Origin of the sequence: Calothrix sp. FACHB-168, from assembly GCF_963889195.1 — a bacterium.
Lineage (GTDB): Bacteria > Cyanobacteriota > Cyanobacteriia > Cyanobacteriales > Nostocaceae > Aulosira > Aulosira anomala_A.
Map to the genome: position 1 here is coordinate 115,343 of NZ_CAWPNJ010000041.1, position 115,343 is coordinate 230,685.

Here is a 115,343-nt window from a genome sequence, read left to right on the forward strand (position 1 = left end):
GAAGTTGACTTTAAAAAAAGGGTGATTTCTGTAAAACAAGTAGAAGGTAAAGCGAGTATTTATTGGCGTGGTGGTGGGGGAATTATTCACACGAAAGTTTTGCAACGGATGCGGCAAGTTTTACTAGAAGATTTAGAATATAGCTATTTACAGCCTAATGCTTTGCAATGTTTACGCACAGTGCGTCAGTTAACTAGAGATGCTGGCTTAGATAAACAAAATATAGTTGTTTTAGGTAAAGGTAAATGTTGTATTTTCCCTTGGATGGGAACTTTAGCTTTCCGTACTTTGGAAAGATGGCTGAATTCTTGCTGTCGAGAGTCTTTAGAAATTAAAAGTATTGGCGGTAGTAGTCCTTATTATTTAACAGTTAAATTAGGAAAATATAAAGTTGAATATTTGGGTAAAGAAATTGTAGCTTTGGCAGAAGAAAGAATTATTCCTGAGTATTTGGTGAGTGAATCTGAAGCGCCAGAATTGCAAAAATATGATGAATATATTCCGCACCCGCTATTACGCAAAGCTTTTGTGAGTGACTATTTAAATATAGAGGAATTAAAAGAACAAGTAGCGCAATGGTGAAATAATTCTTGTAGTCAGGACTTTACCCACATTTTTCACAACCTGTAGGGGCGGGTTCATAACTATCTTGCTTCACCCCCCCTAGCACCTCTAGATTACAATTAAAGGGGTAATTTGCCTTGGAGTAAATAAAATTTAGATTTAACGCAACTAGCGCAACTACAACCCAGTTGATCCATGATGGGATTTGATTCTGATGTTACATTTGGGGCGATTAATTCATGGTTTGGTTGTGCAGATGCTACCATAACAATTTCTGTAGCTGGTGCAGAGTTTATACTGGCTGCATGTGCGGGATTGGTGATGAATAGCACAGATGCGAGAAAAGCAGGACAAGCAAGTAAAATCAATTTGAGTATTTTCATAGTTCACCAATAAAGACTGCTAGCGATACAGCATAGCCAATAAATTGACTACGTTCAACCGCGATTACTGAGATTAATGACTGGTAAATTTCTCAATAAGTGCCCAGTATCACTGATTATTGCACAGTAAAGGGCGGGGAGACCCCGCCCCTACGAATGCATCTGTTGATCTCTGCTATCTCTGTCTTGAAAAGTTTTGTTCGGAGGAAACCTCCGCTCAGACTTTTCGCTGTGTCTCTGTGGTTAAATAAAATACTTTTAAGCCGAAGATAACCGAGAGATAACAAACAGGACAATGGCGAGTCTGCTTTGTTTGGACAGACGAAAATAATGATTCGGAAGTACTGGACTGACACAGCTAAAATAGTGCATTAATAAAACTCTTGTGGGATGGGCGTCTCGCCCGTCCTGGGCGGACAAGATGTCCACCTCACAAGAAAATTATATTGCAACATTTTAGGCGTGTCAGTCCACTACGTGTTTTTCACCAAATCAAATATGATTCCTATCGTAGATTATCACTAACTAAAAAAAGATTATGAACAACCGTCTAGCAAATATTCATCCTGGTGAAATTCTCCAAGTAGAATTTTTGGAACCGCTAAATATTACACCTTATAGATTGAGCAAAGATATAGGTGTATCTCAAACAAGGATTAGCGAAATTTTATCAGGAAAGCGTGGTATCACGGCAGATACACCTTTACGTTTATCGCGCTATTTTGGTAACAGTGCGCAGTTCTGGTTAAATTTACAAACGCAGTATGATTTACGCCAAGCTTTGGCAGAAAATGCAGAAGTTTACAATCAAATTCCGCAAGTAATCTAAATTAATTCATTAGAAATTGCTGGAAAAGTTCATTTCATTGTGGATGAAGTTTTTCAGATTTTCTATTAGTAATTATCGTTAATCTGGCGATATTTTTGACCAAATTAGTAATTCTCCTTGTTCGCCACCTGCGGCAATATACTGACTTTGTGGGTGCCAAGCGAGACAGGAAAATCCGGCTGATGCACCTGTAAGTATTTGGCTGACTTCTTGGGCGTTGTGCCATAAACACAGCCAGCCGTCAGCAGCTGCGGAAGCAAGTAAAAAGCTTTGGGGTGCAAAGGCGATCGCATTTATTACTCCCACATGATTAGTTAACACTCTGGCTTCCCAGCCTAAAGACTCGTCTTCTAGCTTTTCCCACACGACAATACCCTCAACGCTGGATGATGCTAAAATTGGTGCGCCTAAGGGTGTGGTAGCTTCTGACCATGCTAGGTGGCGAATTTTACCAGGGAAACCGCGCATCACCCAAGGATCGGGGTTTCCCCATTCCAAAACGGTGACGCTACGATCCATGTTGCCAGAACCGAGAAATCTGCCATCGGGAGACCATGCCATTGCTACACTGACTGTCGGCATGGATAATATATATGGTTCTTCATCCCAGTCTTGGGTGTGCCAAATTTTTACCCCTTGATAACCGCTAATGGCTAAGTATTGCCCATCCCTGCGCCAGTCAATCGCCAATACTGAGGAGTTATCAAAATTTAAGGTAACAACAATATCATTAATATCAGCATCCCAAACTTGGACATAACGCCCCAAACTAAAAGCCAGTTGATTACTCGTGTGATTCCAAGCTAGTTTATCAACCCATGCTGGGGCATTATCTAAAGTAGCGATTAATTCATCGCCTTGCCAAATTTTTACCTGTCCATCTTGTCCCGCGATCGCTAAAAATTTACCATCAGGCGAAAAAGCTAGGCAATCTACAGATTTACCATAACCAGCCTGTAAATTTACTAAATCATCTTCATTCCAGAGTATAACTTCCCCGGCGGCTGAAGTTGCAGCTAGGGTATTACCATCAGTTGACCAAGCGATCGCAGTTACATAATCTGAAAGTAACGCCGAAGAGAATTCTGTAAATTCTTGGGCTTTGGTGGTGGAGTTCATCTTTAGAGGCAGGGGGGCAGGGGGCATTGGTGTCAACTTAAGCCAGAAATAGCCTCACTGTAAGCTTCCTCGCCCGCCTGAGAATGAATTCTCAGGCTAATAACCCAAGTCTACTAAAGTAGACTCAAGATTTTGAGGATATTTAGGAATCTGACGATGACTTTGGCTATTAGCAAGGAACTTCAGTTCCTTGCGGTAACTGGGTTTTGCATTAAGTTTACACAGGTAGAGGGCAGAAGGCGCTTGTACAGACGCGATGAATCGCGTCTCTATTAAACCAAACAAGCTTGAAAGTCTTGTTTTAGTTTAGCTTCATCGAGATTGCGCCCGATGAATACTAGTTCGTTTTTGCGAGTTTCGGTTGGTTTCCAAGGGCGATCGGGTTTACCATCAAATATCATATGTACTCCTTGGAAAACAAAGCGATGATCTTCCCCAGCAATATTTAAAATACCTTTCATGCGGAAGATATCAGTGCCTTGAGTCCGGAGTAATTCTCCCATCCAATCGTTTAATTTTTGCCCGTCAAGTTCGCCTGGTTCTACTAAAGCTACAGAATAAACGGTTTCATCATGTTGATGGGCATCTTCTCCTAAGAAATTGGGATCGATTTCTAAGGCGCGATCTAAATCAAAGGCTTGTACCCCTAATAAAGCATCCATATTTAACTCAGAATTGCGGGTACGGTAGATTTTTGCTAAGGCATTCATTCCCCGAATTCGCTTTTCTAGTTCGTCTAGAATTTCTGGCGCGACTAAATCTGTTTTATTTAATAAAATAACATCGGCAAAGGCTATCTGTTCTTGGGCTTCATCGGCTTCCCAATGTTGCCAAATATGCTTGGCATCAACCACGGTGACAACCGCATCTAAAGATAGCTGGCTTTGCATATCTTCATCGACAAAGAATGTCTGAATGACTGGGGCGGGATCGGCTAAACCAGTAGTTTCAATGACTAAATGGTCAAATTTATCACGCCGCTTCATCAAGTTGCCGATGATGCGAATCAAGTCGCCTCTGACTGTACAGCAGATACAGCCATTATTCATTTCAAAAATTTCTTCATCTGCATCGATAACCAATTGATTGTCAATGCCTACTTCCCCAAACTCATTGACGATGACGGCGACTTTCTTGCCGTGTTCGTAAGTGAGGATGTGATTGAGTAAAGTGGTTTTACCTGCGCCAAGATAGCCGGTGAGAACAGTTACAGGGACAGAATTGGATGTTTCAGCAGAGAGCATAATCTCAGAGCATCTGTAGTGATAATGATTATCTGCTTATGATAGCGCTTGTTTTGAGAAATCGTGGATTTGGGCATGGGGCATTGGGCATTGGGCATTGGGCATGGGGCATTGGGTTTAATTGCTGAAGGCTTGAGGGGTTTGCAAATACGCCTTATCCCAATTCATTGATACAAATTACTTCCTCTGCTTTCTCTGCTAAACGATATGTAAATGAGGTACGCGCTTTGGGGCATGGCAGTGCCAATGCCCCTACAATTAACGATTATCTGTACCTCACCAACTTGCAATTCGCTGTATGTATGATTTTTCAAATAAATACACAGCTTGTATAGGCAAAGTTGAAAAAATAATTATTCAAACTGGGGTTTGGCTGCGGAAAACACTCAAATGAGTTCTCAAATACAGCTTTTGCTTACTCAAACTGGGGTTTGGCTGCGGAAAACACTCAAATGAGTTCTCAAATACAGCTTTTGCCTACTCAAACTGGGGTTTGACTGCGGAAAACACTCAAATGAGTTCTCAAATACAGCTTTTGCCTACTCAAACTGGGGTTTGGCTGCGGAAAACACTCAAATGAGTTCTCAAATACAGCTTTTGCCTACTCAAACTGGGATTTGTCTACTCATTTCTAGAAATGAATACTCAAACTGCGGTTTGCTTACGGAAAATATTAAAATATATAGGCAAATAGCTAAGGGAACTCCAAAAAAATAAATTATTCCGTTAAACGTTGACAGTTGACAGTTGACGGTTGACAGTTAACAGTCAACCGTCTGTAGGGGCGGGTTTTGTGAGATATTCATGTCGAAAACAGATATGTCGGTTAAACCCGCCCGTACAACAATAGCAATGGAATATTTTTTACTTGGAAGTCCCTAAAATACAGCAGTTTGCATATTTGTGACTAAATGTTGAGTAAACTGCCAGTCCCACCCTTAAGGTTAGTCAATAGGATATAAGACCCTGAAATCTTTTGCTAATTTCAGGGTTAGTCAATAGCTAATACTTTACTAACAATAGATTATATATCCTAACAAATGCTAATATAGTGGTATGGCTTACGTACCACTACGAGAAGCGGTTAAAGCGCTGGGATTACACCCAAATACTTTAAGGAAATACGCCGACAATGGGAAAATCGAGAGCATCAAAAACGAAGCAGGGCAAAGACTTTTTAACGTCGAGTCCTACCTTCGCGGTGCAACACATCGCTCCCTTGTTTGCTACTGCCGAGTTAGTTCAACTAAACAACGAGACGACCTTGGTAGACAAATTGCCTACATGCAATCACTCTACCCGGAAGCCGAAATCATCAAAGATATCGGCAGTGGAATCAACTTCAAACGTAAAGGACTGCAAACCTTACTGGACAGACTTCTGCGGGGAGATAAGCTCACGCTTGTTGTTGCCTGTCGTGACCGACTCGCACGGTTTGGATTTGAGCTTATTCAGTACATGGTCGAGCAAAACGGTGGACAAATCGTGGTTCTCGACAACACTGTACACTGCCCCGAATCAGAGCTTAGGGCGGATCTTCTCTCCATCCTCCATGTCTTCTCTTGTAGAATGCACGGACTTAGGAAATACAGTAAAAAAATCAAGGAAGATCCGGATATTCCTAACAGCAACCCAAAGACAGACGATTAAACAGTGGTTTGGTGTTTCTAGGTTTGTCTACAACACAACAGTCAAACTGCTGCAAGATTCAACTGTTAAGGCGAATTGGAAAGCAATCAAAACAGATATATTGAATGGACTACCTGATTTTTGTAAATCAGTACCCTATCAAATCAAGTCAATTGCCATCAAGGATGCTTGCAAAGCTGTTAGTAATGCCAAGAGAAAGTTTAAAAATGGTGGTGGTATTAGCTTTTGTAAGTTTAGGTCTAGAAAAACCCCTATTCAGTCTTGCTATATTCCTAAATCTGCGGTGTCAGACAAAGGAATTTACCACACTATTTTGGGTGAGGCAATATTCAAGGAATCCTTACCTCAAAGCTTTGGTGACTGTCGATTAGTGTTTGCTTATGGCGACTACTATTTAACAGTTCCAGAGGAGGTGCCACAACAACAGTCCGATAACCAAGGACGTGTCGTGGCACTAGATCCAGGCATCAGAACATTTATCACTTTTTTCTCAGAATCTAGCTTTGGTGAAATTGGAGCTTCAGCTAATATCCAGATCCAGAAACTTTGTTTTCGGTTGGATAAGTTGATTTCTAAAATCACCAAAGCCAAATGTAAACAGAAGAAAAGGTTGAAAGTTGCTGCAACCAAGCTACGAGGTAAAATCAAAAACCTTGTAGATGAATTGCACAAGAAAACCGCCCGATTTTTGGTTGATAACTTTGATGTTATTTTGTTGCCAACCTTTGAAACATCTCAAATGTCGAAAAAGGCGAAGCGGCGAATTAGGTCAAAATCGGTACGTCAAATGTTGACACTATCTCATTACCGTTTTAAGCAATTTCTCAAACACAAAGCTTTTGAAAATAACAAATTGGTAATAGATGTTAATGAGGCGTATACATCCAAAACAGTTAGCTGGACTGGTGAAATAATCCACAATCTTGGTGGAGCTAAATTCATTAAGTCACTAACTGACGGGCAAGTGATGCCGAGGGATCTAAATGGTGCGCGAGGGATTTTCCTTCGTGCATTGGTTGATACGCCCTCACTACGTGAGTGTATTTGTTAATGAATGTTAGCAAAAAAGTATCGGTCTTGTTGGTAGGCTTTCTGCTCTCATAGTTGTGAGAAACTATTACTCAGCACTGAGGATTTAAAACTAAATTTTGGTACAAAAATTGTGGGTGTTAAGTTAGGAATACTGGGATTAGGTACTGTAGGGGCGGGTACTGTACAGTTGTTACAGGATGCGACTGGGCGTCACCCGTTATTGGAAGAACTAGAAATATATCGGGTAGGAGTGCGATCGCTTGATAAACCACGAGCGGTTGAACTACCAGCAGGTATAATTACTACAGATTTAGAATCAATTGTTAACGATCCGGCTGTAGATATAGTAGTTGAAGTCATGGGGGGATTGGAACCAGCGCGATCGCTGATTCTCCAAGCGCTGAAAAACGGTAAGCATGTCGTCACCGCTAACAAAGCTGCGATCGCGCGTTTTGGCAACGAAATCTTCACAACTGCTAATGAAGCTGGCGTTTATGTCATGCTAGAAGCCGCAGTTGGTGGTGGTATTCCGGTAATTCAACCCCTAAAGCAGTCTTTAAGCGTCAACCGCATCCACACAGTTACAGGTATTGTTAACGGTACTACTAACTATATCCTGACGCGGATGCAACAAGAAGGTAGCAATTTTGAGGATGTGTTAGCTGACGCTCAAAGATTGGGCTATGCTGAAGCCGATCCGACTGCTGATGTCGATGGTTTAGATGCTGGCGATAAAATTGCGATTTTAGCTTCCTTAGCCTTTGGGGGACGGATTCACCTCCAAGATGTTTATTGTGAAGGAATTCGCCAAGTTAGCAAAACAGATATAGCCTATGCTGAAAAATTAGGCTTTGTGATTAAATTATTAGCGATCGCCAAACTTCACGGACAGGATACTTCAAAGCTATCTGTGAGAGTTCATCCCACCCTTTTACCCAAAGCGCACCCCTTAGCTAGTATCAACGGCGTGTATAATGCTATACTAGTAGAAGGCGAACCAATCGGACAAGTCATGTTTTTTGGCCCTGGTGCGGGTGCGGGTGCAACGGCGAGTGCGGTATCATCTGATATTTTAAATTTAACCGCCACACTCAAAACTAAAACAGCCAGCGAGACAAAACCCAATCCTTTGTTAGCTTGTAGACATCAAGATTACTGTCAAATAGCACCCATATCCGAACTAGTCACTCGTTTTTATACCCGCTTCCTCACCAAGGATCAATCAGGGGTAATTGGTAAACTAGGTACTTGCTTTGGTAATTATGGCGTCAGCTTAGAATCAGTAGTACAAACTGGTTTTCAAGGCGATTTAGCAGAGATTGTTGTTGTTACCCATGATGTTAAAGAAGGTGATTTTCGCCAAGCTTTAACAGAGATACATAACTTGGAAGCAATAGATAGCATTCCCAGCTTGCTGCGCGTACTCTAATCCTATAGCTAGTAGGGTGCGTTATCACGAAGTGTAACGCACCACATTCTTTATAAAACAACAAAAAGCCAGACACATTAATATACTCTAGAGGGTGGGCATTGCCCACTGGTGTCAACTTAACGTGAAACCCGCTCTTGTGCAAGGTTTCGCCCTCACCCCCAGCCCCTCTCCCACCGGGAGAGGGGAGCAAGAGATTCAATTCCCCTTCTCCCTGGGGGAGAAGGGGTTAGGGGATGAGGGCGCGAAGGTTTTTGTACAACACGCGCCGTATATAGCTTTTAGCTTAAGTTGACACGTAGGGGCATTGCCATGCCCCTACAATCTATAGCATTCTTATTTGAAATTGGTATAATTAACCGATTGTTAAAAATTTCGTTACAAGCAGCTAAATAAATTATCGCAACTGAAATTCATCAAACTTAATTACTTCAGAATCTGGTTTGCGCGTATCAAATCGATAACTGCTAACTGTACCTGTTCCCGTATCGAAAATACTAAAAACTGTGATGTCATTACTGGCAATATATGGCATCGGTTTCCCATCTTCGCCTAACAAAGGGGCGATATTTGGTACTATTGGTTCTAAACCATTAGGATCGCCTAATTTAACATATTCTTCTTGATAACTATCAGGCACTTCTCGCTTTCTATCACCCCAAGCTGCACCGTAAGAGTTACCAACATTTGATGTTTCTAAAAAATGCATTCCTTTAGGACTAACGAAGCGATTCCACAGGTGAGAATGCCCATATAAAACAAATTGTACATTGGCAGATTCTAATAAAGGAATAACATCACGAATAATATAATCATTATTTTTAGGATATTCGTAACGTACTGCTTGAATATTACCAATATCATCCCGTTCAATTATCTGCACTGGATCGGTGTAAGCAGGGACAATGTTATCACCTAAAGTATGGGGTGGATGATGAAACATTACTACTTTATATTTCGCTTGTTTAAATTCATCGCTATTAAGTTCTGCTGCTAGCCAATTATATTGCTGGCTACCTTTAGCAATAGGCTCATAAATAAACTGTCCATAGCCCCAATTTTCAGGATGATTTAAATCTGTCGCTGCTTCTTGATATCTACCTCTATATGGTGAATCTAATTTAGGATTGCGCCATATATTTGTAATGTATAAAACTACCAAACGTACATCACCAAAGCTAACAGCATAATATCGCTTTCCGCCTGTTTTACTAGTTGGCAGAGTAAAAATTTCTTCGTAAGTATCGGTATTATAAGAATTATCTTTTAAAGATTTACCATTATATAATTTTTGCGCAACTGCACGGGGAAATGAATCATTAAATTCATCGTCTAAACTTTCCAGCCGTTGAAATCTTCCCATGACTTCATGATTGCCAATGCAAGGAAATATTGGTGCATGTTGAATAATTTGTCCGCCATTGTAGGTTTTGCTAACACCATCGTCAGTCATTGTATAGTTAGCGCGTCCTTGCAAAGCAGGAAAGAACGCACCACCCCGATTATCATCAAACCATTCAGAAGCGCGATCGCTAATATTCACTAAATCCCCAGCAAACCAAACTGCGTCTACTCTTCCTACCGTTTCCACTACCTTTTGCAGATTGGCGGCTGTCATCGGTTTAAGTTGATGATCTGAGGTGAGTAAAATCTTTAAAGGTGTCCCCGGTTTAGGGTTAGGCGCAAGGGTAAATACATCGCTGCTGACACTTTCTCCATCTTCTCGCCAGCTATTTACACGATAATTTACCCGCACATCAGCAATTAATCCCGTTATTTCCGCTTCATGTCGCCAAATATCACGGTTAACAGTTTGCTGATAAACTTGGCTATTTGCAGTTTGGTTACCTACACGCGATCGCACATCCTCTCTAGTGCGACTGAGTTTAATTGTACTTGCCCTTGCCGTCTTGGCTAAATTTTCACCATAATTAACTGTATGTTGACTACCTGCAAACTCTGTAAACCAAACCACCCGCACTGAGTTTTCTGTTGGTAGCTGCAAAAATGGATCTGTCAGCAATTGCGGCGCTGATGTCATAATTGTTTCCCCAAATGAACGCACATTTACCAGGGTAAAGCATACAGTCAGTATAAATAATAGGACTAAGCCTAATATTTTTTTACGGCGTCTAAGACCTTTGAGCATGAGTAATCCAGCAACTTTGGCCAGGTTGTTAGTTGATTTTATTGAATAACATCCTTAACATTTTGTGCCAGTTTTTTATCACATTAAATTTGTCAAGCTAAAATTATACAAAATTAGCTAAGATTACCCTAATGCTAGAACAAATACATTATAGATTTGGATAAATCATAAATATATATGCATCAAATTTGACTTAGCAATCATCTTAAGAAATAATAAACACGTAAATATAGTTTGTTAATCTTCAAACATTTTAGAGATTGTCAATCTACAAATTTCTTTAAGTAGATAATTTCCGACAAAATTATGTTAGAAAAAAGAACCAGGCGTGATTTTTTAATTACCAGCGTGGCTGTAGCTAGCACTGTTGTAGGAGCGCATACAGTACAAAAGCAAATTTCCCATGCTGCTCAATCACCAACAGCAATGCCAGAAAGAATATTAGGACGTACAGGCGTCAAAGTTCCTATCTTTGGCTTGGGAGGTGCGGGTACACAAACACCACTCGATAAAAAAGATAAAGAAGCTGAAGCTTTAGCAATTATTGAAAGAGCAGTTGAACTCGGTATTCGTTATTTTGACACGGCTGCTAGGTACGGGCCGAATGAAACTTATTTGGGAAAAGTACTGCCATCCTACCGCCAAAACATATTTTTAGCTAGTAAAACTTATGAAAAAGAGAGAGATGGGGTATGGCGACAATTAGAACGTTCTCTGAAACGCCTCAAGACAGATTATTTAGACTTGTGGCAGTTGCATAGCGTTGCTTTACCCGAACATCTTGAAAAAATGTTTGGCACAAATGGTGCAATTAAAGCTTTAGAAGAAGCTCAAGAACAAAAAGTTGTCCGGTTTGTTGGTCTTACAGGACACCACGAACCAGATGTAATAGTTGAAGCTATAAATCGCTACTCCTTCCATACTGCGCTGATTCCGGTAAATGCAGCAGACAAACACCATCCGCGTCCTTACTTTCCTGTAGTGCTACCATTAGCACAGCAAAAAAATATGGGCGTCATCGCCATGAAAGTACCAGCTTACGGTAAGTTATTCCAAGCAGATGCTTTGAACGGAATGCAGCAAGCAATGGGTTATGCTCTATCCCAGCCAGGTGTAACTTGTTGCGTGATTTCCGTAGATAATGTGAAGCAATTAGAAGAAAATGTCAAGGTGGCTCGTGCTTTTGAGCAACTGAGCAATCAACAACTAGCAGCTATTGAACAACGCACAGCCCATATTTGGCAAGACAGCACCTTCTACCGTGCTTGGACTTAATACAGGTGCAGCAATTAGTTATACAAATCCATAGATAATTTAACTTAGCCGAACATCAAATATAAATTTCCGGCGAGAATATTTATTGTGAAGAAATATTCCTTACCAATAGTTGCGTGGGTTTTCTTAGTTGGTATTTTGACTTTACAGCACAGCAACGCCAACAGCCTAAGCAGTCTACAAACTATCATGAGCAACAACGCCCAATTGGAAAGGTTATCCAGTGGCTTTAGGTTTATAGAAGGGCCTGTTTGGGATCGACGCGGGTTTTTACTGTTTAGTGATATCCCTGCAAATACAATATATAAATGGACTCCTGACGGTAAAATTCATATATTCCGTCATCCATCTGGTAATGCTAACGGTAATACAATAGATCGCCAGGGAAACTTAATTACTGCTGAACATGACCGTCGTTTAATACGTACTCAAAATGACGGTAGGATCGTTTCTTTAGCTGAACGTTACCAAGGCAAGCGATTAAATAGTCCTAACGACGTTGTAGTTAAGTCAGATGGTAGCATTTACTTTACTGACCCTCCCTATGGCATCAGTAAAGAAAAGGAAGAACTCGGATTTTATGGAATTTATCGGCTGTCATCAGATGGAAATCTCACTTTGCTGACCAAGGAGATGATACGTCCTAACGGATTAGCTTTCTCTCCAGATGAGAAAAAACTCTATGTCAGCGATTCTGAAAAAAATCATATCCAGGTATTCCAGGTTAACTCAGATGGGACATTGAGTAATGGACAAATCTTTGCAGAGTTACTTAATCCGAAAGCGAAAAGCGTACCAGATGGGATAAAAGTAGATATAAAAGGCAATGTTTATATTGCTGCTTCCGAAGGGGTGATCATTTTTTCCCCATCAGGAAAGCTGTTAGGCAAAATTTTTGTACCAGAGGCGGTAACTAATTTGGCTTGGGGAGATCAAGACTATAAAACGCTTTACATTACAGCCAGTAAAAGTCTATACCGTATTCGCCTCAATGTAGCAGGTATAAAACCAGGTTAACCAGCTTTGCCTTAATTCACAACAATAACAGTTTTGCAGAATTCAGTTCGGGGTTTTTCGTCTAGCCTTTATAATTGATGCCTAATTGCAATTATCCTCTGCTTCTATGACTCCTGCTCCTAACCAAGTTTATCCAATTATCTGGCACAACGATTCAGTATCGCTGATTGACCAAACTCGCTTACCCAATGAGTATGCTTTTGTAGAAATTCACCGCAGTGAAGATATGGCTTTAGCAATCACAACGATGATTGTTAGAGGTGCGCCAGCGATTGGTGTCGCCGCAGCCTATGGTATTTATCTTGGTGCGAGGGAGATTGAAACCGACAACCGCAATGATTTTTTACAACGCTTAGAACAAGTCGCTCAATTGTTGCGTTCTACTCGTCCGACGGCGGTAAATTTATTTTGGGCGATTAGTCGGATGATGAGAACAGCCTATGAAAGTATCGGCACAGTCGCAGAACTCAAACAAACGCTGTTAGAAACTGCCCAAACTATCCACGCTGAAGATTTACAAACTTGTCAAGCGATTGGTGATAATGGTTTAGCAGTTTTACCCAAAACCCCCGAAAAGCTGACAATTTTGACTCACTGTAACGCTGGTGCATTAGCAACTGCTGGTTATGGTACTGCTTTAGGTGTGGTGCGTTCTGCTTGGCGAGAAGGAAGATTAGCGCGGGTGTTTGCTGACGAAACTCGTCCCCGGTTACAAGGTGCAAAACTCACGGCTTGGGAATGCGTGCAAGAAGGGATTCCCGTGACTGTAATAACTGATAATATGGCAGCCCATTGCATGAAACAAGGTTTAATTCATGCTGTAGTTGTGGGTGCAGATAGAATTGCTGCTAATGGCGATACTGCTAATAAGATAGGTACATATAGTGTGGCGATCGCAGCTAAAGCACATAATATTCCTTTTTTTGTCGCTGCGCCTCTATCTACCGTTGATTTTGCCTTAACCGATGGTAGCCAAATCCCCATTGAAGAACGCAATCCGCAAGAAATTTATCAAGTAGGCGATACCAGACTCACACCGGAAGGGGTGGAATTTTATAATCCCGCTTTTGATGTTACCCCAGCAGAATTAATTACAGCCATCATTACAGAACATGGCGCATTTGCTCCTAGTGAATTAGCAAAATCTCAGCCCAAGCAGGTAGTTTAAAATACAAGCTTAAATACCTGTACAATTTTGGTCATCTCATCTTAAGCCATTTGATGAGAAGTTGTATAAGATGGACTGATCGATCGCCGATGAATGTGAAAACATAAGTCGCATCTTTCTCGATCAAAATTGGAGAATACATGAACAAAAGATTTGTCCTGTCTTTGCTTTCTTCGCCAGCGCTGTTTGCTTCTATGCTATCTATGGTGATGATGACCAAACCAGCACATGGTAGTCAAACAGTTAGCCCAGCTGGTACTCATTTATCTTGTGTACGTTCCCCCCACTCAGCAGAGACTAAACAGGTATGTATACAAGTTGATAATACTGTTCCTCCCCCCAAGCAAGAGATAACAGTAGCGCAAGTACAATCACCCAATCAACCTGCTGAACTAGAATTCACCGATGCGGAAAGTGATGAAGCCATCAAGTTATTTGGTTGTGATTGCCCAATTTGTATTAATGCTGTACGTCAATTACATGGTTTAGCACCTATGCCTGTTTAGTAATTCGTAATTCGTAATTCGTAATTACTTTGCTAATTAATCCTTGGTGTTTTTGATCATACAATTTCTACTGAAAAAGTTAATTATAGCTGTAGTCACATAGGTTAGAACATCTTGAAAGCGTAAATACTAGGATTAGCAATAGTTTTACCTTCTGCCTTCTGCCTTCTGCCTTCTGCCTTTTGCTATAAGACAATTGTTGGTAACTTGGTATTGAACGCAAAAAAGCCAGAGATAAAGAATCTCTAGCTTAATTTAATGGTTATAGACAAAAGAGTAGGTGAAATCAGCTAACAACCTAGATTCTGCCGAGGTTATGCAGCCCTAAGATAATACCCGCGCCTAAAATATGACCGAAAGCGGTGGTAGCAAGTAATGCAGGTGCGCCGAAGCCACCAAATAAATTAGGTGAGGGCAAAGCAGGGCCGACGCTGGGATACTTGATGGTAGATTTGCCAAAGGCGATCGCAATAATATTCGCGATAATCATGATAATCCCAACGGTAGGACTCCATTGTAGGGTTGTGGGCACAGTGGAAGCAGCTAATAAGGTTGAAGTAAGCAACTGTTTCGCTCCTAAAACTTGTTGATCGTTTAGCAATATGATCTGAATATTTGCCAACCAATTTCAAGAAATCACACTACTTTTGCAGCAATATTTAACGATTATTCTCAATACTTAACTTTTACAGTTGTACTGCGGCGCTGGTTTTGTGTATATCCCCCCTTTCCAGCAGCCTTGAGGAATTCTCTGTCAGAGTACCTGCTATACTCTAGGACATCAAAGTTTTTTCAATCCGGCGATCGGGAATGAGCCACATAATCGCCACGAGAACGTAGAATGCAAAGGCTATCCAGGAATTAACAAAAGACAGGGGAATAGCGATCGCATAACATACCAGTGAGATTTTACCTTTGATGTCTCGACCAATAGCGATCGCTAAAGTAGAATCCTTACCGTGATGATTGATTAGAACTACTGTGAGAATGTAATAAGCGATCGCGCAAAACAACAATACCGTACCATAAAGAGCGATCGGCCAAGCAGAAACATGGTTTTCACCCATCCAGCCAGTCACAAAGGGAATGAGCGACAACCAAAATAGCAAATGCAGATTAGCCCAAAGAATTCTGCCATTCACATGTCTGACAGCTTGCCATAAATGATGGTGATTATTCCAGATAGACTTTAACCCGGAAAATACTAGAAATAACTAGTAAAAACTGTGTATTAGGCGCTATCTTGCCTGTCTCTGGTTAATCAACCAGAGATTGTTTTTAGGAAAATATTAATACTTCCATTAACATCCCTATCAACTTTATGTCCACAATTAGGACAATTAAAGATTTTAGACCCACCTAGCTTTTTATGAACATGCCCACATTTTGAACAAGTTTTACTAGTGTATTCTTCACTCACTTCTATCACTTGACTACCTCTTTTAGCCGCTTGATGTTTAAGTCTCTGCTTAAATCGGTAATGTGCCCAAGATAGCATGTTTCTTGCCGTCTTGTTTGTGATTTTTCTTTGGGCTTTATACACCATGTCTGACGATTCAAAATGAGGAATGATAATCTGAGAATAATTAGATGTTAAAAAGCAAGCTACTTTTTTATGACATTCATCTACTAGATTTTTAATTTTTATTCTAGTTTGCTGTGCTACTTTTCTCAAATTAAATCTTTTTCGCTTATTGTCTTTTCCTTTTGCTTGAGCAATTTGCGATTGCAAACTATCTAAACGCCTACAAAGATTGACAATTCGTGAAATAGCTCCTTTGCCTAATTCAAAAACTTTATTGCCATCAAATCCAGTTAAAAATGTTCTTACACCAGGATCTAAAGCAATCGCTTGATTGTTTGCATTGCTACATTTAGCATCTTCAATCGTGTAAGTTATAAACCATCTACCTCTATCTAAGACTATGTTAAAGTCGCTAGGAATGACATCAGGAATAATTTCACTTGCATTAATTTTTAAGTCAATAATTTTGATTCCCTCATCAGTTTTATGTGTTGGATATGTAGTCCCTTTTTTCCAATTATCTGATTGTAATTTAAAAGACAATACCGGATGACGACAACTTCTAAATTTAGGAGTTAGCTTATTTTCTTTTTTTGTCTTTTTAAATGCAGCATGAGCATCAATAATGGCTGCACCACGAAGATTAAAAGGTGTTGAATTTACCCATTCAGGAATCTTCAACATAATGATTTTTCTTAAGTCATAGGCACTTGGTAGTTTTAATCCATCTTTGTAGCAATCGCGCATGTAAGCCATTGCTTTGTTGTAACAATACCTGCTTGAAGCTATCCATCTACGCCAAACTGTTTTTAATTTAGCTTCTGGGTAAAGTCTTATCTTCTTTGATTTGAGATTTGTATTTTCTGAGTCCGTACAGCCTGCAACTGAAGACATGAACGATTGCAAGTATGTCTTCCACCATTTCTCTTTCTGGACTAAGTTCTGTGTTGTTGCAAACCACGAGTTCTGTATCGTTGAGTTCACAAATCCATTTAATAAGGTCAAATCCGAATCTTGCAAGTCTGTCTTTGTGTCCAACCACAAGTTGTTGGACATCTCCTGACATAATTCGTTCCAAAATGCCTTTAAATTGTTTTCTTTTGTAGTTGAGTCCTGATCCGATTTCTTTGATAACTTCGTTTTTAACACCATGTTAGGACACTTTTATAGAAAATTCTAGAAATTACAAGGTATTTATGTTTTTATTATTCACAGTAGATGCCAATATAAATAAAACTCAGCACATAACTCAAAAATACCGGAATCAACGGACGCAGCGCGGCTAAATCAGCACCATGCGGTACCTTGAGTTCTAGCACCATAATTGTGATGATAATCGCCAACACGCCATCACTGAACGCTTCTAATCTCCCCTTCCCCATCGGTTACGCGCTCCTGTTGTGCTTAATTTTAAGTCTGTTGTCTGTACTTTAACTACATAGAATCCCAAAATAATTCTAATATTCGTTGTTGCACTCTTTCTCTAACTAATCCTGATTCACCAGATAATCCATCAGATAACATCTCATATATTAATGGTACGCCCAATTCTAACTCTTCTAAAACTGTGCGCTGGCTAAATACATCTTGGGGTTTACCTTCTAACATCAGTTGTCCTTTATCCATGACAAACACCCAATCTGCCCACCGATAAACTAAATCTAAATCATGAGTAGCCATGATTAAAGTAGTTCCGTCTCGCTGAATTTTTTTGAGAGTTGCTATCAAATTACGAGTATGTTTAACATCTAAATAGGCAGTAGGCTCATCTAATACTAACAGTTCGGGTTTTAGTACCATGACATCTGCTATAGAAACTCGCTTCTTTTGTCCTAAACTCAGATGATGTACTGGTCTTTCGGCTAAATTAGTAAGTTCAAATTCAATTAATGCTTGCTCTACTCGCTGTTGAATTTCCGATACTGGCAACCCCAAATTACACAAACCGTAAGATATATCTTCTTCCACAGTAGAAGCAACTAGTTGTTGTTCTGGATCTTGAAAGATCAATCCCACTTTTTGTCTTAATTTTTGCAGATAATTTCGATTATAATTTAATGGCTCACCACGCCAACGGACAATCCCCGAATTAGGTTTATATAAACCATTAGCTAATAAGAATAATGTGGTTTTTCCACAACCATTCTGACCAATTAAGGCACATCTTTTACCTAAGGGAATTTTTAAGCTTACACCATTCAAAGCTGATTGTTGTGCCCCAGAATAAGTGTAATATACCTGCTCAAATTCGAGTAAATATTCCTGCATTTCGCCAAAAATCTAATCCTATTAATAATAAACAACCAAAAATAGCTTCGATAATATACCGTAGTTGAGGACGATAGCGATGGGGATGCCAAACTCGAAATTCACTCACAAAACCCCGTGCTTCCAATCCGAGAGAAAACTGACTGTATCGTTGTAAGGTTCGCTGTAGTAGTTGTCCGATGAGTATTGCTAAACTTTTCATCCCGATAGCCAGATTGCCATAGCCACCACGAGAATTTTGTGCTATCCACAATTCATTGGCTGTGTTCAATAGAATAAAAATAAACCGATACATGAGTAATAATAAATCGGTTAAAAGCACTGGAAATTTTAAGTATCGGAGAGTTCGTAATATTTCGATGAAAGGGACAGTTAGCATGAGAAAATATAAGCAAGAAACAGAAGCTAATGCTCTAGTGAAAATTCCCCATGCTTGAATCGTGCCACTATGACTGATATAAATATAGAAGTTTCCGATAGTTAGTCCATACCAAGCATCTAATTTGACGCTTTGCAAATTAGAAAGCGCCACTCCATTTACTATGAGGGCTGGTAAACTTGTCAAACAAAAAACTATGGTGAACATGAATAACCGAAAATAAACACCAGCCGGAATTTTGGCATAAATCACTATCCAAATACTCAGCCAAATTACTATTAAAATTTGTACTAATGAATGGCTGGCGAGGGAAATAGCCAGGGTAGTAAATGCAAAAATCAGTTTATGTTCTGGTGGCAGGCTGCGCAGTCGGTTAGTATAAGCTAAAGTATCTATTTGCAGGCTCATTCTTCAGGCTTTTGTTGTTGGGAACGTCCTTTATATAAACCAATTGCATAACCAACAACTCCAGCACCCAAAGCTGCTTGTGAGGCAAATAATAGACTTTCTATTTCTTTACTAGCGGGTTCAAACAATGATTGAAACCAGGGTTTATATTCAGGTTGGATTTCACTAATTACTTTTTCAGCTTCACCATCAGCACCACTAAATTCACCACCACGGACAAAGATTAAGGGTGCAATTGCTAAGGCTAATACAGCTACTACCAACAGCCAATTACTTAACCCTTTTTTAGACTGATTCATTGCCATTTCCCCGTTTGATTAATTGTAATAGTTCCAATTCTTGAGGATTATAAGATTGCAGCCAGTTCCACACCAATACTGTTAGCAATCCTTCACTAATTGCTAAGGGAACTTGCGTGATGGCAAAAATGCCGGCGAACTTGGTAAATGAAGCGATGAAGCCGCCAACCGGTGCAGGAAAAGCTAGGGCAAGTTGGATAGAAGTGATAATGTAGGTGAGTAAATCTGCGATCGCAGCTGCTAAAAATAGAGCGATTTTATCTTTAGCACCAAACTTAATTGTTAAATTATATATCCAGTAAGCGGCAAATGGCCCGGCGATCGCCATCGAAAAAGCATTTGCACCCAATGTTGTCAAGCCGCCATGTGCCAGTAACAAAGCTTGAAACAACAATACTAAGCTACCCAAAACCGACATAGCAAGGGGGCCAAACAGCACCGCACCTAACCCCGTACCCGTAGGATGAGAACAGCTACCCGTGACGGAAGGAATTTTTAAAGCCGACAGCACAAAAGCAAAAGCACCAGCCAAGGCTAGTAATAGTTTTAATTGCGGGTTAGCTTGGGTAATGCGAGTCAAACTACGCAATCCAAAGATAAAAAACGGTAATGCCACAACCCACCAAAAAACTGCCCACTGCACTGGTAAAAAACCTTCCATAATGTGCATGGCGTATGCGGGTTTGGGTAAACCAACTACCAGATAAAAACTGATAACTACCATCAGGGTTAGACTAACTAACGCCTGTTTTCTGTTCATAATCTGTACCTCGCAGATCTATGTAAACGAATTGATTCTAACCGGCGGGCATCCTGACTCACCTATTTCGGGTTCACAGTTGCGGGACAGCGCCGGATTTTCACCGGACTTTCCCCCTTGCGTCCGATGGCTGACACCCATCAGAACCGATTAGAGTAACTATATCACCGTTGTCAAAAAAACCTGATTATTGATGAGAGTTTTTTGACATGAGAGAAATTCAACAATAAATCTTTACTTGCAAATCCCAATAGGTAAGCTTCGGGAAATGCTCAATGCTTTACTAAACTTTACTCACCCACTCTAATGACGGCTTACGCTGGGATTTTACACAATCTTGTAAATAAAGATTGATGAGACTTTGATAGGAAATACCAGTTTCTTCAGCTAGAGCTTTGAAATAATCAACCACATCTTCTTCAAGCCGAATTGTTACCTGCTTTTTCAGCTTTTTAATGTATGGATTCTTAACAGACTGAGAGAAATCGTACTCTTGTTTCATAAGGAAAAGGGAAATGCTCATAACAAACGCGATCGCACTCTAGATAAATTACACTCAAGGGAAGACCGATTTATTTGCCAGTCCTGTTATGTCTTCTTCTACAGACTCTTTACCACCTGCTTTAGCTAAGATTGTTCAGCGCTTTCAACGTGCTACCGATCCGAAGCGGCGCTACGAACAATTGATTTGGTACGCGCAAAAACTCCCAGAATTCCCGGAAGCTGACAAGACACCCGAAAATAAAGTCCCTGGTTGCGTATCTCAGGTTTATGTCACCGCCAGCTTGGATGATGGAAAGGTGAAATTTCAAGGCGATTCGGATTCGCAGTTAACTAAGGGATTGGTAGCGCTGTTAATTGAAGGTTTAAATGGTTCGTCGCCTACAGAAATTGTCCAACTCGCACCAGATTTTATCCAAGCTACTGGTTTAAATGTTAGTCTGACACCTTCCCGCGCTAACGGTTTTTATAACATTTTTAAAACTATGCAGAAAAAAGCGTTGGAATGTAAATTAGAACAGTAGTAGTGAGTGCCGAGTAAAAACTCATGTCTACCAATTTATTATCAACTGAGAGCGCTGTTGGCTTTGGTGGAGTAGTTAAAGAATTTGTCTGGAATTGGGAAAATAAACCATTAAAGGTAGTATACGAAACCCTTGGTCATGGTTCTCCCTTATTACTACTCCCTGCTTTTAGTAGCGTGTCCACCCGTGAAGAAATGGGCGAATTGGCGAGGTTACTAGCGCCACATTTTCAAGTCGTCGCTGTAGATTGGCCTGGTTTTGGCGAATCTTCGCGACTGAGTTTAGATTACCGTCCTGAGATATATCAGCAATTTTTAGCAGATTTTGTTAACTCTGTGTTTAATACAGCAATTAACGTCATAGCAGCCGGTCATGCGGCTAGTTACGTTTTGCAATTAGCTGTTAAACAACCTGCTAGTTTTCACAAAATTGTCTTAACGGCTCCCACATGGCGGGGGCCTTTACCTACAATGGGCGCAAGTTCGCAAATTGCGGGTATAGTGAGAGGATTAGTGCGATCGCCTATTGTGGGTCAAATTCTCTACAAACTCAATACCCTACCATCTTTCTTAAATTGGATGTACCGTCGCCATGTGTTTGTAGATGCGGCTAGGTTAACACCCAGTTTTATGGACAAGAAATGGCAAACTACCCAAAAACCAGGAGCGCGATTTGCTTCTGCGGCTTTTGTCACTGGTAATATTGATGCGGTACACGAACAATCTGATTTTCTGGCATTAGTGAAATCCCTATCTGTACCACTAATGATTGTCATTGCAGAATCGAGTCCGCCAAAATCCAAAGCCGAAATGGAAGCGATCGCGGCTTTACCTGGAGTGCGCAGCGTTGTTCTTCCTGGTTCCTTGGGACTTCATGAAGAATACCCCGCAGAAGTTCTCGAAGCTGTCTCACCTTTTTTAATCTAATTTAAGAGTCAACAGTCAAGAGTCAACAGTCAAGAGTCCAAGATATAGTTAGTTGAGCATTGACCATTAACCATTAACCATTAACCATTGACCATTGACTATTGACTATTGACTATTGACCATTGACAGCTAAACTCAACTATTCTGTAACAGTAGCTTTTGCTGCTAATTGTAGTCTGGGATCTGGCATAAATGTATATCTGAGATACAAGCCACCCCAAACAAACAAGGCTATAAGCAACGCACCAATACCTATCGGACTAGGAAGCCAGAATAGTACTTCTATATGGTTTAATTCCCCGGTTTTTAGCTTCCAGACGAGTTGATTGTTGATTTTTTCTGGCTCAATGGCGTTTTCCGCGATCGCTAAATTTTTCGCTCCGAAGGGAGTTGTTAAGCTAAAATCCAAATCGAGAATTGAACCCGTATTTGATAAAACATTACCATTGCTGGCGATTAACGAGAGCGATCGCAAATCCAAATCATAAATTAAGCGATTCCTGACTAATAGTAAAAAGTTGTTTTCTTCTATGAGCAAGTTAGATTCAATTTTTGGTAATTCTGAATTTGCTTCATTTTCTCCAGGTTCAGCCTTTTGATTAACGTGGGAATTAAAAAAATTGTTGAACTTTTCTTGTAATTCCTGCCCATTATTAAAGGGAATTGAGACAATTATTTCTTCTTGAGAAATCCTACTGCTTTTTCCTTCTAATTTCCGCGCCCGACGTTCTATGCTATCCAACCATTCATATACATAGTCGCCGCTAAAACTAGTCAGTCTTTCCCCTAGTTTAATGTGCTGCACAAATTCGCCATGATTGGAGTGGTCAAAATTTACGCCTACGTCATACTTTACGCAACCAGTTAACAGCAAAGATGTTAATAAGACAAACCATAAAATCGGTTTAGGAATTTTGCCGTTCCGACTGTTGCGTTGCTTAGGAAAATTACGGTTATTCGACTTGTAAGTAGCAGTTTTTGTAAATAATTCTTGCTTTTGCCATACAAAACTTAACGGTCTAATTAACCTTGCCAAAATCTTTCTTAAATACAACCAATTCATGACTATAAATCTCCGAAAAGCGCGAATATTTAACCAATCTTTACTTGTAACCTTTGCTAGGGTTGATGTAAAGAAAGTTTTTCTTAAAAACTCAACCAAACCAAGTAAGAAAGGATGAATCCGATCACAATTAACCCTAACCAGATAAAGCGATTATCCTGTGTATTGACCTGACTGAGATCGACAAATTCCGGTTCTGGAGATTTTTTATTAGTATTAGAAGTTGAGCGAGGTTTGAGCGTGACACGAGTTTGGGTGTCATTATCTGGTAATTTACCCAAGTCAGGAATTTCCGTCATCCATTCACTCGGTCTTTTCAGCTTTGGTGCTTTTAAGATGTAAAGTAAATGCCGAGCTTGTTTGTTAATTTCTAAGTAGGGATGACGCTTGAGTTTTTCACAAAGTGCGATCGCATCTTCACCTCTCCCAGCCGCTTCATAAGCTGTTACTAACCAAATATCTACTTCACCCCCAAGCTTAGTATTACGAGACACAAGGGCGCTAGCTTTCTCTAGATTCTCTACAGCTTCTCGATATTGCCCGTTTTCAAAAGCAACTCTTCCAACTTGGTAGTGAGATTTAGCAATTTCTAAACTTTCAGTATTCACGTTCTACACACAAATCATTACTGCCTTAATTTATTGTGCCAATGCGAGCAGTTTTTGGGAAATTGGGTATGGGGCATCCCTTCGGCTTCGCTCAGGGCGAGTGGGCATTGGGCATTGGGCATGGGTATAAAAAACTCTACCCATGAGGGGATAAAATTTTTGAGTGTGGGGAATATAAAAGATTTTACGGGGCGACTATTCCTATCTAGCTACAAGAGGATGAAGTTTCCCGTCAGTTTCAAGAATTATGTCAAAAATGCTGGTAGAGGAATTTTTTCCAGTAAGTGTAGTAAAAAGTGTAATTAAAAATTCTTGTTTATCAAATTTTTGAGGTATAAAAATATGCATAATAGCAAGAATTGGCAAAAGACTTGGTTAGGCGCAGGTGCAACGCTAGCATTGTTGGGCGCTGCAATTGCCCCAGCTTCTGCCCAATCGGTGATTATTATTTATGGCGATACACAACCAGGGGTAAGTTCGTATGATTACGGTAACTCGATAGTAACTCCTATACCTATAAATCGGGTATATAAGCACCCTGGTAACAGAGGTAATTATTATCGCCGTCGCGGTGACGATAACTATCGTAGAACTACCATTTATTCCTATCCTCCCTACCCGCAAACTATTATCAATCCTAGTGTCACCTATCCGAATATGGTGCATCCGATGTTTCGTAACCAGCCGTTGAGAAATCCTGTATTCGATCAGCGTCCTGATTATCAACCAAATTATCGGCAATTTAGAGGGCGATCGCGCTCCATTTTGTTATACCCGCGTTAAATTTGTCAAATCTGGTTTTTCCTCTGCGCCTCTGCGTTCTCTGCGGTTAAAAAGGAATTAATTGAACCACAGAGACGCAGCGAAAAGTCTGAGCGGAGGTTTCCTCTGATCAGAACTTTTCAAGACAGAGAACACAGAGATAAGAGATTAAAAAAACTTAGACACACTCTGCTAATCTTAACTATCTTGGCGTCCTTGGCGTCTTGGCGGTTCAATACAATTAAATTTTATATCTATTACCAACACTACTGACTATTAACCATCGTCACAATGGTAGATAAGGGTACTTCTGCAAAATACGCTCGTTGAAATTGTTCCTCACGCACAGCTGCTAAAAATTTAGCAATCGCCGCATCAGCCTGTGTAGGTGGGGTTCCCCCATTCGCCGTATTTTTCACCTCTTGACTAATGTGTAAATAACGGTCTTGGCGCTGTACTGTAAACCCTAAATATCTTAAAGCCTTAAGTCCCAATAATAAAGTTTGGTCGCCAATACCAAGTTTTCCTAAAAGTTGCACGCGGGTAACTAGTTGATTAGTGCGATTGAGATATTTAGCAATTCCCACTAGAGTCAGCCAAATTTCGTTAGGTGATTGTTGATTGGGTTTATTCCATGCGATCGCTAATTGTTGATTATTATAAAGACATCGCTTCCACCAAGCGCGTAAATCATCCCAGCTTGTCGGACATTCTGCCACAACTACGGTTGGTTGCTGATTACTTAATTCTGATTTTTCTTGATTGCGCCAGTCTAATATTAAATCTGAGTTGTGAGTGGTAAATACAGAATCAACACTCGGACGCACAGCAATTAACCGAATTTCATAGCGTTTCTTAAAAGTGTTATAGTCCAACTCGGCTATACAATCACACCTACCTATGGGTAATTCGTCTTTGTAATGTCCCCACCAAATCCCCGGAAAAGCGTTTCTGGTGGAATCATCCCGGATATCAAACTCGGTTTTAATATATTGTACTTTTTTCCCTTGCGCATCCTGTTGATTGCGATGCCAAGCATTTTCAAACCAGCAATTTTTAATCAACAATTTAGGAACAGGGTTACCCATTCCGCAAGGTTCTAATATTTTCAATTCTAAAAATAAATCTTTGCCTAAATCTGCAACGGTGACGGTGATATCTGCTTGAATTGTCGCCGTGAGAGTTTTACCTCCTAATGATTGGCGTAACCTTTGGTTAATCGCTTGGGAAAATAACGGAATATTTTCCACTACCATACTCAACCCAGCCGCAAAGGGATGTCCGCCAAACCGATGTAATAAATGTGCTTGGTCTTTTACTAGTTGGTATAAATCAACAGAATTGATGGAACGGGCGGAACCACGGGCGAGAGGCTGGGGGATAGTTGCTGTTTCATCTTCTGGGGGGACTTCTGTACTTAATAAAATTGTGGGTTTGCCTGTTTCCTGAGCTACTTGTCCGGCGACTAAACCCAGTACGCCGACAGGCCATTGGGCATCTGCTAAAACGATCGCACTTGTGGTAGATAAATCTAATTGACTCAGCTTTTGTGCTACTTGATTTTGTACGTCTTTCTGTAAAGACTTACGGCGGGCGTTGGCTAATTCTGTGTCTTCTGCGAGTTCGCTACATCGTTTGATATCGCGGCTTGTGAGTAATTCCACGCAAAATCTCGCATCGCCTTGTATCCGACTCACAGCGTTAATGCGCGGCCCCAAACCAAAGGAAATATCTGTAGGGCGATCGCCACTTTTCTGACACAATTCTAATAATCTCCCCACACCTGGGCGTCGTCTCGCTGTGGGCGGTTGTTTAAAATCTTCTTGTAAACGTTGAATTCCTAACTGAGCTAAATAGCGACAATCACCGCTTAACTGTACTAAATCAGCAATTAACCCTACCGCTACTAAATCTAATAAATCTTCTAAAGGCTGTTGTGGGACATCAGGCAAACTTTGATAAAATGCTTCTACCAGCTTGTAAGCTACCGCCACCCCAGAAAGATTATATAGACGATGTTCCTGAGGTAAATTGCGGGGGTTAATAATTGCAATAACTGGCGGGCGTTCTGCTGGTAAAGTGTGATGATCGGTAACGATGACATCAATACCTAATTTTCGGGCATAAATAATTTCATCAATATTTGTACTGCCTGTATCGCAGGTGACAATTAAAGTACAACCTTGTTGTTCTAAATTATCAATACCCGCATTATTGAGTCCGTGGGATTCCTTGAGGCGATTGGGAATGTAGTAACTTAACTGGGAATTTTGCGCGAAAAATTGCCCTAACCCATCCCAAAGCACAGAAGTAGAGGTAATTCCATCAGCATCAAAATCACCCCAAATAGCCACTTTTTCACCAGCATTCCGGGCTAATTTCAACCGAGAAACAGCTAAATGCATTTCTTCCCCAAATTCAAAGGGGCTAGCTGGTTGATAAGCTTTATAGTTAACAAACCCTTCTAATTGCGATTTATCTTTTATACCCCGTTGCCATAATAATTGTGCTGCATACAATCCACTTGATGCCGGAGTATACTTTTTCACAGCTTGGATAAACCACTCTGGCGGTTGTTCAGTTGCGGCTAAAGTCCACTGCATGATTTAAATTCAAAATTCAAAATTCAAAATTCAAAATTCAAAATTAATATATTTCCCATGCCCAATGCCCCATGCCCTATTCATCATTAATAATTAAATCTATCTGCGGTTCATTAACTAGGGGATTGAGGACTACTTCATTAGAAAATCCTTCAGGTTTACGGCTACGAATAGCAGCAGGACGCGATCGCCTGTAACCTGCTCTTTCAGCTTTTTGATGTTCATAATCTATCAGTCTGCCATAATGTGGGTGCTTACTGAGATTCATCGACAAGAAAATATGTTGACGGATATTACCAAAGCCTTTGCGGTTAAAAAACTTAACTGCTGGCGTGTTAGTCGGATCTGTATCTACCAACATAAACCGCGCGCCATCTTCAATCATTCGGGCGACAACTTTATCAACTAACTTATCTGCAACTCCCTTACGTTGAAACTGGGGATTCACTCCTAACCAGAGAATATATCCATAAGTCCAAGAAGCTTTGGTAATAATAGTTCCTAAAATAAATCCAGCTAATTCACCATCAATTTCTGCCACCAAGCAATATTCGGGATCTGTATTGTAAAGTCCAATAACTTCCCATTCATCCCAAGTTCTATATAAATAAGGATATAACTCGCTGGTAAATAATTGTTCACCTAAATGGTAAACATCAGCGATATCATCAATTCCTAAATCACGCACATAAACGGCGTCTTGATCGTCAATGTTGGTCATAATAGTCATTTGTCATTTGTCATTTGTCAGAGACGCGATGAATCGCGTCTGTACAATTGTCTTTCTTGCCCCCTGCCCCCTGCCCCCTGCCTCCTCACAATGCTACTTCTTTTATACTGGCAAGGTTGGGCAATAAATCGCTTTCGGGTTCGCTGGCTTGAGTGCGATCGCATCGGGTGGAAAATTGACAATAGGTACAGGCTTTATTTCCTAGTGGGAGTTGGGGAAATAATTCTTTTTGTTGGTAACGTTCTAACCAATAAGTTAAATCGTTTAATAGTTCCTTCAGTTCGTTGGCAGTTCTTTGGTGTTGAGCAGAATTGTAATTAAATTTAATATTTTGCGGTTTACCTTCCGATTGGACAAACCAATAAGTCATAGAAATATTTTCTGGCAAATATTCGCTAGTTTCCGCCAAAACATAGAGATAAAGCCTTGTTTGCCAATTTTTTTCTAACTTACTTTTATGGGGTGGTTTGGGGTAAGTTTTCCAATCGAGAATTTGCGCTGTTTGTTTATCGGCAATTAATAAGTCATAAACAACCGTCAGCAAATAGTTTTGCACTTGCAGAGTCCGAAAATGTTCGCTTTCGCGGAAGGTTTGGCTATCAGTCGCAGGTGCTAAAATTTCCGGTGCAGCAGCAGCAAAGGCTGACATCCAACTTTGGAGTTGGGTATCTGCTTGTAAAAAACTCTGAATTGGTAAACCCATTTCTCGCTGCTGCATCAACAGGTGGAAGCGGCTACCTAAAGTTTGCCGTTCTTCATGTTGCGGATCTACGGGAGAATTGAGGTTTTCTAAATAGGTATGTTGAAATTGACGGGGACAACGTTCTAGTAAATTGAGTTGTCCTTGGGATATACGTAATAATTGGGTGGGAGTTGACAGCATTATTCTATTTTAGAAGCTACATTTTATTTCAGCTAAATGAGGGGTAAGGGCATGGCACTGCTGATTGGTGTCAACTTAAGGCGAAACCCGCTTGGTTGCAAGGTTTTGCCCTCACCCCCAGCCCCTCTCCCTCTCTGAGAGGGGAGCAAGAGATTCAATTCCCCTTCTCCCTGAGGGAGAAGGGGTTAGGGGATGAGGGCGAGGGTTTTTGTACAACACGCGCCGTATATAGCTTTTAGCTTAAGTTGACATGTATGGGCACGGCAGTGCCCTGAAAATTATCTATACTCACCAACAATTCTCTGTTCGCTACACAGGGGTATTGTTTTAATTTTTACCTCGCTTTTCCCCAAGAAAGCAAGCAAAATTGCTGAATACTAAATAAAAATTACAATTAATCGCCTCAAGGCACTGTCAGCAGTTTAATAAACAATGATACTGGGATGTATTAAAAAACTCATTAACTCAAATCCCCCAGTATTTTCATCCCCATAACCCAAATGCATCAGTTTAGCTGATGTCATAAGCTAATGGGCGTCTAAATTGCATAACTCTAATCAAGGCTGTTAACTGTCAACGGTTAACTGTCAACAGCTCTCACAATGAATTATGCAACTTAAAAGCAGAATAGCTTATTGAAACACATCAACTAAATCAACGCAATTTGAGGTTGGGGAATTGTAACTTGTGTGTTAAATAGGTTCAGATATAGTTTGACAGTAGACAATATTTATGCATCTATTCAAAATTGCCGGAAAACGTATCAGCAAGAGGTATTTTTATCCTCTCCTATCCTTGGCGCTAGTTTGCATCTTACTATTTACCTCTTTTGGAGTCGGGCAAGCCCAGGAAGAACAAAGTTCTCCAGAGTCAACTCCAGAGTCAACTCCCGCACCCACGACTACAGTAATTCAACAACCTACTAGCGATCCCTTGACTGTAGCTGATGTAGCTTCAATTCGGGGTGTCAGTCCGAAAGAATTGTATGTCAGCATTCCTCAGTCACTCGTACCAGAAAGTTTTCGCGGTGATTCCCAAGACAAACTGAATTTAGTAATTACAGGAAACAATTTCCCTAAAGCTGAAAGTTCGGCTAAAAATCAAATCACCGTCAGAATTGGTAATCCTCCTGATTTTGCGATCACTAATAATGTCAAAGTGGCAGAAGATGGACAGGCAATTTTTGCTACATTCAACAACGCTCAATTGAAGAATTTACCGAGAGGTACTCATCCTATCAAAGTAGAAGTCGCCGGAAACGCCACTAGTATTGACCCACAAATTACCGAAGAGCAATTACAGGTCAATATCAGCCGTCCTATCAGTAGTTTGACTACATTAATTGTCTTTGGTATAACTACCCTGGCGACTTTGTTTTTAGTAGGAATTATCTACCTGTTAGCTAAAGAATCAAAAAAAGGTAACGTATCTCCAAAATCTCTCAAAAATCCTAATCAAAAAGAACTCAATGCTTTAGAGTGGCTATTACTAGAGCGACAAACAAACACCTATAGTTTGGCACGGACTCAGTTTGTTTGGTGGCTGACAATCATTGTTTTTGGCTATTTATTTCTGTTCATTGGTAGGGGAATTATTCAAAATATTTGGGAGTTCATTCCTTTATCTGGATTCGCCTATACTTTTTTGATTAGTTTAGTCACATTAGTCACAGCACAAGCAACTTCTAACATCCGTGGTACTAAAGGATCTGGCGATGTGAATCCTTCTTGGTCAGATTTAGTAGTACATGGAGGTATAATCGCCTTAGAACGGGTACAGCAGGTAGTTTGGAATTTAATTATTGGGATTGCCTTTATTGTCATTTTGCTAGTTACCTATACAACCGCATCTTCTTTACCAAGCATTCCCCAAGAGATTTTAGTGCTGATGGGAATTAGCGCGGGTGGTTATATTAGCGGTAAAGCTGTACGCAAAGCAGGCCCCAATGTTACCCAGGTAGTATTGTGGGATGAGCCGCAAGATTTATTACAAAATCCCCAAGCCGAGCCTCACTTAACTATATCTGGTGAACACCTTTCGCAAGCAACAAGTGCGATCGTGCAAATGGTCTATTTAGATGAGTCCAATAATGAAAAACCGGAAACGCGGATTGAGGTAAAACAAGAGAATTTATGTACTCAAGAACCCGATCCTGATTATCCGGGAGAGTTTTGCAAAAAATTGCGAATTAACTTTAAAGACATGAATGCGCTTCCCGATGAACAATGGTATGATTGGTTACAGCGTTTTGGTGGGAATTTCACTGATCAAAAAGTCAAAATCACTATCATTAATGCTGATGGTCAAAGGTCTGTTTGGGATGGTAGTAATCCTGTACCGGAAAGGAAAGTTACTGCTCCACAGTCAGGATATTAATTTAGTCTGTGTGGGCTAGGTCACGCAGAGCCGCAGAGGCGCAGAGAAGACCGCGCAAATTAAGTTATACCAATTTAAATAATATTTGCGACACATCAAAATATTCTAGAGGGCATGGCAGTGCCAGTGCCCCTACAATCTGTCGCATTCTTTTTTGCAATTGGCATTACAGCATCTTCCTGTAAATAGACCACGCTGTAGGGGCACGGCAGCAGTAAAATTATTGTATGTACCAAAATATTATCGATGCCGTGCCCCTACAATAGATGTGGTTCTATCCAACCTACGCATTTACTGTTTTTAATTTTGAATTTTGAATTGTTATCTGGTGATTCTGCCAAAATTAAATGCCGGATTTGTGGGTTTAGGATTATCAGTTAAACATTGGGCGATCGCACTTATGGTTTTTGTCCAAGGATGCTCTGGATAGCGCATTGAAAAAATATCGCTGCTGGCTAAATGAAACATTTCCTCACACACAGGTAAAATCCCCGCTACAGGTACTTTATAGCTTTCTTGAATTTGTTGTTTTAAAGCTGGAGTATTTAAACTAGGTAATACTTTATTGACTACTAATAACATCTTAGGAACTTCTAATTTTCGCGCTACATCAATTGTGACTGCTGTACCTTGATAATCTTGTTTATCAGGGCGCAAAATTACCAACAAAACATCAGAAATAATTACAGAAAGTAGAGTTTCTTCATTAATACCTGGGTGGGTATCAATAAAGAGATAATCTAACTGGAGACGCTGCATTAAATGGCGAAAACCATCATTGAGTAACCGCGCATCATAGCCTTCCCGCAGAATCCGAGAAATTTCCCCGGTTTTAATACTGGAAGGAATTAGATAAATTTTGCCGCGATTATTGGTAAACCAACCTTTTTTAGTGGCAAATACAGAACTTACATCATAAGTAGCAGCTTCAATTGCACAGCGTCCCCATAAATAATCATTCAATGTGTGCTTAATTTTAGTTTCATCTAAACCAAAAGGCACGTGAATTCCTGGGGATTGAATATCTGTGTCAACAATTCCCACTCGTAAACCAGTACGCGCGATTAAAGTTGCTAGGTTTGCAGTGACGTTAGATTTACCAGTACCACCGCGAAAAGAATGAATTGAAATTATTTTGGTCATTAGTCATTTGTCCTTTGTCATTTGTGATTTGGCATTTGTTATACCGTTGCTATATGAAGCTACCTGTACCAAATTCGCTTAAGGGACTTCCAAGAAATAAATTATCCAATCTTGTGGGGTGGGCAGCGTTCGACTGAGCGCTCACGCCGAAGTCTTGCCCGCCTTTGACTATGGGCGGGCGAGACGCCCACCCCACAATAAATAGTTGTATATTTTTTTATTTGGAAGTCCCTAATCTCTTATTTCTTGGCGTCTTGGCGGTTCGTTTTTTCTCTTAAAATAATTAAGCGCAACTTTATACAAAATTGGTATTATTTATCTCCCTTACTTCCTTCTCTGATTTCTTTGGCTGTTTGCTGCAATTTTTGGAAATAATCGCTTTCGGCGATTTCTTCAACTTGATGTACTCGTTTTGTTTGGTCGATTTCTACGCGCAATTGTTGTAATTGGGCGGATAATTGTTGTTCGCGATCGCAAACTTCGCGTACCATTTTCTGAAATACTCGCCCTAATTGTCCTAATTCATCGGTGCGATGAGCAATTTTGCTTAGTCCTTGGCGTTCTAATTCCCTGATTTCGTTGATGCTGACGGTATCTCTACTAATTGTTTGCGCAAGTTGAGCCATTGGTTTTAACGGTTGAATTACTCTCCACTTGAGTAAGTAGTTAATGGAGAGGATAACTAATGCAAAAATGCCTATGAAGATGCTGATAAATAAAAAAAGTGCTTTGCGGGCGTTGGCAAAAACTTCGCTGGCGGGGATATATATAATTTGAGTACCAATAACTTGATTGAGCTTCCAGCCATAACCGTTTTGCGTACCGTATTTTTTCACGTGGCTTTTGGGTGCTTGATTTGGATTACCATGACAAGACAAACAGCTAGCACTATTCACGGTTACAGGTTGAGCCGTGTAAAATAATTGCTCTCCCGCTTCGGTGCGAAAATCGGATATTGTGGTTAAAGAGCGATCGCTATCAAACCGTTCAATGATTTTGGCTTCAAATCTATCGGCTTGATCGTCAGGATTCGTTGGGTTGAGCGTCGCCTGTTTGTACATCAAGTCTTTGTATTGCCAATTACCTTTAAAATTTTCAAATACCCTTCTGGCTGCAATACTGCGGATAGTTTCGGGAATAAAAGTAGTTTCGGGATCTGCGAGTTGGGTAATCAGTGGGGCAATATCATTACTGGTATAACTGCTCACTGAGTTAATCATATTCATTGCCATTTGTCCCCTGGCGTTCATCTCCATCAGCGCCTTATGTTCCAGAGCTTTCGACAATGCAAAACCCCCTAATCCGATTCCCGTGATAAAAATCAGTGACAGCAACAGCGTAAATTGAGAAGCCAGTTTTAGACGCGCAAGCATTTTGGTAAATTCCATCAACCATGTTTTTTACCTATATATCTGGAGCCTATGAACTCGATCAGTTGACGGTTGACGGTTGACGGTTGACGGTTGACTGTTGACGGTTGACTATTGACTTTCTGAATTACGCAATATAAATGCGAAATCGTTAGCATATATATAGAAAGTTAGTGATTTCTTACTTTGGCGATATGTCTAACGACCAGCCGCGATCGCATTTTCAACTCAATATTAATGATTCTTATGCAATTCTGGGGCTGAAACCTGGAGCATCGCTGGCGCAGGTTAAGCAAGCCTACCGTAATTTAATTAAAACTTGGCACCCCGATCGCTTTATCGATCCAGATAAAAAACAGATAGCTGAAGAAAAAATCAAAAAAATCAACGTCGCTTATAACCACCTCAAATCCCAACCGCTACCCACAACCAGCGAACCGCCATCAACAGCTACACCGAGAAATTCCTCTAAAGTCGCTGTGAATAGCTGGAATGCAGAGACTTTTTACAACTTGGGAGTACAAAACGCTAGCCAAGGGAGATATCAACATGCGATCGCAGATTTTACCAGAGCAATTCGCCTCAATCCTCGCTATATTCAGGCTTACAAATATCGCGGGTTTGTTTGCTCTCAATTAGGCTACGAACATCGAGCCACCTCAGATTTAAATAAAGCCGCACAGCTAGAACAAGAATTGAACGGTGTCAAAACTCCCTTTACCTACTCATCAAATAGATGGTCAAAATCAGCAAGACCTGTATCTAATTCTCAACCTTTAGTTAAAAGATGGTGTCAGAAAATTAAAAATTGGTTCTACCTCAATTGGTCTTGGAGATGAGATATTAATCTTTTTACCGAAAATTTGGGTCTAGAGCCGCCGTCCTTTGAGGACAGCTTTTTGGTACAATAGGATAGTTAAAAAAATAAATTACCCAAATTCCGTAGTGCGAGCAGCGTTCGACTGAGCGCTCACGCCGAAGTCTTGCTCGCTGGTGTTCAAAAGCGAGCAAGAAATTATAATCAGGTGCATCTTTAAACAGAATTTTTATAAGTTCCTCACGCAATAGCCTTTTCCAGCTTTGGAGAAGGCTATTGCAGTTTTTGCGTAGAAATTTGCAGTCAAAAACCTTACAGCAGTTTTCACCTATTTGAACAACATCTGTCGTAGGGGCACGGCATCCAAAATCTTCTCATATATACAATAATTTTACTGGTGCCGTGCCCCTACAGTGTGGTCTATTTACAGGAAGATGCTGTCAACTGCGTAGCTTGGGTTGTAGCTTGCTTCCCGAAGGGTACGAAGTGAAACCCAACAAACTCCGGAAAATATTGGGTTACCCTACGGTAAGCCGCTCCGCGTCTACGTTCCTCAACCCAACCCAACCTACATTTATCCTTAACTTAACCGTATTGCTTTACAGCCTGTGAAGACAGGCTTTGTTCCTATAGCGATACCCTTATAGGGTATTGCGCCTAAATTTCTATACTCTCGTTGCGTAGATAAAATTCATTTCCAACTTTAGTAGGAGACAGTTCGGAGGAGATAAATTTTCTGGCAATCCGAACTTTATTCCGATGTATATCCTTGAGCAAATTTCCTACTATGAACACATCAAGCGAAACGAAAAGCGCAGCGAGATAACCAAGATAAAAAATTATAACACGGTTAATAAACGCTGCTTAATCTGACAAATTCACACATACATCAAGGAAAAAAACAATGTCTAACACAATCAAAAACATCGGTGCAGTTGAACTTTCTGAACAAGAACTAGATAACGTTGCTGGCGGACTAGCTTTAGTACTGGGTGATGTTAACGGCTATGCTTCTCAAGCTGGTAATAACTTTTTCCAAAAAGAGTTAGTAGTTGCGCAACAAACAACCGCAGGCCCCAATGGTAGCAGCACTGGTTCAATTACCAGCCTGAAAGAAGTTGCTAGTTCTGCTGGTTTGAATATCTCAATTAGTTAATTGTCAATCATCAAAACATTCACAAAAATCAATACAAATATTTAGGAGCAAAATCATGTCTAACACAATCAAAAACATCGGTGCAGTTGAACTTTCTGAACAAGAACTAGATAACGTTGCTGGCGGACTAGCTTTAGTACTGGGTGATGTTAAGGGTTATTCTTCTCAAGCTGGTAATGACTTTTTCCAAAAAGAATTAATAGTTGCGCAACAAACAACCGCAGGCCCCAATGGTAGCAGCACTGGTTCAATTACCAGCCTGAAAGAAATTTCTACTTCTGCTGGCTTGAATATTGCAATTGGTTAATCCAATCGCCAAGTAATACAAAATTGGCGTTGCGGAAATCAGGGATGAAAAATTAGGTTTTAACTTTGCCGATATTCCCGAAAATATGCAACGCAACGCCTCAATCAAATTAACCAATAAACACAAAATTAGGAGTAAAAACAATGTCTAACACAATCAAAAACATCGGTGCAGTTGAACTTTCTGAACAAGAATTAGATAACGTTGCTGGTGGACTAGCTTTAGTACTGGGTGATGTTAACGGCTATGCTTCTCAAGCTACTAATGGGTTTTCTCAAAAAGATTTAATTATTGCCCAACAAACTACCGCAGGCCCCAATGGTAGCAGCACTGGTTCAATTACCAGCTTGAAAGAAGTTGCTAGTTCTGCTGGCTTGAACATTGCAATTGGTTAATTTTCAATTCTCAAAACATCTGCAAACATTAACACAAAATTAGGAGCAAAATCATGTCTAACACAATCAAAAATATCGGTGCAGTTGAACTTTCTGAACAAGAACTAGATAACGTTGCTGGCGGACTAGCTTTAGTACTGGGTGATGTTAACGGCTATGCTTCTCAAGCTGGTAATACCTTTTTCCAAAAAGAGTTAGTAGTTGCGCAACAAACCACCGCAGGCCCCAATGGTAGCAGCACTGGTTCTATTAGCAGCTTGAAAGAAATTTCTACTTCTGCTGGTTTAAACATTGCAATTGGTTAATTCCAATCGCCAAATAATACCTAAATTGGCGTTGCGGAAATTTGGGATAAAAAATTAGTTTTCACTTTGTCGATATTCCCGAAAATATGCAACGCAACGCCTCAATCAAATTAACCAATAAACACAAAATTAGGAGTAAAAACAATGTCTCATTCAATCCAAAACTTTGATGTAGTTGAACTTTCTGAACAAGAATTAGATAACGTTGCTGGTGGACTAGCTTTAGTTCTGGGTGATGTTAACGGCTATGCTTCTCAAGCTAATAACGATTTCTTCCAAAAAGAGTTAGTAGTTGCACAACAAACAACCGCAGGCCCCAATGGTAGCAGCACTGGTTCTATTACTGCAATCAAAGAAATTGCTACTAATGCCGGCTTGAATATTGCGATTAGTTAATTCTCATTTTTCTACTAACTCAAACATCAACACAAAATCAGGAGTAAAAACCATGTCTGAATCAATCAAAAACATCGCTGTAATTGAACTTTCTGAACAAGAATTAGATAATGTTGCTGGTGGACTAGCTTTAGTATTAGGTGATGTTGAAGGATATTCTTCTCAAGCTGGTAACAAATTTTTCCAAAAAGAGTTAGTAGTTGCGCAACAAACAACCGCAGGCCCCAATGGTAGCAGCACTGGTTCAATTACTAGCTTGAAAGAAGTTGCTAGTTCTGCTGGGTTGAATATTGCAATTAGTTAATTCTCATTCTTTTCTAAACTCAAACATCAAAACATAATTAGGAGTAAAAACCATGTCTGAATCAATCAAAAACATCGCTGTAGTTGAACTTTCTGAACAAGAATTAGATAATGTTGCTGGTGGATTATCTGTAGTCATTGGTGATGCTCAAGGCTATAATTCTCAAGCTAGTAACGGTTTCTTCCAAAAAGAGTTAGTAGTTGCACAACAAACCTACGCAGGCCCCAATGGTAGCGGTACTGCTTCGATTGCTAGCTTGAAAGAAATTTCTAGTTCTGCTGGTTTAAATATTGCAATTGGTTAATGAGTAAAGCCATGAATAAGAAAATTGAAAATCTCGGTGCTGTTGAAATTTGCGAACAAGAATTAGATCGGGTTGCTGGCGGAGTAAATGTTGCTAGCGGATTGGATGTAGTAATAGCTGATATTAAAGGATCTATCTCTCAAGCTATTAACAAATTCTTAGAAAAAGAGTTACCAATTACCCAACCAACACTACCAGCAATAATTGAGCATACACCTACAAACAATGTAACTCAATTCTAGCTTTAAGTCTAACCTCATTGCTTTCTTCTCATCCACACAATTATCACCCTTGTTTAGTAATAAATAGGGGTGTTTTTTTATTTATCAGAGACGCGATGAATCGCGTACAATGGTCATTTGTATGAGAGTAAGTTTAGGTGTAGTTTGGGTAGAAGGTCGTGAAACCCAACGTAGATATTGGTGTTTAGGGACTTACAAAAAATAAATTACCCATATTTCGTAGTGCGAGCAGCGTTCGACTGAGCGCTCACGCCGAAGTCTTGCTCGCTGGTGTTCAAAAGCGAGCAAGATGCTCGCACTACAAATTTATTGGGCATTTAAAAAATTGGATGTCCCTTATCTCGTTTATCTCGTTTACAGCCTCCTTTTGGAAATGCGTATTCGTGGGCTGCCGCCTCGAAAGCTGATAAATTGAGGCGGCAGCCCACAGATCATCGCTCCCACGCAGAGCATGGGAGCTAGATTATTGTAGGGGCACTGGCACTGCCATGCCCCGAAGCGCGTACCTCATTTACTTGAAATCTGCTGTATTTTAATAAATGGCAATAAATGCATAAATTAGATGTAAAAATTTGTAATTTATATATTTAGAACCCTAAACATTAATTTATGAGCTAAAAACCTCATGTATGAGTTGTGAAGCTAAAATATGATTCAGAAAGTTAGTTTGCGAGTCAAAAAGTTAGTTTGCGAGTCGTAATTGTTGCTAAATGACTCAGAAAGTAAGTTTGCGAGTCATAACTGTTGCTAAATGACTCAGAAAGTTAGTTGGCGAGTCGTAATTGTTGCTAAATGACTCAGAAAGTTAATTTGCGAGTCGTAATTGTTGCTAAATGACTCAGAAAGTTAGTTTACAACTCGCAAACCTAATTAATGAGTTGCAAACTTTCCTTCAGTAAAAATCCAGCTATTGCGAGAATAAAAATTTAACTTTTGCCCAAAACTATTAAGGCGACGCGATCCCACAAGACTCATAAAAAATCACCACTTACAGTTGCGCTAATATCACAATTAGGTGTGCTACGTTATCCCAAGCAAAGATACCGCAGTCAATTATTTAGCTTCATCAACTGGGGGGAATCTCCGATGTTGGCACAATGGCAAGGCTTCACAAGTGGTAAATGGACAGAAGAAATCAATGTCCGCGATTTTATCCAAAAGAATTACACCCTTTACAGTGGCGATGAATCTTTTTTAACAGGTGCGACTCCCACCACTCAAGCACTCTGGGATAAAGTCAAGGACTTGATGGCAGTTGAGCGGGAAAAAGGTATTTTAGATACAGATACAGAAGTTGTTTCGACAATTACCTCCCATCAACCGGGTTATATTCACCGCGAATTGGAACAGATTGTGGGATTGCAAACGGATAAACCCCTAAAACGCGCTATTATGCCGTTTGGTGGCATTCGTGTAGTTAAAGATGCATTAAAAGCTTACGGTTACGAACTTAATCCCCAAACCGCAGATATATTTACCAAATACCGCAAAACTCATAACGACGGCGTATTTGATGCTTATACTCGCGAAATGCGTTTATGTCGGCGTTATGGTATTATCACCGGTTTACCCGATGCTTACGGACGGGGCAGAATTATTGGTGATTATCGGCGCGTAGCTTTGTATGGTGTTGATGGTTTAATTGATGATAAAAAATCACAACTCCAATCTTTAGAGTTAGATGAGATTGTTGAAGATACAATTCGCTCGCGGGAAGAAATTTCCGAACAAATCAAAGCCTTGTTTGAATTGAAAACAATGGCTGCTAGTTACGGGTTTGATATTAGTCAACCCGCAGCTACAGCGAAAGAAGCTGTGCAGTGGTTATATTTTGGCTATCTGGCAGCTGTGAAAGAACAAAACGGTGCGGCGATGTCTTTGGGAAGGGTTTCGACTTTCCTAGATATTTACTTTGAACGAGATTTACAACAAGGAACAGCTACCGAATCCCAACTGCAAGAACTCATCGACCATTTTGTGATGAAGTTACGCATGGTAAGATTTTTGCGGACACCTGACTATAACCAACTGTTTTCTGGCGATCCCACTTGGGTAACCGAATGCGTTGGCGGTGTGGGTGAAGATGGTAGGCCTTTAGTAACGAAAAATAGTTTCCGAATTCTACATACTTTGTCTAATTTAGGCCCAGCACCAGAACCAAATTTAACTGTGTTGTGGTCGGAACAGCTACCTGATAATTTTAAACGTTTTTGCGCTAAAGTTTCAATTCAGACTAGCTCAATTCAGTATGAGAACGATGATTTGATGCGTTCTTACTGGGGTGATGATTATGCGATCGCTTGTTGCGTTTCGGCAATGCGCATTGGTAAGCAAATGCAGTTTTTTGGCGCGCGAGTCAATCTAGCCAAGTGTTTGCTATATGCGATTAACGGCGGTAAGGATGAAATTTCTGGCGAACAAGTAGCAAATGCGATCGCGCCAATTACTTCCGACTACCTAGATTATCAACAGGTACGGGAGCAATTTGAAACAATGATGGCTTGGTTAGCCAAGGCGTATATTAATACCCTGAATGTGATCCATTACATGCATGATAAATACTGCTACGAACGCATCGAAATGGCACTCCACGATCGCGATATTTTACGCACAATGGCTTGCGGGATTGCTGGGTTATCGGTGGTAACAGATGCTTTATCAGCAATTAAATATGCCAAAGTCAAAGTATTGCGCAACGCTGAGGGATTAGCCGTTGATTATGAAATTACCGGCGATTATCCCAAATATGGTAACAACGACGATCGCGTTGATGAAATCGCGGTAGATTTAGTTACCAAGTTCATGAACGAACTGCGTAAACATCCCACTTATCGCCAAGCCACAGCAACACAATCGGTATTAACAATTACCTCAAACGTTGTGTATGGCAAGAAAACCGGTAACACCCCCGACGGAAGAAAAGCCGGCGAACCCTTTGCGCCTGGTGCAAACCCCATGCATGGAAGAGATAGTAAAGGTGCAGTTGCGTCTCTGGAATCCGTCGCGAAAATTCCTTACCAATGCGCGCAAGATGGAATTTCCAACACTTTCTCTGTAGTACCATCAGCTTTAGGTAAATTAGAAGTCGATCAAATCAGCAACCTAGTGGGAATGCTAGATGGTTACTTCCATGATGGCGGACACCATATTAACGTTAACGTCCTCAAGCGAGAAATGTTAATGGATGCAATGGATCATCCAGAATTATATCCCCAGCTAACAATTAGAGTTTCCGGTTACGCGGTGAACTTTATTAAATTAACGCGAGAACAGCAACTTGATGTAATTCATCGCACATTCCACGAACGATTTTAACCCGTAGGGGCGGGGTTTCCCCGCCCTTACGAGTTGCAGGTTTGGTAAGTTAACGATCGCAATATTTTTTATTTGGAAGTCTCTTAATGAGGCTTTTTTTCTCGTCGTTGAGTCTTTGATACTGGTTAATCATTGGCGGCGTGTTGATATATTCTAGAGGGCATGGCAGTGCCAATGCCCCTACCTGTTGCATGATTTTTTATATTGGTAAGAATTGGTACCACACATTTACCATTCGTTGAATTACGAATTAGATAGACGCAAGCCTTCCCCCAGGGAATTACGAACTTGTACTGAGCTTGTCGAAGTATTACGAATTACGAATTACGAATTAGTTTGGCATTACCAAACCCCTACGGTTTATGGGAATTTTTTGATGTAATTGCCAATTTAGTGAATTTCTTCCCCGCAAAACTGCATAACCCCCACCCTGCTCAGAACTATATAACAATAAGCCAGCAAATAACGCTGGTGCTGCGGTTAAATTATGCAAAATTTAGCCAAATTGACCAACTCTTTAGCATCTTCCTTGACAAAACAGCTTAACTTAATTACTTAACCCCCATACTTCCCCACCCAATCTTAATTTCATCATTCCCTATGCGTTACCCTAACCTTGGTCTAAGTTTCCTCGCCCTAGTTATCGCCACAGCTTCCACACCAATAACTTTCAGCCTTTGGGCATCACCAGGAGAATTACGAGTACTGGCGCAAACATCAGCCGATCGCAAAGCCGAAGCAGATAGACTGTTAGACCAAGGTGTTGAGCAATATCAAATCAGTCAATTTGAAGCAGCATTAAAATCTTGGCAACAAGCACTGATTATCTATCGCCAAATCAAAGACCGTCAAGGTGAGGGTGCTGCTCTGGGCAATCTGGGAATTGCTTACCATGCCCTAGGAGACTACACCAAAGCCATTGACTACCAGCAGCAGTTATTGGCGATCGCACGGGAAATCAAAGACCGTAATGGTGAGGGAAATGCTCTGGGCAATCTGGGACTTGCTTACTATGCTCTAGGAGACTACACCAAAGCCATTGACTACCACCAGCAGCATTTGGCGATCGCTCTTGAAATCAAAGACCGTCAAGGTGAGGGTGCTGCTCTGGGCAATCTGGGAGTTGCTTACCGTGTCCTAGGAGACTACACCAAAGCCATTGACTACCAGCAGCAGAGATTGGCGATCGCTAGGGAAATCAAAGACCGTCAAGGTGAGGGACAATCTCTGGGCAATCTGGGAATTGCTTACCATGCACTGGGAGACTACACCAAAGCCATTGACTACCTCCAACAGACATTGGCGATCGCTAGGGAAATCAAAGACCGTTTAGATGAGGGAAATGCTCTGGGCAGTCTGGGACTTGCTTACTATGCACTAGGAGACTACACCAAAGCCATTAACTACCTCCAACAGACATTGGCGATCGCTAGGGAAATCAAAGACCGTTTAGGTGAGGGAAATGCTCTGGGCAGTCTGGGACTTGCTTACTATGCACTAGGAGACTACACCAAAGCCATTGACTACCACCAGCAGTTATTGGCGATCGCACGGGAAATCAAAGACCGTAATGGTGAGGGAAATGCTCTGGGCAATCTGGGAATTGCTTACCATGCCCTAGGAGACTACACCAAAGCCATTGACTACCAGCAGCAGTTATTGGCGATCGCACGGGAAATCAAAGACCGTAATGGTGAGGGAAATGCTCTGGGCAATCTGGGACTTGCTTACTATGCTCTAGGAGACTACACCAAAGCCATTGACTACCACCAGCAGCATTTGGCGATCGCTCTTGAAATCAAAGACCGTAATGGTGAGGGAAATGCTCTGGGCAATCTGGGAATTGCTTACCATGCCCTAGGAGACTACACCAAAGCCATTGACTACCTCCAACAGACATTGGCGATCGCTAGGGAAATCAAAGACCGTAAAGGGGAGGGACAATCTCTGGGCAATCTGGGAATTGCTTACCGTGCCTTAGGAGACTACACCAAAGCCATTGACTACCACTCCTCAAGTTTGGCGATCGCTAGGGAAATCAAAAACCGTTTAGGGGAATGGCAATCTCTAAACAATCTGGGAGCAGCTTACCAAAAATCCGGCAAACTCCCAGAAGCTGAAAAAATTCTGCTTGCTGGTATTGAAGTATTAAAATCTATCCGAGGAGACTTGGGTAACAATGATGCTTATAAAATCTCAATTTTTGAAGAACAAGCTCGCACCTACCGCACCCTACAACAAGTGCTGATTGCTCAGAATAAAATCAACGATGCACTCTTAATCTCCGAGCAAGGACGTAGTAGGGCGCTGGTGGATTTGTTAAATTCACGTTTGTCTGGTAAAAATGCCCTGGCAAATGTAGAACCCACATTATCCCTGCTGCAACAAATCGCCAAACAACAAAAGGCGACACTTGTTGAATATTCAATTATTTATGATTATTTCAAAGTTCAGGGTAAACAAGAAACTAAAGAATCAGAACTCTACATTTGGGTAATCAAACCCACAGGTGAAATTACCTTTCGTAAAGTTGACCTTAAACCTTTATGGCAAAAAGATAATACAAGTTTAGATGAATTAGTCACCAACAGCCGCGAGTCAATCGGTGTCAGAGGTCGGGGTATTTTTCAACCATACAACCCCAATCCAGATCAAGTAAAACAGCGCTTTCAAAAGCTGCACGAATTACTAATTAATCCCATTGCTGACTTGCTACCAAAAAATCCTGATGAGCGAGTTACATTTATACCCCAATCATCTTTATTCCTTGTTCCCTTCGCCGCGTTACAAGATGAGCAAGGTAAATACCTCATTGAAAAACACACTATCCTCACTGCCCCAGCAATTCAAGTATTAGATTTAACTCGCAAACAACGGCAGAAAGTTTCTGGTAATCAAGCTCTAGTTGTGGGCAATCCTATCATGCCCAGCGTTTCCCCCAAAGTTGGCGAAGCACCGCAACAATTAACTCCCTTACCAGGTGCAGAAACAGAAGCAAAAGAAATCGCACAACTGTTAAACACTAAAGCCATCACAGGTAAAGATGCTACCAAAGCCGCATTGATTCAAAAATTACCCCAAGCGAGATTTATTCATCTAGCAACCCACGGCTTACTTGACGATTTTAAAGGTTTGGGTGTCCCCGGTGCAGTCGCTCTCGCCCCTGATGGTAAAGATAACGGCTTGCTAACTGCCAATGAAATTTTAGATTTAAAAATTAACGCCGAATTAGTTGTTTTAAGTGCTTGCGATACCGGACAAGGTAAACTCACAGGTGATGGTGTAATTGGTTTATCTCGCGCCTTAATTTCTGCCGGTGCGCCCAGTGTGATTGTTACATTATGGTCAATTCCCGATAGTCCTTCGGCATTATTAATGGGGGAATTTTACCGTCAGTTACAGAAGAATCCTGATAAAGCTTGGGCTTTGCGTCAAGCGATGTTGACAACGATGAAACAGCATCCAAATCCTAGCGCTTGGGCGGCGTTTACTTTAATTGGCGAGGCGAAATAGTACCAATTTACAGGGAGCATCCCAAATGTGCAAAAACGCCCTCACCCTATAAGGGTGGGGCTAGAAATACGAAGCCTGCCTTCGCAGGCTATCAAACTTTTAGCCTGCGAAGGCAGGCTTTGTTGGTATAGCAATACCCTTCTAGGGTATTGCGTCAAAATTGGGATGCTCCCAATTTACAGCAGTTTTCACCTATTTGAACCACATCTGTCGTAGGGAACACCAGTAAAATTATTATATGTACCAAAAGATTGTCGGTGCCCATTGGTGTCAACTTAAGTTCTCTCACTTACCCGATGTACCGCCCGCAGGCTGTAAGCCTGGGGCTAACGTTACATGAGCTTACCTGCGTGGGCTAAATTTTCTTAGCCCACGCAAGTGGGCTTTGTTCAATTAGCCGCACCCTTCGAGGGTGACGGCGGTTGATTGGGTAAGCGAGGGGTTGAGGGTGAGAGCAAGAACCTTGCTACAAAGCGAGTTTCACGTTAAGTTGACACCAATGATCGCTGCCGTACCCCTACAGCGTGGTCTATTTAACTATTAATACCAATAAGATGCATATAATCTAGCCTGCCTTTGCAGGCTTTGTAATGATAGCCCCAGGCTTACAGCCTGAGGGCGTTATGTGCAGCCTCACATACAATTGGTATTACCTGAAAATAGCTGTAAATAATGTTTGCGGCACATCAATATATTCTAGAGGGCATGGCAGTGCCAATGCCCCTACCATGACTGAAAATTCTCACGATGAAATCATTTAGATATATATCTAACGGGGATCGCTAAAAGCCAAATTTAATTTAAGAAATTGATTGTTTACACCACCATATCCCCACAAGTTCCTCACAATTGTTATCTATAACTCATAGGTGAGAGTCAAAAGACAGGTTGATAGCTAATGTCAACTTAGGTGAAATTTATGCACAATCTAAAATTCCCGCATTTTCCCATAGAACATCACACGCGAGACAATAGCCATATATTTCCAGCAATTATTAATTCCGGTTACATTCATTCAGTAGAAAGTTGTGGGACAGTTGATGGGCCTGGTATTCGATTTGTAATTTTCACATCTGGTTGTCCGCTACGCTGTCTTTATTGCAGTAATGCTGATTGTCGTTATCTGGAAAATGGTAAACAAACCAGCGTTGACGAATTAGTCACAGAAATTCAGAAGTATAGATCCTATATGAAATCTTCTGGTGGTGGTGTGACAATTACTGGCGGAGAACCATTAATGCAGCCGGGATTTGTTCGCGAAATTTTTAAACGCTGTCAAGAATTAGGAATTCATACAGCATTAGATACTTCTGGTTTTTGTGAGTTAGAATCCGCTAAGTCTGTACTCGAATTTGCCGATTTAGTTTTGCTTGACATTAAATCTTTTGACCCTGATACTTATACTAAAGTTACAGGTCGCAGCATTGAACCCACATTAGCTTTGGCTAAATATCTCAATGTCATTCATAAGCCTACTTGGATTCGATTTGTGTTAGTTCCTGGTTTAACCGATGACTCAGAAAATGTTAACGGGTTAGCTGATTTTATTGCCCCATTCACTAATGTAGAAAGATTAGAAGTTTTACCATTTCATAAAATGGGTGAATACAAATGGCAAGAACTAGGATTTGAATATTTATTGAGAGATACTCAACCACCATCTCCAGAACAAGTACAAGCAGTGTTGGATATCTTTCGCAGTCGAGGAATATTTGCGATTTAAGTTTTTGAGAATTAATGGCGCACGAGTGAAATATCTGTAGTAAATTCCGCAGCAGGATACATATATGAAAGTTACGAATATCGAAGAATTAGAATTACTTGTACAACGAGTAAAAGCTGCACAGGCGAAATATGCCAATTACTCTCAAGAACAAGTTGATGTCATCTTTAAGAAGGCTGCATTAGCAGCTAACGCCGAACGAATTCCCCTAGCCAAATTAGCAGTTACAGAAACGGGGATGGGAATTGTAGAAGATAAGGTGATTAAAAATCACTTTGCTTCAGAATTTATTTACAATAAATACAAACATGAAAAAACCTGCGGGGTGATTGAAGAAGATAATTCATTTGGCATTCAAAAAATTTCTGAGCCTGTAGGGATTGTGGCGGGAATTGTCCCGGTAACTAATCCGACAGCGACGACAATTTTTAAAGCCTTAATTGCTTTAAAAACCAGAAATGCCATTATCTTTTCACCCCATCCCAAATCAAAAAACTGCACTATTGCAGCCGCTCAAATTGTCCTCAAAGCCGCAATTGCTGCTGGCGCACCTGAAGATATTATTGGCTGGATTGATGAGCCAACTGTGGAATTATCGAAAGCTTTAATGCAGCATCCAGAAGTTAAATTAATTTTAGCAACTGGCGGGCCGGGAATGGTACGCGCTGCTTATTCTTCAGGACATCCATCGTTAGGTGTGGGTGCGGGGAATACTCCCGCCATAATTGATAGTAGCGCCCATATTCAAATGGCTGTTAGTTCAATTTTATTAAGTAAAACCTTTGACAACGGCATGATTTGCGCTTCAGAACAATCTGTTGTTGTGGTTGATGAAGTTTACGAAAAAGTTAAACAGGAATTTATCAGCCGGGGTGCATATTTTCTCAATGATGAGGAAAGACAAAAGCTGGGTAATATAATTTTGAAAGATGGCAGATTAAATCCGGCAATTGTGGGACAGTCGGTAGAAACTTTAGCGAATTTAGCCGGAATTTCTCTGCCAAAAGATGATAATCTAACAACACACAAGATTCATAAAGTCTTAATTGGTGAAGTTGAAAATATAGGCAATGGCGAACCTTTTGCTTATGAAAAATTATCGCCTATCTTGGCAATGTATCGCGCCGCAGATTTTCATGATGCTGTAGATAAAGCCGATAAATTAATCGAATTCGGCGGTTTAGGGCATACTTCGGTATTGTATACAAATCCCGATAATTTGGATGATATTGCCTATTTTGAAAACCGGATGAAAACTGGGAGAGTTTTGATTAATACTCCATCTTCTCAAGGGGCGATAGGCGATTTATATAACTTTAAACTTGACCCATCTTTAACATTAGGTTGCGGTACTTGGGGCGGAAATACAATTTCTGATAACGTTACACCCCATCACTTAGTAAATATCAAAACGGTATCGCAACGGCGACAAAATATGTTGTGGTTCCGCGTCCCGCCAAAAATCTATTTTAAATATGGTTGTTTACCTGTAGCTTTGCGCGATTTGGAAGGTAAGGAACGAGCTTTTATTGTTACAGATAAACCATTATTTGATTTAGGAATCGTCGATAAAGTTACCCAAGTTTTAGACGAAATTGGCGTGAAACATGACGTATTCCACGATGTCGAACCAGATCCCACATTATCGAATGTGAATAAAGGATTAGCTTTACTCAGAAGCTATCAACCAGATGTGATTATTGCTATTGGTGGCGGTTCGCCAATGGATGCGGCTAAAGTTATGTGGTTGATGTACGAACAGCCAGATATTGAATTTGAAGGTTTGGCGATGCGGTTTATGGATATCCGCAAGCGGGTTTATGAATTACCGCCTTTGGGACAAAAAGCCATCATGGTGGCGATTCCCACAACTTCGGGGACTGGTTCAGAAGTGACACCCTTTGCTGTGGTGACAGATGACAGAGTAGGCGTGAAATATCCCTTAGCAGATTATGCCCTAACTCCAAATATTGCGATCGCCGATCCGGAACTCACCTTAAATATGCCGAAAAAACTCACGGCTTATGGTGGTATTGATGCATTAACTCATGCCTTAGAAGCCTACGTATCCGTAATGGCGACTGAGTTTACCGATGGTTTAGCGCTGCAAGCAATTAGATTATTGTTTAAATATTTACCCAGTGCTTACCAAAATGGTGCTAAAGATCTCAAAGCTAGGGAAAAGGTACATTATGCAGCGACAATTGCAGGTATGGCTTTTGCCAATGCTTTCTTGGGTATCTGTCACTCAATGGCGCATAAACTCGGTGCTACTTTCCATGTTCCCCACGGTTTAGCTAACGCTTTGATGATTTCTCACGTAATCCGCTACAACGCCACAGATATTCCCTTCAAGCAAGCAATATTTCCCCAATATAAATATCCTAATGCTAAAGATAGGTATGCGCAAATAGCCGACCATCTGCATTTGGGGGGAAATACAGCCGATGAAAAAGTGGAATTATTGATTGCGGCGATTGAAAATCTCAAACAGCAAGTTGAGATTCCGGCGACGATTAAACAGGCGTTGGGTGATGAAGATAAGGAGTTCTACGCCAAGGTAGAAGAAATGGCAGAACAAGCATTTGATGATCAATGTACGGGTGCAAATCCCCGTTATCCGCTAATGAAGGACTTGAAGGAGTTATATGTTTTAGCTTATCAAGGTTGTCGGATTGATGCGGTTCTTTATCACAATACGCCGGAGTTTTTCGCCGGGGATACGGTGGAGGTGTAAAGCTGGAGGTTGACTGTTGACGGTTGACTGTTGATGACTTGATTCCCAGGTGAGAAACTAAAATTTTGGCGATAAATTACAGCAATTTTCAGGTAAATAGACCACATTGTAGGGGCACGGCACCAGTAAGATTATTGTATATATGAGAAGATTGTGGATGTTCCCTACTACGATTGTGGTTCAAATGCATGAAAACTGCTGTAATTATGGTTAGGGACTTACAAAAAATAAATTACCCATATTCCGTAGTGCGAGCATCTTGCTCGCAGTTGTTCTCAAGCGAGCGAGACGCTCGCACTACTATCAAATAATCTTTGCGACAAGGATTTACGCACAGTCTAGAAATTCTTGGCGTTCTTGGCGTCTACCCTGCGGGAAGCCACTGCGTGTCTAATGCGGTTCAATTAAATGAATGTTTTTGATTATTTTTGCGTAATTCCTAATACATTCTAGAGGGCATGGCATTGCCATGCCCCTACAATCTGTCGCATTCTTTGGTTAAATTGGGATAATTTATTTTTGCACCGCAGAGGACGCAGAGACGCAGAGAAAATCAGAGATTGTATTTATATCTTCCCATGCCCAATGCCCAATGCCCAATGCCCAATGCCCCATGCCCCTATAAATTTTCCCTTAAACCGATCGCAATTTTACTATGTTTCTCGATTTGTCCCATGACTTGTTTTGCTCGTTTAATTACCACCGCAGGTAAACCGGCTAATCTTCCGGCTTCGATTCCGTAGGATTTATCTGCACCACCTGGTTGAACTTGGTGTAAAAAGATAATTTGATCTGGTAGTTCTTTAACTGTTACTTGATAATTCGCAACATTGGTTAACATTCCCGCGAGTTCGTTTAATTCGTGGTAATGGGTAGCAAATATTGTTCTGGCTTTGATATCTGTAGCTAAATATTCCGCTACCGCCCAAGCTATAGAAAGTCCGTCAAAGGTGGCTGTTCCTCTACCAATTTCATCTAATAATACTAATGACCTAGCAGTTGCATGGTTGAGAATATTCGCGGTTTCGTTCATCTCTACCATAAATGTAGATTGACCTGTGGCTAAATCATCAACTGCACCGACACGGGTAAAAATGCGATCGCATACTCCCAATTTAGCAAATCTCGCCGGCACAAAACTCCCCGTCTGCGCCATTAACTGAATTAATCCCACCTGACGCAAATAACAACTTTTACCACTCGCATTCGGCCCGGTGAGAATAATTAAGTCGGGGTTGACTGTTGACTGTTGACTGTTGACTGTTGACTGTTGACTATTGACTGTTGACTGTTGACTATTGACTATTGACTGTTGACCATTGACTATTGACTGTTGACCTAATTGTGTAGAATTGGGGACGAAGAAACCCGCAGGTAAAGATTGTTCGACTACTGGGTGTCTTCCTTCAACAATTTCTATTTCTCTTCCCGGTACAATTTCCGGGCGACAATAACCTTGATTGACTGCTAACTCGGCTAAACCACACAAAACATCGGCTGCTGCTACCGCCCGTGACAGGTTGCGGATAATTTCTGCTTGTGCGCCTACTTCTTCCCGCAAGGCGACAAAAATCTCATATTCCAACTGATTTAAATCATCGCGGGCTGAGAGAATTCTGGCTTCCCGTTCTTTTAATTCTGGGGTAATATACCGTTCTTCATTCGTCAGGGTTTGCTTGCGGATGTAGTTGGCGGGTACTTGGTCGGCTTTGGTACGAGAAATACTAATATAGTATCCAAAGGTTTTATTAAATCCTACCTTGAGGTTAGGGATACCTGTTTTGGCTCGTTCATCTACTTCTAAATTCGCAATCCATTGTTGATCCGCTTCGACGGTGGCTTTGCTTTCATCTAATAAATTATTTACGCCAGCCCGAATTAAACCGCCTTCTTTAATATGTATGGGTGGTGTTTCTACTATATGGGCGTGGATTTTTGCGGCTAATTCTTCTAATACGGGCGGTGCTTTTTGTAAGGCTTTGAGAAAAGGCGAATTGGCTTCGACAACTAACTCTGCTAATTCTGGTAAACGAGAAAGAGAATCTGCTAACGCCATTAAATCTTTGGCGTTTGCTGTTCCCGAACCAGCCCTACCTGTTAACCTTTCTAAGTCGTAAATTTGCTTTAATAACTGGCGCAATTCTTGACGTAAAGCAGTATTTTCGACTAATTCTTGAATGGTATCTTGTCTAGCGCGAATACCTTTAATATCAATTAATGGTTGCAATAGCCAGCGCCGTAACGCCCGCCCGCCCATTGCAGTGCTAGTTCTATCCAAAGCCCAAAGTAGGGAACCGTGAAAAGTGCCATCGCGGACAGTTTGCGTAATTTCTAAGTTGCGGCGGGTTTGATGGTCTACGATTAAATAATCGGTAACGGTATAGCTGCGTAATAATTGCAGGGGTACTTGGTTTTCTTTTTGGGTATCTTCGAGATATTCCAATAACCCACCAGCAGCCCGCACAGCCAGGGGGAGATGTTCGCAACCCAAACCTTCGAGCGATCGCAGTTTATATTTCTGCAATAATCTACTTCTAGCTTCACCTTGAGAAAACGACGATTGCGATCGCAAACAATAACAAAAAGCTGGCGGTAAACATTGGGGTAAATTGGGCGAAGTTTCCCCCGGACGCAGTAAAATACCTAAATCCGGCGCGTTGGTGGGAAACAGCACCTCCGAAGGCTGCAACCGCATTAACTCCTGGGTAAGGTGTTCTAAGTCACTACCTTGAGTTGTGAGAAATTCCCCAGTTGAGATATCTGCATAAGCCAAACCCCAATGATTAGCCGCAATTACCACAGCAGCTAAGTAATTATTGCGACTTGCCTTGAGCATTCCTTCTTCCAGCAAAGTCCCCGGTGTGAGGATGCGGGTGACTTCCCGACGCACCAAACCCACAGCTTCCGAAGCATCTTCTACTTGATCGCAGATGACCACAGCATAACCTTTTTCCACCAGTTGAGTTGTGTAGCGTTCCCAAGCATGGTGCGGCACACCAGTCATCGCCACCCGTCCGACTTCACCGCCATGTTTGCTAGTCAGAACTAATTCCAGTTCCCGCGAAACAGTCACAGCATCTTGAAAAAAAGTCTCAAAAAAATCTCCCACCCGATATAATAGCAGCGCATGAGGATACTTATCCTTCACCTCCACATAATGCTGATACATCTTACTCAGCTTACTGCGGTCTACTAATCGCGTATCCGAATGCGGCGTAGTCGAGTTACTGGGTTCCGTTGGCTGGATATCGTCGTCAGAAGCGGTCATAAATCCTAGAAGTTACGCAGGGAGATGCCACAATATCCGATGATAGCGTGTTTTTGGGCATGGGGCATAGGGCATTGGGCATGGGTAATACCAATTAAAAAAATAATCATCCCGTAGGGGCGGGGTTTCCCCGCCCTTTGCGACAATCCACATATCACATCATTAATTAAATCGGCATCACATTTTACCGCCAATTTATAACCATAGCCCAATTAGCGATCGCAAAAGCGGCTATTTCATTATCAAAAGTGGCTATTGTAATGTCGAAAGCGGCTATTGTAGTATCAAAAGCGGCTATTGTATTATCAAAAGCGGCTATTGTAGTATCAAAAGCGGCTATTGTAGTATCGAAAGCGGCTATTGTAGTATCAAAAGCGGCTATTGTATTATCGAAAGTGGCTATTGTAGTATCAAAAGCGGCTATTGTAGTATCGAAAGCGGCTATTGTAGTATCAAAAGCGGCTATTGTAGTATCGAAAGCGGCTATTGTATTATCGAAAATAGAAAATGCAACTGCCGAAATAGCAATTGTAGAATCAAAAATAGCAAATGCGTAGGCATAAACCGCCGTAAGCATCGCCAAAATAACAAATGGGTTCGCAAATCTAGCAAATGCGTAGGCATAGGTTTACCTGCTCGCCTTGGAATGAATTCCAAGGCTAATAGGCAAAGTTTACTAAAGTAAACTGGGGATAAATGATAATTTTTAGTTAGCTTTAGCTTACTTTTTCTATTAGACTCCGAATTCATTCGGAGGCGGGCTATGGGTTTGGTGTGGTTTCGCATTAAGTTGACACCAATGATGGATGCCGTGCCCCTACAGCGTATTATCTTAAAGTTTCCGTAAAACTGCATAACCCCACACCGCCGAGAACTATATTGATTTGTAGCCAAAATCAGTATAAATCCTCATGAAAAAGCATAAAAAACTTCCTGGGTTAGCATCTCGCGCTGCGGCTTTATTTTTCGCCCTGCTTTTATTATCCGAGTCAACAGCCGCTAGTTTGGGGAATAGTCAGGTAAAAATTGCCCAGCAACCAGCGCCTACACCGTCAGTTCCCTTGAATGCAGAACAACAAAAGTTATACCAGCAGGGTGTAAAGCTAGTTGGAGAAGCACAGGAGTTACAAAAGAAGGGAACTAAAGAAGGATATCAACAAGCGATTGATAAATATCAACAAGCGTTGAAAATTGCCCAAGAATTAAGATTACAAAAAGAAGAAATTATCATATTGGCTTATATTGCTAATGTGTATTCTTCTCTTAATGATAAAAAAAATGCCATAGAATATCAAAAACAAGCATTAAAAATTGCCCGCGAACTAAAACAACCACTGTGGGAAGCAACTATACTTGGTTCAATTGGCATTCTTTACACTAACACAAACGAACCTAAAGAAGGACTAACTTATTTAGAACAAGCTAAGACAATATTTATAGCACACAAAAACTATAGTAATTTAGCTACCACATTGAACGGTATTGCTACTATTCACATGAAATTAGGCGATCTACAAAAAGCTTTAGATTATCGAAATCAAGCACTAAAAATTTATCGGGAACAATTAAATGATTTGGAAGGAGAAGCCCATACACTGTCAAACATTGCAACAACTTATTCCTTATTCGGTGAAACAAAAAAAGCTCTTGATTATTACGAACAAGCTTTAAAAATCCAGCGTCAAAGAAATGATTCTAAAGCAGAATTAGAAATTATTCGTGATATTGCTACCCTGCAAGATAAATTGGGTAATACAAAAAAAGCATTAGAATCTTTGAAAGAGGTATTAAAACTACAACAACAGGCAGGTTTTAATTTAGCAGATCAAGCTAGCACTCTTGCCTATATAGGCCATATTTATGCTAGACAAGCTGATTATCGTACAGCTATTGATTACTATCAGCAAGCTGGAAAACTTTATCAGCAAGCGGGAGATACCGCAATGGAATCTATGACTTTTCAAATGATTGCAAATGTTCACAAAACTTTGTCAGGTGATTATGAAAAAGCTCTGGAATTTTTAGATAAATCATTAAAACTTCAAGAGGATGATAAGGATAATAAAGCCTTTACCCTTTGGCTACAAGCTGATATATACACATCACAGGGTAATTACCAAGTAGCGCTAAATTTATATAATCAAGCCTTAGAAATTCAACGTTCTATACCAAATCCTACATCAGAAGCTCGTACTCTGGTAAATATTGCATCAGTGTATCGATATTTGGGTGACTATAAGTTAAGCATTGAGACTTACAATCAAGCATTAGATATTTATAAGCGGATCAAAAATAAGGTAGAAGAAATCCGAACTTTAAGCTCTATCGCCAACGTTTACGAATGGCAGGAAAATTATAACGATGCACTTAAACTTTATCAACAAGCTCTATCTTTATTAAACAAAGATAACTATCAATCTGAAATTCAAATACTTTGGGGTATGACGGGAACATATCAATCATTGAATGATTACCCAAAAGCATTAGAATCTGCTACTCGTGCTTTAAAATTATCCCAAGATAATGATTTTTACGAGGAATTTTCTCTTTATAATTTGTCTACAGTATATCGTGCAAAAGGTGACTATCAAAAGTCATTAGATATCTCTAATAAACTTTTAGCAGATTATCGCAAAGCCGGATTACGTCTTCGAGAAGCTCGAATGTTAGGCGATATGAGCATGACTTATGAGTTACAGAAAAATTATCAACAAGCCATCAATATTCGTAGTGAAGAATTGAAAATACGACGAGAGTTAAAAGAAAGTAAAGCAGAAGCAGATGCACTGTATGGTATCGCCATCAATCAACGCAAACTAGGAAACCTCAACGCCGCACTTACCAACATCGAAGCAGCAATCGAAATCATCGAAAATATCCGCAGCAACGTTAAAAACTCAGATTTACGTACTTCCTACTTCGCCACAGTCCAAAGTTACTACAAATTCAAAATCAACCTATTGATGGAACTGCACAAAAAAGACCCATCAAAAGGATACAATGCCCAAGCAATTGAAACAAGCGAAGCATCTCGCGCTAGAGGATTAGTAGAACTATTAACCGAAGCCCGCGCCAATATCCGCAAAGGTGCAAACCCCGAACTTTTAGCCGAAGAACGCCGCATACAAGCTTTAATTGATGGTAAAGAAAAAGTCCGCTTTGAAATAGTTAACAGCGATAAAATTAACAACCCAATTTTTAAAACCAACGCCGAGAAATTACAAACAGAAATTGATGAACTTCTCCGCCAACAAAAGGAATTAGAAACCAAAATCCGCCAAACTAGCCCACAATACGCTAACCTCAAATATCCCCAACCCCTAACTTTAGCCGAAATTCAGCAACAACTCGATAAAGATACCCTACTATTACAATATTCCTTAGGTAGCGATCGCAGTTTTTTATGGGTAGTTTCTCCCAATTCTCTCGACACTTACGAACTTCCCAAAAAACAAGAAATAGAAAAAAGCGCCATTAATTTATTTTGTTTAATTAGCCAAAATACCTCTAAACCGCCTTCTGTAACTAACAAAGAAAATCCCTGCACGGGGATTAAAAACCGCAAAATTGATGTCGCAGCAACAGAACTCAGTCAATTAATTCTCTCACCTGTCAAAGATAAATTAGGCAAAAAACGCTTAGTAATTGTCGCTGATGGTGCTTTGCAATATATACCCTTTGCCGCCTTAGCTGATTTAAATTTTCAACCAACTTCCACACCACAACAACAAGATAAACCCAAAAATTCCTGTGAAACTGATAGAAGTATATTTCGTCCTTGTGTCTCACTTGAGGAGCAAAGCTTAAATTACCAACCTTTACTAGTAAATCACGAAATTGTCAGCTTACCTTCCGCATCTACCATTGCCATTCAACGCCAACAACTCGCCAATCGTCCACAAGCACCCCAAGCCTTAGCTATCCTTGCTGACCCAGTATACAACGCTACCGATACAAGAGTTACCAGCGCCCAAAATAAACAACTGCAAAAGCAAGATTCCCTAGATTTAGAGCTAGAACGCTCTGCCCTCAAGCGTTCTGCTGCTAGCCTCAATCGCCAAGGCTGGACGCGACTTTTAGGTACTCGTAAAGAAGCCGAGACAATATTTAACCTAGTACCCAAATCCAAAGGCGTGCAACTCTTAGATTTTGCCGCAAATTACACCGCAGCTACCAGCAGCAATCTCAATCAATTCCGAATTTTACACTTTGCTACCCACGGCTTTGTGAACGATGCTAACCCAGAGTTATCAGGTATTGTGCTGTCTCTGGTAGATAAACAAGGTAAAGATATTCGCGGATATCTGCGATTAGCAGACTTATTTAACCTCGATTATCCCGCAGATTTAATTGTTTTGAGTGCTTGCGAAACCGGATTAGGTAAAGAAATCCAAGGCGAAGGCTTGGTAGGTTTGACAAGGGGATTAATGTATGCAGGTGCAGAAAGCTTACTAGTGTCTTTATGGAAAGTTGATGACAAAGGCACATCTGAGTTTATGCAAGAATTTTACAAACAAATGTGGCAGCAAAATAAATCAGCTTCTCAAGCATTGCGGGCGACGCAATTAAAAATGTGGGAGCAAGAAAAATGGCGTAATCCTAATTATTGGGCGGCGTTTACATTTTTGGGCGAGTGGAAGTAAATCGTAATTCATACTTGTAGGGTGTGTTGTCGCGCAGCGCAACGCACCAACTATCTTATCAACAATTCCGGTGCGTTAGCCTACGGCATAACACACCCTACGGAATCATAAATATCTTCTTTGATTTACAGCATAAATTATTCAAATAGATAAATTACCTATCCTGACAACAATACAACCTTTATCTAAATAGGTAGGATTTTCCCAATAATGTGATATTTGCCAATCAAAGGGGAAATATAAATTGGTAACTTTTCCTTAATTTGACAATTACTACTGCGCGTTACCTGGGTGCTACCAAAAATCTTATTTCAACAGTAAAGGATTGAAAGTATGCTGGCTATGGATACCATAAAGAATGGTAATGAACTCAATTTGCAATTAGAATCAACATTGCAAGAATTACCACTATGGTCAGTTTACGTTGAAGTCAGCCATCCAGCCAAGGTTATCAATACCGTATTTGAACAACAGCCTTTACTACCGGGAATCATTTTGACTGACAATCAAGAATATGTAGGAATGATTTCTCGCCAAAGATTTTTTGAACACATGAGTCGCCCTTATAGTTTTGCACTTTTTGCCAAACGTCCTACAGAAACTCTGCTGAAATTTCTCGACTTAGATGTGTGTCTCATTGCTGAAGAAACACCTATCATTGAAGCAATTCAAATTGCATTACAGCGTCCATCGCAATTAGCTTATGAACCGATAGTAGTCAAACCCAAATTAGGTAACTATAAACTTTTAGATTTCCACCAATTACTTTTAGCTTACTCTCAAATTCAGGTATTAACCCTAGCGCAACTAGAACAAGTAGAAGAACAATCGAGAATAGCTAAAGCTGGCTTTCGTAACTTAAAAAATAACTACACCAGATTACTGCAAAATGATAAAATGGCGGCTTTAGGGCAACTTGTTGCCGGTATTGCCCACGAAATTAATAATCCTGTCAGCTTTATTGCCGGTAACTTAGTTCACGCTCTCAACTACAGTCAGGACTTACTTAATTTAGTGAGTCTATACCAACAGTATTATCCCGAACCAGCAGCAGAAATTCAAGACGCGATCGCGGATATGGAACTAGAATTTTTAACTGCTGATTTTGTGCATCTCTTAAAGTCGATGAAAGTCGGTACTGAACGCATTCAAGAAATCGTTCTCGCTTTACGCAATTTCTCCCGTCTAGATGAATCTGAACAAAAAATAGTTGATATTCATGAAGGTATTGATAGTACTCTATTACTTTTACAAAGTCGCTTAAAAAATCCAGAAACAGGTCAAATAATTAGCGTTGTTAAAGACTATGCAAAACTTCCATTAGTTGAATGCTATCCTGGGTTACTTAATCAGGTATTTATGCATATTATAACCAATTCTATAGACGCGATTTATCATAATTTTAATAAATCAGAATCGAGTAGTTATTCACCAAATTCAATCTTTAAAGAACCTCTAATTAAAATTCAGACTGAACTACAAAATGATAATTATGTAACTATTCGGATTATCGATAATGGTTTAGGTATTCCTAAAGATATTCAAAAGCAATTATTTGACCCTTTCTTTACAACTAAAAGTATTGGTAAAGGTACAGGATTAAGTTTATCTATTAGTTATCAAATTATCGTAGATAAACATAGGGGACAACTACAATTTGTATCTGGTTTAGGCAGAGGTACAGAGTTTATAATTACAATTCCCATCCGCCTTAATTGTTATTAATAAGATACAGTAAATGAGGTACGCGCTTTAGGGCATGGCAGTGCCAGTGCCCCTACAATCAACGATTATCTGTACCTTAACCACATCTATTTTGAGAACCATAGTTTTAAAAGTAGTGGGAGCATCTTGCTCCCTGATGGTAGACGTAGGTTGGGTTGAGGAACGAAACCCAACATCAAAGCGGCTTTGTTGGGTTTCGCTTTCGCTCTACCCAACCTACAATTATTCTTAACTGAACTGTATTAATTAATAACAATAGAGTAAATGAGGTACGCGCTTTAGGGCATGGCAGTGCCAGTGCCCCTACAATCAACTATTATCTGTAACTCACCAAATTGTAATCTGCTGTATGAGGTACAAAAATTAATCATATAGCTCTTGTTGTGTCAGTATATTACCTGCTAGAAATATACTCAACAACACAACTTTTCATAGCTTTGACTGTTGACTGTTGACTGTTGACTGTTGACTGTTGACTGTTGACTGTTGACTTTTGACTGTTGACTTTTGACTTTTGAATTCCGCCCTGGGTTACTAGTCTCCAACTTCCACAGTAGCAGGAGACTTAATATTGTCATTAGATACAATAATTTGACTAAATGCCCCATCACGCCAGCTATCAACAATATCTTTAATCAAACTGGCAATAGGTATAGCAATTAATAACCCTAAAACTCCTCCCAATTTAGCACCAACTAATAAAGAAATGACTACCCATACAGGATTTAAACCAGTCAAATTACCCAAAATTCTCGGGGCGACAAAATTGGCGTTTACTTGATCGATAGCTACAGCTATACCTAATACTTCTACCCCTAACCAAATATTTTGCAATGCTACTAAAAAACTAACTATAGTAATGCCTATCCCAGTACCAAAGGGAAAGAGTGAGAACAAGCCAATCCCAATGCCAAAAAGTAAAGCTAAGGGAACTTGGAGTGCGAAAAATGCCAATGTCATTACCGATGCTAAAACAGCACCTAATGTTGCCTGACCAATGAAATAATTATGAAAATCCTCGCGGATTAATTCCCGCACCTTCGGGCCGATATGCGGCGGAAACCACATAAAAATTCCATCCCAAAGGCGATCGCCATTTAGTACCATGTAAACAGTCAGCACCACTGTCAACAATACATTGACTACCACACCGATAGTATCAACGGCAACACTGAGAATTCTCCCCGTAAAGGATTGTAGCTGATTCGATAATCGTTCTAAAGCTTGGGTAGCCAAACCACCCAAATTAATCGGTAGTTGTTGTGTAGCCGCCCAGCTTTGCAAAGCCTGGATTTGTTCGCCGGCAGAATCAATCCAAGAGGGCAGAATATTCGCTAATTCATTGAGCTGTTGTATGATTAGCGGTACTAAAGTGACACCTAAACCCACAAGTATTACCACAGTCAAAAGTAACACGACGACAATCGCCAGATTGCGTTTCACCCCGCGTTCCTGTAAAAACTGAATCGGATAATTCAACACAAACGCCAGCAAGACAGCAGCAACAATAATACTCACTAGCGGTTGAAAATACTGCACCACCTGAAGCAATAGCCAACCATTGAGAATGGCGATGGGAAACGCCAAGCCTATATTTAACCATCGCGGTAGTTTGTTTACTGATTGCATTGGTAACTCCACAAAAGGGGGAACGGTTGACTGTTGACTGTTGACTGTTGACTGTTGACTATTGACTGTTGACTGTTGACTATTGACTATTGACTGTTGACTATTGACTATTGACTATTGACTGTTGACTATTGACTGTTGACTGTTGACTATCGATAAAATCGAGCATAATTCGCTGATGCATTGGCCCTAAAGGTCTAATTTCATCAGCATTTTTTGAGTAAAAATTACCTTGGTGAATATCTTTGGATGTCAATAAACCCATGTCCCAGCCTTCATTTAAAACCAGTTGTTCTAAACCTACCAATAGTGGGGCATGAAAAACATGGCGGATGATTTTATCATCCCAATAACAGGCAAATGGGGTGAATTCAGGAAAATCATAACCAATTTCTTCTAAAATTTCTCGTTTGACGGCAATCTCTGGCGTTTCTCCCGGCTCGATATGTCCGCCAAACAGCGCCCAGTAACCAGGGTAAAGAATAGTCGGGATATTGTCTCGCAATTGCATGAGAAATTGATCGTTTTGGTAGAGAATTGCGATCGCTACCTGCACTTTTTCATTACTCATAAAGTTTTATTTAATTAGATATTTCCGTAATAAATAACACAAAAATTATCAGTAAATATTCACCCCCGGTCAACACTTCGAGTGAGCTTCAGTGCGGCGCAGTCAACAGTCAACCATCAACATTACTAAGAATCCTCCTCAATATATATTTCTCCCAATTCCTTGCCAGCTAAAGGTATGCTTTGATACTTAACTTTGCCTTTAACAACAGCTTGTTCTCCTAATTTCAATTTATTTTGACTAGTAATCACCCAAATTTTGCCAGTAGAGTCATCGATTTGGTAAGCCCAGCGCTGCAAAAGGGGAACTTGTCTTTCTACCTTACCTTGAACGTAAACTGTAGCCTTATCGGCTTGTGCTGGCTGAATTTCGCTTATAGGGGTGATATTACTCCCAATGCGGAAATTACCGATGTTCAAGCCCGGTTGTGAGACGTTACCACAACTAAAAAGTCCCCATACCAATAGCAATAACAATGCTAGGCGGTAGGGCAAAATACTATGAGTTAGCGAAAAGTTTTGTTTAGTCATTTGTCATTGGTCATTTGTCATTAACAGAGACGCGATGAATCGCGTCTGTACAATTTCCGCCCCCGCCGAGGGTCGCGGAGGCGCTGCTCCCCATAATGCAGTCAATCTGAGAAAATAAGGCAGTATGATTTTGCTGTTTAAACCACGCTACGCCATAAAATAGCAAGACCATCATAGTCAATAGACACATTTTATGGATGACTGTTGACTCCGCTACAGTCGGCTAGATGTTGGATTTTGGATTTAAGGCGATTTTTCTGGGAATTCTCATGGAAACTAAAACTGCCAAACTTCTTGATGGTAAAGCTTTAGCTGAAAAAATTCAGCTAAAACTTAAGGAACGGATTACAGAGTTACAACCACAACTTGGGCGTCCTCCGGGATTAGCTGTATTAATGGTTGGTGATAATCCCGCATCGGCTGCTTACGTGCGCAATAAAGAGCGAGCTTGCGCTAAGGTGGGCATTACTTCTTTTGGTAAGCATTTCCCCGCAGAAACTACTCATGGGGAACTAGAAGATGTCATTGCCGCACTCAATCAAGATCCGCAGGTAGATGGGATTCTTGTACAGTTACCCCTACCCCAACATTTGGATTCTGTCAGCTTGCTGAATAAAATCGATCCAGATAAAGATGCTGACGGCTTACATCCGGTGAATTTAGGGCGACTGGTACGTCAAGAAGCAGGTTTACGCAGTTGTACCCCGGCTGGCGTGATGCGATTGTTGGCGGAATATAAAATTCCTTTACAAGGAAAGCAAGCAGTCGTTGTAGGACGTAGTATTTTGGTGGGTAAGCCAATGGCGTTGATGCTGCTCGAAGCCAATGCTACGGTAACTATTGCTCACTCGCGATCGCACGATCTCAAATCCATCACCCAAACTGCCGATATTCTCATTGCAGCCGTGGGAATTCCCGGATTGATTACCGCAGAAATGGTGAAACCGGGCGCGGTTGTGGTAGATGTGGGGATGAATCGGATCGCAGATCCCAGTGGCAAAAGTCGTTTAGTCGGCGATGTTGATGGGGAATCCACAGCTGGCGTAGCAGAGTTTCTCACCCCCGTTCCTGGCGGTGTTGGGCCGATGACTGTTGCTATGTTGTTGCAAAACACATTTGCCAGCTATTTAAGGCGGCTAGGAATTGCCAATGCTGAATTATAAATTATGAGTGAATGTTACTAATTCTTAACTCATAATTAATCGCGTTTTCAGCACCAAAGCCCCTTAAAATTGTGACGTATATGACAAAAATACCAAAGTTTCAGGAATTTTAAGAATGGTAGCAACTGATAAGTTTAAAAAAACGCCCCAGACAGACAAGTTTAACCTATCAGCTTATCTCAAAGAGCGACAACAGCTTTGCGAAACTGCTTTGGATCGGTCGATTCCTGTCGTCTATCCCGAAACAATTTATGAATCTATGCGCTACTCTCTGTTAGCTGGCGGTAAGCGTGTACGTCCGATTCTCTGCCTTGCTACCTGCGAAATGACTGGCGGTACGATTGAAATGGCTATGCCAACCGCCTGCGCTGTGGAAATGATTCACACCATGTCTTTGATTCACGATGATTTACCAGCGATGGACAATGATGATTATCGTCGCGGTAAGTTGACAAATCACAAAATTTATGGTGAAGATATTGCAATTTTAGCTGGTGATGGATTATTAGCTTACGCCTTTGAGTTTGTTGCTACTCAAACGCCCCAAAGCGTGCCGAGAGATAGGGTATTGCATGTTGTCGCCCGTCTGGGTAGGGCTTTAGGTGCTGCTGGCTTGGTTGGCGGTCAAGTAGTAGATTTACAATCGGAAGGTAAAGCCGATATTTCCCTAGAAACTTTGAATTTTATTCACAATCACAAAACTGCTGCACTGTTAGAAGCTTGTGTAGTTTGTGGGGGAATTTTATCGGGAGTATCGGCGGAAGATTTACAAAAATTGACTCGCTACGCCCAGAATATTGGTCTGGCATTCCAAATTATCGATGATATTTTAGATATCACCGCAACTCAAGAAGAATTAGGTAAAACCGCAGGTAAAGATTTAAAAGCGCAGAAAGTCACTTATCCTAGCTTGTGGGGAATTGACGAATCCCGGATTAAAGCTCAACAGCTAATTGAAGCCGCTTGTGCAGAATTAGATTCTTTTGGAGACAAAGCTCAACCATTAAAAGCGATCGCTCATTTCATTGTCAATCGCAGTAACTAAGTCAACCCCTACGGGGAATTCATCCCAATTTTGGATTCTACCCACTTAGTCGCCCGTAGGGTAACTCGCACTCAAATATCATCACCGAGGAATTTTGACTGGAAAGTAGCGACAGTCAATTGATTTTTGGGGTGGCATTTTGTAGTTTCCAAAATAAATAACTGCTGCTAATATTTACTAACTTCACCAAAATACCATGCAGAACATAGGCAACATCTTAGACAACCGGGTGCTGCTGGTTGCTCTGGTAGCTTGTTTAATTGCTCAATCTCTGAAGCTCGTCATCGAGCTATTTAAAAATCGCAAACTCAATGTCCGTGTATTAGTCACTACCGGCGGTATGCCAAGTGCGCACTCAGCGCTAGTTACATCTCTGGCTACCGGTGTCGGTGAAACTCTCGGCTGGGCATCTCCTGATTTTGCCCTAGCCACAGTTTTTGCCATCATTGTTATGTATGATGCGGCGGGAGTGCGCCAAGCTGCTGGTAAACAAGCTCGGATTCTTAATCAAATGATTGATGAATTATTTGATGATAAACATGATTTTACCCAAGACCGCTTAAAAGAATTGCTGGGACACACACCAGTTCAAGTTATCGCTGGTTCAGCGTTGGGTATAACCATTACTTGGTTAGCACGGTCTTTTTTAGTTACTAGTCTCTGATGCAAAAGTGTAGAGGAGCAAACAATTTAAAAACCTAGTTGCATATTGCTTTTTTAACAACTGACAACTGACAACTGACAACTGACCAATAAACTAATTACTGCGATCGCACATTTGAGCGTAGTAGCAGCACCTTGCGGCTATCTACGACATAGGCGACAAAGCCGTTATTGTTAAGCTGTTGCAATGTGTTATAAGCTTCTTTTTGGTTAGTGGTATACACTGCCAGCAAGTAAGGGCGTTGTCCGTAGGAAACAAATCCTACATCACCGCCAACAACTTGTTGTACATTAGAGACAAGTTCTGGACGATTGAAATAATCAACCAATACAGCATAACCTTCCCCTAAAGATTGAGGATTATAGCTGACTGCTGGCACTGGTTGAGTATCTGGTGGTTTAGTGGTGATAATCCCAGTTAAACCAACAATATTATTGATGTATCTTGCCCATCGTTGAGCATCATCAATTTTATAAAATCCGCCAATGCGCGTCACTGTATCTGTTAAATATTGACAGGTAGTGGTTTTAATTTCCGCAGGTAAAGCATCGCGTAATTGCTTTTGACTATTTGCTGTGGGACTAACTATCAATAACAGATACTCACCAGGTTCAGGTGCTTGACACACAGGAATCGCCGGTTGAGCGGTAACAGAACTTATACCACCCATCAATCCCGCGATCGCAAACACTAAAGTGTGTGGTAAATTTGCAAATCTCTGCACGACAGTAAAAGACATACAAGAAGATTTTTTTAAAGATTTCATCAACTGAAATTTTGTTCCTTGGGATGAGAGCAGAGAGGGCAGAGGAAGCAGAGGAAGCAGAGGAAGCAGGGGGGACAGTCACGAAAATTTACAATTGTAGAGACGCGATTAATCGCGTCTGTTTTGACAAATGACAAATGACAAATGCCCCATGCCCCATGCCCAATGCCCAATGCCCCATGCCCCATGCCCATACTTAAGTATTCTATGATACTGTAGCCAGAGATCCTATCGGATTAGGAATAGTATTTGAAGGCGCAGAGAATTCTCCCACAATTACATACTCTAAGCGCAATTTTAGCCAGGTAATAAATTGCGAATTAGTAGAAATAATCGCTGCTGCTGGTTGCGGACATTTAGCTTTAATTGCTGCCATTTCTGGTGCTTCTAAAAAAGCTGGTTGTTTTACCAACCAAAAATCAATTTCTTTTTCTTGTTCGTGATAGTGACGGGTACGTTCCTTGAGAACTTCTTCGATAGGTTCTTCATGTACCAAGAATTGTTGACTTGCTAAAACGTAATAATATGTTTGCATTTTCATCCCGTGGTTACTAACGATTTCTGCCAACTACAGTATATAAACTGTACCTGGAAAAATTAACCGATCGCTAATTCGTAGTTCGGAATTCGTAATTCGTAATTTTTAGCTTGAATTCACCCGGGTTTGCAGGTGGCTTTATTGCCTGCGATTTGGCGATCGCTCATGGAAATAAACAAAACTTACGCAACAATTAGGTAAAAGTCTGAATTGACTGTAGAGGTAATTGATAAATTGTCTCTACATTCCCTAGTTGATGCGTAAGCCATAACCAACTTTAATTACGAATTACGAATTATCAATTACGAATTATTTTAACTCTTCTTGACTTTTTTAAACCAAGAACTGAAGGGACAAGTACTTGCTTTGTTACTACTTGGTAGTTTACCGCCAGCTGTTAGTTTGTCTAAAAACAGCGTATTGTCAAAGTAATGCTCCAAGAAAGTTATCCGCAAATCATCGGTAACTCTAGCAACGCTGATACCGATAATTTCTACTGTCTCTCCAGTCGGTGCATAGTCTTTATATGCACCTTGAAAATGTCCCCAGTGTCGCCACTTGAATGTCACAGTTGGCGGGCCGGAATACACTTCCAAAACTTCCCAAGGAAAGCCTTGGGGAAATGTGGAATGGAAGATTTGATGTGATGATTCAAAGCTTTCCGCCGAAGCTTGATAATGCTCTGAATCAGCCATAAATATATTGTAAGTACCTTTGGCTGATAAATCTGTAGCTGTGTATTCTTGACCTCCGTTAGTACTTACACGAAACTTGTCGTTAACAACAGATAACCACTGTTGTGGGTTACTTTTAGAAGACACTTCCATTTCAAAGGTTCTCACCAGGTTTTGCACGATCGCTTCCAGGCTACCTTCTAAGTGATGGCGTGTACTTTCTTTGGCTAAATTCTCTTTAGACCGAGAATAATCAGGAGGTGTCTGATAGCGCCATTGGGCATCAGTACTTCCTTCAATAACTTTATCTCGATCCTGTACCCAAAGTGGCAGACTGTTAGATTGTGTTGCGCTCATAGAAGTCTTACTGAAGATTTGCTCCCAAATTTCCACGGATTACGCAGTTATTGACCCCTCTGAGCTATTAACTAAATTAACCATCTATCGCTGTAGCCAAATAGATAGGACATCCAGCTAAGATAAAACCCTAACAATAAAAGGCATTTAACTCTGTCAACAGTCAACAGTCAACAGTCAACAGTCAACAGTCAACAGTCAACCGTCAACCGTCAACCGTCAACCGTCAACCGTCAACCGTCAACCGTCAACCGTCAACCATCAACCGTCAACAGCTTTACAATTCTCCCCGGATTGCTAGTTTCATCTCTCGCACGGCTCTTTCTAAACCAACTAAAGCTGCACGTGAGATGATGGTATGACCGATGTTGAGTTCTTCCATTCCCGGAAGACTAGCCACAGGATAAACATTCCAGTAGGTAAGACCGTGACCAGCATTAACTCGCAATCCTGCTTGAATCGCTTGCTCGCACCCCTTAGCTAATACAGCTAACTCTTGCTTGCGGCTAGCTTCATCGACAGCCTCAGCATATTGCCCAGTATGCAATTCAATGAATTTTGCTTTTACTTGAGCTGATGCCGTAATTTGTGACGGTTCGGCGTCGATAAATAGGCTAACTGGAATGCCAGCACTTTGCAATTTATCAACTATTTCTTCTATATTAGCAATTTGCCCGACAATATCTAAACCACCTTCTGTTGTAACTTCCTCACGTTTTTCGGGTACTAAAGTTACATAATCAGGTTTAATATCAAGAGCGATCGCTACCATTTCTGCTGTAGCGGCCATTTCTAAATTTAAATGGGTTCTGACTGTTTGCCGCAACAGCCGCACATCCCTATCTTGGATATGTCTTCTATCTTCCCGTAGATGCACTGTAATCCCATCAGCACCGCCTAATTCTGCCAGCACCGCCGCCGCTACGGGGTCAGGTTCCACCGTTCGCCGTGCTTGTCGAATTGTCGCAATGTGGTCAATGTTTACGCCGAGTGTAGGCACCCTAGTTTCTCCCGATCCTCAGTCTTTCGGATCTTGATTTTAGCGGAAATGCTGCTAAACAGGTGAGTGCGATCGCGCTTGGGAAGGGAAAGAGGACAAGGAGGACAAGGAGGATAAGGGGGATCGATTAGTATGAAGATACAGCCAAAAACTTTTCAAACAACCTCTTAGGAGTCGTGTAAAAATAAGTTGAACAATTTAATATTTGTAGTGCGGGCAGCGTTCGACTGAGCGCTCACGCCGAAGTCTTGCCCGCGCGAGCAAGATGCTCGCACTACTTATTTTTACTTGATGCCTTATAGGGCGGAGAGTTTCAAAAACAGGCTATCAAGGCAATTTAATGGGGAGCATCCAAATTTTGACGCAATACCCTAGAAGGGTATTGCTATAGCAACAAAGCCTGCCTTTGCAGGCTATCAAATTTTGAGCCTGCGAAGGCAGGCTTCGTATTTCTAGCCCCACCCTTATAGGGTGAGGGCGTTTTTGCACATTTGGGATGCTCCCATCTAATGAGGCATAGTGTAGCCTAAAGCAGCTTTGACTTCTGCTAGAGTTTGGTTAGCAACAGCCGCCGCTTTTTGGCGTCCTTCCCGCAATACCGACTCAAGATAACTGTTATCTGCCATAATTGCCTGATATTTCTCTTGAATTGGTTTCAAGGCTGCGATCGCAGTTTCGGTCAATAATGGTTTGAATTGTCCCCAACCCATATCTTGACATTCTGCTGCCACATCTTCTTTGTTTTTACCAGACAATAACAGATATAGGGTTAACAAGTTATTACACTCAGGACGTTCAGGATCGTCAAAAGTTAAACCCCGAACTGGATCGGTTTTACAACGCTTAATTTTATTAGCAATTTGCTCTGGCGTGTCTAACAAATTAATCCGGCTTAATTCTGACGGATCGGATTTGGACATTTTCCGCGTACCATCAGTTAAACTCATCACCCTTGCGCCTTCCTTGCGAATCAAAGGTGCTGGTAGCTTTAGCACTGGTTGATCTGGTTTGGCAAATAAATGATTAAATCGATTGACGATATCTCGCGTTAATTCTAAATGTTGCTTTTGGTCTTCACCCACTGGCACAAAATCTGCCTGATAAAGCAGAATATCAGCCGACATTAGCACAGGGTAATCCAATAAGCCGACACCGACATTTTCCCCTTGTTTCACAGCTTTTTCTTTAAACTGGATCATATCTTGCAGCCAGTTAAGGGGAGTAATGCAATTGAGCAACCAGGTAAGTTCGCTGTGTGCCGAGACGTGAGATTGTACAAAAATGGTGGAATGATTTAAATCTAGACCACAAGCTAAATAGAGAGCAACGAGGTTATAGGTATTAGATGCCAACTCTTTGGGTTCATGTGGCACCGTAATTGCATGTAAATCAGCGACAAACAGATAATTGTCGTAATCACTCTGGGCTTCCACCCAGTTACGAATTGCTCCCAAGTAGTTGCCTAAATGTAAATTTCCAGTTGGTTGAACTCCCGACAGAACGCGCTGCTTGCCCATAAATTTCAAGTTAGTTATCTCAAATCCGCCCTATCTAAGGCGGCAATTACAAAACACATTTAATTTTGACATTTTCTAGGGGCATTGGGCATTGGGCATTGGGCATTGGGCATTGGGCATTGGGCATGGGGCATTGGGCATTGGGCATTGGGCATTGGGCATTTGCTATTTCTTCCTTGTCTCCCTTGTCTCCCTTGTCTCCTTTCCTAACCCCTAGCCCCTAGCCCCTTTATCTACATTTAGATATCGATGGGGATTGTTGCGATATTGTAATCATCTCTGCAATGATTATTCAGGATTAAGAGCGATCGCCTGACTTTTGATTTTACAACACTGATATAATGCAGCATAAATCAGCGTGCTATTGACAATTTTAGCGGAAAAGTTACTTTTTTAATTCGCTAAGTAGAAAATTCACTTGAGGATTATTTCGGCTAATTTGTATTAATTGTTAATAAGTATTTTCTCTTTTATAAGAGAAAATACACCAACTTTTCAGGGTTGGTAGTAGCAACACATTACTAAATTAGTTAATTTTAGGTAAATTCAATGGCTAAAGCTAGCAAAAAGCTGATTAATTGTATTTAATGCAGATTGTAATAATTTTTTGGCTATAATTAGCAATCTTATTTCCTTTTTGTCAAAAAAACAACCAATTCAAATTTAATAATTTCTATAAACTAGTCATTCAATTCCCTCGATATTAATGCATTGATGCTGAGTACGCATTTTTTGTCTGTATTTTTTATACTAGTATTTAGAATGGCTATGTTATCTACAAGCTAGATTTTTTCATTGTTTTGCCTAATAATAAGTTATTGTCATAGCTAAATCTGTTTACACATGTGATTTATAATACAAATGCCGTAATGAATAAATAACTTTACCGAAACTTCATAATATTATCCAAAAAGCGTGGCAATATAATTTGCAGGTTGCTAACTATATTGGATAAACTAACAACTAATAATTAAACAATCAGGATGCATTCCCCATATTTGGCAAAGTTTGAGGAATGACATAAATCTTTTTTGCTTATTCCCTAATCGTAAAAAATACTAGCCCAGATTTTCATCTTTAGAGAAAAAATTTGTTGGCTTTTTTCGTTATTGATTTATCTTTTTTTAGGTAATTTTTTTATGGAAATAATTCCAGACAATGCTCAGTTAAGTATGACCGATGAAGCACAAATAACTGACCAGCAAACCGAGACAAATAGCGACTCAATATTACCGGAGTTAAAAACCAACGATCCTGAATTTGATAGTCTTTGGGGTTTAAAAACTATTGGGGCAAATCAAGTATTTAATTATACCCAAGGTAGTAAAGATGTCATCGTAGCTGTTGTAGATTCTGGTGTTGACTACAATCACGAGGACTTAGCTAGCAACATCTGGAAGAATACTGATGAAATAGATAACAATGGTATTGATGATGATGGTAATGGCTATATTGATGATGTTTATGGTTGGGACTTTGGTGATGGAGACAAAGATCCCATCCCGGATAAGCCTATTAACCAAAGTTCTCAACGCGGTCATGGAACTCACGTTGCCGGTATCATAGGTGCTGTAGGCAATAATAGTCTAGGAGTGGTAGGCGTCAGTCCGAATGTTTCAATCATGGTTACGAAGCATTTCCGTAACAGCGATAGTAAAGAATTTTTATGGAACGTAGCCTACGGTATCTATTATGCGATCGAGAATGGAGCAAGAATCATCAACCTCAGTTTCAGCTCCAAATCTTTAAATCAAGATGAAAAAGATGTTCTCCAGTATGCCTACGAGCGTGGCGTTTTAGTCATAGCCTCCGCAGGTAATGATGGTAAAGATAATGACATTGAGCCTGTTTATCCTGCTAACTTCGATCTACCTAATATTATTACTGTTGCAGCTTCAGATGATAAAGATCAACTAGCCATTTTCGGTAAATATGCTTCTAACTATGGTAAAAATTCTGTAGACTTAGCAGCACCTGGGCAAAATATTGACAGTACCCTACCCAATAATCAATATGCTGCATGGGATGGAACATCAATGGCTGCTCCCCAGGTAGCTGGTGCTGCGGCTTTACTTTTAGCTGCTAACCCTAATCTCACATTTTTAGAACTGAGATACGCCTTGCTCTCAACAGTTGATAAACAAGAGTCTTTGCAAGATAAAGTCAACAGTGGCGGTCGTTTGAATGTACTGGCTGCTTATCAACAGGTTGTAGGAAATACTCAACCCCAGACTAATAGTACTAATAACAATACAACCTCTACTAGCTCAGAAATTATTATTCAAGCAGAGAACTATAATAGCGCTCAAGACTTCACACTGGGCGATAAAGATAACAAATATCGCCGCGATTATGGTGTTGATATCCGAGATAGCACTGATGGTAGGGGCTTTGATGTTACTGGAATTCAAGCTAGGGAATGGCTGAATTATATTTTTAATCTCAGTGAGAATCAATTCTATAACATTTCATTGCGAGTTGCCCCTGTTGGTCTCGGTCAACAAATCAAAGCGACTTTTAATAACAATCAAGAACGCATCATCAGTTTTGATGCTACTAGCGGCGATAATGTTTGGATAGATGCGATCGCCAAAGGAGTGAGTTTAAATGCAGGGACTAATCAACTGCGTCTAGATATGCTCACCGGTGGTTTCAATCTTAACTACATTAAGCTAGTGCCGACAAACACAGCTTATGGTAGTATTAACCCTGACAATATTTCTGGCAATGCTAGTAATAACTCCATCTATGGCGATGCTGGTAACGATAACCTCAATGGTGGTGCTGGCAATGACACTGTTTATGGTGATGAGGGCGATGATAATATTAATGGCGGAGATGGTAACGATCGCCTATTTGGTGACTCAGCCACTGCTATAATCGGTTCTGCTAAAGACACCATTTATGGTGGACAAGGTGATGATGTGATATTTGGGGGTGAAGATCATGACTCCCTTTATGGTGAAAATGGCAATGATACCCTTGATGGTGGAGCGGGTGACGATAACCTCATTGGTGATGTTGGTAATGATAGCCTGATTGGCGGCTTAGGCAATGACAGCCTTAATGCTGGTAATGGTAACGATAACCTCATTGGTGGTAGTGGTAACGATATCCTCAATGGTGGTAGTGGTAACGATACTGTTAGTTATAGAAATGCAACTGCTGGTGTTGATGTCAACTTGGGGGCGGGTACGGCTAGCGATGGACAAGGTGGCAATGATACTTTAATTAGCATAGAAGCTGTTATTGGCTCTAATTTTGCTGATATCCTCACAGGCGGAGCGGGGAATAATACCTTTAATGGTGGGGCTGGCAATGATACTATTAACGGTGGTGCAGGTAACGATACTGTCAGTTATAGAAATGCAACTACTGGTGTCAACGTTAATTTGACTACAGGTACAGCTAACGATGGACAAGGTGGTACTGATAGTTTAAGTAATATTCAGGTTATATTAGGTTCTAATTTTGCCGATATCCTCATAGGCAGCTCTGGTAATGACACTATTGAGGGTTACGCTGGTAATGATACCATCAACGGTGGAGATGGTTACGATACTGTCACTTATAGAAGTGCTAGTAGTGCTATTAATGTTAACTTGGCAACAGGCAGAGCTAGCGATGGACTGAATGGCAGTGATACTTTAACTAGTATAGAGGCGATCGCAGGTTCTAACTATAACGATATTCTCACAGGTAATAACGGCAATAACGTTCTTACAGGTAATAACGGTAACGATACCCTCATTGGCGGTGCTGGTCAGGATACCCTCATTGGTGGTTCTGGTGCTGACAGATTCGTGTTTAACTTAGTCTCAGAAGGAATTAATGTCATTACAGACTTCTCTCGCTCACAAGGAGATAAGATTGTGATTAAAAATGAGACTTTTGGCGCGACTAGTTTGAACCAGTTCAGCTATAACTTAGCTACAGGTGCTTTAATCTTTAATGAAACTCAGTTTGCGACTCTCAACACTAATTCCGGCTTTATTGCCAGTTTGGATATTATTATTGAGTCTCCAGTAATCTAGTACAACAAGGCAAAAGTAAAAGTCAAAAGTCAAAAGTCAAAAGTCAAAAGTCAAAAAAAATAATTCTTAGATTACCAGATTTTTACCTATTTGAAACGGTCTGTTGATTTCTGTTGATTTTCGCTATCACGTACTAGTAACCTGAATTAGGTTAGTTAAAAGTCAACAGTCCAGAGTCAACAGTCCAAGGTCAACAGATGAAAATCAATAGTCTCAAGTTAAATAATTCATAACAATTGACCATTGACTATTGACTATTGACCATTGACTATTGACCATTTTCACCTAATTCCTACCAATGTACGAACTTTACCCCGCGATCGCACCTTACAATGAAGGTTATTTACAAGTATCAGAGTTACATAAAATTCATTTTGAAGAATCAGGTAATCCCCAAGGAAAGCCAATAGTATTACTACATGGCGGTCCTGGTGGTGGTTGTCCGCCTTTTTATCGTCAATATTTTCATCCGCAAAAATGGCGCTTGGTAATGTTCGATCAACGCGGTTGCGGTCAAAGCAAACCCCATGCAGAATTGCGAGAAAATACTACTTGGGATTTAGTCAGCGATATTGAAAAGCTCCGCGAACATTTAGGAATCGAAAAGTGGGCTGTATTTGGTGGTAGTTGGGGTAGTACTTTATCTTTAGCATATAGTCAAACCCATCCCGAAAGGTGTACAGAATTAATTTTACGCGGCATATTTATGCTACGTAAAAAAGAATTGCATTGGTTTTATCAAGAAGGCGCTAGCTATATTTTTCCTGATGCTTGGGAAGAATATCTTAAACCAATTCCCCCCGCAGAACGGGATGATTTACTCACAGCTTATTATCAACGTTTAACCAGTCCAGATTTACAAATTAGATTAGAAGCCGCCCGTGCTTGGTCAATTTGGGAAGCTAGTACTAGTAGATTATTTCCCGATACTGACTTGATGAAAAATTTTGGTCAGAATGATTTTGCTGAAGCATTTGCTAGGATTGAATGTCATTATTTTATTAATCATGGATTTTTAGAGACAGAAAATCAATTACTATTAAATGTTGATAAAATTCGTCATATTCCGGCTGTAATTGTGCAGGGGCGTTATGATGTCGTATGTCCGATGGTATCAGCTTGGGAATTACATCGGGCTTGGCCGGAAGCAGAATTTATTGTAGTTCCCGATGCAGGACATTCGATGAGTGAACCGGGAATACGCAGCGCTTTAATTGCGGCGACGAATAAGTTTGCATTTAATTCGTAATTTGTTAGAGACGCGATTAATCGCGTCTGTACAATTGTCAGTATTTATAAATATTATGGTTTGTGATTAATTTGTAGGGGCGGGGTTTCCCATAGGTGTCAACTTAAGCTAAAAGCTATATACAGCGCGTGTTGTACAAAAACCCTCGCCCTCATCCCCTAACCCCTTCTCCCCCAGGAGAAGGGGAATTAAATCTCTTGCTCCCCTCTCCCGATGGGAGAGGGGCTGGGGGTGAGGGCAAAAACCTTGCTATAAAGCGGATTTCACCTTAAGTTGACACAGGTGGGGGAAACCCCGCCCCTACAAATCAATCTTGGTTCAAATGGGTGTGTAAAAATGAAGTTTTTGGGTATTGATTTAGGCTGGAAATCCCAACCAAGCGGACTATGTTATTTAGAATTAATTGACAATCAATTAGAGATTAGAGATTTAGATCGCCGAGAAGCGATCGCAGATATTCTCACTTGGATTGATAGTTGCGTACAACCACAAGAACCTGCATTAATTGCGGTAGACGCACCTACTCTCATTCCTAACGCTACGGGGAGTCGTCTACCAGATAAACTCAGTCACAAATACTTTGGTAAATATCACGCTGGATGTTACCCGGCTAATTTGGGTTTAGCTTTTGCCGAGCGGACTGTCAACTTTGGTTTAGAATTAGAATCTCGTGGTTTTATCCACGCACCCACCATTGAACCGCAAAAACCCGGTAGATATCAAATCGAAGTCTTTCCCCATCCCGCAATCGTCAACTTATTCAATTTAGAACGCATTCTTAAATATAAAAAAGGACGCTTGAGCGATCGCCGTTTAGAACTCACTAAACTCTATAATCATATTCTCAACATCCTACCCACTCTCCAACCACCTCTGCGTTCTCTGCGCCTCTGCGGTTCATTTATTTCCGAAATCCCCCACACAGGCGCAGCGCTTAAAGCCGTTGAAGACCAATTAGATAGTCTAATTTGCGCTTATGTGGCTGCACATTGGTGGTATTGGGGCGAACAACGTAACTTAGTATTAGGCGATCGCACTACTGGTTACATTGTTACACCCCAAAAAATCTTAGATTTTGAATGAATAATCTAAAATCCAAAATCTAAAATCTAAAATCGATTTACTCCGCCCAAGCAATTAACCTGGGTTCGTAGGAATTCGACAGGTATGGGTGTTTTGGTAATACGCGCAAAGACAAGCCTTGCAAACCAGAAGTGGTGTAAATAATATTCGCCGTATAAACACTTAACCCATCTGTATCATTACCTTGGTAATCCATAACCACGGGAATCGCATTCACGATATCACCATTGGCATCAATTGCCCCTTGGTATAATTCCACCTGTACGTCGTTATTTGTCAAAGTTGCTAAATCTACTTTGGCTTTTACCGCTACAGTTTGGTTAACTTCAATATCTGAAACTGCGGATACATCCACATCTTTGATTTTGATATTAAACCAATGGTCAGCGAGTTTAGCTTTCCAATCAGCTAATTCTTTAGCTGGGGCGTAGTTATTAGCAGTTAAGGTATGATAGCGATCGCTTGCAGGGAAATAAGCCCGTTGTGCATATTCTCGCACCATCCGCGCTGTATTAAAGAACGGACAATTCAAGCGAATTGCGTCTTTCATTTTTGCTACCCAAGCACGGGGTAAACTATCAGCATCACGATGATCGTAAAATAGCGGTACAACTTCCTTCTCTAATAAATCGTAGAGTGCGTTGGCTTCTACCTCATCTTGATAATTAGGATCTTCGTAATTTTCTCCATGTCCAATTGCCCAACCTGTACGGACATAATCGGCTTCATCCCACCAACCATCAAGGACGCTTAAATTCGGTAATCCGTTCATAGCGGCTTTCATTCCGCTTGTACCAGAAGCTTCACGGGGACGACGGGGTGTATTTAACCAAATATCGCAACCAGCCACCATCAACCGCGATATATGAATATCGTAGTTGGGGACAAACACTACTTGTTTTTCTAAATGTTGTTCGCGGATAAAGTGATTAATGTCGCGGATTAATTCTTTACCGGGGATATCTTTCGGGTGTGCTTTACCCGCAATCACAAATTGCACCTTGCGGTTTTTATTCCCTAGTAAAATCCGTCTGATGCGTTCTAAATCGCGCATCCACAGAGTAGCACGTTTGTAGGTAGCAAAACGCCTTGCAAAACCCACAGTTAAAACGTTGGGATCTAAAACTTCCTGTGCTTGAGCAATTTCCGAAGCCGAAGCACCGCGATCGCGTAAATGCTTAACTAAATGCTCCCGCACGTACAATATCATATCCAAGCGGCAGCGCTCGTGATTGCGCCACAATTCCTCATCGGGGATGGAGTCCATTCTCTCCCATAACTGGCTATCTGGTGGTGCAGATGACCAATTAGGGCCGAGATAGCGATCGTACAACTCTTGAGTGGATTTTGCCACACAACTGCGAGCATGAACGCCATTGGTAATAGCAGCGATGGGTACTTCTTCTACAGGTACTTTCTGCCATAACCCTTGAAACATCTGGCGGGATACCACACCATGTAATTGCGCTACCCCATTAGAAAATGTTGCCATTTTCAGCGCCAACACCGCCATACTAAAAGGCCCAGATAAATCGCCTGTATTTTCTCTTCCCAGTCCTAAAAATTGTTCTTCAGGTAAGTCAAAGATGCCTGCATAATATCTCAGGTAGTCCAAAATTTTCTGAGGTGGGAACAAGTCAATCCCGGCTGGTACTGGCGTGTGCGTCGTGAAAATATTACTCGAAGCTACAACTTGTCTAGCATCAGCGTAACTCAAACCTTCTTCTTGAATCAACATGCGGATGCGCTCTAGGGCAGAAAAGGCGGCGTGGCCTTCATTCATGTGATAAGCAGTAACTTTATACCCCAAAGCTTTTAACATTTGTACGCCACCAATCCCTAGCATAATTTCTTGGTGGATACGCATATCGATGTCACCACCATACAGTTGATCGGTGATGTCATGATCGTAGGGATTATTCGGTTCTATATTGGTATCTAGTAAATACAGGGGAACTGTACCCACTTGTACCCGCCAAACCCTAGCGTAAACTTTACGTCCTGGGTAATCTACCGCAATCCGCAATTCTGAACCGTCAGCATTCCGTTCCAAATGCAACGGCATATTGTAGAAATCATTGATGGGGTAGCGTTCCTGCTGCCAACCATCGGCATTAAGATACTGAGCAAAGTATCCTTGTTGGTAGAGTAAGCCGACACCAACCAACGGTAAACCTAAATCGCTGGCAGATTTCAGGTGATCGCCTGCGAGAACGCCTAAACCGCCAGAATAAACAGGTAAACAATCTACCAAGCCAAATTCAGCCGAGAAATAAGCGTAACATTCCTTCGGTGACTGGCTGCGTTGCTTTTGATACCAAGAACGCTCTTGTAAATAATCTTCCAGCTGACGCGCAGCACGATCCATTTGTGCCAAGAAGCCTTCATCTTCTACAACTTCTGAAAGTCGCCCTTGGCTAATCGTTCCTAGCATTAACACTGGGTTATGGTGACTAGATTCCCACAAATCGGCATCTAGACGGCGGAATAAATCTTTGCTTTCAACGTTCCAATCCCAGTGCAAGTTATATGCCAGCCGCCGCAGCGGTTCGAGTCGCGGCGGGAGAGAAGGAGAGACGTTAAATGTACGAATTGGCTGCATAGGTTGGCAAAACTCCAAGTGTAGCTAAGGTTATTTTTTACTGTCTTTACCCAATGTTGCCAATTCTTTATACTATGTTTGTAAGAATGCCGTGACTTTGTTAAGCATTGAGAATTATTCTTATCAGGTTTGCTAGAGTTTACACCAAGCCGATTTCTGATATTAAGCTGGCTGCTAAAAAGTATAGCTGGTATTGCAAAACTTAATTATTGATTGTAATTTAATACTCATGATAATTATATATCTATGTATTGAATTTTCTCAGTATATAAGCTTAATTTTAGATTTTCCTAATAGCTAGATAATAACTGCCAAAAAGCTTGTCAATAGCCCGCTTCGCGAGTTTCATCTCTCATCAAAACCATCGGCTATAAGTTAGCATCTCACAGCAATTCTTAATTATTTTTTAAGCATTTAGAATTGAGATTTCTAGTAATTCAAGCAAAAATTTTGTCATATTGCTGTGCGATCGCCAGCCTAATTCCTTAAATAGCACATTTTGCACCCAACAAATCGCCATAATCCCCAAACATGAGGAAAAAAATCATAATTTTCTGCCTTAAGCGCCCAAATAAGAAGAATCTTGAGGATTTTTTTGCATACTTAAAGCCATAGCTGCCACACAAGCAATCTCAGCCGCAACTTGATAAGCTTGTTTGATATTTAAACCACCATCTTTAGCTGTATTAGCACCAGCAGATTTTTGCACGCGCGATTCCTGCTTGACATCACCCGCTAAAACAGCTCGCTGCAAAATAATGTAAGCATCTAAATCTTCTGAGTCATACTCGCTTTGGAGTAGCAATCGAATCTGATGTTGAGCGGCTAGGCTCAAATAGCCAGAGGTTAAAGCTTGGTTAACAATTTCTTTCATTAAAGACCTACTTTTTAAACTAAATTTGGAAGTTGAACGCGATACCTAATTTTGGCGATCGCTTTTTTCCATTGCGTAAATTTTTCGCTCAGGAATCTCTCAATTTTCTTTAAAATTTATAACGAACGCCACTCAGCACGCATCACCCGAATGGGTTATCCCTCAAGTGGATTTACAAATTGTTAGATATTATTCCTCATATAATTGTTAATTATGGTGAATATACTGAAGTAATTTGATAGGAAAAATTCTCCAGTATCAAATATTTTTCTTTGCTAGTAAAAAATATTATTTTAAACTGCATAAGAAGTTACAATCTTATCTCGATTTTTCTGGATATATATTAAATTTTAGAAAAAAATAATTTTTGCCAAAGCCAGACAATAAAAATAAGATGTGTTATATTCAAAAGCACCAATTGTGAAAAATCACTCTGGCAATTACCTGAGTGTTTTGTTTAATTTGTAAATCATCTGCGTGCAACATGATTAGAGCAGCATACTCTAGAAATTCGTTGCAAGAAAGCCGTCATAGCAGTCGAGGAAGTGCTTACTTGTTTGCACCGATGGTGAACTTCAATGTGATGGCTGAAGTCGGCGATACTCCACCCTAAATTTAATTTTATACATTCATAAATAACCAAAATATTTTAACAATAACTACATGGCAGATAAAGGTTAATAATTTTACCTTTGAACTAAAACTGTCAAAATGTATTATTGTTAACCAAAAGCTTGTGTAATTGAGTAGTTAGTAAATATATCAACTACCTTATTGCTAATTGAATGATTGCGCCTTAGTTGAGGAATTCAACAAAAATTAAGTTGAATTTCTCTACGCTAATATGAGTAGTATTTGATGAAATATCAATACTAATAGAGAGATTTTGGCTATAAAATCCAGAATTCGACATTAATTAGCGGCAAAATCTTTCAGACTCAATCAGCAAAATTAGGTGATGCCTATAAATTCTTAATGTTTTTATAGGTAAATTGAACATTATTTACTGGCAAAAAAATGCTCATTGCAAATTATTTTTTCAACAATTCAATAATTGCTTCCATCAAGTTGGACTAGTATTTGCGAGATTCAGATAACTGATTTACTCCTAAATATGGGTATTTACAAATCATCAAAACGAGCCAACTGTCAATGAAGTAGTCGATTAATTACTGCAATTTATTTAAGGCATTAGTAACCATGAAAAAGCCCAAATTTTCAGCCAAAATACAACGCTTCCCGGAAATTTTGCTGACTACATTATTAGGTAATATTCCCGCGATCGTGCTCGGCTCGAAACTGCGCAATCTCTTATATCGCAGTATTTTCGCTCGCTTAGATAGTCAGGTTTATATTCAAAATGGTGTGGAATTTCTGGGTAGTAATGCCATAGAAATCAGCAAAAATGTGTTTATTTTTAAAGGCGTGCGTCTCGATGGCAGAGGAGAAAATAATCGAATTTATCTCGGTAACAAAGTCGCGATAGAACGTAACGTTGATATCGGTTGCTTAGATGGTACTTCTATATATATTGATGATGAAACATTCGTTGGCCCTAATGTATGTATTGCCGGGCCAGGAGACATCAAAATAGGTAAATACTGTATGATTGCATCGCACTGCGGTATATATGCTAATAATCATACTTTTGCCAATACCTTAGAGCCAATTCGTAATCAAGGCATTACACGCCAAGGAATTGTCATAGAAGATGATTGTTGGCTAGGGCATGGAGTCAGCGTATTAGATGGCGTGACTATTGGTCAAGGTAGTGTCATTGGTGCAGGTGCAGTAGTTACAAAAGATATTCCTCCCTTCTCTGTAGCTGTAGGAATACCAGCCAAAGTTATCAAAAGCCGTGTCAGCGAGGAAATAGGGATGAGGGGATAGGGAGGACAAGGGAGACAATTGTACAGACAAGGGTTCATCGCGTCTCTAATAAATACCCAATGCCCAATGCCCAATGCCCAATGCCCAATGCCCCATGCCCAATTTCTGCATCTCTTCGGAAACCTATGCAGCGAGTAAACGTCTCAAGAGTAGCAACCTCAAAACTTTTTAATCGGGACATCTCCAAAATATAGCGTTTACCCAAGGCATGAAGTAAAAATAAGTAGTGCGAGCATCTTGCTCGCGCGGGCAAGACTTCGGCGTGAGCGCTCAGTCGAACGCTGCTCGCACTACAAATATTAAATTGTTCAACTTATTTTTACACGACTCCCAACTGGCTCAGTCAATAAACGTGAGGACAGTCAACAGTTAACAGTCAACAGTCAACCGTCAACAGTTTCACGATAAACATTGACCTGTCTCAATAGAGACTGCCAAAAAAGGGGCGAGATTTGGGTAATATAAAGGAGCTATCATTTCTGCCTAGCAGATACCGAGAGAGAGATTTTCTGTTTCTCATACCTTTTGGAGATATCTCTGATGCTTACTTTAAAAATCACAGTTTATATTGTTGTTGCCTTCTTTGTGGCTATCTTCGTCTTTGGTTTCTTGTCTAATGACCCAGCTCGTAACCCCGGTCGTCGGGATTTCGAGTAAAAGCGCGACTGATAATCCGCTCTCAAAAGCCGGAAGGCAGAACACACCAGAAGCTATGGACACTAAGTTGCTTAAATGGGGATAATTACCCCAGCCATTTGCTAACCGACTCGGTCATCGTGCCTGAAGAGTTAAGAAATTCACCTTTTAGGCGCGAGCAATGGCAAAGCTAACGGTATTTGCTATAACGGAGAGAATGCCCAAAAGTTTACCTCAAAGCAATCTCTCCTAGCAATTGTCGTGGTAAATTTTAGTGTCCTTCTTGAGCCAGCTTGCTGCAAATAGGCGGCAAAGTAGGAAGGCTAAAGGTGTTGTTCGTCCTTCCGGCTACTTATTGGCTATTTGTTAGCTTGATTGTGCTGAAATATGCTTCATCCAGTTCTGCCGCCTACACCGCCTCCAATTACGGAAGCAAGACAACCTGCAAATTTGACCTCTTCTGCTAATGACACCAAGTTTAATTCTTTAATTGCTACAGATACTGGGACGCAGGAAAATCAACAAACATCCCAACAGCAACAAGCAACATCTCAAACTCAGCCAAATCCCCAAAATTTGACCAGGGATAAATTGGTAGTTTCTCCCAATCTCAATCAACCCAATCCGCCGAAAACTTTTCCGCCGGAATTCTCTCCTGTTGATACTCCCATTGATACTCCCATGAGTGCGGCATTATTGGGGGAGCCTATGGGCATTGCTTATCCTCTGCAAAATAATAGCGATCGCCTAGATGTTAAAGTTTTATCTAACCCAAACGCTACAACTAACCAAAATTCATTTGTTTCTAGTAAAACTCCAGCTAACCCGCAAGTAGTTGCGCAAAATCCCCAGCAACCGCAATTAGTACAAAATACTATTGAATTTAAATCTCGCAATCCTACACCAGACTCGCCAGCACCCTCATCGATAGAATTTCAGACGCCGCAACCGCAACCGCCAGCCGAAAGCACAAATCAGCCACAAAGTCAACCATCTGGGACAACTCCCCCGGCTACCACAGCACCAGCGACACCCAGAACGGTGGAAGTTATTTCTGATCGCCAAGTGTATGATGACCAAAGACGGATAGTAACGGCTGAAGGTAATGTAGTTGTGCGATTTGACGGGGCGGTAGTAGATGCCGATCGCTTACAAATCAGTTTAGATAACTTGATTGCTGTGGGAGAAGGTAACGTCGCTTTAACCAGGGGCGATCAGGTGTTGCGAGGACAACGCTTTACTTATAACTTTATTCAAGATAGCGGCGAACTGGAAAAGGGTAGAGGTGAGATTTACCTACCCACAGCCGAAAGAGATGTAGCTTTTTTACCTACAGATGTCACAGCCGGCGGAGTATCACAGCGCCCAGTGAGCGATCGCATTCGGGCAAATCAGCCCCTAACTGGTGTTAATAGCCCTGGGGGAATTGATGTGGTAGTAGGGGGTAGAGCCGATGCGAGAAACATTGCTCAACCAAAATCAGGGGGCATAGTTAATCGCCTACGCTTTGAAGCTGAACAGATTCAATTTTATCCCCGTGGCTGGCAAGCTAAAGATGTCAGCATTACCAACGATCCGTTTTCACCGCCAGAATTAGTATTACGGGCGGCTAATGTTACGTTAACTAGAGAAGCACCTTTAGTAGATCGAGTCAGGAGTCAAGGATCGCGGGTAGTTTTCGATCAAAAAGTGGCGATTGGGATTCCGCGAGAACAGCAGGAAATCGATCGCCGGGAGAGAGACGTAACGCCAGCCATTGTTTCTCCTGGCTTTGATGGCGATCAACGGGGTGGGTTATATTTAGAGCGCAGCTTTGCACCAATCACCACAGACAAGACAAACTGGACAATTACGCCCCAGTTTTTCTTACAAAAAGCTGTAGAACAAGGTACCGGTGATTTTGCTGGGCTATTTGGCATTAGAAGTAGACTAAATGTGAATTTGAACCCTAAATCTGTGATTGAGGGTAACGGCGAGTTAACCAGCCTGAATTTGAGTAAAGTTGAAGATAACTTTCGGGCTAGCTTGCGCCTGAGGCAGACATTAGGCGATCGCAATCCCCATTTATTGAACTTAGAATACAGCTACCGCGATCGCCTTTATAACGGTACTCTCGGCTATCAAACTGTGCAAAGCAGCCTTGGGGGTGTAGTCATTTCACCGATCATTCCCTTGGGTAACAGTGGGATTAATCTGAGCTATCAAGCAGGTGCCCAGTATATTAATGCTAATACCGATCGCCCTGACTTACTCTCACCAGATAGAGACAACGATCGCATTTCCTTAGGGCGCATCCAAGGTAGTGCAGCGTTAAGCGGTGGTTTATTGTTATGGCAAGGGCAACCCTTACCACCTACGGCTACTGAGGGGTTACGATACACGCCTAACTCAGTTGTTCCCTACTTGCGAGCGCTGGCTGGTGTGACTGGTACTACTAGTTATTACAGCAACGGTGATAACCAAAGCACCTTAATTGGCACCATTGGCTTAGAAGGGCAAATTGGTCATTTTTCCCGCCCTTATTTGGACTATACCGCCTTTAACGTCAGCTATTCCCAAGGTTTCAACAGTGGACTATCACCTTTCTTATTCGACAGAGCTGTTGATACTAGAGTACTGAGTGCTGGCATTACACAGCAAATCTATGGCCCTTTTCGCATTGGCTTTCAGACCTCAGTTAACTTAGATACAGGTAGAGAAAGTAGCACCGACTATATTTTGGAATACAGCCGCCGCACCTATGGCTTGACATTACGTTACAATCCAGTACTGCAATTAGGCGGTATTAGCTTCCGCATCAGCGATTTTAACTGGAGTGGCGGTACAGATCCCTTTTCCGGTCAACAAGTCAAGCCAGTTGTCGGCGGCGTGACACAGCAGGAGCCTTGAAGAGGCAGGGGGGCAAATAATTCAAAATTCAAAATTCAAAATTCAAAATTCAAAATTAAGAGTTATATTTGCCCCATACCAATTACCTTGCCCTTCCCAAGGTGGTGATGTAAAGTGCTGCTTCGTCTGCGGGAATACCGAGGACTTCATTGACTTTGTCGTCAAAAAAGCCACCGATGCCGCTTACACCGATATGCAGTTGGGTAGCGGCTAAATTTAGCCTTTGTCCGAGATGTCCGGCATCCATGTGTAAATAACGGTAAACGCGATCGCCATATTGCGCGATCGCAGATTTTAAATCGGCGGTATGAAAGACTACTGCGGCGGCATCTCGGCCTAAATCTTGCCCTAAGCAGAGAAAATGTAATTCTCGGCGGAAGTTTTTAAACCGAATTTGGCGCAATTCTTGGGCTTTTGGTGCGTAATAGTAACAGCCTGTTTCTAATCCTTTGACTCCACAAACAGCAATAAATGTTTCGATTAAATTTAAGTCAAAGTAATCTGGAGAACGGTCTAAATTTTGGTAGATATAATTTTGCGGTTGATAGGTGAAATCAAGTAAAGCTTTTAGTTCCTCAAAGCTCAAATCTTCACCACTGTAAGCACGGGTAGAACGCCGCCTGTGCATGGTATTTTCCAATTCTGAGAGATTTGCACCCCAGTTAATTGACATGGTAGCTGTAGGAATTTTTAGACAGAAAGGGAAGTTATATTTATCTTCTAAAGATTTCTCTTGTTGCACTTCTGGTAAATTGAGTTTACCCGTTGTTCCCGATTCAATTTGTGTGTGATGGTGAAAATATTTCAGCAGTTCGCCATCAGGAATAATGGGGTAATTGGTTTCGGTCGCTGAAGGTAAAGCTGTGCGTCCTAGTGGTAAATTTTGTTTAATATCTAACAAGTCTGCTAGAGATAAAACTGCGATCGCGCCTTCTTGTTGCGGATCGATATATAGTAAATCGTTAACCGCTTCATCAATAAATCCACCAATCAAGTGCGGGCGATAATCGTTAACCGCCCCAGCTAACTCAATATTTCCCAATAAATGTCCGGTATCTAAAAAGATGCGGCGGTAAGCCCTATCTTCATACCGCCAAGCGGAACGGTAGAATACAGCCGTTATGACAATCGCTAGCTGAGTATTTTCTAGAGATGGATGCCAAAAACAAGCTGCTTGTAAACTTTGCCAAACATCGCTTTCCCAATACTGCATTAAAGAATGAGTACGACTCTGGTAATTATATAACCCGGCTGGTAGTAACTCCGTACCGCGCGAAACTACATATACCTCAGCCGGGTATAACCCGCCAGCACTAGGGGCAGATCGTAAATATACCCCACCCATAGAAGGCATTCTTGCCGTTAGCCCATAGCTACAAAACAATAGCCTTGACAGTCTTTGCCACCATTTATCATCTTCATTGTTAGTAGAAGCCTCAGAATTAGCTTGTAAGTAGGGTTTAAGGTCAAAAGATGAGCCAATTCTGTACTCTTTAAATGGTACTGGTTGCTTCGCCCAATCTAAGCTCTGACTTTTTGCAGCTAGTGTCTGAGGATCGTATTTAGTGCGTTCGTGGTAGTGCTGTGCAATTGACTGGTGTAGTTCTGGCATAGTAGTTTCAATAGCATCGGGCGTCCTTTTTTTTGATCTTGGCATTCCTGTGTCTAATTATTTCGTGTTAATTGGTACAATCTGCTTCACAGTTGCCATACCTCAAGGGTTGGGAGATTACTGGAACCTCATTGATTTACTCCCCCCAGCGCTGAAATTTTCCCAATCTACCATCTTTTACGTAAAACGATAATCATCTAACACCCCCATTCCTCTCACCGCCACACCGTAGGTTGGCGGTGAGAGGAATGGGGACGAGCAAGAAGCTTCACAATGAAGTCGAGTTGTGGAGTGCGAACGACAGACGACGGGGTGAGCGACGAGTGAGTAGATAGACTTTGGTACATAGCGGGTTTTACGTATTTCACAGATTTAATGATAAAATGTGAAGTATGGAAAAAGCCTGCCGCTACCGTTTTTACCCAACTACCGAGCAAGAACAAATATTGCGCCGGACAATTGGTTGTGTGCGGTTGGTTTTCAACCGAGCTTTGGCGGCAAGAACCGAAGCTTGGTACGAGAGACAACAGAAGGTTGATTACGTTCAGTCTTCTGCTATGTTGACGCAGTGGAAGAAGCTTGACGATCTCCAGTTTTTGAATGAGGTTAGCTGCGTACCACTGCAACAAGGTTTGAGACACCTGCAAACTGCTTTCACCAATTTCTTTGCTGGTAGGGCGAAATATCCCAATTTCAAAAAGAAGCGTAGCGGTGGCAGCGCAGAGTTCACCAAGTCCGCTTTCCGGTGGAAGGATGGACAAGTCTACTTGGCTAAGTGTTCTGAACCATTGCCAATTAAATGGTCTAGACAACTTCCCAAGGGGTGTGAACCTACAACCATCACAATTAGACTTGAGCCTTCTGGACGTTGGTTTGTTAGTTTGCGAATCAACGATCCAACGGACGAAGCTTTGCAACCAGTTGATAGTGCTGTGGGACTGGATGTTGGCATTAGCAGTCTCGTTACTCTGAGTACAGGTGAAAAGATTGCTAATCCCAAAGCGTTTGACAAGCACTATCAAAAGTTGAGGAAGGCGCAGAAGTCTTTGAGTCGCAAGCAAAAGTCCTCTCGTAACCGAGATAAGGCTAGACTCAAGGTTGCTCGTATTCAAGCTAAAATCTCTGATTCTAGGAAAGACCATTTGCACAAACTGACAACTCGACTGATTCGTGAAAACCAAACGATAGTAGTTGAGGATTTGGCAGTTAAAAATATGGTCAAAAACCCCAAGTTGGCCCGTGCAATCAGTGATGCTGCATGGGGAGAATTGGTGAGGCAACTGGAATACAAAGCTCTTTGGTATGATCGAAACTTGGTAAAAATTGACCGTTGGTTTCCCAGTTCTAAGCGCTGTGGCAACTGTGGACATATTGTTGAAAAATTGCCGTTGAATATCAGAGAGTGGGATTGCCCAAACTGCGGAACACACCACGACAGGGATATCAACGCCAGCCGAAATATTTTGGCGGTGGGACACACCGTTACAGTCTGTGAAGCGAGTGTAAGACCTAATAACCATAGTGTTAAAGGGCAACTGCGAAAAACCCGTAAGGGAAAGAAACAGAAACCTAAGTCGTGAGTCTTAGGAATCCCCCGCTACACCCTTCGGGTGTAGCGGTGGGAGGATGTCAAAACCATAAACTTTGAACAACTTGAGACAAGTTTTCCAGAATTTAATTATTTTCTGCTGGTGGTGTTGGTATAACAGTTTGAGAATTGCGTCGCCACCGCTTCAAACCATAAATAGCAGCAGCCAAAACCAAAAAATAAGGACTATAAGCAATTAGCCAAATACCTAACTTTAGTAAACCAACAGTTAATTCACCAACAGAATGGCTAGAGTTGTTCCAAGTTTCTTGAATTTGTGCCCCTAAACCCCGTTGGGGACTGCTACCGGAAACTGCTGCTTCTAGGTTTAAGGTAATAGTAGAATAGGCAACTTGATTTTGTAAATTTTTCAATTGGGCGTCAATTTGTTCAATTGATTGGCGGACATTACTGAGTTCTTGCGCCACACTTAAGACATCGCGTACAGAACCAGAACGATCCATAATTTTTTGGAGATTAGCTTCGGTTTTGCGCAAATTAGTTAATCTAGCTTTGATATCTACTAATTGATTGCTAACATCTTCTGCTGTAATGCTACGATTTTCTACTGTGCCTAATTTAGCCAGTTCATCGAGAGTTGATTCTAACTGGTTTTGTGGTATGCGCAGAGTAATGGATGCAGTATGGCGGGCGTTTTCTTTTGTTGGTTGGCGTTCGTTTAAACCAATTAAATCGCCTTGTTTGTTATTAATAATTTTTGAGACTGTATCAATACTTTGACTGACGGAATTAACAATTACAGTTATTGCTGCTTTTTTAATTAGTTGGGGACGAGATTGGGGTACTGGTGGGGTTTGAGATTGTTGTACTACTCCCGCACCTTCAGCCGGCGCAGCGCGATCGCCTGCTATTTCCTGGGTTGCTTGATTTGATGTTTTTAATGCTGGCGGAACAGCCGCACAACTCGTAAAAATTAAACCTCCCAGCAGCACAGTCACAGCTAAACCAGATTTGCGCGGTAATATCATCGAGGCTGGCATAACTTAAACCATAGATAGATGAATTTAATCTCAGTATGGCTGAGAGCAAATCTGAAAGCGGCTATTGTTGCTATTTTTGTAACAGAAGTTTTGAGATTTTCGATTTTATGAAAATTTGCTGCTAAATTGCGTAATTTCTCTCACAATCTCTAGACAATTACTGATTTAAACTTAAGGAGAAGCATTAAATAATACTTAAAAATCAATGAGTTTAATCGAGTTAATGTTAATCTTGGCTACCATCATCGGTGTAGTAGATAGCAATACAATCCGCATTAAAGATGATACAGGTAAAACAGCCATAGTTAAACTAGTATGTATTAATACACCGAAAGAAACAAAACAGCAGTATGTTACTGCCGCTACTAACAAACTCAAACGATTTTTACCAACAGGTAGTCCAGTAGTAATTAAAACCCTCAACCGCGAAGAAAATGGGCGCATAATGGGTGAGGTTTTTGTTGATAATCGTTCAGTCAATCTTCGCTTAGTAGAGGAAGGTAATGCTGTTGTCGATCGCGAAACTTTAGGTTATTGCGAAGAAAGCAGAATGCAATATTTAATTGCAGAAGCAAATGCTAAAAATAAGCGTTTAGGATTATGGCAGCAGTTTAATCCTGTTAATCAGAATAGAGGAAGGTAATATTTTGAGGATTTAAGTAAATAAATATGAGGCTGCACAAAGCTATATTTTTTAACGCAAAGGGGCGCTAAGGTTAACGCAAAGGTGAGGCAGTACGTTGCGGGGGTTCCCACCGTTGTAGCAACTGCCGTTACGCAGAGTTTGTACAGTTCTATATCTTTGAGAAGAATTAGGTGCATTTTTAGATTGAATTGGTATTACACCTATCTAAGGATGAATTGTCAAAATATTTGGAAACAGCTAATACATTAGTGGGACTGCATACAAGAGCTAAAAGCATGGAAACCAAACAATTAGGAAAAACGGGTGTATCTGTCAGTGCTATTGGTTTGGGTGGAATGCCCATGTCAATAGCAAATCGTCCTGCAGAAGCAGAATCTATTCAAGTTATTCATCGTGCTTTAGACTTGGGTATTACCTTCATAGACACCGCCGATTCTTACTGTCTAGATGAATCCGATAAGCACCACAACGAAAGATTAATTAATCAAGCACTTAGCAGTTATAAAGGCGATGTTAGCCATGTAGTTGTCGCCACCAAAGGCGGTTTGATGCGTCCTCATGGAAATTGGACGCGCAACGGTAACCCCAAACATTTACGTCAAACTATTCGCGAAAGTTTTCAAGCTTTGGGCGGTAGTAAACCGATAGATATTTGGCAATATCACGCCCCCGATCCCAAATATGCGATCGCAGAATCCCTCGCACCAGTAAAAGAAGCGGTAGAAAACGGTTTAATTCGCTATGTGGGAGTTTCTAACTTTTCCGTAGAACAAATTCAACAAGCGCAGGATGTAGTGGAAATTGTTTCTGTGCAAAATCAATATAGTCCTTGGGAAAGACAACCAGAAAATGACGGTGTGTTAAAGTATTGCGAACAAGAAGGACTAACTTTTTTACCTTGGAGTCCTTTCGGTGGTAGTCGTCGTCATCAAAACTTACAAGATATTTCTGCGATCGCAAATTTAGCCAAAGAAAAAGGCGTATCAGTATATTCTATAGTCCTAGCTTGGTTGCGTTCCAAATCGCCCGCTATCTTACCTATCCCCGGTGCTAGCAAAATTTCGAGTATTGAAGACTCAGTAAAAGCAATTAACGTCCAACTCTCAGAAGCAGAAATCCAAAAAATTGATAGCGAAACTTAGTCAATAGTCAATAGTCAGTTGTCAGTTGTCAGTTGTCAGTTGTCAGAGACGCGATAACCCTTGTCTATACTGTTGTCTAAGTATCCCATGCCCAATGCCCCATACCCCATTTTTAATTCTTATCCGTAGTTACTCAATTTGAGGTAAAATCAAAAGCCTGCCAATAAATGATGCTTGCTGACAGGAGATGCTCTATGGCCCGGATGTATTATGATGAAGATGCCAATTTAGACCTTTTGGCTGGAAAAACAATTGCTATCATCGGCTATGGTTCGCAAGGTCATGCTCACGCCCTGAATCTTAAGGATAGTGGTTTAGATGTGATTGTAGGGCTATATCCGGGCAGTAAGTCAGCTGCCAAAGCCCAAGAAGCTGGATTAACCGTCAAGAGTGTTGCGGATGCGGCTAGTGCTGCTGACTTCATCATGATTTTATTGCCTGATGAAGTGCAAAAAACAGTTTATAAAAACGAAATTGAACCGAATTTAGCAGAAGGGAACGTTTTAGCTTTTGCTCACGGCTTTAATATTCACTTTGGACAAGTTGTACCCCCTGCAAATGTAGATGTAGTCATGGTAGCGCCTAAAGGCCCTGGTCATTTAGTCCGCCGGACTTACGAACAAGGACAAGGCGTACCCGCATTATTTGCTGTATATCAAGATGCTAGTGGTCGGGCACGCGATCGCGCTATGGCTTACGCTAAGGGTATCGGTGGTACTCGTGCGGGTGTTCTCGAAACTACCTTCCGCGAAGAAACCGAAACCGATTTGTTTGGCGAACAAGCAGTATTATGTGGCGGTTTGAGTGCTTTAATTAAAGCCGGATTTGAAACTTTAGTAGAAGCTGGCTATCAACCAGAATTAGCTTATTTTGAATGTCTGCATGAAGTTAAACTGATTGTTGACTTAGTTGTCGAAGGCGGTTTAGCCACAATGCGCGATAGCATCTCTAACACTGCTGAATACGGCGATTATACACGCGGCCCTAGAGTGGTAACTGCGCAAACCAAAGCGGAAATGGGCAAAATTCTCAGCGAAATCCAATCTGGACAATTTGCTAGAGAATTTGTGTTAGAAAATCAATCTGGTAAACCTGGATTTACCGCCATGCGTCGTCAAGAAGCCGAACACCCCATTGAGGAAGTAGGTAAAGAATTACGCGCTATGTTTAGCTGGTTGAAAAAAGCCTAATAATATAAGGGCATTGGGCATTGGGCATTGGGCATTGGGTATGGGGCGAGAATGCTCCACATTTATGATGATGGATGATTTTTGTAGTTAGGACTTTATTTGTGGATTTTCAAGTCTGAAAGTGCTGAAGAAATATCCATCATAATTAATGATATTCACCATAGCCCCTTGCCCATTCTCATAAAAAACCAAGCCCAATCAAGCATGAAGATTAGCTTGTTCTTGCAACCACGGATCAACAGGTTGTCCATCTTTACGGCGTAATTCAATCTCCACTACCATTACTTCTTTAGAACCAGGGGGAGCAGGTTTTTTATGGAAAAGAATGTCATATTCTAGTGGATTGTGGTTGCGTTCTTTTAACCATTCTTGCACCTTAGTTGTCGCAAAAAAAGATTGCCCTTGCTCAAACATACGGGTAATCTGCATCTGTAGCGTGTAGGGATTTATGCGCCCCATTTTTTACCACCTTTATCTTTAGATTGTAATTTATTTGTAGGGTGAGCATTGCCAACCCAGTCCTTTTAAAACTAACAAATGAAGTCGTAACAGGCAATCAACACAATTTTTACTTTAACTAAATTCTTAATACTCAAGTAATTTGTAACAGCATCATACAGAGAAATTGTTACTCAAGTAACTTGATGAGAAAATTATCTATATTAATACGTGAAGAAATGTAAAGTTATGTAGAGGAGATGTTACTCTTTTGGGTAAGGTAGCGGAAATTTGCTGCGCGATCGCACATCTGTCTGCAAATGCTGATAATTGCTTCAAAATTGTAACGCGATCGCTATCAGCTACTACCTTATGCAATGTAATTACAGAATTATCTCATTAGTAAGTGGCTGTAAATGATTGTGGATTATTATAATTAATCCAATTACTAATTATTTATGAGGCTAAATTATGATTTTGACTACAACTGATGTAATTCAAGGTGCGGTAATTCAATCATATTTAGGTATTGTCACAGCAGAAGTTGTCTATGGTAGCAATTTTTTACGGGATTTTCTCGCAAGTATTCGTGATATTGTCGGTGGACGTACTGGTAGTTATGAACGTTTATTTGAACAAGGGCAACGCAAAGCATTAGAAGAATTACAACTACGGGCACAACGTTTAGGTGCGGATGCTGTAATTGGTATTGAAATCGACACTGGTACAATTAATGTCGATCAATCTGGAGTCTTATTATTGATTACCGCTACAGGTACAGCCGTAAAAATGCGTTAAGTAAGATGGCGAATTTAAAGATAACTGGCTGAGATTGTCATTTGTCATTGGTCATTTGTCATTTGTCATTTGTCATTGGTAAGGATTTAAATTTTATTTATGTTTATTAATATAGTTTCGTTTATTTCTACTGACTTATTTACAGCTTATTAATAAGTAAAATGCTGTAGGGGCATTGGCACTGCCATGCCCTAAGATTATCGCACCTCACCAACTGATAATCCAATACGTTTCAGTTAGCATTAAAACCATGATTTAACGTAGGTTGGGTTGAGGGACGAAACCCAACATTTTCGGCGCTTTGTTGGGTTTCACTTCGTACCCTTCGGGAAGCAAGCTACAACCCAACCTACATTTATCCTTAAATGAACTGTATTGACTTATAATATGCTGTATATCAAGCCAATTTAACCTTGGCAAAAAATCCTGCATAACACATTCATATAAATCACTGCGAGCAATCCAATTAATCTCTGCAAAATTAAAAAACAATAGTCAATAATAACCGTAATATTTTTTAATAAAAATTTCGATTATCAACAGTTTTTAAATTTGCTCGACAAAAATAATTAACTAAAAACTTTATTACCAAAGATAGAGTACTTAACTCATTCTGTTGATAGATAGAAATAACTATATTTAGTAATTTAATTTTAATCACAAGCAAAAATATAGCTGGAAACACTTTGCTGAAGTAATCAGGGAGAAAATAATTTATGTCATATGCAAATCGGGTAGGAGACCAAGTAGTTCCTCCTGAGCAAGTCGTCACAGGTCGGGTATCTGAATATCATGACCTTGTAAGATGGGGCCCCATTATTTCTGGTGTATTGGTGGCGTTAGTTACACAATTAATATTAAGTGCATTATTTGGTGCAATTGGTGCTGGTAATGTTGCAGGTTCCGGCGCACCGAGAACTATTGCACCTAACGTTGCTAGTAACGTCGGTTTGTGGTCTACGATCGCGTTATTAATTTCTTTGTTTACTGGTGGTTGGGTAACAACTCGCGCTTGCGGGCCGATGAACCGCAACACAGCTTTACTGAACGGTGCAATTATGTGGGCTACCACTCTCGCACTTAGCTCTTGGTTATTAGCAAGTGGAGTATCGGGTGCATTTGGTGTAGCAGCTTCTAACGCCGCCGAAGTGCTAAACCAAACGCAACAACCTTTGGGTAATGTGCAACAAAATATCCCAAATGTATCCGCTCAACAAGCTCGTGATATTGCTGCGGCTACTTCTAGAGGCTTGTGGTGGTTTGTCTTTGGTTCTTTATTGGGTTTAGTAGCTTCACTACTAGGAGCAGTTGCTGGTGCGCGTAAACCGAGAACTACTACCTATAATCCTTAATATTAGTCATTGGTCATTAGTCATTTGTCATTAGTCCATAGTCAAGAATTCTCTGCTATTGACTATGGATTTTTGACTTTTGACTATAGACTTTCGATAATGGACTCTCTATAGCCCTAGCTATGGCACAATAAAGAACGGTAATCAGAAAAATCTTGATAAGGTAATTTAGTGAGTCCTACTGCTCAAACCACAGCGAGTACGCGACGTGTGGTATTTCCGTTTACAGCAATTGTTGGTCAGGAAGAAATGAAACTGGCTCTGCTGTTGAACGTGATCGACCCGAAAATTGGTGGTGTTATGATTATGGGCGATCGCGGTACCGGCAAATCCACAACTATCCGGGCCCTGGCCGACCTACTACCGGAAATCTCTGTTGTTGCTAACGACCCCTTCAACAGTGACCCCAATGACCCCGATGTAATGAGTGATGAAGTCCGCCAGCTGTTACAAGAGGGAGCAGAAATTCCTGTAGTTGCTAAAAAAGTGCAGATGATAGATCTGCCTTTAGGTGCTACAGAAGACCGGGTTTGCGGTACTATCGACATTGAGAAAGCTTTATCTGAAGGTGTCAAAGCCTTTGAACCGGGACTATTAGCCAAAGCTAACCGGGGTATCCTCTACGTAGATGAAGTTAACTTATTAGATGACCACTTGGTAGACGTATTGCTTGACTCTGCTGCTAGTGGTTGGAACACTGTAGAACGGGAAGGTATTTCTATCCGCCACCCAGCGCGGTTTGTGCTGGTTGGTTCTGGTAACCCAGAAGAAGGCGAATTACGTCCCCAGTTGCTTGACCGGTTTGGAATGCACGCGGAAATTCACACGGTGAAGGAACCAGCCTTAAGAGTGCAAATTGTGGAGCAACGGTCAGAATTTGACCAAAATCCCCACGGATTTCTGGAGCAGTACCAACCCCAGCAAGAAGCATTACAACAGCAAATTGTCAATGCACAAAATTTGTTACCAAAAGTTACCAGTGAATACGATTTGCGGGTGAAAATTTCGGAAATCTGTTCGGAATTGGATGTAGACGGTTTGCGGGGTGACATTGTAACTAACCGCGCCGCTAAAGCCATCACTGCATTTGAAGGACGTACCGAAGTTACAGTTGATGACATTCGCCGTGTAATTACCCTATGTCTGCGTCATAGATTACGCAAAGACCCCTTAGAATCCATTGATTCTGGTTATAAGGTAGAAAAAGCTTTCGCGCGAGTCTTTGGTGTGGAACTACCGGAAAATGATACTGCACAAAAAAACGGCACAGGTCAAGTTAAAACTGGTGTTCGCTAATCAGCTAACAGTTATTAGTTATTAGTAAACAGCGATAATTGTTTACTAATAACTATAATTGGGCATGGGGCATCCCTTCGGCTTCGCTCAGGGCGAGTGGGCATGGGGCATTGAAAATGAGTATTTGTAGCGTATTTAGCAGCAATTAATTGGCTATAAAGAATATATTTTTTTTCTAATGATTATAAGTCTAATATTAAGTAATTTAATAAAAATAAACCTACCCAACTTTAAATCCTAACAAATGACAAATGACAAATGACAAATGACAAATGACAAATGATAATAATAATTAACTATGAGATATTGGCATTTTTGGTTGAATACTTTTATTTTATCTAGCCAGTACAATCCACCCCGGTTTGTAGAATTATTAATGTTAACGGTGGCGATTGTGATGTTAGGAGTTGCCACTGTTTTACCTGATAGACCTTATATGGTACTGGGTTTAAGCTTAGTAGTAGGAGCATCTATTTCTATTTTAGTTAGAGAAGCGATCGCTCCTTCTCAGCAATCTAAAATGACTAAGTTTACAGCGTTTATATTACTTTTTATTAGTCTTTATGGCTTTTTTGATTTGATGCAAACGCTGTAGTTTTAATTAACCAATTTCGCAATTGATATGAATTCTGGAATATAAGAAAAAAACCGCCTTCGCGTAGCGTCTCGCAGAGAAGACGCCAAGACGCCAAGAGGAATTAAGAGTATTTAGTGTAGCTTCACTAACATAAATTTTATTATATCAATTTGCACAAATTAGGTAAAAAATGGATTCACAGAAGGCAGACAAATCAGGTAATTCCCAATCCAAAATCTAAAATCTAAAATCTAAAATCTAAAATCTAAAATTGTATTAGCTATGCAGGAGGTAAAAAGCCTCCTGCTTTCACTATGATCAAAATTTCACGCCTCTAAGTTTGTGAATTAGAATTAACCTGATTTCGCATTTTTTCAAAGCTAAAGGCTGCTGCGCCAAAAGTAACTAAAAGGACTCCCAAAATTTGGACTAATTCTAAATTTTCTTGAATTAGTAAACCTGCGAAAATTACTGTCAAAAATGGAACGCTTGCACCAATAATTGCTGAACGGGGTGCGCCTAGTTGGCGAATCCCCACATTATTGCAAATGTAACCAAATAATGTGAGTACGCCTAAAATAAAGGCGCATAAAATCACTTCTAATAATCTAGCAGGTTGAAAATTTAAGCTTAAATCTCCAGGGAAGGGAATAATTAAGCCAATTACACTCAACAGCAACATGGTAGTGAAATTAATCACTGTAAAAGATACAGGATGCAATTTGCTGGCGCATATCCTGGTGAGGATGACGTAAACTGCAAAGGCGAATCCGGATAAAATGGCTGTGGTACTTCCCAGGGATACATTACCAACACCGCTAGCACCGCCTAAAATTAGTAACTCGCCGCAAAATAAAGCGCCAATAGCTGCATTACGGAATTTATTCGGGCGATCGCGGAATAAGAACCATGATAACAGTCCGCTAATCACAGGATAGATAAAGAAAAGTGCGATCGCCATTCCGGTAGTTACTTGGCTAATTGCAATGTAAATCAGCACTTGCGATAAAAACAAAAAGCAACCGCTAGCGATGGAAAATTGCAAAACTTTGAGTGTCTTGCTTTTGGTAGGGCTAGAATCTTTACCGAGGGAGGTAAATAGAGTTTGTAAATCTTCCCAAACTCTAGGATGCATCATCGGCGCTAATAATAACATCAATGGTACAACCACTAGCAACCGCAACATTAAAATTAATAATACGTTACCTAAAGTTGGCAGTAGCAATCGCTCTACTTGCACTAATCCCAAAATTTCTGAGTTTTGCTGGAATATTACCTTAATAGCGACGTTATACAGCGCCGATGCTGCTGTTGACAGCACAATCAATAAGAAACCTATCTGAATTGATGATAAGTTGGCGGAGCTAGTTAAAGGTAGTGAAGGCGCTGCTAATCCTTGTTTGCGGGTTGATAAAGTCGTTTCGGTTGGAGTTTTTCTGAGTGATTCATCTCTAGAGGTGAGAGAAATTGGCTGTTCTTGGTTTTTGCTGACTGGTGGTGGTGTAGCTTCAGGTAACGGAATAATAGGTTCTGGCGCAGTTTCATTTGCTGATAATTCTGGAGAAAGCACAGAAATTGGCTCAGAATTGTTGCTGTTGAATGTGGTTGATGTTGCTTCTTTTTCAGCTATCGGTTCTGGTGTAGTTTCACTCGCTGCTAATTCCGGAACAATTACAGAAATCGGTTCAGATTCATTACTGTTGATTAGCGCTGAAGTTGGTTCTGCTGTCGGTTCATTCTGGGAAATTTCTGGAACAATTACAGAAAGTGGTTCAGATTCATTAGTGTTAACTAACGCTGAAGTAGGTTCTGGTGTTGGTTCATTCTGGGAAATTTCCGGAACAATTACAGAAAGTGGTTCAGATTCATTACTGTTGACTAGCGCTGAAGTAGGTTCTGCTGTCGGTTCATTCTGGGAAATTTCTGGAACCAGTACCGAAAGTGGTTCATTTTCCTTGCTGCTGAATGTTTCCTTTGCTGATGATTCCGGAACAATCACAGAAACTGGTTCGCTGACAATTTCCCTTTCTGGTAAAACGGTGACTTCTAATGGTGCTGTGTTATTTTCGGGAATTTCGCTAGTAATGCTGTTCTGTTGTGAATTGGCGGAATTTTCCCCAGTCATTTGCGACGGTGCTGGGGGAAGTTGGATGACAGTAGGGGGTGAGATGACGGTTGGTGGTACTTCTACTTGTAATACCGTCGGTGGTGATAAAGGTTGAGTTTTTACTGAAGTTTCAGCAATTGTTTTTTCCAGTCCTTGCAGCCGGCTAATTAACTCCGCTATAATAGATTCCCCTTGCTGTTGTTGACCTTCCATCCGATACAGCTGTTGGGAAAGATTGCTTTGGTAGTTCTTCAGCTCCTGTTGCAGTAAATTAAAGGTGTTTGTCAGGCTATTATCCAAAGAACTGAGCATCTGCTCGACATTATCGTTGTTTTCTGCGGCTGGGTTTAAGCTTTGGTATGAGTTTTTCTCTATTGCTTCGCTAGCGATTGTCGTTAGCGAGGATTGCAGATGGGAAGATATATGTTTTGCTAAAGCTTCTGCTAATTGACGAATTAACACCTGTTGTTCGGTGATTTGCTTTACTTGTTGTAACTGTTCTTTTTCGTCAAGCAGTCGTTGAATATCGTCATTTAAACGAGTTTTTTCGCCCTGAAGCTGTTTTACTTCCTCTTGTAGCGATCGCAAAATGTGCTGCTGAAGATTTTCTAAATCCTCAACAACCGCCCATAGCGCATTTTCTGCTGCTCTAGATAAATCGCTTCTCACTCGCGGGTTGTCTGGTTGCTTCTCAAATCGCCCCATTCGCTTTTAACCTCTAACATTTTGACGATAAAGCTGCTTCCCGTATAACTGCTTGGCCTTCATACTAATTTCCTAGAGTTCGTTAGATAAACCAAAAATTTTAACAGTATTTACGCATACCAACGTAATTTTGTCATGCTGCACGCGGGGTTGCAAAGTAGATAATTTAGCTAATTAGTTAATCTAGTGTGTTTTGTTTGGCATCACAGGTAAACATTCTGTCAGTCTTATTTCAATCATCTATGTTTTTAGCAGGATTTTTTCACGAGAAAAAATCTTACTGCAAATCAATACGTATTCTTTTTGTACAGATAGGAATTGTTAAAAATTTGTAAATGGATACCTTGTGATTACTAGTACCGCTATGCGGAAGTCAAAAGTCACCCTTCGGCTGCGCTCAGGGTAAAAAAGTCAAAAGTCAAAAGACTTATATTCAGGGCTTTTGCGCCATTGAGAATGGTATGTTTATTTACGCTGTATTGTACTAGGTTAGATCAATTCTGCAACTAGACTCACTAATAGTCTTTAATGTAACTTCAGCGACAGTTTATATCTGTAAATGTGGTTAAATTATTGGTTTGCGCTAATTCCGAATCTGCTCAACCTATAAAAATTATTCTAATTAATTAACAGAAATTATGCAAAAAGCATTTTAGCTTTAGCGTTCTTAAATTTGCATTTAGCTATTTTTGATACAGACACAAAGAAAATGAGAAAAATGTAAATAATTAATGAGGATTCTGTTATCAACTTGATAGAAAAAATATCTTGGCAATGCTAAAAATAGCAGCGCTGAGAATGGCGCTAACCGGAACAGTAATTAGCCATGCGGCGGCGATACCTTTTAAAGTTTGGAATTGAATCGACTTGAGATTTTGCACGAGTCCAATCCCCACCACTCCCCCAACTAGGGCATGGGAAGTGGATACAGGTAAACCGAGACGAGAAGCAATGAGAATCGTTGTAGCGGTGGCGAGTTCCGCACAAAATCCACTGCTAGGTTGTAAGGCAATAATATTTTCGCCAATGGTAGCAATAACTTTTTTACCCCAAATGGCTAAACCACTAACAATTGCGACCCCACCAAGGATTAAAATCCATATGGGGATGGTAATGCCATTTATCGGCACGCTACCAGTTTGATTAATATAAACGATCGCGGCTAGAGGTGCGATCGCATTTCCTACATCATTAGAACCATGTGCAAAAGCGACAAAGCAAGCACTCAGCAATTGAAACCGCCCAAATATCCGCTCAGTCGCATTGGGGTTTGTATTGTCCTGTAATTGTCGCCAGCTATAAAAGGTGAGTCCCACGGCGGCGATCGCACCTGTAAAAATGGGAATATCGTAAGCCGGGAGATTTAACCCAACTTGGTTAATTAAATAATTGCTTAAAGGTTCAGTCAGCGATGGCAGAACAATCACGCCAAATGTGCCTATAAGTACCGCACTCAACCAAGGAAGCCATTCATTTAACTGTATAAGTTGATTTGGTTGATCCAAAATCCAACGCTTGATTTGACTGTAAAATAAAGCCGCGATCGCACCGCTAATTACAGGGGTTAAAATCCAGCCAATCGTAATTGAACCAATCGATGACCAATCAATCGCACCTACACCCAAAGCTACCCAACTAAAACCTGCGATCGCACCGACAACCGCATGGGAGGAAGATACAGGTAACCCCCGCGATGTGGCGATTTGTAGCCACACCCCAGAGGCTAATAATACCGTCACCATCCCCAGCACTAAAACTTGCGGTGTAGCCGCAAATAAAGCCGGATTAGCCACTTTTGTGGCGAGAGTTTCCGTTACCTCATGTCCAAACAATACCGCACCCGCAAACTCTAACACCCCAGCAATTATTAACGCCTGTCGCAAAGTTACAGCCTTAGAACCAACAGAAGTTCCCATTGCGTTAGCAACATCGTTAGCGCCAAGGTTAAAGGCGACATAGAAGGCGAGTAGGGCGACGATTAGAGTTAGGATCATAGGGGCTAGAGGCTAGGGACTAGGGATGAGGAAGACAAGAAATTTTAGATTTTGGATTTTAGATTTTAGATTGAAATCCAAAATCGCAAATCTAAAATCCAAAATTGTTTCATGCCCCATGCCCATTTAAGGATAAATTAAAATTTTATAGGTGTCTGGTTTGGGTGCGATCGCTTGTTCTACAGCTTGTGATAAATCTTGTAGAGGATAGCGATCGCTGATTAAGGCTTCTACATCAATCCGGCGATTAAAGACGATATCGGCTGAGAGATTTTGTAAGCGGTAGGATGAGCTATAACTGCCCATTAAGTCGATTTCGCGGCGATATAAAATATTGGGATTGACGGGAATTTCGATTTCGTCGGGAAATTCTGCGAAAAACAGAATTTTACCACCTTTGCGAGTGCAATCTAAACCTTGAAAGAAGGCTTTTTCGCTAGGTACGGCGAGTAAGGTAACATCTACACCTAAACCACCAGTCATAGCTTGAATTTTTGCAGGTAAATCAGCGTCACGCGCATCAAAAGCCGCTTCAGCACCGACATTTAAAGCTTTTTCAATTCTAGAGGGTAGTAAGTCGGTAGCGATCGCTCTACCACCAAAATACTTCACCAACATAATAAACATTAAGCCAATCGGCCCCGCACCTGTAATTAATACCGTTTGTCCCGGTGCAATTTGCGCTTTTTTGACTGCTTTTAAACAGCAATTAGTCGGCTCAACAAAACTCGCTGCTTCAAAACTAATATCATCGGGGATGGGAATTAAGCCGCCATTTTGGACAATATGTCCTGGTACTTTGACATATTCCGCAAAACCACCGCCACTGGCGTTAAATCCGGCTGTAGTCGAGATGTTTTTATAGACATCACACATGGAATAATTTTCATTGAGGCAGTAGGCGCAACGCATACAGGGAATATGGTGCATTACCGCCACCCTTTGTCCTACTTGCCAATTTTTCACATCAGCACCCACAGATGCGATTGTACCCGCCGTTTCATGTCCAAAAATACGCGGCGGTTCGTACAGGGGATAACGAATTTTTTTAATATCTGACTGACACAATCCTACTACCCCCACCTTCACCAGCACTTCATCCGGTTCCAGAGTCGGGACTGGGATTTCTTCGTAGGAAAGTTGATTTACGCCTCTAAATACCTGTGCTTTCACGTTGATTTTTCACCGCTCAACGTTACTAGATGTAACATTTACTGGTCAAAGTTAACCTATCAAATTTGAGATTTATTCTCTTGTTGCTTGTAAGTGATGGCGAACTTTAGCTGTAAATTTGAGTACTTTGTTATTTTGCTGTGAATTTCCAGGTGCGATCGCTCAATAAGTAGTATTACAATTTTGTAACATCATAATTTCAATATCGAGAATCAGTTATATTTTTACCAAAAAACTGGGTCTAAAGCCCCGTCCACTTCGGCAGAGCTTCAGTGCGCCGCTTCCAGGACGGCTTTAATTGTGTTATCATATTTGCGTAAGAGTTCTCCACGCAAATGATTGTTTTAGAATTCAAAGCCAAGGGGAAAACAACTCAATACACTGCTATTGATGAGGCGATTAGATCTGCTCAATTTGTCCGCAATAAAGCTATCCGTTTTTGGATGGATAATCGAGGTGTAGGGCAAAAAGACTTATATCGTCTGAGCAAGTCATTGAGAGGTGAATTCCCATTTGTAAAAGCTTTGAATTCTAGCGCTTGCCAAGCTTCTATCGAAAGGGCTTATAGCTCGATTGCTCGTTTCTACGACAACTGTAAAAAGTCTGTTCTGGGTAAAAAGGCATATCCAAAGTTTAAGAATAATTCTCGCTCAGTTGAGTATAAAACATCTGGGTGGTCACTTTCCGAGACTAGGAAACAAATAACTTTCACAGACAAAAAAGGTATTGGCAAGCTCAATCTAAAAGGAACATGGGATTTAAACTTTTACAAATTAGACCAGATAAAACGAGTTAGATTAGTCCGTCGTGCTGATGGGTATTATGTTCAATTCCTGATTAGCTCAGATAATAAAGTACAATTTCAACCGACGGGTAAAACTATAGGTTTGGACGTGGGATTAAAAGAATTCTACACAGACAGCAATGGACACAGTGAATCTAACCCAAAGTTTTATCGCACAGGAGAAAAGCGTCTAAAGTTTCGACAAAGACGTGCTTCTCGGAAAAAAAGGGCTTCTATCAACCGTCAGAAAGCTATTAATAGATTAGGGAGATTACACCTCAAAATAAGTAGGCAACGTGAAGAACATGCTAAGAGACTGGCGCGTTGCGTAATCCAATCTCACGATTTGGTAGCCTATGAAGACTTGAGGATTAAAAATTTAGTTAAAAATCATTGTCTCGCCAAATCTATTAATGATGCTGGTTGGTATTAATTCAGGAAATGGTTGGAATATTTTGGAGTGAAGTTTGGCAGAATAACTGTTGCAGTTAACCCTGCTTACACTTCTCAAGAATGCTCTAACTGTGGTGCAGTGGTCAAGAAATCTCTATCAACGAGAACTCACATTTGTGAATGTGGATTTGTGCTGGATAGAGATTGGAATGCTGCCATCAATATTCTGAAATTAGCCTTGAGTACGGTAGGGCATACCGGAACTTGGATCTTAGATCCAAACGCTTCAGGAGATTCAACCTCTACTCATGCAGGAGAAATTCTGTACGAGCAAGTTGGGTCAAAGATTGAAGAATCTCCGCCCTATAAGGGCGGAGAGTGTCATGTAATTTAGAAGTCAATTGCTCAATTTTCAGCATTCTACAACCACTCAAACCGCATCAAGATTGTAATTTTATTTACCTGTATGTTTAGGCAAGAGAATTTTTCAGCTTGCCTTTGGTGATGATTATTACTCAGCACTTGGTTAATAGATATGTATAACTTAAAAGCAGCTTTGGTCAAGCCTAATTTGATAGCATCAATGATATTGGTAGGAGTGCAATTACTACTATGGAAAGGAGTTTCCACTATATCCTATACTCCTAGCAAAGATTCTCCGATTCTAGAAGCTGTAAAAGTATCTCATAGATTACAAACTACCCTGAAAGGTCATGCATTAAAAGTAACCTCTGTAGCTATTACAACTGACAATAATCATGTAATTACTGGTAGTGAAGATAACACGATCAAAATTTGGAATGCGAAAACTGGTGAATTAAAGCGTACTCTTACCGGTCACACAGGAGTTGTGAATTATCTTAGCGTGACTCCTGATGGCAAGTATATAGTTAGTGGAGATGATAAAAACGTCAAAATTTGGAATTTACTCACTGGTGAATTAATCCGCGATCTGCGAAATCCCGACAACAAAATTAATTTTATCGAAACCAGCCAAGATGGACAAACTTTAGTCATGGATGGCGGTACACAGATTATCAAAAATACAGCAGTCAATCCAGCTAATTATATTTATTCTAGTGAACCACAACAAATTACAAAATATATAATAGGTGTTTTTAATTTACAAACAGGTACTGTAAAAAGTCAGCTTGTGCACAATAATTTAGTGACTGAATTTAAAATTAGTCCCAGTAGTCATATTTTAGTTAGTGGAGATGTCAAAGGAAACCTAAATATCTGGAATTTCCAAACCGGAACATTAGAAAAAACCCTAACAGGACATGAAAGCGAAATTCAATATATAGCTATCAGTCCAGATGAAAAGACTCTTGTGAGTACAGATAAGGATGGTAAAATCAAAATTTGGGATTTAGTTTCTGGCAAACTTAAAAGTACGTTTACTGGACATGACTGGCAATTCTATTTAGTGAAAGTATTTATTGCAGATAACAATACACTTATAAGTTGGAACACAGGTAGCAGCAGTTTAAGGAAAACAGATGTCAAAATTTGGAACCTGCAAACTGGAGAATTTAAATACAGTCTGAATCCGGTAAAACAGGATAATTCATATTTAAGTAATAACTTCGATTTTGTTAAAGTTAGTCCCAATAGAAAAAACCTGATTACTAAATTAAATAAAAGTATCCAAGTTTGGGAATTAGCAACAGGTAAATTGCAAGATACTATCGATATTCAAGGTAGTATCCTCGCCTTTAGCCCTGATGCTAAAATGCTGGCTGCTCCTGTTGAGTATGAGGATAATACCATCAATATTTGGCAAATTCCAGCCCATAATTAAGCCAGCGAGATAAACTTTAAATCGATAAATTTTGATTTTTATTGGCAAAATTGTGGGATATTAATTATGACCATTAAACCAAATTATTCCGAATATGGCTATCAAATCATCCATGAATTGGGACATAACCGTGAAGGAGGAAGAATTACTTGGCTAGCATCATCGATAGCAACAGATAATCAAGTAGTCATCAAACAATATTCTTTTGCACAAATAGATTCTAGTTGGTCAGGGTTTAATACCCATCAACGGGAAATTGAGATACTACAAAAGCTCAACCATCCCAGGATTCCGAAATATTTGGCAGCATTTCCTACAGTCAATGGCTTTTGTTTAGTTCAAGAGTATGTTAATGCTCCTTCTTTAGCCGTAACTCGTACCTTTCAACCAGAAGATATCAAAAAAATCGCCATTCAAGTATTAGAGATTTTGACATATCTCCAAGGTAGGTTTCCTTGTATTATTCATCGAGATATTAAACCAGAAAATATTTTAGTTGATGCCGAATTAAACGTTTACTTAATTGATTTTGGTTTGGCGCGGATTGGTAGTCAAGAAGTATCGGGTAGTAGCGTTTTTGTTGGTACACCGGGTTTTATTCCACCAGAACAATTATTAAAGCCAACAACAGCTACAGATTTATACGCCTTGGGAGTAACATTAATTTGCTTGTTGACTAACACAAAATCAACAGCAGTTCAAAATTTAATCGATGAAGATGATATTTCCCAAATCAGATTTCGACATTTATTACCTAAACTGAGTCTGCGATTTCTCGACTGGTTAGAAATGATGGTACAACCGAGACTCAAAGACCGTTTTGAAAATGCCCAACAAGCGCTCAATGCTTTAATACCTCTGGATGTGACTCGATGTCCTCAAGTTGAGTTTAGCCATCAAATACGGGATTTTACCGCTATAAGTTTGCACGAAAAAATCCGAGAATCGATTACTATTGAAAATTCTATACCAGACACATTACTTCAAGGTCGTTGGGAAGTTGCACCCCATCCCCACGATCCTCCTCATCAGGCTAATTCTCACCCTTGGATTAAGATTACACCCCAGAAGTTTGCAGGCAATCATATAAAGTGTGATATTGAAGTAGATACTAGCCAATTGATGGCAGATAAATTATACAAACGCCAGTTATTGTTGCATACAAATGCATATCCAGCAATTCATACTTTGACGGTGAAAGTACAAACGGCACTAATTCCTATTGAAAAGAAAGAATCAAAATCTTATCCAAGTTTAATTTGGGCATTTTTAACTGGTGAGATAGCCACAGTCATACTCATTGGATTGATACCTTGGATATTTGCAACTTTGGCATCTCGCAATATCGTATTCTGGAATTTACCTAATATTAATGATAGTAGTAATGGGGCTTTTGTGTTTGGTACAGTAGGTGCGATCGCAGGTTCTGTAATCGGGGCTGCAATCGGTGGAATTTACGAACTTTATCAGAAAAACAAGCCAAGTTCAAGCAATTATTACCCTTATGAAAATGACTTTTGGGACAATATAAAAGGAGGTTCATTTGCAGGTCTAATAATTCTTGGTGTACTAGGAATTATTATCGGCGGTGTGTATGGAACGATTGCTTCTCCAAATACACCCAACGATTTAGTGGGTATTATTTTTATGTCGTTAGGCGGGATTGTACAGGGTGGCTTCGTTGCTTGTATTGTTGGTGCGATCGCAGGCGGCATAATTGGGTTGATCGCCAGTTTTACGATCTGGGCTATTTTGAAGATTGTCAATGATTGGTTGTCCCTACTCACCGCCGGATTTGGAATCAGTGTCGGACTTGGTTTTATTACTGGGTTACTCAATCAAGTTACTATATTAGCACTGGGGGTAACAGGAATACCTTTGCTATATAAACTGCTTTATGCACCTATCCAGCAGCAAAAGTTAATTTCAAAATATCGTCGTTCTGAGCAACATCTAATCAAGCCGTAGTAGTTCAGGTGATTAATTTTTCTGCCCTGCGAGATCCCCGAATTCTTCAAGGATACTGCTGGCGAATGGTGGGTCTGACCCATCAACACTTGATATAAACTGTTCTCTCGCTTACCCCACACACCGCCCACAGGCTATAAGCCACTGGCTCATGCTACAAAGCCTGCCTCCGCAGGCTAGAGAAATAGAGCCTGCGGAGGCAGGCTTGGTCCAGTTAGCCGCACCCTTGAGGGTGACGGCGGGATTTCGGGATAAGCGAGGGATCTTACCCCTAATTCACCAGATGTATCCTTCAAGAAGTCGGGGATCTAACCACCACCAAGCATTTAGAATTAATGCACGAATTGACATAACTTGTCTGATTTACCCTATTCAGAGACAATATCTCGAACAATGAATAGGGTTAAGCAATGCTGAATCAGATATATCAAGCTGATGTTTTAGTTGTGGGTGGGGGAGTTGGCGGTACAGCAGCAGCGATTCAAGCAGCGCGACGGGGGGCGAAAACTATCCTGGTGAGTGAGTTTGCTTGGTTGGGGGGAATGTTAACTTCAGCCGGGGTATCTGTTCCTGATGGAAATGAATTAGAAGCGTTTCAGACGGGGTTGTGGGGCGAATTTTTACGAGAATTGCAGCAACGTCAGCAAGAAGGTTTAGATCATAGCTGGGTAAGCTTTTTTAGTTTCGATCCGCGAGTAGGGGCGCAGATTTTCGCCGATTGGGTGCAAGAATTAGCAAATCTGCATTGGATTGCGGGAGAAGTTCCCCTAGAGGTGTTACGCGAGGGAAATTGTGTCACTGGCGTAAGATTTTCTGATTTTACTGTCCAAGCCAAAATCACTCTCGATGGTACAGAATTAGGCGATTTATTGGCTTTGGCAGAAATACCTTATCGTTGGGGTTGGGAATTGCAAGAGCAATGGGAAGAATTAAGCGCCCCAGAGTCTCCTAATCATCTCACAGAAAAATACCCCGTACAAGCGCCCACAGGGGTGGTGCTAATGCAGGATTTTGGCACAGATACCGCCCCAGAAATCCCCTCAGCGCCGAATTACGATCCATCTCTATTTGTTGGCGCTTGGGATAACTATGGTGCAGAACAATTTATGAATTACGGGCGCTTACCTGGCGGTTTATTGATGATGAATTGGCCGATATGCGGTAACGACTATGGCGCAGATTTAGAGCGGCTGGTAGATTCAAAAGCTAGCAGAGATGCGTTTATTCAAGAATCTCGCTGGCATAGTCAAAATTTTGCCCATTTTATCCAAAATCAACTTAGTCGGCGTTACGGTTTAGCTACACAGGTATTTCCCCATTCTCCTAGCGCTTTTGCTTTGCATCCCTATTATCGGGAAAGTCGGCGGTTAGTGGGACTGAAAACAATTACAGAACAGGATATTTTACCTGTGTCTGGGGGTCAGGTTGCATCATTAAATATAGATACAATTGCGATCGCCAATTATCCCAACGATCACCATTACCCAGGCTTTGACTTTCCCCTCCAACCAAAATCAATTCGTTGGGGGGGACGCTGGACGGGAACGCCTTTCACTATTCCCTACAGCAGTCTCATTCCCATAAATACAGATGGTTTTTTAGTCTGCGAAAAGAATATTTCTGTATCACATATTGCTAATGGGGCTACGAGATTACAACCTGTCGTCATGGGAATTGGTCAAGCAGCAGGTATGGCTGCGGCTATGTGTATAGAGTTTAATTGTCAACCGCGCGATTTACCAATAAAAGCGCTGCAAATGGCTTTAATTAAAGACAACCGTTCTCCAGCAGCAATTATTCCCTTGTTTAATTCAACACCCGCAGATATTCAGTGGCAGCAATGGCAAACACATTATTTACATAATCCAGCTAGCTATCCGCTTGATGGCAATTTTCCCGCTTCATCGTCATCTACGTATTATTACGATAGTCCAAAAACTGTGTTATCACGGTTGTCTAATTCCTTTACAGGTGTACTTCAACTAATATCTCCGCAGAATTACAGATTCAGTATAATTACTCCTAAAGCTTATCAACAGTCAACTTGGCAGCTTGTAACCTTGCGATCGCACGTAAATTTACAACTACAAGCTTGTAACCATCAGCAATTGCTGACAGTTTGCGGTCGGATTAACCCTGCTGGTAATTGGCTACTAGTCGAATATATGGAGATTTGATAAAGTTTATTTTTATTCTGTAAAAAACAATACTTTTTAGGGAATTGTCCGGATGCACTAATAGAAACTAAGTAGCAGTGAATATGTGAGTTCCAAAGTAAACATCTGCTATGCGTGCATTAATTTCACTTTTAGCCTCTAGCCTGGTAACGGCTACCTTAATTTTTAGCTATCAAGTAATGGCCAATTTAATGTCCGATATGTTGCTGGTTTCTGCGACTACACCAACTTTGCTCTCAGCTAGACCCAAAACCAAACCCAATCAACCAGACAAACCTGCACCACACCGTGGTAGCGGACGTAGAGACTTAATGGAGTATAACCGTAATGCCCGTTCACTTGTTTAATCGCTTTAGCTGCAATTTTCTTGTTTTGGAGGAGTTCAATTACAGACAAATTGGGTGTTGTGCTTAACATCCTTTACATCATTAATTTAGTAAAGAGATAACAGTCAACACATAGAATATCAGCATTTGTGCCGTAGTCTATCCGTAAATTGATGTATATATAGTCCGTTGTATCCCTGATGTTCCGAATGTGCCAAAAATCCCAGTGCATGTATTAATCGCATCACCAACTCCTCTCAAAGCTGCGTTTACTGCTTCTAACTCCTTTAATCTCCCAGATGTCATTTAGATCAACGCTTCTATCGAGGGTTTCTGATTCCGATCTATTCTCAGTCATTTACTCAGCCAATTAACCCGTCGATAGTTTGAAACCGTTACCCAATTACAGTTAAGCCAATAATTTACTCTAAATTAATAGACAGCTTTACCAAGCGATCGCAACTTGCAATCTCAGATATTATTTCTGATTGCGGTAGCTAGCGCTGTGACAACACAAATCTTTTGCAATCTGTCACGATCGAAACAAGACTTTGTGGAAAATCTGCCATGTCTGTACGATCTCTTGCAACTCAGTTGTGTTGAACTTGTGCAATGGCTACATCACCAGCAAATAACCGTCAATCTGATGAAAATGCAACTAGCTTCTGTTTTACCAATTCTTTATCGTCTTCTCCAACCAAGATTTAGCAATTGTTTGTGGACTGGAGACGATAATTCGCGCGCGATCGCTCTAACATTTGATGATGGCCCTCATCCCCGCTATACTCCTGAATTATTAGCTGTTTTAGATCGTTATCAAATTAGAGCTAGTTTTTTTTGGTTAGGTGCTTGTGTCAACCGTTCCCCAGAGATTGCCAAAGCAATATGCGATCGCGGACACTGGATTGGATTGCATGGTTACGATCATCAATCTTTTCCCCTGCTATCCCCAATACAACTGCGAGATACCTTAGAAAAAACCCAAGCTGCTATATATACTGCTTGCAATCTTCCACCAGAACAAGTCAGGGATGTGCGTCCACCAAACGGTTTATTCACACCCAAAATTTTAAAATATTTGCGTCAGTGGAATTATCGCCCAGTTATGTGGAGCGTAGTTCCAGTTGATTGGACTAGACCAGGAGTTTCCACTGTAACGCAGCGTGTTTCTCAACAAGTAAAAAATGGTTCCATCATTGTTTTACATGATGGTGCTTATGGCGGTCAAGATGTTGCTGCCACCAGCGAAATTTTAATTCCCCAGTTACTACAAAAAGGCTATCAATTTGTGACCATCGATACTTTTTGGCAACCTGTAAAAATTAAAAATTCGTAATTAAAAATTCGTAATTAGTTGATGGCAAACACGCCAACCATCACAGAGTTACCTCTATCAGTCTACTATTCACCATTTTTTAATTACGAATTACGAATTACGAATTAGTAATTATTTACCATGTCCTATCGGCGCGACTTCAGCATCAGTACTGGTAAGAGGTGCAGGTTCCTCAGTTCCTAAAAGATGATGTATTTCACTTAATGAACTTGGTTGTGCTTCTGGTTGTTTTGGGGAATCGCCCATATATTCAATTAGGTCTTCTACTTGGCAATTGAGTGCTTTGCAAAACCTAATTATGCGTTCAATATGATCCGTCCCAGTTCTACCGCTTTCCCAGTTCTGGATAGTGCTTTCAGTCACACCTACAAGACGTGACAACTCAAGCTGGGTTAGCCCTGCTTTTTCCCGAAGCAAAGCGATCCTTGGTTTTGGCTTTTGTTTCACAGCTATAGCACTTGTTTTTGATTATTTATAGACGTAGATCCTAGCACCAAAAAAAAGCGGCGCTAAAAAAACACCAGAAAAAATTTGGTTCCGATTTGCTCCTTGAGAATGTTAAGTTTTACTATGTTCATACCAACAGGAATCTTAATCTTTTCTCCAGTAACTCAACTGTATTGAGTGATAGCTTTCCCCGTCCTCAAGGGCGTTTTTGATGAAACCAAAATGTGGAGAAACGATGACATATCCACCAAAAGACGCAAGAAAAATTAACTCTAATTCCTAGTCCCTAGCCCCTAGCCTAAGCGCCCCTATTTAAATAAACTTCCACCTCTTCACCAGCAGAAACTAAGGTTTTCCCTACCGGGATAACAGCTAGGGCATTAGTTTGTGCTAAATTAATTAAATTGCCCGAACTATGGCTACCGCCAGATGGAGAAAATTCATAAACCCCATTAACTAACTGTAATTTTCCCCAGATATAAGTTTCCCGCTTACCATCCGATCGCAATTCTTGACGCGATCGCACTTTCACAAACTCTACTTTCCATCCTTGAGCTAATCCAGCTAATTTCTGAATTGCTGGCTGAACAAACCGCAAAAACGTTACCAAAACAGCCGCAGGGTTTCCCGGTAAGCCAAAATACACAGGAACTCTTTGATTATTATCCCCCTCATCAACCTTTGAGGGAAATGTCGCCACGGTGAGGGGTTTACCCGGCCTCATCGCCACAGCACGGATATGAATTTGCGCTTGTAGCCTTGCTAAAATTTGCTCAACATAGTCATAATCGCCAACCGAAACCCCGCCAGAAGAAATAACTATATCAGCATGAGCGATCGCCTCAGTAATTGTTTTTTGCAGCGCTGCTGGTTCATCCTTAACAATCCCTAACATTAACGGTTCAGCACCGCTTTGTCTCACCAAAGCAGCCAACGCATAAGCATTAGAATCAACAATTTGTCCTGCAGCTAGCGGTTGATCGATGGTTACTAATTCATCACCAGTAGAAAATATTGCTACAATCGGACTGCGGTAAACACTCACTCGCCCACATTGCGCAGCCGCTAACACAGCAATTTCCGCCCCATTTAATTTAATCCCTGCTGGTAATAATTGTGTCCCAGCTTGGTAAAACGAAGCTTGACGCCGGACAAATTCTTGTGGTTTTGGTGCAGCTAGAATTTTGACAAAATTCTCCTGTTGACTTGTCCTTTCTTGCATGACTACAGTATCTGCACCTTGAGGCATCACCGCACCAGTAAAAATCCTTGCAGCTTGACCTTGAGCAATTATAGACTGGGGCTGATATCCCGCCGGAATTGACTCAACAATTTCTAAAATGGCTGGCTGTTCGGCGCTACATTGCTTCACATCCGCATAACGCACAGCATAGCCATCCATTGCTGAGTTATCCCAATGGGGAAAATCTAAATTACTGGTAACGGGTACAGCTAAAATTCTACCTGCGGCGGCGAATAAATCTACAACTTCGGTGTCACGCCGATTATCTAGGGGTTGGACTAAACTTAAAATAATTGCTTCGGTATCGCTGACTGAATGCATAGCGATCGCTACTACGATATGGCCACAAAACATTGTAACAATCGTTATTGCACCCTCAGAGAATTCTAGGTAAAAAATATTCCATTGCTCTTGTTCACCGTCAACAGTCAGTAGGGGCGGGTTTATGGGAGATATTCATGAATCAGTGAGGATATCTGTGAACCCGCCCGTACAACAGTCAACAACCTGAAGCAGAATAATTTATTTTTTTGAGTTCCCTGAGCAAATTTTCAGGATACCAAGTCTCAATCTCATCCCTAACCCTTACACCAAAGTTTCAACAACCATCTATTAGATTGTTGGTCTAATGCTGGTAAGACACGACTACCAAAAACATCCTGCCACACTTCCACCCCATGCTGCTTAACCAAATTGGTTTGTAATTGTTGAAAACGCGCATAATCCCGGTCACTAATGGCAGTTAGTATAGAAATGATTGTACTTACTGGGATTTGTACTGCTTTGGTGTTGATAAATTTCATTAGCGATCGTCCTCAAAAATATAAATAATTGCTAGCCGTGTTGATTGTAACTAAGTATTTTCCTCTTGTTGGGCAATGGCTACACTGGCGAATGCAGTATCCATTTATGAGATTCATCTGTGATACTACTTTATATTGTTGATTTTTCTTTATCTCCCGTTCAAATAACTTGGCTATTTTTAGCGATCAAACAAACAGTCAGTACTGAAAACTCACAATTCAATATTAACCACAAGTGCAACAATTGATCCTGCCTATCCCAATAAAAATACTGAAAAATATTGCATTTATTTTATGAGTATTGCCAGAGTACCCCAAAAACACTATCCCAAAGCGGAAATAAAAAGACGCGGTATGGCATTAGGGCTAGATTTCCTCGTTGCTTGGTTAATCAGTTCTTTATTGAGAAGCAACAACCCAGGTATTCAATTTGTCCAAATTTTCGTGTTTGTTATAGCTTGGCTAGTTTTGCGAGTGCTAGTAGCCTATAACAATCAAGGACAAAGCCTTGGGCGTTGGGCGTTCGATCTGAAAGTACTAGAAGTGGAACAAGGCGAAATAATCGGCAGAATTCCCGAATTATTAGCACTAGTTAAACGAGAAACAATTATTGGCGTAGGTGCGCTATTTATCTCCATTGCTCTAGGCAACATTAGTACCAATCCCACTGCTATACTGCTAGTACTTCCTCTGGCTATTGACTGTGGTGCGGCCTTCTACGATCGGCAGCTGCATCAGGCATTGCATGATCGCTATGCAAGAACTACCATAGTTTCCTCACGTCGTGGTTATTCCCTCGATATAAAAATCAAGCGAATAGTTGAAAATATCCAACGGAATGTGAGAAGATAGTCATTTGTGTTAATTCTCTCCAGGCTTTACGGTTTGTAAGATTATGGCTAAGAGTAAAGGTGTCCGCATAATCGTGACCCTAGAATGTACCGAATGTCGCACTAACGCTAACAAGCGCTCTCCCGGTGTTTCCCGGTATACCACTACGAAAAATCGGCGTAACACCACCAACCGATTAGAACTGAAAAAGTTCTGCTCTCATTGCAATACACACACAGTCCACAAGGAAATCAAGTAAAAATGAGCTACTATCGTCGTCGTCTATCTCCGATTAAGCCGGGAGAACCAATCGATTATAAAGATGTTGATTTGTTGCGTAAGTTTGTCACCGAGCGTGGTAAAATCCTACCTCGGCGGATTACAGGACTAACATGTCAGCAACAGAGAGACTTGACATTAGCAATTAAACGTGCGCGAATTGTAGCTTTGTTACCGTTCATCAACGCAGAAGGTTAATTCGAGTGTCTCTCGAGAATTTTAGGTTATGGATCGTTTGCAGCAGCTGCTTTTATGATGAAAGTAGCTGCAAATTTTCAGATTCCACAATCTAAAATCTCTTGAAGTCAGTGTAAAATCATCTTTTGCATATAAAAAATCATGAGATTTTGGATTTGGTAGTCAATATTCAATCCAAAATCTAAAATTTACTAGTTAACTAAATTAAGCGCGAGAGTTGTGGAAAAGGGGACGCTGGTTGAATTTAGGGTTCAAGGCGATCGCCGTCTGGGAGTAGTAGATCGCCCAGACGGAAAGACCCGTTGGTTTGTGGTAGATGAACGCGGTCAATCCCACAGCCTCGCGCCGAGACAAATTACCTATACAGTTAGTGGACAAACATACAAGTCGGCTGATATACCGCAGTTTTTAGAACAAGTAAAGCCATATTTAGACCCATCTAGCTTAGAAGTAGCCTGGGAATTATTAGTTGAGGATGGGGAATCGGTAACCCCATCACAAATGGCTAATATCCTGTTTTCCGAATCAGAACCGCCTCATTGTTACGCCGCCCATTGCTTGTTATCCGATGACAAACTCTATTTCAAGCAAAAAGGAGACGGTTACGAAACCCGGACAACAGCCCAGGTAGCCGAACGAAAACACCAGCTAGAAGTAGAATCGCAAAAAGCCAGGGGACAGCAGGAATTTTTAGCCCGTGTCGAACAAGCCCTAGCAGGTGAAACAGTAGATTGGCAACGCCCAGATCGTCAGCGCTTAGAAGCGATTGAAAAATACGCCG

General features: G+C 40.9%; 99 protein-coding genes, 2 pseudogenes and 1 riboswitch (2 of these 102 running past the window's edge). Of the genes and pseudogenes, 59 read left to right on the forward strand and 42 right to left on the reverse strand.

The features are described 5' to 3' along the window. From AACW45_RS23695 to AACW45_RS23705, 3 genes are all read left to right on the forward strand, one after another. Positions 1 to 582, forward strand: partial view of a DEAD/DEAH box helicase gene (locus AACW45_RS23695; protein ID WP_190628949.1) — the 3' end only. It extends 1,590 nt beyond the left edge of the window; 582 of the gene's 2,172 nt are visible here — the last part of the coding sequence; the start codon falls outside the window, past its left edge; it ends in the stop codon at positions 580 to 582. 177 nt (positions 583 to 759) lie between these two features. Further along, complete coding sequence (locus tag AACW45_RS23700) at positions 760 to 960, forward strand: hypothetical protein (RefSeq protein ID WP_190692783.1); 201 nt, start codon at positions 760 to 762, stop codon at positions 958 to 960. Positions 961 to 1,482: 522 nt separating this feature from the next. Continuing rightward, entirely contained in the window at positions 1,483 to 1,776 is a 294-nt protein-coding gene (locus AACW45_RS23705; RefSeq protein WP_190629258.1) for a HigA family addiction module antitoxin, read from the forward strand. Positions 1,777 to 1,854: 78 nt separating this feature from the next. Here the strand turns inward: AACW45_RS23705 and AACW45_RS23710 are convergent, their stop codons facing one another. The 3 genes from AACW45_RS23710 to AACW45_RS23720 form a co-directional block, all read right to left on the reverse strand. Then, complete coding sequence (locus tag AACW45_RS23710) at positions 1,855 to 2,895, reverse strand: WD40 repeat domain-containing protein (protein WP_190629260.1); 1,041 nt, start codon at positions 2,893 to 2,895, stop codon at positions 1,855 to 1,857. Between the two features lie 272 nt (positions 2,896 to 3,167). After that, positions 3,168 to 4,139 (reverse strand): CobW family GTP-binding protein, encoded by a 972-nt coding sequence (locus AACW45_RS23715; protein ID WP_190628953.1) that lies wholly within the window; start codon positions 4,137 to 4,139, stop codon positions 3,168 to 3,170. After that, the gene (locus AACW45_RS23720; protein WP_277880200.1) at positions 4,103 to 4,237 is read right to left on the reverse strand and encodes a hypothetical protein; all 135 of its coding nucleotides are present in this window, start codon (positions 4,235 to 4,237) and stop codon (positions 4,103 to 4,105) included. The genes AACW45_RS23715 and AACW45_RS23720 overlap by 37 nt, the downstream gene beginning before the upstream one ends. Before the next feature lie 958 nt (positions 4,238 to 5,195). Between AACW45_RS23720 and AACW45_RS23725 the strand changes: the two genes are divergently transcribed. From AACW45_RS23725 to AACW45_RS23735, 3 genes are all read left to right on the forward strand, one after another. Next, a complete protein-coding gene (locus AACW45_RS23725; RefSeq protein ID WP_190628954.1) occupies positions 5,196 to 5,789 on the forward strand; it encodes an IS607 family transposase in 594 nt (197 codons plus the stop codon). After that, entirely contained in the window at positions 5,692 to 6,840 is a 1,149-nt protein-coding gene (locus AACW45_RS23730; RefSeq protein ID WP_190628956.1) for an RNA-guided endonuclease InsQ/TnpB family protein, read from the forward strand. Before AACW45_RS23725 ends, AACW45_RS23730 begins: the two co-directional genes overlap by 98 nt. 111 nt (positions 6,841 to 6,951) lie before the next feature. Next, positions 6,952 to 8,250: a homoserine dehydrogenase gene (locus tag AACW45_RS23735; RefSeq protein WP_190628958.1), complete on the forward strand. Its 1,299-nt coding sequence runs from the start codon at positions 6,952 to 6,954 to the stop codon at positions 8,248 to 8,250. 397 nt (positions 8,251 to 8,647) lie between these two features. On the opposite strand, the gene AACW45_RS23740 is transcribed toward AACW45_RS23735, so the two are convergent. Next, positions 8,648 to 10,291, reverse strand: a complete 1,644-nt coding sequence (locus AACW45_RS23740) for a purple acid phosphatase family protein (RefSeq protein ID WP_242045532.1) — start codon at positions 10,289 to 10,291, stop codon at positions 8,648 to 8,650. A gap of 414 nt (positions 10,292 to 10,705) precedes the next feature. On the opposite strand from AACW45_RS23740, the gene AACW45_RS23745 reads away from it, so the two are divergent. The 4 genes from AACW45_RS23745 (at position 10,706) to AACW45_RS23760 (ending at position 14,365) form a co-directional block, all read left to right on the forward strand. After that, positions 10,706 to 11,674: an aldo/keto reductase gene (locus AACW45_RS23745; protein ID WP_190628961.1), complete on the forward strand. Its 969-nt coding sequence runs from the start codon at positions 10,706 to 10,708 to the stop codon at positions 11,672 to 11,674. Between the two features lie 189 nt (positions 11,675 to 11,863). Beyond that, positions 11,864 to 12,691 carry an SMP-30/gluconolactonase/LRE family protein gene (locus tag AACW45_RS23750; RefSeq protein WP_190628963.1) on the forward strand — a complete coding sequence of 276 codons (828 nt, stop codon included), beginning with the start codon at positions 11,864 to 11,866 and terminating at the stop codon, positions 12,689 to 12,691. Positions 12,692 to 12,797: 106 nt separating this feature from the next. Next, entirely contained in the window at positions 12,798 to 13,859 is a 1,062-nt protein-coding gene (gene mtnA / locus AACW45_RS23755) for an S-methyl-5-thioribose-1-phosphate isomerase (RefSeq protein WP_190628964.1), read from the forward strand. Between the two features lie 140 nt (positions 13,860 to 13,999). Then, entirely contained in the window at positions 14,000 to 14,365 is a 366-nt protein-coding gene (locus AACW45_RS23760) for a hypothetical protein (RefSeq protein ID WP_190628966.1), read from the forward strand. 298 nt (positions 14,366 to 14,663) lie between these two features. On the opposite strand, the gene psaK is transcribed toward AACW45_RS23760, so the two are convergent. From psaK to AACW45_RS23810, 10 genes and pseudogenes are all read right to left on the reverse strand, one after another. Further along, positions 14,664 to 14,930, reverse strand: coding sequence for a photosystem I reaction center subunit PsaK (psaK, locus tag AACW45_RS23765; RefSeq protein ID WP_190542943.1), 267 nt, complete (start codon positions 14,928 to 14,930; stop codon positions 14,664 to 14,666). 208 nt (positions 14,931 to 15,138) lie between these two features. Then, a pseudogene (locus tag AACW45_RS23770) lies at positions 15,139 to 15,561 on the reverse strand (TMEM175 family protein); the annotation flags it as partial. Positions 15,562 to 15,626: 65 nt separating this feature from the next. Beyond that, complete coding sequence (locus AACW45_RS23775) at positions 15,627 to 16,784, reverse strand: RNA-guided endonuclease InsQ/TnpB family protein (protein ID WP_190628969.1); 1,158 nt, start codon at positions 16,782 to 16,784, stop codon at positions 15,627 to 15,629. Continuing rightward, the gene (locus AACW45_RS23780; RefSeq protein ID WP_190629265.1) at positions 16,705 to 17,022 is read right to left on the reverse strand and encodes an IS607 family transposase; all 318 of its coding nucleotides are present in this window, start codon (positions 17,020 to 17,022) and stop codon (positions 16,705 to 16,707) included. The genes AACW45_RS23775 and AACW45_RS23780 overlap by 80 nt, the downstream gene beginning before the upstream one ends. 73 nt (positions 17,023 to 17,095) lie before the next feature. Then, positions 17,096 to 17,272 carry a TMEM175 family protein gene (locus tag AACW45_RS23785; RefSeq protein ID WP_190628971.1) on the reverse strand — a complete coding sequence of 59 codons (177 nt, stop codon included), beginning with the start codon at positions 17,270 to 17,272 and terminating at the stop codon, positions 17,096 to 17,098. Between the two features lie 52 nt (positions 17,273 to 17,324). After that, complete coding sequence (locus AACW45_RS23790; protein WP_190628973.1) at positions 17,325 to 18,158, reverse strand: energy-coupling factor ABC transporter ATP-binding protein; 834 nt, start codon at positions 18,156 to 18,158, stop codon at positions 17,325 to 17,327. Continuing rightward, a complete protein-coding gene (gene cbiQ / locus AACW45_RS23795) occupies positions 18,133 to 18,945 on the reverse strand; it encodes a cobalt ECF transporter T component CbiQ (protein ID WP_190628974.1) in 813 nt (270 codons plus the stop codon). Before cbiQ ends, AACW45_RS23790 begins: the two co-directional genes overlap by 26 nt. Further along, positions 18,942 to 19,244, reverse strand: coding sequence for an energy-coupling factor ABC transporter substrate-binding protein (locus AACW45_RS23800; RefSeq protein WP_190628976.1), 303 nt, complete (start codon positions 19,242 to 19,244; stop codon positions 18,942 to 18,944). The genes cbiQ and AACW45_RS23800 overlap by 4 nt, the downstream gene beginning before the upstream one ends. Further along, positions 19,231 to 20,004: an energy-coupling factor ABC transporter permease gene (locus AACW45_RS23805; RefSeq protein ID WP_190628978.1), complete on the reverse strand. Its 774-nt coding sequence runs from the start codon at positions 20,002 to 20,004 to the stop codon at positions 19,231 to 19,233. The genes AACW45_RS23800 and AACW45_RS23805 overlap by 14 nt, the downstream gene beginning before the upstream one ends. A gap of 26 nt (positions 20,005 to 20,030) precedes the next feature. Then, positions 20,031 to 20,170: riboswitch (cobalamin riboswitch) on the reverse strand. A gap of 117 nt (positions 20,171 to 20,287) precedes the next feature. After that, on the reverse strand, positions 20,288 to 20,506 hold the full coding sequence (locus tag AACW45_RS23810) for a DUF6364 family protein (protein ID WP_190628980.1): 219 nt from the start codon (positions 20,504 to 20,506) through the stop codon (positions 20,288 to 20,290). 88 nt (positions 20,507 to 20,594) lie between these two features. On the opposite strand from AACW45_RS23810, the gene AACW45_RS23815 reads away from it, so the two are divergent. Next, positions 20,595 to 21,029, forward strand: coding sequence for a SufE family protein (locus tag AACW45_RS23815; RefSeq protein ID WP_190628982.1), 435 nt, complete (start codon positions 20,595 to 20,597; stop codon positions 21,027 to 21,029). A 23-nt stretch (positions 21,030 to 21,052) separates the two neighbouring features. Next, complete coding sequence (locus AACW45_RS23820; RefSeq protein WP_190628984.1) at positions 21,053 to 21,955, forward strand: alpha/beta fold hydrolase; 903 nt, start codon at positions 21,053 to 21,055, stop codon at positions 21,953 to 21,955. A gap of 139 nt (positions 21,956 to 22,094) precedes the next feature. Here the strand turns inward: AACW45_RS23820 and AACW45_RS23825 are convergent, their stop codons facing one another. Both AACW45_RS23825 and AACW45_RS23830 read right to left on the reverse strand, forming a co-directional pair. Next, on the reverse strand, positions 22,095 to 23,018 hold the full coding sequence (locus tag AACW45_RS23825) for a DUF3153 domain-containing protein (protein WP_190628986.1): 924 nt from the start codon (positions 23,016 to 23,018) through the stop codon (positions 22,095 to 22,097). A gap of 83 nt (positions 23,019 to 23,101) precedes the next feature. Continuing rightward, positions 23,102 to 23,626 carry a tetratricopeptide repeat protein gene (locus AACW45_RS23830; RefSeq protein WP_190628988.1) on the reverse strand — a complete coding sequence of 175 codons (525 nt, stop codon included), beginning with the start codon at positions 23,624 to 23,626 and terminating at the stop codon, positions 23,102 to 23,104. Positions 23,627 to 23,968: 342 nt separating this feature from the next. On the opposite strand from AACW45_RS23830, the gene AACW45_RS23835 reads away from it, so the two are divergent. Then, positions 23,969 to 24,409 (forward strand): hypothetical protein, encoded by a 441-nt coding sequence (locus AACW45_RS23835; RefSeq protein ID WP_190628990.1) that lies wholly within the window; start codon positions 23,969 to 23,971, stop codon positions 24,407 to 24,409. 245 nt (positions 24,410 to 24,654) lie between these two features. On the opposite strand, the gene recJ is transcribed toward AACW45_RS23835, so the two are convergent. From recJ to AACW45_RS23850, 3 genes are all read right to left on the reverse strand, one after another. Next, positions 24,655 to 26,991, reverse strand: coding sequence for a single-stranded-DNA-specific exonuclease RecJ (gene recJ / locus AACW45_RS23840; protein WP_190628992.1), 2,337 nt, complete (start codon positions 26,989 to 26,991; stop codon positions 24,655 to 24,657). Between the two features lie 76 nt (positions 26,992 to 27,067). Beyond that, on the reverse strand, positions 27,068 to 27,712 hold the full coding sequence (locus AACW45_RS23845) for a GNAT family N-acetyltransferase (RefSeq protein ID WP_190629267.1): 645 nt from the start codon (positions 27,710 to 27,712) through the stop codon (positions 27,068 to 27,070). 94 nt (positions 27,713 to 27,806) lie between these two features. Continuing rightward, positions 27,807 to 28,604, reverse strand: coding sequence for a PD-(D/E)XK nuclease family protein (locus tag AACW45_RS23850; protein WP_190628995.1), 798 nt, complete (start codon positions 28,602 to 28,604; stop codon positions 27,807 to 27,809). Positions 28,605 to 29,336: 732 nt separating this feature from the next. Between AACW45_RS23850 and AACW45_RS23855 the strand changes: the two genes are divergently transcribed. Beyond that, positions 29,337 to 30,980, forward strand: coding sequence for a hypothetical protein (locus AACW45_RS23855; RefSeq protein WP_190628997.1), 1,644 nt, complete (start codon positions 29,337 to 29,339; stop codon positions 30,978 to 30,980). Between the two features lie 321 nt (positions 30,981 to 31,301). Here the strand turns inward: AACW45_RS23855 and AACW45_RS23860 are convergent, their stop codons facing one another. Together AACW45_RS23860 and AACW45_RS23865 are read right to left on the reverse strand one after the other, a co-directional pair. Continuing rightward, positions 31,302 to 32,123 carry a MinD/ParA family ATP-binding protein gene (locus AACW45_RS23860; RefSeq protein ID WP_190628999.1) on the reverse strand — a complete coding sequence of 274 codons (822 nt, stop codon included), beginning with the start codon at positions 32,121 to 32,123 and terminating at the stop codon, positions 31,302 to 31,304. A gap of 311 nt (positions 32,124 to 32,434) precedes the next feature. Further along, positions 32,435 to 33,496: a Tll0287-like domain-containing protein gene (locus AACW45_RS23865; RefSeq protein ID WP_190629000.1), complete on the reverse strand. Its 1,062-nt coding sequence runs from the start codon at positions 33,494 to 33,496 to the stop codon at positions 32,435 to 32,437. A gap of 191 nt (positions 33,497 to 33,687) precedes the next feature. Here AACW45_RS23865 and AACW45_RS23870 point away from each other — a divergent pair, with 191 nt between their 5' ends. From AACW45_RS23870 to adhE, 13 genes are all read left to right on the forward strand, one after another. Beyond that, entirely contained in the window at positions 33,688 to 34,332 is a 645-nt protein-coding gene (locus AACW45_RS23870) for a J domain-containing protein (protein WP_190629002.1), read from the forward strand. A gap of 882 nt (positions 34,333 to 35,214) precedes the next feature. Further along, positions 35,215 to 35,466, forward strand: coding sequence for a CTB family bacteriocin (locus AACW45_RS23875; RefSeq protein ID WP_190629004.1), 252 nt, complete (start codon positions 35,215 to 35,217; stop codon positions 35,464 to 35,466). 55 nt (positions 35,467 to 35,521) lie between these two features. Beyond that, on the forward strand, positions 35,522 to 35,773 hold the full coding sequence (locus tag AACW45_RS23880) for a CTB family bacteriocin (RefSeq protein WP_190629006.1): 252 nt from the start codon (positions 35,522 to 35,524) through the stop codon (positions 35,771 to 35,773). Between the two features lie 143 nt (positions 35,774 to 35,916). Further along, entirely contained in the window at positions 35,917 to 36,168 is a 252-nt protein-coding gene (locus tag AACW45_RS23885; RefSeq protein ID WP_190629008.1) for a CTB family bacteriocin, read from the forward strand. Positions 36,169 to 36,221: 53 nt separating this feature from the next. Beyond that, positions 36,222 to 36,473, forward strand: a complete 252-nt coding sequence (locus AACW45_RS23890) for a CTB family bacteriocin (protein WP_190629010.1) — start codon at positions 36,222 to 36,224, stop codon at positions 36,471 to 36,473. A 144-nt stretch (positions 36,474 to 36,617) separates the two neighbouring features. Then, entirely contained in the window at positions 36,618 to 36,869 is a 252-nt protein-coding gene (locus tag AACW45_RS23895) for a CTB family bacteriocin (protein WP_190629012.1), read from the forward strand. Between the two features lie 52 nt (positions 36,870 to 36,921). Then, a complete protein-coding gene (locus AACW45_RS23900) occupies positions 36,922 to 37,173 on the forward strand; it encodes a CTB family bacteriocin (RefSeq protein WP_190629014.1) in 252 nt (83 codons plus the stop codon). A gap of 52 nt (positions 37,174 to 37,225) precedes the next feature. Further along, positions 37,226 to 37,477, forward strand: a complete 252-nt coding sequence (locus AACW45_RS23905) for a CTB family bacteriocin (protein WP_190629015.1) — start codon at positions 37,226 to 37,228, stop codon at positions 37,475 to 37,477. 11 nt (positions 37,478 to 37,488) lie between these two features. Continuing rightward, a complete protein-coding gene (locus AACW45_RS23910; RefSeq protein ID WP_190629017.1) occupies positions 37,489 to 37,719 on the forward strand; it encodes a hypothetical protein in 231 nt (76 codons plus the stop codon). A 933-nt stretch (positions 37,720 to 38,652) separates the two neighbouring features. Further along, complete coding sequence (gene pflB, locus AACW45_RS23915; RefSeq protein WP_277880202.1) at positions 38,653 to 41,034, forward strand: formate C-acetyltransferase; 2,382 nt, start codon at positions 38,653 to 38,655, stop codon at positions 41,032 to 41,034. A 600-nt stretch (positions 41,035 to 41,634) separates the two neighbouring features. Continuing rightward, positions 41,635 to 44,547: a CHAT domain-containing protein gene (locus AACW45_RS23920; RefSeq protein ID WP_190629019.1), complete on the forward strand. Its 2,913-nt coding sequence runs from the start codon at positions 41,635 to 41,637 to the stop codon at positions 44,545 to 44,547. 919 nt (positions 44,548 to 45,466) lie between these two features. Next, positions 45,467 to 46,270 (forward strand): pyruvate formate-lyase-activating protein, encoded by an 804-nt coding sequence (pflA, locus tag AACW45_RS23925; protein WP_190629020.1) that lies wholly within the window; start codon positions 45,467 to 45,469, stop codon positions 46,268 to 46,270. A 64-nt stretch (positions 46,271 to 46,334) separates the two neighbouring features. Further along, positions 46,335 to 49,007, forward strand: coding sequence for a bifunctional acetaldehyde-CoA/alcohol dehydrogenase (gene adhE / locus AACW45_RS23930; RefSeq protein ID WP_190629022.1), 2,673 nt, complete (start codon positions 46,335 to 46,337; stop codon positions 49,005 to 49,007). 619 nt (positions 49,008 to 49,626) lie between these two features. On the opposite strand, the gene mutS is transcribed toward adhE, so the two are convergent. Next, on the reverse strand, positions 49,627 to 52,275 hold the full coding sequence (gene mutS / locus AACW45_RS23935) for a DNA mismatch repair protein MutS (protein WP_190629023.1): 2,649 nt from the start codon (positions 52,273 to 52,275) through the stop codon (positions 49,627 to 49,629). Positions 52,276 to 52,535: 260 nt separating this feature from the next. Here mutS and AACW45_RS23940 point away from each other — a divergent pair, with 260 nt between their 5' ends. The 3 genes from AACW45_RS23940 to AACW45_RS23950 all read left to right on the forward strand — a co-directional run bounded on the left by AACW45_RS23940 (position 52,536) and on the right by AACW45_RS23950 (position 58,643). After that, positions 52,536 to 52,832, forward strand: coding sequence for a hypothetical protein (locus tag AACW45_RS23940; RefSeq protein WP_190629025.1), 297 nt, complete (start codon positions 52,536 to 52,538; stop codon positions 52,830 to 52,832). 354 nt (positions 52,833 to 53,186) lie between these two features. Further along, positions 53,187 to 56,918, forward strand: a complete 3,732-nt coding sequence (locus AACW45_RS23945; protein WP_190629027.1) for a CHAT domain-containing tetratricopeptide repeat protein — start codon at positions 53,187 to 53,189, stop codon at positions 56,916 to 56,918. A 333-nt stretch (positions 56,919 to 57,251) separates the two neighbouring features. Beyond that, on the forward strand, positions 57,252 to 58,643 hold the full coding sequence (locus tag AACW45_RS23950; RefSeq protein ID WP_190629028.1) for a sensor histidine kinase: 1,392 nt from the start codon (positions 57,252 to 57,254) through the stop codon (positions 58,641 to 58,643). Between the two features lie 534 nt (positions 58,644 to 59,177). Here the strand turns inward: AACW45_RS23950 and AACW45_RS23955 are convergent. The 3 genes from AACW45_RS23955 to AACW45_RS23965 all read right to left on the reverse strand — a co-directional run bounded on the left by AACW45_RS23955 (position 59,178) and on the right by AACW45_RS23965 (position 61,373). Beyond that, entirely contained in the window at positions 59,178 to 60,272 is a 1,095-nt protein-coding gene (locus tag AACW45_RS23955) for an AI-2E family transporter (protein WP_190629030.1), read from the reverse strand. 100 nt (positions 60,273 to 60,372) lie between these two features. Continuing rightward, positions 60,373 to 60,843 (reverse strand): NUDIX hydrolase, encoded by a 471-nt coding sequence (locus tag AACW45_RS23960; RefSeq protein WP_190629031.1) that lies wholly within the window; start codon positions 60,841 to 60,843, stop codon positions 60,373 to 60,375. 125 nt (positions 60,844 to 60,968) lie between these two features. Next, positions 60,969 to 61,373 carry a hypothetical protein gene (locus tag AACW45_RS23965; RefSeq protein WP_190629033.1) on the reverse strand — a complete coding sequence of 135 codons (405 nt, stop codon included), beginning with the start codon at positions 61,371 to 61,373 and terminating at the stop codon, positions 60,969 to 60,971. Positions 61,374 to 61,642: 269 nt separating this feature from the next. Here AACW45_RS23965 and folD point away from each other — a divergent pair, with 269 nt between their 5' ends. From folD to AACW45_RS23980, 3 genes are all read left to right on the forward strand, one after another. Further along, positions 61,643 to 62,536 carry a bifunctional methylenetetrahydrofolate dehydrogenase/methenyltetrahydrofolate cyclohydrolase FolD gene (gene folD, locus AACW45_RS23970; protein WP_190629034.1) on the forward strand — a complete coding sequence of 298 codons (894 nt, stop codon included), beginning with the start codon at positions 61,643 to 61,645 and terminating at the stop codon, positions 62,534 to 62,536. A gap of 115 nt (positions 62,537 to 62,651) precedes the next feature. Further along, the gene (gene crtE, locus AACW45_RS23975; protein WP_190629036.1) at positions 62,652 to 63,581 is read left to right on the forward strand and encodes a geranylgeranyl diphosphate synthase CrtE; all 930 of its coding nucleotides are present in this window, start codon (positions 62,652 to 62,654) and stop codon (positions 63,579 to 63,581) included. 196 nt (positions 63,582 to 63,777) lie between these two features. Beyond that, complete coding sequence (locus AACW45_RS23980; protein ID WP_190542832.1) at positions 63,778 to 64,245, forward strand: divergent PAP2 family protein; 468 nt, start codon at positions 63,778 to 63,780, stop codon at positions 64,243 to 64,245. Positions 64,246 to 64,342: 97 nt separating this feature from the next. Here AACW45_RS23980 and AACW45_RS23985 read toward each other — a convergent pair whose 3' ends face one another. From AACW45_RS23985 to trpS, 5 genes are all read right to left on the reverse strand, one after another. After that, positions 64,343 to 65,011, reverse strand: a complete 669-nt coding sequence (locus AACW45_RS23985) for a hypothetical protein (protein WP_395968331.1) — start codon at positions 65,009 to 65,011, stop codon at positions 64,343 to 64,345. A gap of 205 nt (positions 65,012 to 65,216) precedes the next feature. After that, entirely contained in the window at positions 65,217 to 65,546 is a 330-nt protein-coding gene (locus AACW45_RS23990) for an MgPME-cyclase complex family protein (RefSeq protein WP_096647619.1), read from the reverse strand. A gap of 317 nt (positions 65,547 to 65,863) precedes the next feature. After that, positions 65,864 to 66,580 (reverse strand): SnoaL-like polyketide cyclase, encoded by a 717-nt coding sequence (locus AACW45_RS23995; RefSeq protein ID WP_096642684.1) that lies wholly within the window; start codon positions 66,578 to 66,580, stop codon positions 65,864 to 65,866. Positions 66,581 to 66,857: 277 nt separating this feature from the next. Beyond that, the gene (locus tag AACW45_RS24000) at positions 66,858 to 67,580 is read right to left on the reverse strand and encodes a pyridoxine 5'-phosphate synthase (RefSeq protein WP_190629037.1); all 723 of its coding nucleotides are present in this window, start codon (positions 67,578 to 67,580) and stop codon (positions 66,858 to 66,860) included. Positions 67,581 to 68,086: 506 nt separating this feature from the next. Continuing rightward, positions 68,087 to 69,097, reverse strand: coding sequence for a tryptophan--tRNA ligase (gene trpS, locus AACW45_RS24005; protein WP_190629039.1), 1,011 nt, complete (start codon positions 69,095 to 69,097; stop codon positions 68,087 to 68,089). 1,139 nt (positions 69,098 to 70,236) lie between these two features. On the opposite strand from trpS, the gene AACW45_RS24010 reads away from it, so the two are divergent. The 3 genes from AACW45_RS24010 (at position 70,237) to AACW45_RS24020 (ending at position 75,463) form a co-directional block, all read left to right on the forward strand. Further along, on the forward strand, positions 70,237 to 73,131 hold the full coding sequence (locus tag AACW45_RS24010) for a S8 family serine peptidase (protein ID WP_190629041.1): 2,895 nt from the start codon (positions 70,237 to 70,239) through the stop codon (positions 73,129 to 73,131). Positions 73,132 to 73,429: 298 nt separating this feature from the next. Beyond that, positions 73,430 to 74,380, forward strand: coding sequence for a prolyl aminopeptidase (gene pip / locus AACW45_RS24015; RefSeq protein ID WP_190629043.1), 951 nt, complete (start codon positions 73,430 to 73,432; stop codon positions 74,378 to 74,380). A 336-nt stretch (positions 74,381 to 74,716) separates the two neighbouring features. Continuing rightward, positions 74,717 to 75,463 (forward strand): DUF429 domain-containing protein, encoded by a 747-nt coding sequence (locus AACW45_RS24020; RefSeq protein WP_190629045.1) that lies wholly within the window; start codon positions 74,717 to 74,719, stop codon positions 75,461 to 75,463. 37 nt (positions 75,464 to 75,500) lie between these two features. On the opposite strand, the gene glgP is transcribed toward AACW45_RS24020, so the two are convergent. Next, positions 75,501 to 78,065, reverse strand: coding sequence for an alpha-glucan family phosphorylase (gene glgP, locus AACW45_RS24025; protein WP_190629047.1), 2,565 nt, complete (start codon positions 78,063 to 78,065; stop codon positions 75,501 to 75,503). Positions 78,066 to 78,624: 559 nt separating this feature from the next. After that, complete coding sequence (locus AACW45_RS24030) at positions 78,625 to 78,939, reverse strand: hypothetical protein (protein ID WP_190629050.1); 315 nt, start codon at positions 78,937 to 78,939, stop codon at positions 78,625 to 78,627. A 484-nt stretch (positions 78,940 to 79,423) separates the two neighbouring features. On the opposite strand from AACW45_RS24030, the gene AACW45_RS24035 reads away from it, so the two are divergent. From AACW45_RS24035 to AACW45_RS24050, 4 genes are all read left to right on the forward strand, one after another. Continuing rightward, complete coding sequence (locus AACW45_RS24035) at positions 79,424 to 79,552, forward strand: hypothetical protein (RefSeq protein ID WP_256421707.1); 129 nt, start codon at positions 79,424 to 79,426, stop codon at positions 79,550 to 79,552. 587 nt (positions 79,553 to 80,139) lie between these two features. Continuing rightward, positions 80,140 to 80,829, forward strand: coding sequence for an acyltransferase (locus tag AACW45_RS24040; protein ID WP_190629051.1), 690 nt, complete (start codon positions 80,140 to 80,142; stop codon positions 80,827 to 80,829). 540 nt (positions 80,830 to 81,369) lie between these two features. Next, on the forward strand, positions 81,370 to 81,486 hold the full coding sequence (locus AACW45_RS24045; RefSeq protein ID WP_096643989.1) for a photosystem II reaction center protein I: 117 nt from the start codon (positions 81,370 to 81,372) through the stop codon (positions 81,484 to 81,486). Positions 81,487 to 81,852: 366 nt separating this feature from the next. Then, complete coding sequence (locus tag AACW45_RS24050) at positions 81,853 to 84,354, forward strand: DUF3769 domain-containing protein (RefSeq protein WP_190629053.1); 2,502 nt, start codon at positions 81,853 to 81,855, stop codon at positions 84,352 to 84,354. Positions 84,355 to 84,436: 82 nt separating this feature from the next. Here the strand turns inward: AACW45_RS24050 and AACW45_RS24055 are convergent, their stop codons facing one another. Further along, positions 84,437 to 85,966, reverse strand: coding sequence for a SagB/ThcOx family dehydrogenase (locus AACW45_RS24055; protein WP_190629273.1), 1,530 nt, complete (start codon positions 85,964 to 85,966; stop codon positions 84,437 to 84,439). A 392-nt stretch (positions 85,967 to 86,358) separates the two neighbouring features. Here AACW45_RS24055 and AACW45_RS24060 point away from each other — a divergent pair, with 392 nt between their 5' ends. Beyond that, a complete protein-coding gene (locus tag AACW45_RS24060; RefSeq protein ID WP_190629055.1) occupies positions 86,359 to 87,546 on the forward strand; it encodes an RNA-guided endonuclease InsQ/TnpB family protein in 1,188 nt (395 codons plus the stop codon). A 94-nt stretch (positions 87,547 to 87,640) separates the two neighbouring features. Here the strand turns inward: AACW45_RS24060 and AACW45_RS24065 are convergent, their stop codons facing one another. Next, positions 87,641 to 88,555, reverse strand: a complete 915-nt coding sequence (locus AACW45_RS24065) for a DUF4349 domain-containing protein (protein ID WP_190629057.1) — start codon at positions 88,553 to 88,555, stop codon at positions 87,641 to 87,643. Positions 88,556 to 88,569: 14 nt separating this feature from the next. Here AACW45_RS24065 and AACW45_RS38460 point away from each other — a divergent pair, with 14 nt between their 5' ends. From AACW45_RS38460 to ilvC, 4 genes are all read left to right on the forward strand, one after another. Beyond that, complete coding sequence (locus AACW45_RS38460) at positions 88,570 to 88,680, forward strand: hypothetical protein (protein WP_373462063.1); 111 nt, start codon at positions 88,570 to 88,572, stop codon at positions 88,678 to 88,680. Positions 88,681 to 88,760: 80 nt separating this feature from the next. Continuing rightward, positions 88,761 to 89,198, forward strand: coding sequence for a thermonuclease family protein (locus tag AACW45_RS24070; protein ID WP_190629059.1), 438 nt, complete (start codon positions 88,761 to 88,763; stop codon positions 89,196 to 89,198). A gap of 278 nt (positions 89,199 to 89,476) precedes the next feature. After that, on the forward strand, positions 89,477 to 90,343 hold the full coding sequence (locus tag AACW45_RS24075) for an aldo/keto reductase (RefSeq protein ID WP_190629061.1): 867 nt from the start codon (positions 89,477 to 89,479) through the stop codon (positions 90,341 to 90,343). 194 nt (positions 90,344 to 90,537) lie between these two features. After that, the gene (ilvC, locus tag AACW45_RS24080; protein WP_190629064.1) at positions 90,538 to 91,533 is read left to right on the forward strand and encodes a ketol-acid reductoisomerase; all 996 of its coding nucleotides are present in this window, start codon (positions 90,538 to 90,540) and stop codon (positions 91,531 to 91,533) included. Positions 91,534 to 91,731: 198 nt separating this feature from the next. Here ilvC and AACW45_RS24085 read toward each other — a convergent pair whose 3' ends face one another. Next, positions 91,732 to 91,992 carry a hypothetical protein gene (locus AACW45_RS24085; protein WP_096643983.1) on the reverse strand — a complete coding sequence of 87 codons (261 nt, stop codon included), beginning with the start codon at positions 91,990 to 91,992 and terminating at the stop codon, positions 91,732 to 91,734. A 198-nt stretch (positions 91,993 to 92,190) separates the two neighbouring features. Continuing rightward, positions 92,191 to 92,349, reverse strand: coding sequence for a hypothetical protein (locus tag AACW45_RS24090; RefSeq protein WP_190629067.1), 159 nt, complete (start codon positions 92,347 to 92,349; stop codon positions 92,191 to 92,193). A gap of 93 nt (positions 92,350 to 92,442) precedes the next feature. Between AACW45_RS24090 and AACW45_RS24095 the strand changes: the two genes are divergently transcribed. From AACW45_RS24095 to AACW45_RS24110, 4 genes are all read left to right on the forward strand, one after another. Further along, entirely contained in the window at positions 92,443 to 92,769 is a 327-nt protein-coding gene (locus AACW45_RS24095; protein WP_096643982.1) for a YbjQ family protein, read from the forward strand. 716 nt (positions 92,770 to 93,485) lie between these two features. Next, positions 93,486 to 94,121 carry a hypothetical protein gene (locus AACW45_RS24100; protein ID WP_190629069.1) on the forward strand — a complete coding sequence of 212 codons (636 nt, stop codon included), beginning with the start codon at positions 93,486 to 93,488 and terminating at the stop codon, positions 94,119 to 94,121. A 171-nt stretch (positions 94,122 to 94,292) separates the two neighbouring features. Beyond that, a complete protein-coding gene (gene bchI, locus AACW45_RS24105; protein WP_190629070.1) occupies positions 94,293 to 95,417 on the forward strand; it encodes a magnesium chelatase ATPase subunit I in 1,125 nt (374 codons plus the stop codon). 298 nt (positions 95,418 to 95,715) lie between these two features. Further along, positions 95,716 to 96,012: a hypothetical protein gene (locus tag AACW45_RS24110; RefSeq protein WP_190629072.1), complete on the forward strand. Its 297-nt coding sequence runs from the start codon at positions 95,716 to 95,718 to the stop codon at positions 96,010 to 96,012. A gap of 316 nt (positions 96,013 to 96,328) precedes the next feature. Here the strand turns inward: AACW45_RS24110 and AACW45_RS24115 are convergent, their stop codons facing one another. From AACW45_RS24115 to AACW45_RS24125, 3 genes are all read right to left on the reverse strand, one after another. After that, complete coding sequence (locus AACW45_RS24115; protein ID WP_190629073.1) at positions 96,329 to 98,806, reverse strand: EamA family transporter; 2,478 nt, start codon at positions 98,804 to 98,806, stop codon at positions 96,329 to 96,331. A 746-nt stretch (positions 98,807 to 99,552) separates the two neighbouring features. Beyond that, complete coding sequence (locus AACW45_RS24120) at positions 99,553 to 100,800, reverse strand: inorganic phosphate transporter (protein ID WP_190629076.1); 1,248 nt, start codon at positions 100,798 to 100,800, stop codon at positions 99,553 to 99,555. A gap of 126 nt (positions 100,801 to 100,926) precedes the next feature. Then, positions 100,927 to 101,973: an alcohol dehydrogenase catalytic domain-containing protein gene (locus AACW45_RS24125; RefSeq protein WP_190629078.1), complete on the reverse strand. Its 1,047-nt coding sequence runs from the start codon at positions 101,971 to 101,973 to the stop codon at positions 100,927 to 100,929. Between the two features lie 335 nt (positions 101,974 to 102,308). Here AACW45_RS24125 and AACW45_RS24130 point away from each other — a divergent pair. The 6 genes and pseudogenes from AACW45_RS24130 to AACW45_RS24155 all read left to right on the forward strand — a co-directional run bounded on the left by AACW45_RS24130 (position 102,309) and on the right by AACW45_RS24155 (position 110,761). Continuing rightward, positions 102,309 to 103,544 (forward strand): annotated as a pseudogene (locus AACW45_RS24130) (RNA-guided endonuclease InsQ/TnpB family protein). 141 nt (positions 103,545 to 103,685) lie between these two features. Further along, complete coding sequence (locus AACW45_RS24135; RefSeq protein ID WP_190629080.1) at positions 103,686 to 104,954, forward strand: WD40 repeat domain-containing protein; 1,269 nt, start codon at positions 103,686 to 103,688, stop codon at positions 104,952 to 104,954. Positions 104,955 to 105,020: 66 nt separating this feature from the next. Next, on the forward strand, positions 105,021 to 106,922 hold the full coding sequence (locus AACW45_RS24140) for a serine/threonine protein kinase (RefSeq protein WP_190629082.1): 1,902 nt from the start codon (positions 105,021 to 105,023) through the stop codon (positions 106,920 to 106,922). A gap of 410 nt (positions 106,923 to 107,332) precedes the next feature. Continuing rightward, a complete protein-coding gene (locus AACW45_RS24145) occupies positions 107,333 to 109,099 on the forward strand; it encodes an FAD-dependent oxidoreductase (protein ID WP_190629083.1) in 1,767 nt (588 codons plus the stop codon). 110 nt (positions 109,100 to 109,209) lie between these two features. Continuing rightward, positions 109,210 to 109,446: a heterocyst-inhibiting protein PatX gene (gene patX, locus AACW45_RS24150; protein WP_190629085.1), complete on the forward strand. Its 237-nt coding sequence runs from the start codon at positions 109,210 to 109,212 to the stop codon at positions 109,444 to 109,446. 631 nt (positions 109,447 to 110,077) lie between these two features. Continuing rightward, on the forward strand, positions 110,078 to 110,761 hold the full coding sequence (locus tag AACW45_RS24155) for a polysaccharide deacetylase family protein (RefSeq protein ID WP_190629274.1): 684 nt from the start codon (positions 110,078 to 110,080) through the stop codon (positions 110,759 to 110,761). Between the two features lie 111 nt (positions 110,762 to 110,872). Here the strand turns inward: AACW45_RS24155 and AACW45_RS24160 are convergent, their stop codons facing one another. The 3 genes from AACW45_RS24160 to AACW45_RS24170 form a co-directional block, all read right to left on the reverse strand. Then, positions 110,873 to 111,208 (reverse strand): helix-turn-helix domain-containing protein, encoded by a 336-nt coding sequence (locus AACW45_RS24160; RefSeq protein ID WP_190629087.1) that lies wholly within the window; start codon positions 111,206 to 111,208, stop codon positions 110,873 to 110,875. A gap of 298 nt (positions 111,209 to 111,506) precedes the next feature. Then, on the reverse strand, positions 111,507 to 112,772 hold the full coding sequence (locus AACW45_RS24165) for a molybdopterin molybdotransferase MoeA (RefSeq protein ID WP_190629276.1): 1,266 nt from the start codon (positions 112,770 to 112,772) through the stop codon (positions 111,507 to 111,509). A 257-nt stretch (positions 112,773 to 113,029) separates the two neighbouring features. Next, positions 113,030 to 113,254, reverse strand: coding sequence for a hypothetical protein (locus tag AACW45_RS24170; RefSeq protein ID WP_190629088.1), 225 nt, complete (start codon positions 113,252 to 113,254; stop codon positions 113,030 to 113,032). A gap of 294 nt (positions 113,255 to 113,548) precedes the next feature. Between AACW45_RS24170 and AACW45_RS24175 the strand changes: the two genes are divergently transcribed. The 4 genes from AACW45_RS24175 to AACW45_RS24190 form a co-directional block, all read left to right on the forward strand. Beyond that, a complete protein-coding gene (locus AACW45_RS24175; protein WP_190629090.1) occupies positions 113,549 to 114,106 on the forward strand; it encodes an RDD family protein in 558 nt (185 codons plus the stop codon). Between the two features lie 43 nt (positions 114,107 to 114,149). Continuing rightward, positions 114,150 to 114,344, forward strand: a complete 195-nt coding sequence (rpmG, locus tag AACW45_RS24180; protein WP_086683484.1) for a 50S ribosomal protein L33 — start codon at positions 114,150 to 114,152, stop codon at positions 114,342 to 114,344. Positions 114,345 to 114,346: 2 nt separating this feature from the next. Next, a complete protein-coding gene (gene rpsR / locus AACW45_RS24185; RefSeq protein WP_017653421.1) occupies positions 114,347 to 114,562 on the forward strand; it encodes a 30S ribosomal protein S18 in 216 nt (71 codons plus the stop codon). Positions 114,563 to 114,781: 219 nt separating this feature from the next. Then, positions 114,782 to 115,343, forward strand: the 5' portion of a protein-coding gene (locus AACW45_RS24190; RefSeq protein ID WP_190629092.1) for a ribonuclease catalytic domain-containing protein. It continues 1,490 nt past the right edge of the window; 562 of the gene's 2,052 nt are visible here — the first part of the coding sequence; it begins with the start codon at positions 114,782 to 114,784; its stop codon lies beyond the right edge, outside the window.

Bases quoted from the DNA above. Each gene is read 5' to 3' on its own strand.
- AACW45_RS23700 (WP_190692783.1), top strand. From the start codon at position 760: ATGATGGGATTTGATTCTGATGTTACATTTGGGGCGATTAATTCATGG.
- AACW45_RS23710 (WP_190629260.1), bottom strand. From the start codon at position 2,895: ATGAACTCCACCACCAAAGCCCAAGAATTTACAGAATTCTCTTCGGCG.
- AACW45_RS23715 (WP_190628953.1), bottom strand. From the start codon at position 4,139: ATGCTCTCTGCTGAAACATCCAATTCTGTCCCTGTAACTGTTCTCACC.
- AACW45_RS23720 (WP_277880200.1), bottom strand. From the start codon at position 4,237: ATGCCCAATGCCCAATGCCCCATGCCCAAATCCACGATTTCTCAAAAC.
- AACW45_RS23725 (WP_190628954.1), top strand. From the start codon at position 5,196: ATGGCTTACGTACCACTACGAGAAGCGGTTAAAGCGCTGGGATTACAC.
- AACW45_RS23730 (WP_190628956.1), top strand. From the start codon at position 5,692: ATGTCTTCTCTTGTAGAATGCACGGACTTAGGAAATACAGTAAAAAAA.
- AACW45_RS23740 (WP_242045532.1), bottom strand. From the start codon at position 10,291: ATGACATCAGCGCCGCAATTGCTGACAGATCCATTTTTGCAGCTACCA.
- AACW45_RS23745 (WP_190628961.1), top strand. From the start codon at position 10,706: ATGTTAGAAAAAAGAACCAGGCGTGATTTTTTAATTACCAGCGTGGCT.
- AACW45_RS23750 (WP_190628963.1), top strand. From the start codon at position 11,864: ATGAGCAACAACGCCCAATTGGAAAGGTTATCCAGTGGCTTTAGGTTT.
- mtnA (WP_190628964.1), top strand. From the start codon at position 12,798: ATGACTCCTGCTCCTAACCAAGTTTATCCAATTATCTGGCACAACGAT.
- AACW45_RS23760 (WP_190628966.1), top strand. From the start codon at position 14,000: ATGAACAAAAGATTTGTCCTGTCTTTGCTTTCTTCGCCAGCGCTGTTT.
- AACW45_RS23775 (WP_190628969.1), bottom strand. From the start codon at position 16,784: ATGTCTTCAGTTGCAGGCTGTACGGACTCAGAAAATACAAATCTCAAA.
- AACW45_RS23785 (WP_190628971.1), bottom strand. From the start codon at position 17,272: ATGGGGAAGGGGAGATTAGAAGCGTTCAGTGATGGCGTGTTGGCGATT.
- AACW45_RS23790 (WP_190628973.1), bottom strand. From the start codon at position 18,158: ATGCAGGAATATTTACTCGAATTTGAGCAGGTATATTACACTTATTCT.
- cbiQ (WP_190628974.1), bottom strand. From the start codon at position 18,945: ATGAGCCTGCAAATAGATACTTTAGCTTATACTAACCGACTGCGCAGC.
- AACW45_RS23800 (WP_190628976.1), bottom strand. From the start codon at position 19,244: ATGAATCAGTCTAAAAAAGGGTTAAGTAATTGGCTGTTGGTAGTAGCT.
- AACW45_RS23805 (WP_190628978.1), bottom strand. From the start codon at position 20,004: ATGAACAGAAAACAGGCGTTAGTTAGTCTAACCCTGATGGTAGTTATC.
- AACW45_RS23810 (WP_190628980.1), bottom strand. From the start codon at position 20,506: ATGAAACAAGAGTACGATTTCTCTCAGTCTGTTAAGAATCCATACATT.
- AACW45_RS23815 (WP_190628982.1), top strand. From the start codon at position 20,595: ATGTCTTCTTCTACAGACTCTTTACCACCTGCTTTAGCTAAGATTGTT.
- AACW45_RS23820 (WP_190628984.1), top strand. From the start codon at position 21,053: ATGTCTACCAATTTATTATCAACTGAGAGCGCTGTTGGCTTTGGTGGA.
- AACW45_RS23825 (WP_190628986.1), bottom strand. From the start codon at position 23,018: ATGAATTGGTTGTATTTAAGAAAGATTTTGGCAAGGTTAATTAGACCG.
- AACW45_RS23835 (WP_190628990.1), top strand. From the start codon at position 23,969: ATGCATAATAGCAAGAATTGGCAAAAGACTTGGTTAGGCGCAGGTGCA.
- recJ (WP_190628992.1), bottom strand. From the start codon at position 26,991: ATGCAGTGGACTTTAGCCGCAACTGAACAACCGCCAGAGTGGTTTATC.
- AACW45_RS23845 (WP_190629267.1), bottom strand. From the start codon at position 27,712: ATGACCAACATTGACGATCAAGACGCCGTTTATGTGCGTGATTTAGGA.
- AACW45_RS23850 (WP_190628995.1), bottom strand. From the start codon at position 28,604: ATGCTGTCAACTCCCACCCAATTATTACGTATATCCCAAGGACAACTC.
- AACW45_RS23855 (WP_190628997.1), top strand. From the start codon at position 29,337: ATGCATCTATTCAAAATTGCCGGAAAACGTATCAGCAAGAGGTATTTT.
- AACW45_RS23860 (WP_190628999.1), bottom strand. From the start codon at position 32,123: ATGACCAAAATAATTTCAATTCATTCTTTTCGCGGTGGTACTGGTAAA.
- AACW45_RS23865 (WP_190629000.1), bottom strand. From the start codon at position 33,496: ATGCTTGCGCGTCTAAAACTGGCTTCTCAATTTACGCTGTTGCTGTCA.
- AACW45_RS23870 (WP_190629002.1), top strand. From the start codon at position 33,688: ATGTCTAACGACCAGCCGCGATCGCATTTTCAACTCAATATTAATGAT.
- AACW45_RS23875 (WP_190629004.1), top strand. From the start codon at position 35,215: ATGTCTAACACAATCAAAAACATCGGTGCAGTTGAACTTTCTGAACAA.
- AACW45_RS23880 (WP_190629006.1), top strand. From the start codon at position 35,522: ATGTCTAACACAATCAAAAACATCGGTGCAGTTGAACTTTCTGAACAA.
- AACW45_RS23885 (WP_190629008.1), top strand. From the start codon at position 35,917: ATGTCTAACACAATCAAAAACATCGGTGCAGTTGAACTTTCTGAACAA.
- AACW45_RS23890 (WP_190629010.1), top strand. From the start codon at position 36,222: ATGTCTAACACAATCAAAAATATCGGTGCAGTTGAACTTTCTGAACAA.
- AACW45_RS23895 (WP_190629012.1), top strand. From the start codon at position 36,618: ATGTCTCATTCAATCCAAAACTTTGATGTAGTTGAACTTTCTGAACAA.
- AACW45_RS23900 (WP_190629014.1), top strand. From the start codon at position 36,922: ATGTCTGAATCAATCAAAAACATCGCTGTAATTGAACTTTCTGAACAA.
- AACW45_RS23905 (WP_190629015.1), top strand. From the start codon at position 37,226: ATGTCTGAATCAATCAAAAACATCGCTGTAGTTGAACTTTCTGAACAA.
- AACW45_RS23910 (WP_190629017.1), top strand. From the start codon at position 37,489: ATGAATAAGAAAATTGAAAATCTCGGTGCTGTTGAAATTTGCGAACAA.
- AACW45_RS23920 (WP_190629019.1), top strand. From the start codon at position 41,635: ATGCGTTACCCTAACCTTGGTCTAAGTTTCCTCGCCCTAGTTATCGCC.
- pflA (WP_190629020.1), top strand. From the start codon at position 45,467: ATGCACAATCTAAAATTCCCGCATTTTCCCATAGAACATCACACGCGA.
- adhE (WP_190629022.1), top strand. From the start codon at position 46,335: ATGAAAGTTACGAATATCGAAGAATTAGAATTACTTGTACAACGAGTA.
- mutS (WP_190629023.1), bottom strand. From the start codon at position 52,275: ATGACCGCTTCTGACGACGATATCCAGCCAACGGAACCCAGTAACTCG.
- AACW45_RS23940 (WP_190629025.1), top strand. From the start codon at position 52,536: ATGTCGAAAGCGGCTATTGTAGTATCAAAAGCGGCTATTGTATTATCA.
- AACW45_RS23945 (WP_190629027.1), top strand. From the start codon at position 53,187: ATGAAAAAGCATAAAAAACTTCCTGGGTTAGCATCTCGCGCTGCGGCT.
- AACW45_RS23950 (WP_190629028.1), top strand. From the start codon at position 57,252: ATGCTGGCTATGGATACCATAAAGAATGGTAATGAACTCAATTTGCAA.
- AACW45_RS23955 (WP_190629030.1), bottom strand. From the start codon at position 60,272: ATGCAATCAGTAAACAAACTACCGCGATGGTTAAATATAGGCTTGGCG.
- AACW45_RS23960 (WP_190629031.1), bottom strand. From the start codon at position 60,843: ATGAGTAATGAAAAAGTGCAGGTAGCGATCGCAATTCTCTACCAAAAC.
- AACW45_RS23965 (WP_190629033.1), bottom strand. From the start codon at position 61,373: ATGACTAAACAAAACTTTTCGCTAACTCATAGTATTTTGCCCTACCGC.
- folD (WP_190629034.1), top strand. From the start codon at position 61,643: ATGGAAACTAAAACTGCCAAACTTCTTGATGGTAAAGCTTTAGCTGAA.
- crtE (WP_190629036.1), top strand. From the start codon at position 62,652: ATGGTAGCAACTGATAAGTTTAAAAAAACGCCCCAGACAGACAAGTTT.
- AACW45_RS23980 (WP_190542832.1), top strand. From the start codon at position 63,778: ATGCAGAACATAGGCAACATCTTAGACAACCGGGTGCTGCTGGTTGCT.
- AACW45_RS23985 (WP_395968331.1), bottom strand. From the start codon at position 65,011: ATGAAATCTTTAAAAAAATCTTCTTGTATGTCTTTTACTGTCGTGCAG.
- AACW45_RS23990 (WP_096647619.1), bottom strand. From the start codon at position 65,546: ATGCAAACATATTATTACGTTTTAGCAAGTCAACAATTCTTGGTACAT.
- AACW45_RS23995 (WP_096642684.1), bottom strand. From the start codon at position 66,580: ATGAGCGCAACACAATCTAACAGTCTGCCACTTTGGGTACAGGATCGA.
- trpS (WP_190629039.1), bottom strand. From the start codon at position 69,097: ATGGGCAAGCAGCGCGTTCTGTCGGGAGTTCAACCAACTGGAAATTTA.
- AACW45_RS24010 (WP_190629041.1), top strand. From the start codon at position 70,237: ATGGAAATAATTCCAGACAATGCTCAGTTAAGTATGACCGATGAAGCA.
- pip (WP_190629043.1), top strand. From the start codon at position 73,430: ATGTACGAACTTTACCCCGCGATCGCACCTTACAATGAAGGTTATTTA.
- AACW45_RS24020 (WP_190629045.1), top strand. From the start codon at position 74,717: ATGAAGTTTTTGGGTATTGATTTAGGCTGGAAATCCCAACCAAGCGGA.
- glgP (WP_190629047.1), bottom strand. From the start codon at position 78,065: ATGCAGCCAATTCGTACATTTAACGTCTCTCCTTCTCTCCCGCCGCGA.
- AACW45_RS24030 (WP_190629050.1), bottom strand. From the start codon at position 78,939: ATGAAAGAAATTGTTAACCAAGCTTTAACCTCTGGCTATTTGAGCCTA.
- AACW45_RS24035 (WP_256421707.1), top strand. From the start codon at position 79,424: ATGATTAGAGCAGCATACTCTAGAAATTCGTTGCAAGAAAGCCGTCAT.
- AACW45_RS24040 (WP_190629051.1), top strand. From the start codon at position 80,140: ATGAAAAAGCCCAAATTTTCAGCCAAAATACAACGCTTCCCGGAAATT.
- AACW45_RS24045 (WP_096643989.1), top strand. From the start codon at position 81,370: ATGCTTACTTTAAAAATCACAGTTTATATTGTTGTTGCCTTCTTTGTG.
- AACW45_RS24050 (WP_190629053.1), top strand. From the start codon at position 81,853: ATGCTTCATCCAGTTCTGCCGCCTACACCGCCTCCAATTACGGAAGCA.
- AACW45_RS24055 (WP_190629273.1), bottom strand. From the start codon at position 85,966: ATGCCAGAACTACACCAGTCAATTGCACAGCACTACCACGAACGCACT.
- AACW45_RS24060 (WP_190629055.1), top strand. From the start codon at position 86,359: ATGGAAAAAGCCTGCCGCTACCGTTTTTACCCAACTACCGAGCAAGAA.
- AACW45_RS24065 (WP_190629057.1), bottom strand. From the start codon at position 88,555: ATGCCAGCCTCGATGATATTACCGCGCAAATCTGGTTTAGCTGTGACT.
- AACW45_RS24070 (WP_190629059.1), top strand. From the start codon at position 88,761: ATGAGTTTAATCGAGTTAATGTTAATCTTGGCTACCATCATCGGTGTA.
- AACW45_RS24075 (WP_190629061.1), top strand. From the start codon at position 89,477: ATGGAAACCAAACAATTAGGAAAAACGGGTGTATCTGTCAGTGCTATT.
- ilvC (WP_190629064.1), top strand. From the start codon at position 90,538: ATGGCCCGGATGTATTATGATGAAGATGCCAATTTAGACCTTTTGGCT.
- AACW45_RS24085 (WP_096643983.1), bottom strand. From the start codon at position 91,992: ATGGGGCGCATAAATCCCTACACGCTACAGATGCAGATTACCCGTATG.
- AACW45_RS24095 (WP_096643982.1), top strand. From the start codon at position 92,443: ATGATTTTGACTACAACTGATGTAATTCAAGGTGCGGTAATTCAATCA.
- AACW45_RS24100 (WP_190629069.1), top strand. From the start codon at position 93,486: ATGTCATATGCAAATCGGGTAGGAGACCAAGTAGTTCCTCCTGAGCAA.
- AACW45_RS24110 (WP_190629072.1), top strand. From the start codon at position 95,716: ATGAGATATTGGCATTTTTGGTTGAATACTTTTATTTTATCTAGCCAG.
- AACW45_RS24115 (WP_190629073.1), bottom strand. From the start codon at position 98,806: ATGGGGCGATTTGAGAAGCAACCAGACAACCCGCGAGTGAGAAGCGAT.
- AACW45_RS24120 (WP_190629076.1), bottom strand. From the start codon at position 100,800: ATGATCCTAACTCTAATCGTCGCCCTACTCGCCTTCTATGTCGCCTTT.
- AACW45_RS24135 (WP_190629080.1), top strand. From the start codon at position 103,686: ATGTATAACTTAAAAGCAGCTTTGGTCAAGCCTAATTTGATAGCATCA.
- AACW45_RS24140 (WP_190629082.1), top strand. From the start codon at position 105,021: ATGACCATTAAACCAAATTATTCCGAATATGGCTATCAAATCATCCAT.
- AACW45_RS24145 (WP_190629083.1), top strand. From the start codon at position 107,333: ATGCTGAATCAGATATATCAAGCTGATGTTTTAGTTGTGGGTGGGGGA.
- patX (WP_190629085.1), top strand. From the start codon at position 109,210: ATGCGTGCATTAATTTCACTTTTAGCCTCTAGCCTGGTAACGGCTACC.
- AACW45_RS24155 (WP_190629274.1), top strand. From the start codon at position 110,078: ATGCAACTAGCTTCTGTTTTACCAATTCTTTATCGTCTTCTCCAACCA.
- AACW45_RS24165 (WP_190629276.1), bottom strand. From the start codon at position 112,772: ATGCATTCAGTCAGCGATACCGAAGCAATTATTTTAAGTTTAGTCCAA.
- AACW45_RS24170 (WP_190629088.1), bottom strand. From the start codon at position 113,254: ATGAAATTTATCAACACCAAAGCAGTACAAATCCCAGTAAGTACAATC.
- AACW45_RS24175 (WP_190629090.1), top strand. From the start codon at position 113,549: ATGAGTATTGCCAGAGTACCCCAAAAACACTATCCCAAAGCGGAAATA.
- rpmG (WP_086683484.1), top strand. From the start codon at position 114,150: ATGGCTAAGAGTAAAGGTGTCCGCATAATCGTGACCCTAGAATGTACC.
- rpsR (WP_017653421.1), top strand. From the start codon at position 114,347: ATGAGCTACTATCGTCGTCGTCTATCTCCGATTAAGCCGGGAGAACCA.